This is a genomic window from Aldersonia sp. NBC_00410 (genome assembly GCF_026342035.1).
GTDB lineage: Bacteria > Actinomycetota > Actinomycetes > Mycobacteriales > Mycobacteriaceae > Aldersonia.
The window spans coordinates 342,532-455,694 of record NZ_JAPENM010000001.1 but is presented as its reverse complement, the minus strand read 5'-3'; the positions used below and the strand labels follow the sequence as shown (position 1 = coordinate 455,694).

The window sequence follows — 113,163 nt, the reverse complement described above, 5'->3', positions numbered from 1 at the left end:
AGCGGCTACTTGAAGAACCGCTGCACTTCGGCGCCCGGTCGCCACAGATCGATGTTGAGGTGCTCGCGCGCCTCGTCGACGGTGGTGAGCACCGCCTCGTCGATATCGAGCACGACGAAATGCGCCTCGCCGGGGTCGTGCTCGTAGTTCGCGACGATGCGGTCCTTCTCCTCGCCGTGTACCTCGCGGGCCCGCCCGGACACCTTCGCGTCGCCGCCCTCCATCGAGTGGTGGCCGGGGTTGGCGTGCAGCGCGTAGCGCGGATCGCGGCTGATATCGCGCACCTTGAGCGCGTTGAGCATCGAGCCGATGACGAGTTGACCCTCGAAGAACTCGACTTCGGTCCCGCTGATTCGTGGCGAGCCGTCCCGCCGCAATGTCGCGAGCAGATGGTGCTTGTGTGCCTTCAGCCGCGCCTCGATGGCCTCGGCCAGCTGCGGCGCCTCGGCCACGAATTCGTTCCAGGTTGCCATAGCGTCATCCTGCCGCGCGGGTCCGACATAAACGGCGAAATGCCCGCACGCCTCACGCCGCGCCCGATGCACTCCCGTCCGCTGCGGGAGCGTGGCGCGGATCGGGCAACCCGAGCCGTTCCCGGATGGTCGAGCCGTCGTAGCCGGTCGGATATGCACCAGCAGCCTGCAACAGCGGAATGACCTCGCGGTTGAATTCGGCGATACCGTCGGGCAGCACCGGGATGTGGATATTGAATCCATCGACGGCACCCTCGCCCCACCATTGCAGAATCGAATCGGCGACGTCCGCGGGCGTGCCGACCACGAGGCGGTGGCCGCCGTCGACGCGACGCACCAGTTGTCGCGGTGTGATCGGCTCTGCGGCAGCGATTTCGGCGAAGGAGCGGACAAAGCCAACCGGCGCGGACTGATCCTCGGTGTAGCCGAACAGATCGGGGTCGATCGGCTTGTCCGGGTCGAGGTTGTCGGTGATGTCGAGAACCGCGGTCCGTCGGAAGAAGTCCGCAAGCAAGCCGTCTTCGTTGTCGTGGCCGTGCAACGCCTCGTGCTTGCGGTAGGCCTGCTCGCGGGTTTCGCCGAGGATCACCACCAAACCGGGCATCAGCCGGATCTCGTCCGGATTGCGGCCGTGGGCGCGGGCGCGATTCGATAGTTGCGCTTTGTATTCGAAGGCCGCGTCTTTGTGTAATAGCGACGCGTACACAATATCTGCGTGCTTGGCAGCCAGGTCGACACCCGCCTGTGATGCACCCGCCTGCGCAATGACGGGGTGGCCCTGCGGCCCGATCGGAACGTTGAGTGGCCCGGCCACGTCGAAGAACTCGCCGTGGTGGTCGATCCGCCGCGCGGTGGTCTCGTCCCACAATGTGTCGGTGGGGGTTGCGTCGTTCGGCGGATCCCAACTGAGCCAGAGCTGCTTGACGACGTCGAGGAATTCGTCTGCGCGTCGGTACCGGTCGGCCCGCGGCGGCAGCGGAGCGTCGCCGAAATTCGCGGCGATATCGGGATTGAAGCTGGAGACGACGTTCCAGATCACCCGTCCACCGGATATGTGGTCCAGGGTCGCAAGTCGGCGGGCCAGGTTGTACGGAGAGTTATAGGACGAGGACGCGGTCAGCAGAAACCCGATATCCGGGACCGCGGCGGCGATCGCCGCGAACAAGACGGTCGGGTCGAAGCTGTGCAGCGGCCGAGACCGATTGTCGCGCTGCAACGCGGGATGGTCGGAGACGAAGACGATGTCGAACACACCCTCGTGCGCGAGCTGTGCAGACCGCACATAGTGTTCCCAGTTGCCGAAGCGCCCCCACTCGGTGCCAGGCCAGGCCCATGATCGGCCGGCCGAACCGGTGCTGTTCAGCGCGACGCTGAGAAACAGGCGCCGGTCACGGGATCTATCGAGTACCACTGCAGGAGTGTCGCGCCGTACACGATGCCGAGCAACGGTTTTGGACTCGGTGAACTTAACTCGCAATCGGACTGGCGGATTAAGTTTCACTGCAAGATTTCCGTAGCTCAGGACCGTTGTTTCGGTCGGCCGGGAATCGGACGCTGAATTCAGCGTCGCGGGACGCCGTTCTTCCTGCCGCGCGGTCGGAAACAATCGTCGAAATTGGAGTCAGCCCATGACCGAACTCAAGGACGTCGGCCTCGGCCTCGACGTCGTCCCACTCGCCGGCTATATCGGCGCGGAAATTCGTGGCGTGGATCTGCGCGAGGCGCACGAGGCGGGCGTGATCGAGGAGATCCGAAACGCTCTGCACACCTACAAAGTCGTCTTCTTCCGCGACCAGGAGATCGGCCACGCCGAGCAGATCGCCTTCGCGCGCCGGTTCGGCAAAGTCACTCCGGCGCACCCGCACGAGGAGGAACCGCCCGCGGGCTTCCCGGAAATCCTGCCCATCGACAGCCGGCGTTACGAGTCGCGGCTCGGTCGCAAGCGCACCTCCTACGACAGCAGCTGGCACACCGACGTCACTGCGTTGGTGAATCCGCCCGCGGCGTCGATTCTGCGCGCCGACATCCTGCCGCCGTACGGTGGTGACACCGCGTGGACCAACCTCGTTGCGGCGTACGAGAACCTACCGAAAGAGCTGCGGGACTTCGTCGACACGATCGACATCAAGCATCAGTTCAACACCCGGGCAACCGAGGGCAGTCAGCGTGAGCGCAAAGTGCGCGAGGCGAACTTGGTGACCTATCACCCGGCGGTTCGGGTGCATCCGGAAACCGGCGAGCGCGCGCTGTTCGTGAGCCCGGGCTTCACCCGGGGTGCGCGCGAGATTCGTGGCTTCACCCCGAGCCAGAGCGAGGGGATTCTGAAGGTGCTGTGGGACGAGGCGACGAAGACCGAGTACACCGTGCGCCTGCGTTGGGCGCCGGGCACCGTCGCGTTCTGGGACAACCGAGCCACCTCGCATCTGGCGATTCCGGACGCCGGGCACCTGGGTCACGACCGCGTGCTGTACCGCGTCACGCTCGAGGGTGACGTGCCCAAGGGTGTCGACGGGCGATCGTCGGAGTCGGTGTCGGGCGAGCCGTTCTACGGATCGTGACCGGGTAGTTCCGCCCGGTCGCCCGGACCGGGTTTCGCCGTCGGGGCGAGCCGTGTGGCGCGGTTGGCTGCCGCGCCACACGGGCCCGGCGGTAATTTCGTAGGTAATGAAACGCGCCTGGTCGATCTGGATCGTCGGCGTTTTCGCCTACGTGATCGCCGTGCTGAACCGGACCGCCTTCGGGGTCTCCGGTCTACAGGCGCAGGAGCGCTTCGCGGTCGATCCTTCGGTGCTGGCCAGCTTTGTCGTCCTGCAGGTCATCGTCTATGCCGGAATGCAGATCCCGGCCGGCCTGCTGCTCGACCGACTCGGTTCGCGGACCATGATCGCGACGGGTGCGATCGCGATGGCGGCGGGGGAGACGGTGCTGGCCCTCACCGGCGCCGTCCCGGTCGCGGTGCTCGGGCGCGTCCTGGTCGGCACCGGCGATGCGTTCACCTTCCTGGCGGTACTGCGCCTGGTGCCCGAGTGGTTTGCGCCGCGCCGGGTCCCGTTGGTATCCCAGCTCACCGGCATCCTCGGTCAGTTCGGCCAAGTGCTCTCCGCCGTGCCACTGCTGGCACTGCTGCGCGGGCCGGGCTGGGAGACCGCCTTCCTTTCCGCCGCGGCGGTCGGGGTGCTGTCGTGCTGCCTCGCGCTGGCCGTCATCAAGGACTCGCCGCACCCGGCGCACCCGCGGGTCGGGCCCAGCGGTGGGTTGCGCGAACTCCGCGGCCAGATAGCCACCGTCTGGCGACGACCCGGCACCCGGCTCGGATTCTTCAGTCATATGGGCACCCAGTTCTCCATCACCACCTTCGCGCTGATGTGGGGCGTTCCGTATCTGGTTTCTGCACAGGGGCTTTCGCTGTCGGCTGCGGGCGGCATGCTCACCGTCTCGGTGCTGTCCGCGGTCATCGCGGGCCCGATTCTCGGATTGCTCACCGGGCGCTATCCGTTGCGTCGTTCCTGGCTGGTGCTCGGCAGCATCACCGGCACCGTCACGATGTGGACGATCGTGCTTTCGCTTCCCCATCCAGCGCCGGTGTGGCTGCTCGTGGCGCTCGTCGTGGTCATCTCGGTCGGTGGACCGGGTTCGGTGATCGGATTCGACTATGCGCGCACCTCGAACCCGAGCACCAGTATGGGTACCGCCCAGGGCATGGTAAACGTGGGCGGCTTCGCTGCGAGTCTCGTCACCATCGAGGTGATCGGTATCGTGCTCGACCGGGCGGGCGGATTGACCTTCGACGCCTTCCGGCTTGCGTGGCTGGTCCAGTACCCGATCTGGGCACTGGCCATTGTGGGGGTACTCATCTCCCGCACGACCGCTCGACGCGAAGCCGCGTTGCAGGGCATACATGTGAAGCCACTGCGCGAGGTCGTTGCCCGCATCCGTCGTCGTTCCCGTTCATGACAGGTCGCGGAACGTCATCCCGAAGCCGATCAGGCCGACGATCACCGCGCACACGATGATCACCGCGTGCGCCGCGGTCGGCATGTCCACCGGTGCGGTCAGGCTGCCGGTGACGAACGCGACGATCATCAGCACCGCGCCGTAGAACGGGGTGCGCTGCGGATGATCGCCGCGGGCCACACCTTCCGGCATACCAGCTTTACCGCGCGGGATCGAGCGCCCGAACCGGCACACCGAGCCGGCCGCGCAGTGTCTTCTCCTCGTAGTCGTGGCGGAAGATGCCGCGTCGGCGCAGGATCGGTACGACGTGGTCGACGAAGTCGGCCAGCCCCGACGGGAACGCGTCCGGCATGAGGTTGAAGCCGTCTGCTGCGCCGGCCCGGAACCACTCCTCGATGGTGTCGGCAACCTGTTCGGGAGTACCGATCACGGCGCGGTGGCCGCCACTGCCGTTGAGGGCGCGCAGCAACTGGCGAACGGTGAGGTTTCCCTCGGTGGCAAGGCCGACGACGGACTCGCGGAAGCCAAGCGAACCTTGATAATTGGCGACATCTTTCGGCGCTGCGAGAATGTCGGCCGGAATCGGGGCGTCCTGGTTCAACGTGCGCACGTCGGCGCCGAGGGTGGTACTCAATCGGTCGAGTCCGAAGTCCGAGGGCACGTCGGCACGCAGCCGCTCGTGCCGTTCGATGGCCTCGGCTTCGGTCGAACCGAGCACGGTAATCAGGCCCGGCAGGATTTTCACCTCGTCCGAGTCGCGCCCGGCACGCACCGCGGCATCCTTCACCTGCCGGTAGTGCCGGATGCCCTCGGTGAGCGTCAATTCCGCGCTGAACACGCCGTGCGCGGTTCGGCCCGCCAGTTCGCGTCCCGCTGGGGAGCCGCCGGCCTGGATCAGGGCCGGATAGCCCTGCGCGGAAGGCCGAACATCGAGCCGGGTATCGATGTCGAAGTGGGCGCCGTGGTACTGCACCCGGTTCCCGGTCAGGCTCGAATCCCACAGCAGTCGAACGATATCGACGAACTCCTCGGCGCGGGCGTAGCGCGTGTCGCGATCCGGAATGACGCTGTAACCGAAGTTGGCGGCCGCGACCGGGGAATAGGTGGTCACGACATTCCAGGCCACCCGCCCACCACTCGCATGGTCGAGCGAAAGGAAGCGCTGCGCCAGTTCGACCGGATCGTTGAATGTCGTCGAGGCGGTCCCGATCAGCCCGATATGCGAGGTGTGCTCCGCGACGGTCGCCAGCAGTACGCTCGGCTCCAGCGCTCGAGTCGGCTTGACCCGCGGGTTCTCCCAGAACCCCGGGCCGTCGGCGAGGAAGAACGCGTCGAGAGTGCCGCGTTCCGCGATCTGCGCCACTTCGGCGAAATGAGCGGCGTCGACGAAGGCGTTCGGCGCTACCCCGAGCTTCCACGCGCCGGGCGCGACGCCGACGTCGAGCACGTTGACGTTGAGCACCAGCGAAGGCTCTTGGAGCGTCATGACTTCCCCTTGTCGATCAGAAGAATCCGGTATCGGGCAGCGCTGCATCGTTGACGAACACGTCGCCGAGCACGCGAGCCTTGTACACGGTCGGGTTGTGCGAGAACAGGGTTCGCAGGTTGCGCCAGTGCCTATCCAGATGCGCGGATGCCCTGGTCGAGGACGCGCCGCCGACATCGAAGAGCCGGCCGGCGGCGCGCAGCGCGGACTCCTCGATGGCAACCTTCGCCTTGGCAGCGAGAATGGATGCGCGGGCTTCGAGTTCGGCGTCGACCCCGGTGGTCCGCGCGACGGCGGCCGCATCGTCCTGGGCCTCCGCCGCGACCCGCACGACCGCCTCCGCGGCGAACGCCGTGGCAGTGATGGACCCGATGATCTCCAGCAGTTGCGGATCGTGGCGCGGCTCGGTGGCGGTCGCGAATGCGTAGGTCCGTCGGCGGGTGCGCACCACTTCGGCGGCGTCGGTCGCGACCGAGCGCAGGATGCCGGCCGCGATCGCGTGCAGAAACAGCTGCGGCAGCGACTGGCGGGCACGGGTGCCGCCGAGCTTCGGGCGGAACGGCAGCAGGTCGGCGTCGGCAACCGCCACATCGGTGAAAACCGTGGTGCCGCTACCGGTGTGCCGCTGCCCGATCCCATCCCAGTCGTCGCGGTGTTCGATACCCGGTGCATGTGCGCGCACGACGGCGAGCACGGGATCGGCGTCGGGACGCGCCGCCGAGACCCGGATGTAATCGGAGAACAGCGATCCCGTGCTGTAGAACTTCGTGCCGTTGAGCCGATGCCCGTCCTCGGCCGGCGTGAGTTCGGTATCGAACTGGTAGGCGCCGACGGTGTGGGTGCTCAGCTCGGAGATAGCGCCGCCGAACAGCTTGCCCGCCAGGATTTCCGGCAGCCACCGGCGCTTGGCCTCGGTAGTCGGTACCCGCAGCAACTCTTCGACGAAGCCGAAATGCGCGCGCACGATGTGCGGCACGTCCGGGTCGGCCTCGGCCAGGTCGATGAGCAGGTCGAACAGGTCGCGCAGCGAGTAGCCCGCCCCGCCGAGCTCGACCGGAACCCGCACCGCACCGATCCGGTGCCGCTTGAGCAGTTCGATGGCGGCGAACGGAGGTTCGGTGCCGCCGGCCTGCCGCCGCCGGTCGGCGTCGGCCGCGATCTGCGCGACGAGTTCGGCACGGGTGATCTCGGTGCCGGGTGCGGGTACGTCCGCGATGTCGACGCGAGTGTCGGACGTGGTGGTCATCGGGAGGTTCTCCTTCGTTCGTGATCAGGAAACCGGGAAGAGGCTGCGCACATATCCGTGTAGCACCGAATCCGGTGCCGGAAGTGAAAGCCGTTCCCGCAGTGTTGCCGCCGGGCTTTCGCGGTGGAGGTGTACGGTGGCCGCGAGCACGGCCGGCAGATCGACTGCGGCACGGACGCGGACGACGATGCCGGCAGCGGCGAGCGGAATGTCGTCGAACACCGAACGCGAGCCCGACCACTCTGCGTCCGCGAGCGCGGTCGCAATGTCCGCCGCGGCGCCAACGCGGTGCGCGGGCACGATCAGTACGTCGGCGAAGTTCTGGGCCGCGACGAACTCGGCCTCGCCGCGCGGACGCCAGAACACCGGCGGGTGCCCCTGCGGCGGAGCGGGCACGTTCAACGGCCCCGACACCGAATACACACCTTCGTGATCGATATGGGTGATCCGCTCCGATTCGGTGAAGACGCTTCGCTCATGGTCGGCGACGATGCTGTCGGCCGGCCAGCTTTCCCACAGCTTGCGCGCGACCAGGATCGCGTCGGCGGTGGCGTCGGCGTTGGCCGCCACGGCACTGCCCGCCGCCCCGCGGAGCGATTCGGTGCCGGCCAACCAGCCGGTCCGCCCGCGTCCGAGATGATCGAGCGAGGCCAGGCGCCTGGCCAGGTTGTACGGGTGCTGGCGGCCGGGTGCCGCGGCGACGACGAGGCCGACACCGCGCGTATGCGTCGCGAGGATGGCCGCCGCGACACTCGAATCGAGTGTCGCACCGGACGTGGTGGCGTCCGCGTCGACCAGGTCACCACCGAGGACGACGAAGTCCACGCCCGATGCGTCGAGGAGAGCACCGAATTCGGCGGCAGGGAGCGCGCCGTCGGGATCGAGAATATCGGCGACGACCGCTGTGTCGAGATCGATTCCGAGCACGGGTTGACGACTCACGATCCTTTTCCTCCTGCAGGCGAGTTCTCGTTGTGGGCGAAGTCTCCTCGAGTGCGCCGATCGACGCCACGGTTGCGCTCAGGCAGGTTCGTAATCCGCAGCGCCCAACGAACCGCGCACCCCCGCACGCAGTTCGTCCCGAAAGGTAGCTGCATCGTCTGCGTACTCGCGGTGGAAGACATTGCGCCGCTGCAGCTCCGGCACAACGTGGTCGACGATCTCGGTGAGCTTGCCCTGCGGTGAGCGCCCGAAGACGGAAATGATTGCGATCACGGTGGATTGAAACGCCGCGGTACGGCTCGGGGCATTTCTGCTCCGCGTCGGTCGTTGTGCGGCGTGGTGGCTAGCGCCAGAACTGGGTGAGGTATGCGCCGTAACGCGACCAGTTCGCCGGCACCCCGGAAAGCTCGAACAGCCAGTACACGGCGTCGAAGAAGAACGCGTTGATCGACGGCACCCAAAGCAGCGCAAGCACTGCGAGCAGTCCGATCCCCTTGTACTGGTCGAGCGCCCGGCGTGTTTTCGGCGACAGCGACGGCTCCAGCGCGCCGTAACCGTCCAACCCGGGGATCGGCAGCAGGTTCAGTACCGACGCAGTGATCTGCAGGAACGCCAGGAAGCTCACCCCGCACCAGAACGCCGCATGCGTGCTGCCCTCGGCGAACACGCGCACGATCACGAGCAGCAGCACCGCGAGCGCCACGTTGACCGCTGGTCCGGCGAGGCTGATCCGCCGTTGCACCGCCGGCCCGAACAATCCCGGACGCACGTACACCGCCCCGCCGGGAAGGCCGAAGCCACCGAGCGCGATGAATGCGATCGGCAGCCCGATCGACAGCAGCGGGTGACTGTAGCGCAACGGGTTGAGCGTGAGATACCCGCGCAACTCCACTTCGTGGTCACCGGCTCGCCAGGCAGTGAAGGCATGCGCGAACTCGTGCAGGCACAGGCTGACGACCCAGCCCGCGACCACGAGCACGAACACCCCGGCGCGCGCAGGCATCGAGTCCAGCTCGGAGCGCCAGGCGAGCACGCCACCGGCCGCGGTGAGAGCGACGAAGCCGAGGAACACCGGGCTCGGCCGAACCGCCCCGATCGTGCGCGCTGTGGTCATGCCACCGAGTATCCCCGTGTGCCTAGCGGACCAATTGCCACGATTCGACGTGTCGATAGAACGTCGACCGAGTGACCGTGCGATCGCCGCGCACGCCGTCCCGGGTGACGACCGCAGCCTCCGCGCCCACCTGCGCTGCCCGGCCAGTCACCCACTTGGGCCGGCGGAGTTGCCCCCGCACTGCGCAGGCGCGCAGGCCGGGTAGTTCACCGATCGGGGAGATGTGCACCGAGTTGGCCTTGTTCGCGAAGATCCGGGTGTCGTCGACGAACCCCTCGCCGACGAGGCCCTCGTTGCCCGGCCCGTCGATACGGGCCTTGCCGACGAGCGCGATGCCGAGATCGTCGCGAATCAGCGGCATCGGAGTGGCGACGCCGCCGACAGCGCGTTTGGCCGCCGCCGCGCCCGTGCCGGTGCCGTAGATCGCGGAGGCTGCCGACCGCTCGACCGGGACGTAGGCGATCTCGACGTCGAGTCGCTCGATGCGCATCAACCGGGTGAGCACGGCGGCGAGTCCAGAATCGCGGCCGAGCACGATGAGACGGGGGTCGGGCTCGGCGCCGAGCGGTACGAGCGTCTCGTCGATCTCGTCATCGGTGGGGATCGGCGCTGCGGAGCTTGCCGGGAGAGAAGCGAGCGTGATCGGCACCGGTACGTCTCCGCAGCGGAGTACGAACCTGGTCAAGCGCTCTCCTCCCCTCCGGCGTGAGGTGGTCGCGCCGACGCAAATCGGACAGCGTCGGACTCGACAGTCACCATAGCCGTCCGCACGGCGCCGGGAACCGCGGCCGACCCGACGCGCCCCAGGCTGTGCATATTCGCCCGGCGGCTTCGCCCCGGCCGCGTGTTCGGTTGGAGGCGCGTCCGCGCCCTGCACTAGACTGGCCTCCCGGCCGATGCCTCCGACGGCAGACGCTGCAGCTTCCGAAGGTGCGCTGCAATCGGACACCGTTGCGGCCGGCGAAGCCGGCTGCACATTGACCACGCGGCCGGCGAAGCCGGGTGCACATCGACGCAGGAGAGACCATGCCGGCAATAGTCCTGATCGGCGCCCAATGGGGCGACGAAGGCAAGGGCAAGGCGACGGATCTGCTCGGCGGCCGCGTTCAGTGGGTCGTCCGGTACCAGGGTGGCAACAACGCCGGCCACACCGTCGTGCTGCCCAACGGGGACAACTTTGCGCTGCACCTGATTCCGTCCGGCATCCTGACCCCGGGCGTCACCAACGTCATCGGCAACGGTGTCGTGGTCGATCCGGGTGTGCTGCTCGAGGAGCTCGCCGGCCTGGAGAAGCGCAACGTCGACACCACATCGTTGCTGCTCAGCGCCGACGCGCACCTGATCATGCCGTACCACGTGGCCATCGATAAGGTCACCGAGCGCTTCCTGGGCAACAAGAAGATCGGCACCACCGGCCGCGGGATCGGCCCCTGCTATCAGGACAAGATCGCGCGGGTGGGCGTCCGCGCCGCCGATGTGCTCGACGAGAAGATCCTCACCCAAAAGGTCGAGGCCGCGCTCGAGATCAAGAACCAGCTCCTGGTGAAGATCTACAACCGCCGTGCGCTCGACCCCGCGCACGTGGTCGACGAGGTGCTCGCGCAGGCCGAGGGATTCAAACACCGCATCTGCGATACCCGGCTTCGGCTCAACACCGCGCTCGAGGCCGGCGACACGGTATTGCTCGAAGGCTCACAGGGCACGCTGCTCGACGTCGACCACGGCACCTACCCGTACGTGACGTCGTCCAACCCGACCGCGGGCGGCGCGGCGGTGGGTTCCGGTATCGGCCCGAACCGGATCGACACCGTCCTCGGCATCCTCAAGGCCTACACGACGCGCGTCGGTTCCGGTCCGTTCCCGACCGAGTTGTTCGACGAGTCGGGTGAGTACCTCGCCAAGACCGGCGGCGAGGTGGGTGTGACCACCGGACGGGCCCGCCGCTGCGGCTGGTTCGATGCCGTGATCGCGCGCTACGCCACCCGGGTCAACGGGATCACCGACTACTTCCTCACCAAGCTCGACGTGCTGTCGACGCTCGACACGGTGCCGATCTGTGTCGCGTACGAGGTCGATGGCGAGCGGGTCGACGAAATGCCCATGACGCAGACCGGTTTTCACCATGCGCGCCCGATTTACGAGGAAATGCCCGGCTGGTGGGAGGACATCTCGCACGCCCGCACTTTCGAGGATCTGCCGAAGAACGCGCAGAACTACGTGCTGCGCCTCGAGGAACTTTCCGGTGCCCGGGTGTCCTGCATCGGTGTCGGCCCCGGCCGCGATCAGACGATCGTTCGGCACGACGTCCTCGCTTGAGGGCCGCTACAACTACGCGACCCCGCGAAAATCGGCGAGCAGCGGGACCGGACGCGGTATCCGAAGGATCGCCCCAACGGCGAATTCCCGTCGGCGCTTCATCAGTTCACCCTGCGGCGCCACCCCGAATGCGACGGTAACGGCACAGTCGCCGGACCCCACCGCGATCAGCTTCGCGTCGGCGACGACGGCATCGACACCATGCAGCACCGCAGTGATCGTCAGATACAGGTCGATCCGGCGGATCGTCACGCCATCGGTCTCGATCCCGATCCAGGGGTTGTGGTTCGACGTGACGGTGTGTTGCGCCAGTGGCACTATCTCTCGGCTACCCGATCGCGTGCGCCGCGCGGCGTCGGAGAGGAGCGCATAACGCCGCCACCCTTCGATCAGCGTGCTGCCGACGTCGACTTGCAGTAGACCCGCGACAGTCTCGTTCACCTGCCGCTCGACTGAGCGAAGCAGTTGGCCGGGTATGCCCGATACGCCGTGCAGCGCCGCCCGGGTGGCCCCGCGCCGATCGAGGACGGTCGTCAGGTCTGCGCCGTCCGCAGGCCGTCCCGGCGTGCCGAGCAATACGTCGAGCGCGGTGACTTCAGCTGGGTGGTTCATCGGACTCGTCTCCTGTGAGTGTGGCGATGTGATTGCCGCGGTGCGCACTCACCCGAATGACCGGACCGGGCGGTGGTCCGTCGAGTGTGGTCACGTCCATCCGCGGACGCGGATCCGGGTTCGGACGCACATGCACCCGATCGGGTTCGGTGGGCCGTGTATCACGTTGCCGGCGTGACTTTCTCATGCGCCGAATCAATGTCGCCGCACCCAGCGCCACAGCCAACGTGAGCAGTGCCGCGGGAACTTCCCAGTTCGGCGCGGAACTCGCCGCGTCCTTCCGGTCGCCTGTGGTGGTGGTTACAGGAGTGGAAGTCGTTACAGGAGTGGAAGTCACTGGCGTGGTGCTCGCCGTCACGCCCGCCACCACCTCGACCATGGTGGACTGGCTCGCGCACTCCACCACGGCTGTGGAATCGGTGGCCGGGTCTACTTGGGACGCGGTTTGCATGGCGGAGATGGTGTACGTGCCGAGTTGCACGTCGCGGCCCACCGGGATGTCGGCCGTCAACTCGCCGTCGACCACATCGGTTTCGAGCCCCGATCCGGGGGCCCAATCCGGTGTTATCGAGACGGTGGAGGAGCAGTTCCAGCCCGTGCCGATGACTCTGGCGGACGAACCCTGCGCCACCGTCGAATCCTGCACATCGAGCGTGGGACGAACTGGTGCGACCACCTCTACCGTGGCGGACTGGCTCTCACTCGCGCTCGCGCATTCCCTGACGGCCGTGGCACCCCCCACTGTGGGGGGAGACGCGATTCGGGGGGCCGGGATTTGTTGTGCCGAGATGGTGTACGTGCCGGGTTCGACATCGCCGTCGACCGGGATGGCGGCTGTCAACCCGCCGTCGACCACATCGGTTTCGAGCCCGGATCCGGGAGCCCACTCCGCTGTGATCGACACGGCTGAGGAGCAGTTCCAGCCCGTGCCGGTGACGGTGACGGACGAGCCGGGCGCCACCGTCTCGCCGGCTGTCGCGAGTGTCGGGTCGGAGACGAGGTCGTCGCTCGACTGCGTATGCGCGATCTGGGCATGCGCGACCGGGGCGGTATCGAGAAATGGCCCCGCGCCGATCTCGAACACACCGAATAGCAGCACCGAGGCCGCGACGAACCGTGCGCCACGCCCGGTGCGTGGCCTGATGGTCCCCGACACGACCCCTCCAATCTCGATGGCTCGCTGCAGCGACGGCACGCCGCTTCCCCTAAGAGTTCGCGGGCTCCGCTCCAACGGCACGAGTAACGCAGTACTCCATTTGCACGACACGGCGCTCCACATGACGATCCAGCGGATAGTGCAGGGCTGTGCCCATAGACTCGCTGCATGCCGTCCGGGTGGCCGACCGTAGTGCGACAGCGGCACGTCGAGACGGTTGCCGGCCAACTTCGTTCCCGCAACCGCCATACCGGTGTGGTGCTCGTCGGTGGGCCCGGTGTCGGAAAGACCACGCTGGCGCGCAGCGCCGTGCAGGCGGCTCGCGCGCGGGCGCGTTGGGTGGCCGGGACCGAAACCGCGCGCGGCATTCCGCTCGGTGCGCTCACTCATCTCGTCGATGTCGCCGGCGCCGCCGAACCGCACACCGTGCTGCGGGCTGCCCGCGCGCAATTGCTCGGCGGCGGTGGCGATGTGCTCATCGGGGTCGATGATGCGCACATGCTCGACGAGTTGTCGGCCACGTTGGTCCATCAGTTGGCGATCGAGCACGCCGCCTCGTTTGTCGTAACCGTTCGCACCGGGCAACAGATTCCGGACGCGATCAGCGCGCTGTGGAAGGACGATCTGCTGGCCAGGATCGACCTGAGCCCGTTTACCCGGGGGGAAACCGCCGCCGTGGTCGAGTCTGCGCTCGGCGGCCCGGTCGAAACGGTGAGCATCGACCGCATCTTCGAAACCTCCGGCGGCAACCCGCTGTTCCTGCGCCACCTCGTGGAAGGGGCGCGGCAGGCCGGGCATCTGCGCGAGAAGGCCGGTGTCTGGCAGCTGCGCGGGGAAACCGTGATCACCGGGGAATTGTCCGCGCTGGTCTCCGCGCGACTCGAGCAGCTACCCGAACCGGTCATGCGGGTGATGGAGACGCTCGCGTTCGGTGGCAGCCTCGATCTCGACTTGGTGGTCGCACTGCGCGGCCGCGGCGCAGTCGAGGCGGCCGAGCGGGCGGGGATGGTGCAGATCGGTGGTCCGTCGAACCGGTTGTCGGTCACGGCGAGCCACCCGATCTACGGCGAGGTGGTCCGGTCCGCGACCGGCGTGCTCGATGCCCGTCGGATCAGAAGTGAACTTGTGCAAGAACTTTCGCATCGGCCCACGGATCACGTCAGCGACCGGATCCGGATCGTCGACCTTGCGATCGGCAGCGATGATCCACCCTCGATCGAGGCGCTCACCGCGTCCGCGTCGGATGCGTTGACGCTGGGTGATGTTGGGGTGGCCGAGCGCTTCGCGCGGCACGCTTGGCTGGATGGAGGTGGGCTGCCCGCGCAGTTGCTGCTCGCCGTGGCCGCCGCATGGCAGGGCAAGGCCGCCGAAGCCGAGACGGTGCTCGCGCAGGCCGATCCCGCGGCGATGAACGAGATCGAGCTGCTCATCCTCGCGACCGTCCGGGCATCGAATCTCTTTTGGGGTCTCGCCGATTCGTCACGGGCGAGCGATGTGCTCGATAACGCCCGGACCCGGTTGACGTTCCCGGCCACCGTCGACCTGGTTGAAATGCTGCAGGCACAATTCGGTGGGCGGCTTGCGGATTCGTTGCGCTCGGCGCGCGCGGTGCTCGACTCCGGCTGGAGTATGCCGGTGGCGCGCGGCTGGGCGTCGTTCACGGCCGCATCGGCGCTCGGGCAGATGGGTCGGCTCGACGAGGTGAGCGGGCTCGTCGAGGAAGGGCTGATCGCCGCGACTCAGGGCGCGTCCGGTCTGCTTCGGTTCAATCTCGGCCTCGCCGAGGTCCCGCTCTACATCACGCTCGGGCCGTGCGACGCCGCCGAGCACGCTGCACGCCGATACCTGGACTTCGCAGTCGGGCAGCAACCCGCGCGGGCGAAGGCCGGCGTCCTGCTCGGCCTGGTGCTGCTGCAGCGCGGCCGGCTGCGTGCGGCACAGATCGAGTTCACCCAGGCGATCGCCGCGCTGCGTGGCGTTGGCTATGTGTGGGAGTTTCTCGCGTCGAGCTTCCTCTGCATGACGTGTGCTGCGCTCGGTGATGTGCCCGCCGCCGAGGAGGCGATCGAGCGGGTCGAGCGGCTCGTCGGCGGAATCCGGGTGTTGTTCAGCGCGGAGCTCGAACAGGCGCGCGGCTGGCTTGCGGCGGCGCGCGGCGAAACGACCGCGGCGATCGCGCACATGCACGTCGCGGCCGAGGCGGCCGGTGTTGCGTCCCGGTTCGCCGTCCAGGCCGACGCGCTGTTTACCGCCGCCCGGTTCGGCGACCGTACGGTGGCCGAACGGTTGGCCGAACTCGCGACCGCGATCGACGGTGAAACGGTGCAGGTGCAGGCGGCGCACGCTGCCGGGGTCGCGGAGCAGGACGGCGCCGCGCTGGCTGCGGTCGCGGCGCGCTGGGAGGGACTCGGCGCCCTGCTGTTCGCCGCCGATGCCGCTGCGCAGGCGGCGGCCGCCTACGAGCGGGTGCACGAGCGCAGAGACAAGACCAAAGTGTCCGGTCTGGCTTTCCGGCTCGCGGAGCAGTGCGACGACGCCCGCACGCCCGCGCTGCGCGCCGAGGCACATCCGCTGCCGCTGACCGGGCGCGAGCGCGAGATTGCCTCGATGGTGGCGCAGGGGTTGTCCAACAAGAAAATCGCGGAGCGGCTCGTCGTCTCGGTGCGCACCGTCGAGGGGCACATCTATCGGGCCTGCACCAAGCTCGACGTCCCGGACCGGGATGGTCTCGCGAAGGCCGTCCAGAGCGCAGGCTAGCGCCGGGCCCGTAGGGGGCGCGGAAAGCACCGGATTACGCGCATTCGAGTAGTCGACTACTCGCGCCGAGACCGTTTCGCGGGGCGATGATTGAGTCCTGAACCGGCCGACGACCCACTCGGGAGCGGAACCTGAGCCGGTTCTGCAGGCAAGGCGATCGGGCACCGACGCCTGATCCGAAGGTTCCGCGTGCCGCGCGGCCGACTATAGGAATGAATTCGGATGCCAGTGACTCTAGAATCTGAAGCCATGGCGCTCAGTTGGCCTTTGGTCGAGCGACGCACTGAATTCGACGTGATCCGAACGGCGTTGTCGACGCGAGCGGACAGGTGCGGCGTAATCCTCACCGGCGATGCCGGCGTGGGCAAGACAACGCTCGCTCGCAATGCGACGCGGTCGTTGGGCTCAACCGTGCGCTGGGTCGCCGGTACCGAGTCGGCGCGCAGCATTCCGTTGGGCGTCTTTGCGCACCTGGTCAGTTCCTCCACCTCACGTGATCCGGTCACGTTCATGTCCGCCGCACGGGAGTCGCTGCTCAGCGGTGAACACTCCGTGATCGGCGTCGACGATGCCCATTTGCTCGACCAACTGTCCGCGACGCTGCTGCATCAACTGGCCATCGACCGCGCAGTGCGGATCGTCGCCACCGTGCGCAGCGGGGAATCGGTGCCCGATGCGGTCACTTCGCTCTGGAAGGACGGGCACCTCATCCGTCTCGATCTGGCGCCGTTCAGCAAGAAGCAGAGCATCGGGTTTGTCGAAAAGGTGCTCGGCGGCAAGCTCGAGGGACTGTCGGCGGATCTGATGTGGGAATCCTCCGGCGGCAACGCGCTTTTCCTGCACCACCTCGTCGAGGCCGCGCTGGAGTCCGGTGCGTTGCGGCAGGTGCGTGGGATCTGGCAGTTGCGCGGCCGCACCGAGATCACCTCCGAGCTCGCTGCGTTGCTCGAAAGCCGGGTCGACCAGCTGCCGAACGAGATCCTGCAAGTGCTCAAGCTGCTGACCTTCTGCGAACCGCTCGACCTGGACGTGCTGTGCGAACTCGCCGGCGAGGAGGCAGTGGAAGACGCCGAGACACGTGGGCTGGTGAAGATCGTGCCGCAGGGCGGCTCGTTGAATGTGCAGTTCACGCATCCGCTTTTCGGCGAGGTCATCCGGCGCCGGCTCGGTCTGGCATCGTCGCGGCGCTTGCGCGGCCAGTTGGTCGGTGCGTTGCGCACCCGTCCGCTCGAGACGGCATCGGACCGAATTCGGTTGGCGGAGTTGGCACTCGAGAGCGACCAGCAGGCCGACGCGGAGTTGTTCGCGATGGCGGCCGAGGACGCGACGCTGCTCGCGGATCATCCGCTCGGTGAGCGACTTTCGCGCGCTGCGATAGAGCGCGGCGGTGGGCTCGAGGCGGCCGAAGTGCTCGCCCGGACGCTGCTGTGGCAGGGGCAGCCGGACGAGGCGGAGCGGATTCTCGCCGAATTCGATCCCGATTCGCTGGATCAGGTGCAACTGGTTCGCTGGGGTCTCGCCCGGGTGGCAAATCTGTTCTGGTCCAAGGGCGATGCCGAACGTGCCGACCAGGTTCTCGCGATGGTCCGTGCCCGCGTGACGCATCCGGCGCTCGCGGAAGTCGTGGCCGGGCTCGGATCCGCATGTGCGGCTTTCGAGAACCGCTTGGACGACGCGCTGAGCGAGGCGCAGGCCGTGCTCGCGAACGAGGAGGCGCTGCCCAACGCAGTCGAGTGGGCATCGTTCGGGGCGATGTGGTCGCTGGCCCTGATGGGCCGCTGCACCGAGGTCGCGCCGATCGCGGAACGGTTCCATCGGCACGAGCAACAGGCCGACGGTCTCCTGCGCTTCACTGCGGCGCGCGGCGAGATCCTCTCGTTGACGTTCTGCGGTGACCTCGGGACTGCGCGAGCCCACGCCGAGCGGGGACTGGAATTCTCCTCTACCGGGCAGTATCTCGCGTGGGCGATGGCGAATTTCTTGCTCGCCACGGTGGATCTGGCTTCGGGTCGGTGCCTGGACGCGGCAACACGGATCGAGCAGGCGCTCGCCGCAACCGCATCCGACGCTGCGGCGACGTGGAGCTATCCGGCCCGAACCGAGCTCGTGCAGGCATACGCGGCGCTCGGCCGGTCCGAGGACGCGGCGCGCAACCTCGCCGAGGCGCAGCAGCGCTTCGGTCCGCACCTCGCGGTCACCGCGTCCCAGCTCGAGCTCGCCGAGGCATGGTTGCGCGCGGCCGAGGGTTCCGTCGCCCGGGGCATCGAGATCGCCCGTGCTGCAGGTGATTCGGCGGCCGGGGCGCATCAGTTCGCGGTCGAGGCGGATGCGCTGCACACCGCGGCCAGGTTCGGGGACCGCACCGTGGCCGAGCGGCTCGGCGAGTTGGCCGCGCAGCTCAGCGGCAGGCTGATCGGCGTGCATGCCCGGCACGCGGCCGCGGTGGCCGCGGACAATGGTGCGGAATTGGACGCTGCAGCTGCCGAATACGAACAGATCGGCGCGCTGCTTTCGTCCGCCGACGCGTCGGCGCAGGCGGCGAGCGCGCACGAGCGGGCAGGCAACAAGCGGGCCACCGCAGAGGCCGCCGCGGCCGCGAACCGTAACGCCGCCGAATGCGGCGGAGCGATGACACCGGCCCTGCGGGTGTCGGCGCAGCCGTTGCCGCTGACTGCCCGGGAACGCGAGATCGCCAACCTGGTTGCCGCCGGATTGACGAACAAGCAGATCGCCGAACGTATCTTCGTCTCGGTCCGCACCGTCGAGGGCCATCTCTATCGGGCGTGCGCGAAACTCGACGTCACCGACCGCGATGCGCTCGCGGCGCTGACGAAGTCGGGGGAGACGAAGGCGCCCGGCTGGGCCGGGTAGGCGGCACTTAGAACAGGACGGGCTCCCCGAATCCCGGCGCTCGCTCGATCGCGAGCAATGTCGCTTTGGTGACCGCGCCACCGAACGCGGAGAACCCACCGGGGTTCGCGCCGGAGGCGAGCACGCGGTGGCACGGCACGATCAGCGGGATGGGATTGCGGCCGAGTGCCTGCCCGACCGCCTGTGCGGCACCGGGCGCGCGCATCCGTAGGGCGACGTCGCCGTAGCGCAGCGTGTGGCCGGGATCGATCGCGCGGGTGATGGCGTACACCTTGGCATCGAACTCGGAGACACCGGCGAGGTCGAGATCGACCCAGCGCAGGTCGTCGAGGTCGCCGTCGAGATGTGCGCGGATGCCGTCGCGTACCGCTCGGACGGCTTCGGGCGGCACGCCCTCGACGGCGCCGCCGCGGGCCAATCGGATGCGCGTGGTCTCGGCGTCGGCTTCGGGCAGCTGTAGGCGGGTGACCCGCTGCCCGCGCCAGCCGATACCGCAGCATCCGATCGCGGTGTCGAACAGCGTGTAGGCCAGCACCCGCTCAGTGTGCCGGGAGGCACCGACACGGCCCGCGCTGCGGGCCCGGCTCCCCACGTTGATCACGAGCAACCGGCCCCCACCCCGCGTTGATCACGAGCAACTGGCCCCCGAGACGCCGGAAATTGGGGCCATCTGTTCGTGATCAACGCGGACGGGGCGGCGACAAGGCAAGCAGGCCAGTTGTCGCCAACTGGACTGGTCAGGCGGCGCGTTCGGACTCGTCCTCCGGCTTATGGGCGTGCACCGCGGCCAGATCGCTGTAGAGGCGCTGCTGGTCGTGGTCGACCGGGAGAAGCCCGGCGAGCGGTGCGGCGGGGCGGAACTGGTCCAGGTGGAAGAGGTTCCGCTCCGATGTGCGGGGAGCGTAGTGGTAGATCGCGGCGGCGAACAGCGCCACTGCGAGCAGTGTGGCGATTGCGGTCATGAACCCATGGTGCCGAAATCTGGACTTGGAATGTATAGCCAGTTGCGGAATACTGGCCTTATGGCTGCTCGGGTGATTGGCGCGTCCTCGTTGGTTCGCGACCTCGGAGTGTGGCGTGCGGACAGCGGACGGTCCGCGCGACCCGCCTACGTCGCCCTGGCGGAGAGCATCCGGATGCTGATCCACGACGGCCGAGTCCCACTCGGTGCCGCGCTGCCGAGCGAACGCGACCTGTCCGCGACGCTCGACGTCAGCCGCACCACCGTCACATCCTGCTACACGCTGCTGCGGGAGAAGGGCTACCTGATCAGCAGGCAGGGTGCCCGCGGCGTGGTTGCGCTGCCGCCGTCGGCGAAGGCGCCGAGTATGGGGATCACGGCCTCGCTCGACGCACCCGATCGCCCCCTTGTCGATCTGTCGTACGCCGCGCTGCCCGCGCCGCCCGAGGTTCAAGGCGCGTATTCGGCTGCACTGGAACAACTTCCGTCCTACCTGCCGACGCACGGAATGGATCCGCTCGGAATTCCGCTACTGCGCGAGGCGATTGCCGCGCGCTACACGGAGCGTGGCGTGTCGACCGATCCGACGCAGATTCTCGTCACCCTCGGGGCACAGCACGCGTTGCGACTGCTGTTTACCCTGTTCACCGCCCCCGGCGAACGGGTTCTGATCGAGCACCCGAGCTACCCGAACGCCATTCAGGCCGTCCGTGATGTCGGCGCGCGCGCCGTCCCGGTTCCCATGCGGCCCGAACGTGACGGCTGGGATCTGGACGGAATCCGCAGTGCGGCAAGGCAAACCGCAGCAACACTGGCTTACCTGGTGCCTGACTTCCAGAACCCGACCGGGCTGTGTCTCGGCGTGGCGGGCCGCGCCGAACTCGCCGCTATCGCGCGGGATACCCGAATGACCGTGGTGGTGGACGAGTCCATGGTCGATCTCGGGCTCGACGAGTCCGCTCCGGTGCCGGTGGCGTCGTTCGCGCGCGGGCCGGAGGTGGTGTCGGTCGGCTCGATGTCGAAGTCATTCTGGGGCGGCCTGCGGGTCGGCTGGATTCGCGCGAACCCCTCGCTCATCAACCGGTTGCTCGGCAGCCGCGCATCGATCGATCTCGGCACGCCGGTGATGGATCAGCTCGCCGCCGCGCATTTGCTCGTCGAACCGGAACCGGTGCTGGAGCAGCGCCGCGAGCTGTTGCGCAGCCGCCGTGCCGTGTTGCTCGACGCGCTCGCCGAGATGCTCCCGGATTGGCACGTCGCGCCCGGGCCCGGTGGGCTGTCACTGTGGGTGCGGCTGCCTGCCCCGATATCGAGCGCGCTCGCCGCCACCGCACCGAACTTCGGTGTCGTGCTCGCGGCAGGCCCGAAGTTCGGCGTCGAGGGCGCGTTCGAGCGGTTCATCCGGCTGCCGTACGCCCAACCCGAGGCCGATCTTCGCCTCGCGGTGAGCGGGATCGCCGCGGCATACCAAGTGGTGGCGCCGCGAACACCAGCGGCGGCGAGTCCGCCGTCGCTGGTGGTCTAGCGCCTAGTTCCAGACGGCGTGGTTGGCGTCAGTTCCAGACGGTGTCGATCGGCGTCGCGACGCGCGGGGGTGCGGTCGGGGTGCCGTTCGGCGTGCGCGAGAAGCGCGGCGCCGGGGCGTGCTGGGTGACGCCGTCCAACTCGATCAGTGCGCCACGGGCCGCGACGTGCGCATTCTGCGGGGCCTCGGCGAAGGTGAGGATGGGCGACGTGCACGCGTCGGTGCCTTCGAAGATGGCCGCCCACTCGTCGCGGGTTTTGGACTTGAACGTCTCGGTGAAAGTCTTGCGCAGGGTGTCCTGGCCGGCCGGGTCGAGCTGGCCCGGCAGATCGGCCGCATCGAGCTCGAGCAAACGCAGCAATTCGGCGTAGAACTGCGGCTCGATCGCGCCGACGGCCATGTACTTGCCGTCGGAGGTCTCGTAGGTGTCGTAGAACGCCATGCCGGTGTCGAGCAGATTGTTGCCACGCTCGTCGTTCCACATGCCCTGGCCGCGGAAGCCCCAGATCATGTGCGAGAGGGCGAGCGCGCCGTCCACCATCGCGGCGTCGACGACCTGGCCCTTGCCGGAGGTCTGCCGCTCGATGAGTGCGGCGAGCAGGCCGAAGATCAGGAACATCGAGCCGCCGCCGAAGTCGCCGACCATGTTCAACGGCGGCACCGGGCGCTCGCCCTTGCGGCCGATCGCATGCAGGACGCCGGTCAGCGAGATGTAGTTGATGTCGTGCCCGGCCACCGGCGCGAGCGGGCCTTCCTGGCCCCACCCGGTCATCCGGCCGTAGACCAGACGCGGATTGCGCTCGAGCGTGACGTCGGGGCCGAGACCCATGCGCTCGGTGACGCCGGGGCGGAAGCCCTCGATCAGAATGTCGGCGCGCTCGATGAGGCCGAGCACCTTCTCGATGTCGGCGGGATCCTTGAGATTCGCCTCGACGATGGTGCGGCTGCGCAGCTGGGCGTCGGTCGGCGTGCCCTCCGGGCGGAGGCCACCGGCCCGCTGAACACGGACCACGTCGGCGCCGAGGTCGGCGAGCAGCAGCGCGGCGTGCGGCCCGGGGCCGATGCCGGCGAGTTCGATGACGCGGATGCCTGCGAGTGGGCCTTGCTTGGTGGACACGAATGCTCCTCGGATAGATCTAGCTCGCTAGAGCAGTTGACGACACGACAATAACCCGGACATTACTAACGCTCGCTAGGTGACCGATTCTCGACCACAATCGCAGGCTGTGAGCGTTGGTGGAGAACTACTCGTCGGACTTGCAATCCTCATCGGCCTGGCAGGAATCGTCGTGCCGATCGTGCCGGGCACGGTGCTGATCGCCGCCGCACTGCTGGTGTGGGCGATCGTGGTGGGTACGGCAACGGCATGGACCGTCGTCGGTGTCGGTCTGGCGCTGCTGGTGGTCTCGGGCGTCGTGAAGTACACCTGGCCTGGGCGGCGCCTACGCGACGCCGGTGTGCCGAACCGGTCGATCATCGTCGGCGGACTGCTCGGCATCGTGGGCTTCTTCGTCGTGCCTGTGGTGGGGCTGTTCCTCGGCTTCCTGCTCGGCACCTATCTGTCCGAGGTGCAGCGGCTGCGCGGCCTGGGTCCGGCGTGGCCGGCGACCGTGCACGCGACGAAGGCGGTCGGCCTGTCGATGCTGGTCGAACTCTTCGGCGCATTGGCGGCCGCAGGAATTTGGCTGGCGGCCGTCCTCGCAAGCTAGGCGGCCCGCGACCGGATTTCTGAGTGGTTTACCCAGGTCTGGCCAGCGATTTGGCACTATAGGCGGCGCTCGCGGGGGGCGCGATGTGGCGAGCGCAGGCAGTGATGATCCTCACTCTCTAGGAAAGCAGAGATGTGCTGCACTCGGCGTTTGTTACTGTGCGGTAGCTCGGGGGGCGAAGGTCGGGGGTGTCTCGCTCTCAGTCTCCCGGCGGGGAGCATCCGCGCGACGGCGCGCGGGTGGAGGTCAGGGAGACAAACATGCAGATTCGAGAAAGTCGGTTCGTTCGCCGGGGGACCTTCGTGCGGCTCGGTCGCGTAGCCACGGCAGCGGTCATCGCTTCGCTTACGGTGGTTGCCGGAGCAGCGCTCGGCGCCACACCGGCGGCTGCCGCGCCGGTCAGCCCCTTCTACACCCCGCCGCCGCAGTTCTCGGCCGACCCGGGGGCGATCATCAAGACCGAACCGCTGGGCGTGCTCGCCGCGGTGCCGGTGCGCACCGGCTGGCCGGTGCCGGCGCAGAAGGTGATGTACACGTCGCGTCTGCAGGACGGAACGCCGACCGCGGTGTCCGGCACGTTCATCGACTCGGCCGCGCCGTGGCGTGGGCCGGGTCCCCGCCCAACCGTCGTCATCGCGCCGGGAACCCAGGGTCAGGGTGACCAGTGCGCGATCTCGGTCGCACTCCCGACCGGACTGGTCGTCGACCCGGGCACCCTTTCGTTGTCTGCGAATCAGGAACTGCCGGGGGCGGTGCTCTGGAATCTGATGGGCGCGCGGGTCTTTCTGACCGACTACATCGGACTCGGCACGCCGGGCGTCCACACCTACGTCAACCGCGCCGAGGGCGCGCACGCGGTGCTCGACGCGGCGCGCGCCGCGAACCGACTCTCCGAAACGGGGCCGGAAACCCCGCTGCTGTTCTGGGGCTACTCGGAGGGCGGCGGCGCAACGGCGGCAGCCGCCGAGTTGCAGCCGACGTACGCGCCGGAACTGAACCTGAAGGGCACCTGGGCCGGTGCGCCGACGGCCGATATCGGTGCGGTGCTCGCCAAGGTCGACGGTGCCCTCATCGGCGGCGCGATCGGGTTCGCAGTCAACGGCCTCCTCGCGCGCTACCCGGATTTGCAGGCGGTGCTGGACCGGGTCGCCTCGCCCGAGGGCAAGGCGATGCTGGTCACCGCCAGCAACGAGTGCATCGGTGACGTCATCCTCAAGCACCCGTTCATGCGGACCAACAGTATGACCCGCGACCACCGATCGCTGCTGGAGAACCTGCAATCGGAGCCGATTGCCATGCGCGCTATCGACGACCAGCGCATCGGGCGGCTGGCCCCTACGAGTCCGGTACTGATTACCAGCGGCATCAACGATGACACGGTGCCCTACGGTCAGGCTCGTCAGCTGGCCACGGACTGGTGCGGTCAGGGTGCGCCAATCACCTTCCGGACCAACAACTTCCCGGTGCTGCTGCCGAGTACCACGATTCCCGGCCACTTCGGGCCGGAGATCGTCGACGCCTACGTCGCCAACAATGTCATGCCGTACCTCATGGATCGCCTGGCCGACAAGCCCGTCGCGGGCTGCTCGATCGCCTGAGCACCTGAGACTGGGCGCCTGACTTTGGGCGCCGACTGGCAATTGCCCACTGCGCGGGTGTGGAGTTCACGAACTCCACACCCGCGCAGTGCTATTCGTGTTCGACGGCGGGTAGCGGCGCGGTGTCCCCACCGGCCGCGGCAGCTACCGCGGGCATTTCCAGGGTGCGGTTGCCGCCCGGGGCCGGCCCCGGCTCGGTAGGCAGCCGGTAGAACTTGCGGGCGTTGGTGCGCAGCACCGCGTCGAGATCGTCGCCCACGCAGTCGGCGATCAGGTCGATATCGGCGGCCTCGAAGGTGCGCCGCGCTCTGGTGCCGGGCAGGTCGGAGCCGAACATGAGCGCCTCGGGATTGACTCGGTGGATCTGCCGCAACGTCTGCGCCACATCGAGATTGACCCGGCCGAAGCCGCTCGCCTTCACCCGCACGCCACGGTCGACGAGATTGAGTATGTAGCGCTGTGCGTTCCGTGACATCCCCAGATGGTCGATGCTCAGGGCGGGCAGCTTGACCAGGACCGGTTCGAGCGAACCGAGGATCGGGCCATCGGTGTAGAACTCGGCGTGCCAGCCGACGAGATCATGCGCGCGCAACGCCTGCGCGGTGAGTCGCTCGATATCGGTGGCGCCGCGCTTGAGATTGAAGCGCACCGCCCGGACGCCGAGCCGATCGAGCGAGATGATGTCGTCGTCGGTGGCGTCGACGTCCAGCTGGGTCACGCCCACCCAGCCGGGCCCGAGCTGGCGCAACGCGGATACCAGAAAACTCTGGTCGGTGCCTTGAAACGAACCGGCCACCACCGCACCGCCGTCCACCCCGAAACCGGACATGCGGGACTGGTAGTCGGCAATGGTGAACGGCTCGGGCAGGAAGCCGTCGTTCTCGATCAGCGGAAACCGCGGATCGATGATGTGTAGATGGGCGTCGAACACGTCTACCAGAATGCCGCACCGGCTCGGGTGCATCGGAGCCGGGCGGTCCCGCGATTGCCCGGCTTATGCCTTGTGTGGCTCGCTCGCGCGGAACATCTCGTCGCGCTCGACGACCTTGACCCGCTCGCGCCCCTCGGGCTCGCCGAGGGAGCGCTCGTGCGCGTCGAGCCGGTACCAGCCGTCCCACGTCGTGTAGGGAACCTTGTTGGCCTCGAGGAAGTCGACGACCGACTGCGTGTCCGGCTCGGACGCGCCGGCGAACGACTCGCGGTCGTCGAGCAGGCAAGCGATCGTCTCGTTCGCGTCGCCCTTGGTGTGTCCGATCAAGCCGATCGGACCGCGCTTGATCCAGCCGGTCACATAGGTCGCGTTCATGAATCGACCCGGTCCTTCGGCGTTCTCGTCGAGCAGCACACGACCGGCTTCGTTCGGCACGGTGCCGGCCTGCTCGTCGAACGGCAGGCTGGGGATGTTCTGCGACAGGTAGCCGACCGCGCGGTAGACCGCTTGCACATCCCATTCGTTGAACTTGCCGGTGCCGCGGACGTTGCCGGTGCCGTCGAGCTCGGTGCGCTCGGTGCGCAGGCCGGTGACCTTGCCGTCCTCGCCGAAGATCTCGGTGGGTGATTCGAAGAAGTGCAGGAAGAGCTTGTGCGGGCGGTGGCCCACGTCGCGGATGGCCCAGTCCTGCAGCGTGTTGGCCACCATGTCGACCTGCTTCGAGTGCCGGCGAGCCGCCTCGGACGCCTCGTCGTAGTCGATGTCTTCGGGATCGACGATGACCTCGATCGTCGGCGAGTGGTCGAGTTCGCGCAGCTCGAGCGGGGTGAATTTGGCCTGCGCCGGACCGCGGCGGCCGAAAACGTGCACCTCGACGGCCTTGTTCTCTTTGAGCCCGGAGTAGACGTTCGGTGGGATCTCGGTCGCCAGCAGCTCGTCGCCGGTCTTGGCGAGTACGCGCGCGACGTCGAGTGCGACATTGCCCACGCCGAGCACCGCCACCTTCTCCGCCTCCAAAGGCCAGCTGCGCGGCACGTCCGGGTGGCCGTCGTACCAGGACACGAAGTCCGCGGCGCCGAAGCTGCCGTCGAGTTCGATGCCGGGGATCTCGAGCGCGCGGTCGGCGTTCGCGCCGGTGGAGAAGATCACCGCGTCGTAGAAGCGGCGCATGTCCTCGAGCGTGATGTCGGTGCCGTAGTCGATATTGCCGAGCAGCCGCACCTCGGGCTTGTCGAGCACCTTGTGCAGCGCGTTGACGATGCCCTTGATTCGGGGATGGTCCGGCGCCACGCCGTAACGGATCAGGCCGAAGGGTGCCGGCATCCGTTCGAATAGATCGATGCTGATCGTCACGTCGGACTTCATCAGGGCGTCCGCGGCGTAGATACCTGCGGGACCTGCGCCGACGATGGCAACGCGGAGCGGGCGGGTCTGATCAGTCATCAGTTTTTCGGACCTAACTCGATGGTGGGTAGTGGCAGGTAATTTAGGCTAGCATTGCCTAACCTCCGGCCTGTCTTGCCGTGCTGCGGCGGAGAATTCCTGCGCCGCGGGCCATGTCTCGAAAACCCGAGTCTATCGGGTCGCGTCGAACCGCTGGCCCGGTGCAGGGAATGATCTGCGTCATGAGCGACGAGCAGACCGAACCGGTGGATGGCGGCACCGGCGCCGCTCGCGGCGGTGAATCCGGCGCCGCTCGCGGCGATGACTCCGGCGCCGCTCGCGGCGGTGCGAACTCCGATCAGGATCCGCGCACGATCGTCCCGTTTCTGGCGGCGGTCGGCGCGATTGCCGTGATCGTCATCGGCATCGTCGTCGCGCAGTTGGTGTCGCCGGCCGCGGACAACGTGACCGAGACGGATCTGATCAACACCTCCGCGCGGGATTTCGCCGCCGCAGTGGCCGGAGGCAAGCAGGACCGGATCGACGCGGCCAGCTGTGCCGAATTCAGCATGGACCGCGCACCGTTGTCCGGTTCGGCGACTGTGGTCCGGGTCGAGAATGTGAAGGTCGACGGCGACCACGGAACCGCCGACGTCACGGTCGAGACCGACGGCGCCGAAACGACCTCAGCCTGGGTGTTCACCCGTGCCAACGACCACTGGCGGGTGTGTGATTGAGTGCCGATCGAATTGACAACTGCGGCCCGCGCCAGGTAAATACCAGGTCAGGTCAAGAGCATCAGCGACAAGCCCCGGCTGGCTGATCGGCAACCCTCCTCCGCGGTGGGGTGCTCCGGGTGACGACCGGGCCGTGCCGAAGGTGGCGGGGCAAGCGCGGACTCCATGGCAAATCGCAGTGCCGGCGAGTCCCTGGCATGTGAGAGGCGATCGAACGTGAGCTATGCAGGCGATATTTCGCCGCAGCAGGCGTGGGACCTGCTTGCCGAGAATGCGGACGCGGTTCTGGTGGATGTCCGCACGGACGCCGAGTGGAAGTATGTGGGTGTGCCCGATACCTCCGCGATCGGCCGGCCGACCGTACTCATCGAGTGGGTGAGCCATCCGACGGGCGCGCGCAACGACAACTTCGTGGACCAGCTCCGCGAGGCCGGTATCACCGGCGAACGGCCCGTTGTGTTCCTCTGCCGCTCGGGTCAGCGCTCGGTCGGTGCCGCAAAGGCCGCGACCGAGGCGGGTATCGGCCCGTCCTACAACGTGCTCGACGGCTTCGAGGGCGCGCTCGACGACAACGGTCATCGCGGCGTAGTCGGCTGGCGGGCACTCGGTTTGCCGTGGCGGCAGTCATGAGCGGCCCCACCGGCGGCGCCTTCCAGAAGCGGCTGCCGGACAACGTCGGTCCCGCGACGCTCGGCGTGCGCGGCGGTGTGCAACGCTCCGGTTTCGAGGAGACCTCCGAGGCGCTCTATCTCACCTCCGGTTTCGTCTACGAAAGCGCGGCCGCGGCGGAGGCGGCGTTCACCGGCGACGTCGAGCACTTCGTGTACTCGCGCTACGGCAATCCCACGGTGGCGATGTTCGAGGAGCGGATGCGGCTGCTCGACGGCGCCGAGGCCTGTTTCGCGACCGCGAGCGGAATGAGTGCGGTATTCACCGCACTCGGTGCCCTGCTCGGCGCAGGCGACCGGCTCGTCGCGGCTCGCAGCCTGTTCGGCTCGTGCTTCGTGGTGTGCAACGAAATCCTGCCGCGCTGGGGCGTGGAGACCGTCTTCGTCGACGGTGAAGATCTCGACCAGTGGGAGCAGGCGCTCAGCAAGCCGACGCAGGCGGTCTTCTTCGAGACGCCGTCCAACCCGATGCAGACCCTCGTCGACGTGCCGCGGGTCGTCGAACTCTCGCACGCCGCCGGAGCAAAGGTGGTGTTGGACAACGTCTTTGCCACACCTTTGTTGCAGCGTAGCTTCGACCTCGGTGCCGACGTCGTGGTGTACTCCGGCACCAAGCACATCGACGGTCAGGGCCGCGTGCTCGGCGGCGCGATCCTCGGTCCGAAGGACTACATCGACGAACCGGTGAAGAACCTGATGCGGCACACCGGGCCTGCGCTCAGCCCGTTCAACGCCTGGACCCTGCTCAAGGGGCTGGAGACGATGCCGCTGCGGGTGCGCCAGTCGACGTCGTCGGCGTTCGAGATCGCCAAGTTCCTCGAAGGCAATTCCGCAGTGAAGTGGGTGAAGTACCCCTTCCTCGAGTCGCATCCGCAGTACGACCTGGCACGCCGGCAGATGAGCGGCGGCGGCACCGTGGTGACCTTCGAACTCGATGCCCCCGAGGACCAGGGCAAAAAGCGTGCCTTCGAGGTGCTCGATGCCCTGCGGATAGTCGACATCTCGAACAACCTCGGTGACGCGAAGTCGTTGATCACCCACCCGGCGACCACGACCCATCGTGCGATGGGCCCGGAGGGCCGGGCGGCGATCGGCATCACCGATGGGACCGTGCGTATTTCGGTAGGGCTCGAGGACCTCGAGGACCTGCTGGGCGACCTCGACGGGGCGCTGTCCTGACCGTGCGGCGCACATGTGCAGAAATCTGCATACGATCGTATGATCATCTGCATGCGGACCACGCTCGATCTCGATGACGCTTTGCTCCGCGGCGCCAAACAGCGCGCCGCCGCCGACGGCCGGACTCTGACGAGTTTGATCGAAGAGGGGCTGCGACGGGTTCTTGCGTCGGTGGACGAGCAGCAGGCCCGAGTCGACGTCGTGTTGCCAACCTTCGGGGGCAGCGGCGTGCACGCGGGCATCGACCTCGCGGATCCGGCCGCGCTTCGCGATGTCGGCTACGAGGAGGAAGACGCCGAGATTCGATCCAGACTTTCCGATGCTGCTCCCTGACGTCAACGTTCTCGTCTACGCGTTCCGGACGGAGTCCCCTCGGCATGGGGAATACCGTTCCTGGTTAACCGATCTGGTCAACGGGCCGGCCGCATTCGCGCTGAGCGAACTCGTAGTGAGCGGCTTCGTGCGGATTGTCACCAACTCGCGCATCTTTCGGACACCGACCCCGCCGGCAATGGCCCTCGAATTCGCCGACCTGCTGCTCACTAGGCCGAATTGCGTTGTGGTACGCCCGGGTCCGCGTCATTTTGCGGTGTTCGCCGAGCTGTGCCGGACGGTGGACGCGCGCGGCAACGATGTGGCCGATGCCTATCACGCGGCGCTGGCGATCGAGTCCGGCAGCGAGTTCGTCACCACCGACCGGGGATTCGCGCGATTCCCGGGCCTGCGCTGGTGCGATCCGCTGGCGGACTAGGCACTCGGACGCCAAGGGCGCGGTACTCAGTCGAACGGGTTGCGCGTGCGCCCGAGCAGATCCGCCACCGAATCGAGCACCTTAGTCGGGCGGTAGGGAAACATCTCGACCGACGAAATCGTCGAAATACCGGTCAGCACAAGCATTGTGTTCAGGCCGGCTTCGAGGCCGGAGATGATGTCGGTATCCATCCGATCACCGATCATCACGGTGTTCTCGGAGTGCGCGCCGATCGCCCGCAGCGCCGAGCGCATCATCAGCGGGTTCGGTTTGCCGACGTAGTACGGCTCGCGTCCGGTCGCGCGGGTGATCAGCGCGGCGACGGCGCCGGTCGCCGGCAGCACTCCTTCGGCCGACGGACCGGTGGCGTCCGGATTGGTGGCGATGAACCGGGAGCCGCGCTCGACGAGTCGGATCGCCGTGGTGATCGCCTCGAACGAGTAGGTCCGCGTCTCGCCGAGCACCACGTAGTCGGGGTTGCTCTCGGTCAGCACGTAGCCGATGTCGTGCAGCGCGGTCGTGAGACCGGATTCGCCGACGACGTAGGCGGTGCCGCGCGGTCGCTGACTATCCAGGAATGTCGCTGTCGCCAGCGCCGAGGTCCAGATCGCGGATTCGGGGATGTCGAGGCCGGTATGGCTCAGCCGCGCCTGCAGGTCACGTGGTGTCCGGATCGAATTATTCGTCAGCACAAGAAACTTGATGTCGTTCGCGATCAATTCGGCGAGGAACTCGTCAGCGCCCGGCACCAGCCGATCCTCGGCCACGAGCACGCCGTCCATGTCGGTGAGGTAGGAGATCTCCGGGGTCGGCGCAGCAGCAGTCACCGCCTCATTGTGCGACGCCGCGCGGCTCAGAACCGGCGGATCGAGTAGATCTCGAACTCCGACAGCGGGGTCAGCCCGACCGGAACGCCGCGACCGTAGGCGTTGAACACCTGTCCGAAGCCGGTGTAGATCCCGACGTGCGAGGCATCTCGGTTCAGGATGATGACGTCACCCGGCATCAGCGCCCACAGCGGCACCTCCAGGCCGACCTCGGCCTGTTCCCAAGTGGTGCGCGGCAGGTTCACGCCGGCTTGCCTGAATGCCCACTGCACCAGACCGGAGCAATCCCATGCATTCGGGCCGGTGCCACCCCACAGATAGGGCTTGCCGGTCTGAGTGGTTGCGGCCGCGAGGGCTGCGAGGCCGGCCGGGCTCGGGATCGGGGCCGCGAGCGGGCCGCTACCCGACGAGCTACCCGAGCTACCCGAACCGGTCGACTGTGCGAGTGCGGGTGCGGCAGGGAGAATGACCGTCGCGGTGAGGACCGCGACGGTGGTGAATATTCTGCGCAATCGGGGACCGGACATGACGACCGCCCTTCGCTAAGCGGTTGAGTGTGCGCACGACCGGGAGGTCGCAGAAAGATTACAACTGTGAAGCATGTGTCCGATGTGAAATGACGGGAAATTGTGGCGATGAATTCACCCCTTTGCCGGGCGGTTCGTCGCTCGAACTAGTGTCGGAAGGGATCGTTGCGAAACGGAGTCGTGATCTAAGGAGTGGGCGTGCCGGAACTCAAGCTCGGATACAAGGCCTCGGCGGAACAGTTCGGCCCGCGCGAACTCGTCGAACTCGCGGTCGCGGCGGAGGATCACGGTCTCGACAGCGCCACCGTGAGCGATCACTTCCAGCCATGGCGGCACAAGGGCGGGCATGCCCCCTTCTCACTGGCCTGGATGACAGCCGTCGGTGAGCGGACGGAGCGGATCATGCTCGGCACCTCGGTGCTCACCCCGACGTTCCGCTACAACCCCGCGGTGATCGCGCAGGCGTTCGCGACGATGGGCTGCCTGTACCCGGGCCGCGTGATGCTCGGCGTCGGCACCGGCGAGGCCCTCAACGAGATCGCCACCGGATACGCGGGCGAATGGCCGGAGTTCAAGGAGCGCTTCGCTCGGCTGCGGGAGTCCGTCGCGCTCATGCGGGAACTCTGGAAGGGCGATCGCGTCGATTTCGAGGGCGAGTACTACACGACCAAGGGCGCCTCGATCTACGACGTGCCCGAGGGCGGAATCCCGGTCTACGTGGCGGCCGGCGGCCCGGTGGTCGCGCGCTACGCCGGACGCGCGGGCGACGGTTTCATCTGCACCTCGGGCAAGGGCATGGAGCTCTACAACGACAAGTTGATGCCGGCGGTCGCCGAAGGCGCACAGAAGGCCGAACGCAACGCCGACGACATCGACAAGATGATCGAGATCAAGATCTCCTACGACACCGATCCCGGACTCGCGCTGGAGAACACCCGCTTCTGGGCGCCGTTGTCGCTGACGCCGGAGCAGAAGCACAGCATCGAGGACCCGATCGAGATGGAGAAGGCCGCCGACGAACTGCCGATCGAGCAGGTCGCCAAGCGCTGGATCGTCGGGTCCGACCCGGACGACGTGGTCACCCGGATTCAGCCCTACATCGAGGCGGGCCTCAACCACTTGGTGTTCCATGCGCCCGGGCACGACCAGCGTCGCTTCCTCGACCTGTTCGAGCGCGACCTCGCGCCGCGGTTGCGCTCGTTCGGCTAGCGGCTCCGGCCCGGCGGCCTTGCGCCGCTCGAACCGTAGGCGGACGATAACTGCGGAGTGGCCGCAGCGTTGGGCCGTCGAATGACGGAGACCCGCGCAGGGTCGGCCACCGGTTGTGCTCACTGCGGGCGATCCCCGCAAGGAGGCATCGATGTTTGTCCAACTCATTCACGGGAAGGTCTCCGATCCGGACGGGCTGCAGCGCTGTCTGGATCGCTGGGGCGAAGAACTTCGGCCAGGTGCGACCGGCTATCTCGGCACCACGTCCGGTATCTGTGACGACGGCATGTTCGTCGCGCTCGCCCGGTTCGAATCGGCGGAAGCGGCGCGGCGCAACAGCGAGCGTCCGGAACAAGGCGCGTGGTGGGCCGAGACGGAACGGTGTTTCGACGGCCCGGTGTCGTTCATGGATTGCCCGGACGTAACCGAATGGCTCGGCGGCGGTTCCGACGACGCGGGTTTCGTGCAAATCATGGAAGGCCACACCACCGACGCCGGTCGGATGCGTGAGCTTCTTCGCGAGACTGGCGAACGGGTGCACGAACTGCGCCCGGAGATAATCGGCGGCATGTTGTGTACCGATGGTGGCGGTGATTCCTACGTGGAGGTCGCCTACTTCACCTCGGAGTCGGAGGCTCGCGAACACGAGAAATTGGAGATCCCGGACGATCTGCGGTCGCTGTTCGAGGAGGAACAGCGCCTGATGGGTGATGTGAAGTTCTACGACCTGCACGACCCGAAGCTGGTCTCCGCGTAGGTTCCGGCCCCGCGGCGGCCACAACCGACCGCATGAACGTACCGTTCAGTCGATCAGGTCGACTGAACGGTTCCGTTCATTCGGAAGCGATCGGGGCACATGGCTAGGCTGAGCCTCATGGCCGCCCCGACCGCGCATCACACGTCGAGCGTCTACATCGCTGCCCCCGAAGGTGATACCGGCAAGTCGACGGTGGCCGTCGGCGTCCTGCACATGTTGTGCGCGCACGCCGCTCGGGTCGGCGTGTTCCGGCCGATCGCGCGTTCGGCCAACGAGTCGGACTACGTCCTCGAACTGCTGCTCGCGCACACCACCGCGGACGTGGGTTACGACGAGGCGATCGGCGTGCGCTACGAGCAGGTGCACGACGACCCGGAATCGGCGCTGGCCGAAATCGTAGAGCGCTATCACGCGGTCGCGCAGGAGTGCGACGCCGTGGTGATCGTCGGCAGCGACTACACCGACGTCGCGAGCCCGAGCGAGCTGAACTTCAACGCGCGCATCGCGGTGAACCTCGGTGCGCCCGTACTGCTCACGGTGCGCGGCCTGGACCGTACCCCCGAGGAGATCGCACACGTGGTGCGGTTGTGCCGCGCCGAGCTCGACGGCGAGAACGCCCACCTCATGGCCGTCGTGGCAAACCGCTGCGACCCCGATGCGGTCGACGAGGTGGGGAGCGCGCTGGCCGAACTCGGCGTGCCGTCCTGGGCGCTGCCCGAGGTGCCGCTGCTGACCGCGCCGACCGTCGCAGAGTTACGCGACGCGATCGGCGGCGAACTCTACAGCGGAGACCCGGAACTCCTGCAGCGCGAGGTGCTCGACGTGATGGTCGGCGGCATGACCAGCGAGCACATCCTGGAACGGCTCACCGACGGGCTGGCCGTGATCGCGCCGGCAGACCGCTCCGACGTCCTTCTCGCTCTCGTGAATGCCCATGAGGCGGAGGGCTTTCCGTCGCTCGCGGGCATCATCATGAACGGCGGGTTGTTGCCGCACAAGTCGGTGGCACGACTGGTCGAGGGCATCAAACCACGGCTGCCGATCCTGACCACCACGTTGAACACCTATCAGACCGCGCGGGCCGCGGCGATGACCCGCGGTCGGGTCGCCGCCGGATCGCAGCGCAAGGTCGACACTGCCCTCAACCTCGTCGAGCAGCACATTGATTCGGCGGAACTATTGCGCCACATCGCCGTTCCCATCCCGAGCGTGGTGACCCCGCAGCTGTTCGAGTTCCAGCTGATCGACCGGGCCAGGCAGGACCGCAAGCACATCGTGCTACCGGAGGGCACCGACGACCGGGTGCTGCGTGCAGCGGGACGGGTGCTGCGCCGCAGCGTCGCCGACCTCACCCTGCTCGGCAATGAGGCCGCGGTGCGCGGGCGCGCTGCGGAACTGGGAGTCGACCTGGGCGAGTCCCGCGTGCTCGACCCGACGGAGTCCGAGCACATCGACGAATTCGCCGCAGAGTATGCGCGGCTGCGTGCGCACAAGGGCATCTCCGAGGAGCGTGCCCGCGAATTCGTCACGGATATATCCTATTTCGGCACGATGATGGTCCACCTCGGGCTTGCCGACGGCATGGTGTCCGGCGCGGCGCACACCACCGCGCACACCATTCGGCCGTCGTTCGAGATCATCAAAACCCAGCCGGGGGTGTCGACGGTATCGAGTGTGTTCCTGATGTGTCTCGCCGACCGCGTACTCGTCTATGGCGATTGCGCCGTCGTCCCGGACCCGACCGCGGATCAGCTGGCCGATATCGCAATCTCGTCCGCAGCGACCGCCCAGCAGTTCGGCATCGAGCCGCGTATCGCGATGCTGTCCTACTCGACGGGCGAATCCGGCACCGGTGCCGACGTCGACAAGGTCCGCGCTGCCACGGGATTCGTGCACGATCGTCGACCGGACCTGCTCGTCGAGGGCCCGATCCAGTATGACGCCGCGATCGAACCGACGGTCGCCAGCGCCAAGCTGCCGGGCTCACGGGTCGCCGGACAGGCGACCGTGTTCGTATTTCCGGACCTGAACACCGGCAACAACACCTACAAGGCGGTGCAGCGCAGCGCAGGCGCGATCGCCGTCGGCCCGGTCCTGCAGGGTTTGCGCAAGCCGGTCAACGATCTGTCCCGCGGCGCGCTGGTCACCGACATCGTGAACACGGTGGCCATCACGGCAATTCAGGCACAGGCCCTGAGCGATGCACAAGCGCTCGGCGAGGTGGCGCAATGAGCGCGACGTTGGTCCTCGTCATAAACTCGGGCTCGTCTTCGATCAAGTACCAGCTCGTGGATCCGGTCGGCGGCCATGCGCTCGCCGGTGGGCTCGTGGAGCGGATCGGCGAGCACGACGGCAGGCTCAGCCACACCAGTGGTGAGCAGACTGTCGAGCACCTCCGTCGGATCGAAAACCACACCGCAGGACTGCGACTCGTGTTCGACATGTTTGCCGAGGCCGGACAGGACCTCGCCGCCGCCGGGGTGGGCGCGGTCGGCCACCGGGTCGTGCACGGTGGTGAGGAATTCAGTGCACCCACGCTCATCGACGACGACGTGCTCGCCTCGATCCATCGGCTGTGCACGCTCGCGCCACTGCACATGCCCGCCAACGCCGCCGGAATCGAGAGCGCGCGGGCGCTGCTGCCGACCGTCCCGCAGGTCGCGGTGTTCGATACGGCGTTCTTCCACGAGCTGCCCGCGGCGGCGCGAACATACGCGATCGATGCGAAGCTTGCTCGGGAGCACGGTATTCGGCGATACGGGTTTCACGGGACCTCGCACGAGTACGTCTCCGGCCGGGTCGCCGAGGTACTCGGCCGCGATCCTGCCGGGCTCAACCAGATCGTGCTGCATCTGGGCAACGGCGCCTCTGCGTCGGCGATCCGCGGTGGGCAGGCGGTCGACACGACGATGGGATTGACTCCGCTCGAGGGGTTGGTGATGGGCACCAGGTCCGGGGATATCGACCCGGCGATCTTCGGGTTCCTCCAGCGCAGTGCGGGCATGGACAGTGACGCCGTGGACGATCTGCTCAACCGCAACTCCGGGATCAAGGGACTCTCCGGGGTGAACGATTTTCGCGAACTCGGCACGCTGGTCGAACGTGGAGACGCCGCCGCGAAACTGGCGTTCGATGTCTACATCCATCGGCTGCGCCGCTATATCGGTGCCTACCTGGTGACCCTCGGCAACGTGCACGCGATCACCTTCACGGCGGGAGTCGGCGAGAACGACCCGGCGGTGCGGGCAGCGGCGCTCGCCGGGCTCGAAGGATTCGGGATAGCGGTCGACGAGCAGCGAAACAACACGAGAAGCAAGGTGCCCAGGGTCATTTCACCGGACGGCAGCCCGGTGCAGGTTCTCGTGGTACCGACCAACGAGGAGCTGGCGATCGCGCGGGCGGCACTGCGGCTGGTGCGACCCGGCTGAGGTTCCGAACGGGAGCGGCCCTACAGCCAGCTCACCGGCCGGACCTGATTCGCGAGGTCGACGAGCGCGTAGCGGTGGCTGCGGGCGGGTGCGCCACGGGCCATGGTGCGCAAGCCGGACTCGGTGCCGTAGCTCAATCCGCGCGGCGTGAACGGGCAGTTCAGCAGCGGAGCCTCGGATTTCGGCGTGTGTCCGGCGCGCACCCACATCAGTGCGGTCCCGAGCACAACGGTCTGGAACTGCACCGCCCGGCCTTCGGTCGGGGGCAGCATTCGCACCCGGGCGGCTGCGTTGCGCAGGTCTTCCTCGCCGAGATCTGTCACCGGCCGACCGGTGAGAATTACCAGCACACTGGTCATTCGGGCGATGGTGTAATTGCGTGAGGTGGCGGGCACCTCGTCGAGCACCGCCACCGCCGCCGGCACGTCGCCGCGCGCGGCAAGCTGGCGGGCCAGCCCGAATGCCGCGCTGACCACACCGTGATCGGTTTGCCAGACGGCTCGGTAGTACTGTTCGGCTTCACTGCGCCAGTGTTCATGGTCCGATGAAATATCGTGCTGCAGAACGAGATCCGAGGTCGCCCCCAGGGCAAGCTTGGGCGCGATCTCGCCGGGCAGTGCATCGAGCACGGCATCGAACCGGCCGAACGCGTCCGTCAGCCGCTCCTCCAGCAACGCGATCAGTCCGCGATACCAGTCGATTCGCCACACACCGTTGTCGAGCTCGTCGAGCAGACCCGATGCGAGCTGGGTCTCGCCGAGATCGAGCAGCGCCTCCACCTGGGCCAGCGTCACCTCGAAGTCGAAATTGGGTGGTGCGCTGATCTTGCCCTCGTGCACCTCGTTGTGCACCCTGCGCAGCGACTCGACGCTCAGCTGCGGGTCATCGCGGATCGTCGCCGCGATCATAGGGCTGCAGGCGTCGCCTGGATCGAGCAGTGGCAGCGGCAGCGAGTGCGCGACGGTCGCGGCCCGCAACTTGTCGTCGCGCGGCAGCCCGTCGGCGAACGCATCGGTCTGCCAGATGGCCTCGTCGGTCCCGAAACTCGAACGGGCCGGGCGGAATACGCTCGACAGCCACGGACGTTCATCACCGGTGTCCTGCGCCAGAATCTCGCGCAGGACCGCCGTGAGCTGCTGACGCAGGACTGCCGCGGAGTCGAACCGCTGTTGTGGGTCGGTGTTGGTTGCGCGCAGCAACAGCCGATGAAAGGACGGGTACCGCGCGAGCACGGGCGCCTGCTCGGGCGTCGGGATGCCGGGTTGGAAGCGCCCCTTGCGTTTGGGCATGTCGAGGGTCAGTACGGCGAGCGTGCGGCCGGCCGTGAAGATGTCCGAGGCGATGGTCGGACCGGTCTGCACGATCTCGGGGGCCTGGTAACCCGGTGTGCCGTACAGGTTTCCGAACGCCTCGAACGGGGCGACCGCGCCGAGGTCGATGAGTTCGAGCTGGTCCTCGGTCAGCATGATGTTGTCCGGCTTGAGGTCGTTGTAGACCAGGCCGATCGAGTGCAGGTACTCCAGCGCGGGCAGGATTTCGATCAGGTAGGCGATCGCCTCGGCGACCGGGATTCGCTCCGGCCGTTCGTGCGTCTTCAGCACTTCCTTGAGCGATCGACCACCGACATATTCCATGACGATGTAGCCGTGGCTCGCGTCGTCAGGGCCTTGGTGCTCGACGAAGTTGTGAATCTTCACGATGCTGGGATGGGTGACCTGGGCGAGGAACTGGCGTTCGGCGACAGCCACCGCCTGCGCGTCGTCGTCACCGAAGTGCAGCAAACCCTTCAACACCACCCAGCGATCGCTGACATTGCGGTCGATCGCCAGGTAGATCCAGCCGAGCCCACCGTGCGCCAGGCAGCCCTGCACCTCGTACTGGCCCGCGACCATATCGCCGGGCTGCAGCAGCGGCCGGAAGTCGAAGGGGGCACCGCAGTTCGGGCACGTGCCGACCGGGGCGGCGGACGTTCCATCGCCCGCCCGGCCGACCGGCTTGTTGCATTTCCAGCAGTACCGGCGCTCCTCCTCCACCTCGGGATTGGCGAGCACCGCGTCCTTCGGATCGACCGGCTCCACCTCGGGGATGGGTACCAGACCGCCACCGAGTCGCCGGGTCGTATGGCGAGTGGTCCGCGCGGTGCGACCCGACCCGCGCACCGGCGGCTCGGGGTCCAGGAACGTCGGAAGCTGCGTCGGGTCGGCACGTTTCGTGCCGACCTCCGTCGTGTCCCGTTCCGACGGCACCGACGGCACCGAGCTTTCCGACGGCACCGATCGTTCGGAGTGCTGCGACATGGCCCGCCCCTCAATCCAGATAGCGCGGCGCGGGTGGACCGGGCGCGGGACCCAGCACCGTCAGCCATCGGTCGTAGAGGGCATTCCAGGTGCCGTCGGTGCGGATGCGATCCAGTGTCGCGTTCACGAAGCGCACCAGATCCGTTTGATTCTGGGCGATTCCGATGCCATAGGGCTCGGCACTGATGGGATCACCGACCACCCGGGTATAGGGATCCTGCACGGCGAGTCCGGCCAGAATCGAGTCGTCGCTACTGATCGCGTCGACCTGCCGCTGCTGCAGCGCGACCATGCAGTCGGCCCAGTTCGGCACGGTCAGCAGTGCGGCGGCGGGTTGGTACTGCTGGATGTGCTGCATCGAGGTGGTGCCGTTCACCACGCAGACCCGCCGGTCGGCGAGATCGCCGATGCCGTCGATGCTCGGAGTGCCGGTACCGCCGTCGGCGATGGCAAGGACTCGCTGAGCGGCCTTGTAGTAGACGGTGGAGAAGTCGATGTGCTGGCGCCGTGCACAGGTGATGGTCATGGTTTTGGCGACGATGTCCACGGTGTGGTTCATCAGTGCTTCTTCGCGGTCGGCCGAGCCGAGAGTCCGGTATTCGATGAGGTTTGGGTCGCCGAGCAGATCGCGGGCGATCTCGCGCGCGATGTCGACATCGAAACCCTGGATCGTCCCGGTCTGCGGGTCGCGGAAACTGAACAGGTTGCTGCCGGTGTCGAGTCCGACGACCAGTCGGCCGCGCGCGCGAATCGCGTCGATCGTCGGACCGACCCGCAGTGCCGGGTCCGGGTCGGGACGCAAGCTCGCCGTCGGATCGCCGCAATCGGGTTGCGCCGTCGCGCTCGCTGGTGCGCCCGCCTCGATCTCGGTGGCGCGGGCGGGCAGCGGCGGCGCGAACGTCGTCGGTGCGGAGTTCGGCGCCGGCGGGGCCTCGAACTCGGCGCAGCCGGATAACAGGAGCAGCATGGCGAGCGCGCCGCCGGTGAGTATCCGGCGGCCGGTCGGCCGGCTGGGCGTCATCGATACTCCCGGAGGCGGGGGACCATCCCGATCGCGATGCTCAGTACTGCGATCGGGGTCAGCAACAGCGCTCCGGGGACGACCCCCTCCAGCGCTCTGGCACCGTTGGCGACCTTGGTGCGCAGGTCGTCGCGGCTGTCGGCGATACCGCGTTCGAGGTCCTCGTCGACCGCGGTGAAGTGGGCCGTGGCGTCGTCGGGGCCGGGGCCGATGGTGATGTTCACCGCCGTCGTGTAGTCGGCACGGGCGATGGCGTCGTTGGTCCGCTCGTGCGCCGCCACCCAGCCGTCGGTGTGTTCCTCGGCGTCGCCGACGGAGTCGTCGCCGGTCGCATCCTCCGGATATGCCGCGAGCACGTTGCGCAGTTCCCCGATTGCCGTGTCGAACGACTGGTCGTACTGGCCGCCGGTGTCGCGGCGTGACAGCTTGAGCGTCTCGGCCGACCGGGCCTGCTGGGCGAGGATGCGCGCCTGCGTCAGCATGTCGGTCGGCGTGGCGCCCTCCTCGAGCGCCCGGTGGGTGTCGGCCGCCGCGATCGATGTGCCTGCACCTACCCACAGGACCATGATGAGCACTGCGAAGGACGCGAGCACCAGGCCGGGGTTGAATACCCGCCGCCAGTTCCGCAGCAGGTAGATCTGGGCGAAGGCCAGCGCCGCCATCGCGAGTGCGAGCAGGATGATCGCGCCCCACGGCGGGTGGTCGTAGCGCTGCAGCGTGTCGGCGACCTGGTCGGCGCGCTGCTGGTAGAGCTGATCGGCCATCGGCAGCATCTCGGACTGCATCAGGTTGGACGCTTCGGTGAGGTATGCGGCACCGACGGGCAATCCGAGGCGGTTGTCGGCCCGCGCGGTTTCGACCACGCCCGCGTAGCTCGGCAGCCGGGCGGCGATCGCGGCCAGCTCCATACGGGTCGGGCTGCCAGGTGCCTCGTCGCCCGCCGCGCCGCCGGTGGTTTCGGTCGCCGCCGCACCGACCGCCTGGAGATACGCGCTGCGCACCTCGGGTGGCTCGAGGCCGCCGGAAATGAATCCGGTACTCGCCGCCGCGTCGGCCACCGACAGCTCGATGTATAGCTGCTGCGCCGAGGCAGCGAACGGCTCGGTTTCGGTGAGTAGCGTCTCGAGTCCGCCGCGCCGTTCGCCTGCGCTGAGCGCGGTGACCGTACCCGCGAGGATGCACAAGATCATCGCGATGATGCCGACCGCGGCGAGCTTGGCCGGCGACGAGCGAAGAAAGTCCCTGGTATCGGCCGGATCGATATGCTGGCGGACCAGCGCCGCAGCCGCTCGTGGGGTGAGGTTCTCCAGGGTCGGCCCGATCGGACGTGCCTCCGCTGGGGCAGCCACGAGCACCTCCGACACCCGGGGCCCGCCGTCGGCGAGCCGAATCCGAACAGACACTAACCATTCTCGTACACGCGCACAGCGAATACAGTTCGCTGCAGGCGAATAGTGTCGCCAGGGCGAACAGCATTACGACGAACAGGTGGATCGACGCCTATGCGCGGAGACGGCGACGGTTGGTGGTTCAGTCCGGACGGCACCCGGAACTGGGGTCGGCACGGGGCAGCGGGTCTGCTGCTGCGTGCCCCGCTCGATGACGGGCGGCCGGGGGTGCTGCTGCAACACCGGGCGGCCTGGAGTCATCAGGGCGGTACCTGGGCGCTGCCCGGTGGGGCGCGCGACAGCCACGAGACGAACGAGCACGCCGCCGTGCGCGAGGCCTGGGAGGAAGCGGGAATCGATCCCGCGATGATCCGGGTCCGCGCCGAGCGGGTCACGGCCAGGGCGGCGGGCGGTTGGACCTACACCACCGTCGTCGCGGATACCACCGAGCCGCTGGCGACGAGCCGCAACATGGAAAGCGCGGAGCTGCGCTGGGTGCCCGAGGACGATGTCGTCGCGCTGCCGCTGCATCCGGGCTTCGCGCTGGCGTGGCCGACGCTGCGAACCAGCTGCGCGCGGCTCGTGCTCGACGGTATTGCCGATGTGGCGGTGCTCGGTGCTGCGCTGCCGCGGACCATTGCGCTGCCCGGTGCCGGCTTCGCCTGGCTGCCGTCGCTCGAGACAGCTCTCGCAGAGCTGGCGGACGCGCCGACGCAGATCACCGCGGTCATCACGACCGGGTCGAGTCCGGGCGGGTTGGTCGGTGACGTGTTCACCCTTTCCGTCGACGAGGTCTTCGCGAGCTGAGCCGTTCGCGGCTCCCCGCAATCACCATTTCCACGTCCCGCGCCGAATCGTGTCCAAATTTCGCTTGACCGTCACTCAAATTCGTGTTTGAGTAGCGGTCAAATGAAAACGACACGTAGCTACACCCAGACCGCCCGGGCCGACGGCAAGGTCGCCACCCGGGAGCGCATCATCGCCGCGGCGCACGATCTCTTCCTCGAAAGTGCCTACGAGGACGTCACACTCGCCACCATCGCGAGTGCCTCCGGCGTTTCGCATCAGACGGTGCTCAACCATCTCGACTCCAAGCTCGGCGTGGTGCTCGCGGTCGCCGAGTTGCTCAGTACGGAAACCGCGGCGGCACGCCGCGCCGAACCGGGCGATGTGGCGGGGGCGGTGCACGCGCTCGTCGGCGACTACGAGCACATGGGTGACGCGAACTTTCGCTGGGCCGCATCCGCGGACCGGATCCCCGAACTCGCGGAAGTGCTCGACGGGGCGCGCGCCGGGCATCAACGCTGGATCGCCGAAGTATTCGGCCCCGACCTGCCCGACACCGAGGGCGACCGGAGCCGGGCCGTCGTCGCGCTGCATGCGGCGACCGACGTCTACACCTGGAAACTGCTGCGCCGCGATCTGAAGCTCACCCGTTCGGAAACCGAGAAATCCATCGTCGACCTGGTGGTCGGCATCCTGAAGGGAACCGACCGATGAACACCTACCTCTTCGCCCTGGTCGACGGCGGCGGCACCGTACCGCCCGAACTCGCCGTCGCGCGCCTGCTGCACGACCGCGGGCACCGCGTCGTCGTCCTCGCGGAGGACTCGATGCGCGCGGACGTCGAGCCGACCGGCGCGGTCTTCCGCCCCTGGGTGCAGGCGACCAATCGGGCGAGCCGCCTGCCCGAGGACGACCCGTATCGGGACTGGGATTGCAGCAATCCGCTGCAGCTGTTCGCGCGGGTGCTGGACCGGCAGTTCGTGGGCCCCGCCCCCGCCTACGCCGCGGACACCGCGGCTGCGATCGCCGACGTCGAGCCCGATCTCGTGGTGTGCTCGATGTTCGCGATGGGCGCGATGGCTGCCGCCGAGGCCGCGCGGGTGCCGTTCGATGTCTTGTTCCCCAACATCTACCTGCTACCCGCGCAAGGCCAACCGCCGATGGGCTTCGGGCTCGGTCCCGCGCGCGGGCCGGTCGGCCGGTTGCGCGACCGCGCCGTCGCGGGCGTGTCCGGCCGGCTCTGGGCCAAGGGCCTGCCCGGGATCAACGCGCTGCGCGAATCGCTCGGGCTCGAGCCCGTCGACACGTTCTTCGACCAGATTCGCCACGCCCGTCGGCACCTTGTGCTCACCTCGCCGGAGTTCGACTTCACCACCGAGTGCGCCGGCAACGTTCGCTACGTCGGCCCGGTACTCGACGACCCGGCGTGGGCGCAGTCCGAGCCGTGGGCGGCACCGGTGGGCGACGATCCGCTCGTGCTCGTCGCATTGTCCTCGACCTTCCAGGATCAGGCCGCGTGCCTGCAGCGCATCGTCGACGCGTTCGCCGGGCTGCCGGTCCGCGGCATCGTGACCACCGGGCCCGCGCTCGCGCCCGACGCGATCACCGCACCGGACAACGTCAGCGTCGTTGCGGCGGCACCGCATTCGCAGATTCTCGCCGAGGCCGCGGCCGTGATCACGCACGGCGGACACGGCACCGTGATTCGCGCCCTGGCCGCCGATGTGCCGCTGGTGATCCTGCCGCACGGCCGCGACCAGGCCGACAACGCCGTTCGGGTGACCACTCGCGGCGCGGGCATCACGTTGTCGCGCAACGCATCATCGAAGAAGATCGCCGCCGCGGTGCGCAACGTCGTCACCGACGACAGCTACCGTGCCGGTGCGCGCAGCCTCGGTGCGAGCATCCGGCGCGACGCGGCGGGGGAGGCGCTCCTCGGCGAACTCGAGGACATCGGAAAAGCTGTCTGCTAGGCGCTACCCCGTCCGCCGGCCGGCAGCACGCGCGCTCGTTCCCGTGCGCAACGGCACCACTTCCGAACGGCCGAACGCCATCGCGGTCTCGACCCGGCTGTGCCGCAACATCGGCAGGTCGCGCAGGTAGTTCATCCGCAGCCGCCAGGGTGCGCGCGACCCTTGCTTGGGGAACGAATCCACCGAGCGCAGCACGTAATTCGCGCTGAAATCGAGGAACGGCTCCTCGCCGACCGACGGGTCGCGCTGCGCTGCCGCCCAGGTGTAGCCGTGCGAATCCATGTGCGCGAGCAGGCGACACGTGTACTCGCACACCAGATCGGCCTTCAGCGTCCACGAGGCGTTGGTGTACCCGACGATGAACACGAAGTTCGGCACCCCCGACAGCATCATGCCGCGGTAGGCCATCGTTTCGGTCAGGTCGACGTCGTGTCCGTCGACGGCGACCGTGATCCCGCCGAAGACCTGCAGGTTCAGCCCGGTCGCGGTGATCACGATGTCGGCGGGCAGTTCCTTACCGGAGGACAGCGCGACACCCGACTCGGTGAACGTGTCGATGGTGTCGGTCTCGAAGGACACCGTACCGTTGCGGACCGCCCGGAAGATGTCGCCGTCGGGGGCCAGGCACAGCCGCTGGTCCCACGGGTTGTAGCGCGGTTTGAAATGGGTGTCGATGTCGTAACCCGGTGGCAGCCAACGCTGCTGCAGGGACCGGATACGCCCGCGCATGAACTTCGGATAGCGCTGGCACAACTGGTAGAGCGCGGTGGCGCCGAGCACATTCTTCGTCCGGACAACGCGGTACGCGAGCTTGACCGGCAGTCGGCCGCGCAACCTCGCCGCCAGCGAGTCCCGGCCGGGCAACGACAGAATGTAGGACGGCGAGCGCTGCAGCACCGTGACATGCTCGGCCTCGTCGGCCATGTTCGGCGCCAGCGTGACCGCCGTTGCACCACTGCCGATGATCACCACCCGCTTGCCCGCGTAGTCGAGCGATTCCGGCCAGTGCTGCGGATGGACGACGGTGCCCGCGAACGACTCGAGACCGGGGAATTCCGGCGTGTACCCCTGGTCGTAGCGGTAATAGCCGGTGCTCGCCATCACGAAGTTCGCGGTGAGCTGCAGGGTTTCTCCGGTGTCGGTGCGTTGCACGGTCACCGTCCACTGCGAGCGTGCGCTCGACCATTCGATCCGGGTCACCTTGTGGTGGAAACGGATACGGCGATCGATGCCGCTCTCGCGCGCAGTGTCGCGGACGTATTCCAGGATCGAGGGGCCATCGGCGATGGCCTTCTCGCCGAGCCACGGCCGGAACCGGTAGCCGAGGGTGTACATGTCGGAGTCGGACCGAATCCCCGGATAGCGGAACAGATCCCAGGTGCCACCGATCGCGTCGCGGCTCTCCAGCACGGTGTACGTGCGGCCGGGGAAGGCCTGCTGGATGTGGTGGGCCGCGCCGATTCCGGACAACCCGGCCCCGACGATCAGCACATCCACGTGTTCGGCCTCGGCCACCTTCGTCTCCTCGCGTCCCCGGTCGTTCGGTCGGCTCACCGGCCGGTGAGCTTGTCGATGCGCGCGCTCAGCGACCGGCCGAGCGCGGCAACTTCGTCGTCCATCTGGCGCAACTGCCCAATGGACCGCGATATCATCGCGCGCTCGACGATGCCGGTGGTCAGCAGCATCCGTGCCCAGCCGACCAGACCGATCGAGCGCGGGACATATACCCGTCGCTTCCGCTGATCCAGCCCGGCAACGAAGGCATCCACGCAATCCTCGAGCGGGGAGATTCGCCCGAGCGGACCCGGTAGCTTCTTCAACATCTCCGAGAAGCCCGACAGGTCGGATTCGACGTCACGCACGAGTGGGGTGTCGATCCAGGACATATGCGCCGACCCGACATCGACGCCGTGCTCGCCGAGTTCGAGCCGCAGCGCATTCGCGAAATGCTCGACGCCTGCCTTGGAGGCGTTGTAGGAGGCCATCCCCGCCGCGGCACCGAACGCCGCCATCGACGACACGATGAGGATGTAGCCGTGGCGTTCGAGCACCGACGGCCCCGTCGCCCGCACCGTATGGAACACGCCGAGCAGGTTGACGTCGATGACACGCTTGAACGCATCCGGGTCGACGGTCAGCACACTGCCGTAACTGCCAATTCCGGCGTTGGCGAGCACGAGGTCGATGCCGCCGAACCGCTCGGTACCGGTCGCCGCGGCAGCGGTCATCGCATCGAGATCACGCACATCCGCGACCGCTGCGACCGCGCGCTCGCCGAGCTCGTCGGCGAGCAGCTTCAACGGTTCGGTGTCGACGTCGACGAGGATCACCCGTGCACCCTCGCCCACCAGCGCTCGCGCCGTTCCAGCGCCGATCCCGCGGGCCGCGCCGGTGATGAAGACAACTTTGTCGGCCAGGTTCGTCATCTGTTTATTGTGCGCTCACGCCGTGAGCGAATCCGTGAGTTCGCGCGCGGCCCGTTCCGGGTCTGCGGCCTCGGTGATTGCGCGCACGACCACGATCCGGGTCGCGCCCGCGGCCAGCACCTCGGCCAGGTTCGTCGCGTCGATCCCGCCGATCGCGAACCATGGGCGGGTCGGGTTGGCGCCCGCGGTGGAGCGGACCAGGTCGATCCCGGCGGCGGCGCGCCCCGGCTTGGTCGGCGTGGCCCACACCGGTCCGGTGCAGAAGTAGTCGGTGCCCTCCTCGATCGCGGCGAGCCCGGCCTGCGCGCGGCTGTGCGTCGAGCGGCCGATCACCACGTCCGGACCGAGGATCTGCCTGGCGTAATGCACGGGCAGGTCGTCCTGGCCCAGATGCAGCACATCGGCATTGGCCGCGAGCGCGATATCGGCGCGGTCGTTGACCGCGAGCAGTGCGCCGTGCCGGCGGGTGGCCGCGCGGATCTCGGCAAGCGCGCCCAATTCGGCGCCGGCGTCCAGCGGCCCGAACTCCCGCTCACCAGCGGATCCCTTGTCGCGCAGCTGCACGATGTCGACACCTCCGGCGAGGGCGGCATCGACGAACTGTGCGAGGTCACCGCGCTCGCGCCTGGCGTCGGTGCAGAGATAGAGCCGAGCGCCGGCCAGTCGTTCGCGCGGCGTCTGCCGGGTGGAATGCACGTGTTCGACCGTAGCGGCTACCGTGGAAAGACAACACGGGAGTCCCGCCGCATTGCCTGACCTTGCTCGACCACGCGGATCGGCCGTTGGCCGGTAGGGGCTGAGAGGGGGCGGGAGCCCCGACCGTTCGGACCTGATCCGGATCATGCCGGCGCGGGGAGTGAGGTGGAATCGATGCGCAGTCTCGGGATCGTCGGCGGTGGCGTCGTCGGGCTCGCGATCGCATGGCGCGCCGCCGAGGCCGGTTGGTCGGTCACGGTGTTCGACCCGGATCCGGGCCGCGGCGCTTCATGGGTGGCCGGCGGAATGCTGGCACCGCTGTCCGAGGGCTGGCCCGGCGAGGAGCAGGCGCTCGAGTTCGGCGCCGCGTCGCTGGCCCGTTGGCCCGATTTCGCCGAGCGGCTCGAAACCGTCACCGATACCTCCGTCTTCGCCGCCGACGGCGTGCTCACCGTTGCCCTGGACACCGCCGACGCCGCCGACCTGCGGACCATCGCCGAATGGGTGAGCAGGCAGGGCTTCGAGCTGTGGCTGCTCGACCGCGCCGGAGTCCGCGAGATCGAGCCCGCGCTCAGCCGCGGTGCGCGCCTGGGACTGTTCGCGCCGGAGGAACTCGCCGTGGACAACCGGGCGCTGATCACCGCGCTGCTGAGGGCGGCGGTCGCGGCCGGTGTCGAGTTCGTCGCCAAGGAAGTGACCAGCGTGGGCACGCTGCGCTTCGATCAGATCGTCGTGTCGGCCGGGCACACCTCGCCGACGGTGTGGGCGGGCCTGCCGGTGCGGCCGGTGAAGGGCGAAATCCTGCGGCTGCGTGCCCGCGCGGGCACCACCCCGCCGCCCGAGAAGGTGGTCCGGGCTCGCGTGCACGGCCGGTCGGTGTACCTCGTGCCGCGCGCGGACGGCGTCGTCGTCGGCGCCACCCAGTACGAGGCCGCCGACACCCACGTCACGGTCGCCGGGGTGCGCGACCTGATCGCCGACGCGGAAGCACTGATGCCCGGTATCGGCGAATACGAGCTGTACGAGGCGATCGCCGGTTTGCGACCGATGACGCCGGACAACCTGCCGCTGATCGGACGAGTGAGCGACCGCGTCGTCGTAGCCACCGGACATGGCCGCAACGGCATACTCACCACCCCGCTCACCGTCGATGCGGTGCTGGCGGAACTGCGCGGCGATCATCTCGCCGAAGCCAAACACGCACGTCCGGACCGCTTTCCTGGAGGCAAGCGATGATCTCGAATCCGATCGGCATCACCGTCAACGGGGCCGAACACTATTTCGACGAGCAGCTGACGGTGCACGAGCTGCTCGACCGGCTGAACCTGCCGTGTCGAGGAATCGCGCTCGCCGTCGACGGGGCGGTGTTCCCGAAGTCGCGCTGGGACGAGGCGGTCGGGCGCGGGTGGGACATCGAGATTCTCACGGCGGTGCAAGGTGGCTGAACGCGCAATCGTCGACGAACCGCTGGTCATCGCGGGCCGCAGCTTCGGCTCGCGACTGATCATGGGCACCGGCGGTGCCGAGAACCTCGCCGTGCTCGAGCACGCGCTGCTCGCGTCCGGAACGGAACTGACCACCGTGGCGATGCGCCGGGTCGATGCGGCGGGCGGCACCGGGGTGCTCGACCTGCTCAAGCGGCTCGAGATCGCGCCGCTGCCCAACACCGCCGGGTGCCGGGGCGCGGCCGAAGCGGTGCTCACCGCGCAGCTCGCCCGCGAAGCGCTGGAGACCGACTGGGTGAAGCTCGAGGTGATCGCCGACGAGCGCACGCTGTTGCCGGACGCCATCGAGCTGGTCGCCGCGGCCGAGCAACTCGTCGACGACGGTTTCACCGTGCTGCCCTACACGACCGACGACCCGGTGCTGGCCAAGCGGCTCGAAGACGTCGGCTGTGTCGCGGTGATGCCGCTCGGTTCGCCGATCGGCACGGGGCTGGGCATCGCGAACCCGCACAACATCGAGATGATCGTCGAGGCTGCCGGGGTTCCGGTGATCCTCGACGCCGGTATCGGCACGGCCAGCGATGCGACGCTGGCGATGGAACTCGGCTGCGACGCGGTTCTGCTCGCCACCGCCGTCACCAGGGCCCGCCGGCCCGAGCTGATGGCCGCGGCCATGGCCGACGCCGTCCGCGCAGGTCACCGCGCGCGCCGGGCCGGCAGGATCCCGAAGCGGTTCTGGGCCCAGGCGTCGTCCCCGGCGTTGTAGCGGCGCGGAGCTTGCGGAGCCGCCCCGACGTCACCGCCGCACGCCTATACGGTGGAGCCATGATCGAAGTCAGGGGTCTGACCAAACACTTCGGCGCCACGAAGGCCGTCGAGGACCTGAGTTTCACCGTGCCACCCGGGCAGGTCACGGGGTTCCTCGGCCCGAACGGCGCAGGCAAATCGACCACGATGCGGATGATCCTCGGCCTGGATCGGCCCACCGCAGGGGAAGCACTGATCCAGGGCAAGCACTATCGGGAGTTGCAGAACCCGCTGCGCACCGTCGGCGCGCTGCTCGACGCCAAATGGGTGCATCCCAACCGTTCGGCGCGGGCGCACCTGCGGTGGATGGCGGCCTCGAACGGGATCCCGACGGGCCGTGTCGACGAGGTACTGCACCTCGTCGGGCTCACCGAAGTGGCAGGTAAGAAAGCCGGCGGCTTCTCGCTCGGTATGAGCCAGCGCCTCGGGCTGGCGGGTGCGCTGCTCGGCGACCCGCCGGTGTTGATGTTCGACGAACCGGTGAACGGGCTCGACCCCGAAGGCATCGCCTGGATCCGGCGGTTCATGCAGCGCCTCGCGGCCGAAGGCCGAACGGTGCTGGTATCGAGCCACCTGCTCGCCGAGATGGCACAGACCGCGAACCATCTCGTGGTGATCGGTCGCGGCCGGTTGATCGCCGAGACAACGGTGCAGGACTTCATCGACAAATCCTCCGAGTCGACCGTGCGGGTGCGCAGCCCGCAGCTCGATCAATTACGCGGCGCACTGACGACACAGGGCCTGCAGATCCGTGACGACGGCGCGGACGGTGCGCTGCTCGTCCTCGGGTCGACGACCGACTCGATCGGTCAGCTCGCCGCCGACAACGGCATCACACTGTTCGAGCTCGCCGCCCAGCGCGGCTCGCTCGAGGACGCCTTCATGAAGTTGACCGGCGGCGATGTGCAGTACCAGGGACACGAAATCGAGCAGGTCATGGGAGGGGCGCTGTGATGAGCGTGCTGGCGGCCGAACGGATCAAATTCACCTCGGTGCGCTCACCGTGGTGGTGCTCGCTGATCATCGTCGCGATCGGGCTCGGTTTTGCCGCGCTGATGGGCTGGGTCGGCAAGCAGGCCGCATCCGATCCGGACGGGGCGGAGGGTTTCCCCGGCCTGACGGTGGATGTCGCGACCGGTGGCGTCAGTGGTTTCGGCGTGATGGTGCTGATGATTCTCGCCGCGCTCACCGTCACCAGCGAATACCGCTTCGGGATGATCCGGACCAGCTTCCAGGCCATTCCTGGGCGGCCGAAAGTCCTTGTCGCCAAAGGTGTGTTGACCGGTGTCTACGGCGCTGTGCTCACCTTCGTGCTGGCGTTCGTTGCCTTCTATCTGGCGAAGGCGGTCGCCGGGACATCGGGAAGCCAGGACCTGTCGCTGTCGAGCGGCAACGACTGGCGTGCGATGTACGGCATCCCGATCTATGCGCTGCTGTGCGCCTTCCTCTCGATCGCGGTGGGTGCGCTGCTTCGGCAGTCGGCGGCGGCAATCGCGCTGTTGCTGTTGTGGCCGTTGCTGATCGAGAGCCTGTTCGGACTTTTCGGCTCGTTCGGCCGCAATGTCCAGCCGTTCCTGCCGTTCGCCAATGCGCAACTGTTCCTCGGCAGCGACCAGGGCATCGACTTCCACTGGGGACCGTGGGGCGGGTTCGCCTACTTCACGGTGTTCGTTGCGGTCGTGTTCGCGGCCGCCGTCTTCGTGGTGAACCGGCGCGACGCCTGATGCGTGTCGGCAGCGGCGGCGCTGAATCGATCCGCGCCGGCGCGGTGGCGGGTGTGCTCGCGCTGCTGTTCGCGCTGTCCGGATGCAGTGCCGACCAGCCCGAGCAGGGGCCTGCCGCTGTGGCCGACGCGATCGAGGTGGACGCCCTCGCCACTCATCTGGACAACCTGCAGCGCGCCGCCGACGACCACGACGGCAATCGCGCAGCGGGTACACCGGGCTACGACGCAAGCGTCGACTACGTGGCCGGTGCGCTACGGGACCGCGGATTCGACGTGCAGACACCCGAATTCGACTTCGGGACATACGGCGTCAAGGCGCAGGGCCTGACCGTGGGCGGGCGCGCGACGGACGCACGGGTGGTGGAGTATTCGCCTGCTACGCCGGCGGGCGGCGTGACCGCTCCGGTTCTCGCGCTGCCCGATGGTGACGGGCCCGGCTGCGAGGCCGCGGATTACGACGGTCGCCCCGCCACCGGCGCGATCGTGGTGGTATCGCGTGGCGTGTGCCCGTTCGTGGACAAGGCGCGGATCGCGGCGGACGCGGGAGCGCTCGCGGTCGTCGTCGCCAACAACGAAGACGGCCCGGCCCCAGCCGCCACACTCGGCACCCCCGATGCTGGGAGCATTCCGATCATGGTGGTGGACAAGAACACCGGTATGGACGTCGCGGCCGCCACCACGCCGGTCACCGTGCTGGTGGATGCGGAGTCCCGCCGAATCACCACGCGAAACGTGGTCGCCCAGACCCGAACCGGGGCTACCGACAACGTGGTGATGGCAGGTGCCCATCTCGACAGCGTCCCCGAGGGGCCGGGGATCAACGACAACGGCACCGGCACCGCAGCTGTGCTGGAAACGGCGCTGCAACTCGGCCCGGAACCGGACGTGAGCAACGCGGTGCGGTTCGCCTTCTGGGGTGCCGAGGAGGAAGGCCTGCTCGGTTCGGCCGCCTATGTTCGCTCGCTGGAACCGGCCCAGCGTCTCGATATCGCGCTGTATCTCAACTTCGACATGCTCGGCTCGCCCAACGCGGGGCACTTCGTCTACGACGGCGACGATTCGGAGAAGTCCGGGGAGCCCGGCGGTCCGGAGGGATCGGCGGGCATCGAACGCACGCTCTCCTCGTCCCTGCTCTCCCGTGGTGTCGAGCCGCGCCCGGACGATTTGGACGGCCGCTCGGACTACGGCGCCTTCCTCGCGCACGGAATCCCGGTGGGCGGCACCGACACCGGCGCCGAGGGTGCGAAAACCGAGGCGGAAGCGCAACTGTGGGGCGGGACAGCGGGACAGGCTTACGACCCGAATTATCACACTGCCGGTGACACCGCGGCCAATGTCGATCGCGACGCACTTGCCGCCCATGCCGCCGCGGTCGCGTTCACCATCGCAAGCTACGCCGATTCGACCGAGGGACCGAACGGCGTTCCCGCCCGGGCGGACCGGGAGCGGATCCGGGGCGGCAGCGCCTGAGACCGGCCCGCTCGGCGTTGCCACTCGCTAGGGTGGCGAGAGAGTCGATCGGAGGTCACCATGAGCGACTACTGGCACGATCCGCGCTTCGGCGTATTTGCCGACCCTGCCGTCGAATCCGCCCAACACGTGGTGCGGGTCGCCGAGGTTGCCGACCGCGCCGGCCTCGACTTGATCGGGGTGCAGGACCACCCCTACCAGCGCCGGTTCCTCGACGCATTCGCGCTGATGACGACGCTGCTCGCGCGCACGGAATCCATCCGAGTGTTTCCCGACGTGGCGTGCCTGCCGCTGCGCCCACCCGCCGTCCTCGCGAAAACCGCTGCGACCCTGGATATCCTGTCCGGCGGTCGATTCGAGCTCGGGCTCGGCGCCGGCGGGTTCTGGGATGCGATCGAGGCGATCGGGGGCCCGCGCCGCGCACCCCGCGAGGCGGCCAACGCGCTCGTCGAAGCCACCGATGTGATCCGGGCGATGTGGTCGGGCGAACGGTCCGTCCGCGTCGACGGCGAGATCTACCGACTGTCCGGCGTCCACCCTGGCCCGGCCCCGCAACACGGTGTCGCGATCTGGTGGGGTGTGCTCGGCCCGCGGATGCTCGCCGAACTCGGCCGACGGGCGGACGGCTGGGTCCCGTCGGCAAGCTACTTCCCGCCCGAGAAGTTGGCCGACGCGCACGCCCGCATCGACGACGCCGCTGTCGCCGCGGGGCGGGAGCCGAGCCAGATCCGTCGGATCTACAACGTCTTCGGCGCCATCACCGGCGGCACGTCCGCGGGCTTCCTGAACGGGCCGGTCCAGCAGTGGGTGGACGAGTTGACCGAACTCGTCGTCGACGGCGGCATGGACACCTTCGTGTTTGGCACCGAGGGCGACGACCTCGATACGATCCGGACGTTTGCCGACGACGTGGCCCCTGCCGTGCGGGCGGCCGTGGCGAGCGAGCGCGGGTGACCGGTTAGCCCCCTGGTGCGGGCACCTCGTGCGAAATTAGTTGTGAGTAAACGATTTTCGTATCTCCGATCAGTTCGGCGCGCGGGTATTGCCGTCGCACAGATGTTCGACTAGCGTGGTGGTATGACGCTCGGGGGGAGCTCAACTATTGGTCTTGTCGATGCCGCTGTGCTCGATGATGGTTCGTTGCTCGACGAGTTGGCTGCTGCCGCGGTGGCGGAGAATTGTGCGGCGTACCGGAAGGTGGTGCTGGCCGGGCGGCTGTGGGAGACCTGGGTCGAACGCGACGCCGAGCTGGGCCGGGACGGTTTCGTGGATTGCGGCAACAATGCTCTGGCCGAGATCGCGGTCCGGTTGGGGTGTTCGAAGACGATCGCCGAGGGTTTCGCGGTGGTCGGGATGGAGCTGCGCTTGCGACTGCCGTTAGTGCGAGCGGCGTTCGCCGCGGGTGAGCTGGATTTCGCGCGGGTGCGCCGCATCGTGTACGACACTCTCGGGTTCACGCCCGGCACGGTCGCGTTGGCGGAGCCGGACCTGCTTGCCGCGGCGCGGGTCCTTTCGCCCGGTCCGTTGGCGGGCGAGATCGACACCATTCTGATCCGGATCGCGCCCGCGGAGGTTGCTGCCCGCCGCGAGGAGGCCGAACGCGACCGTCGTATTCGCAAACGCCGGGTCGGTCCGCTCGCGCGGCTCGAGGTGGATCTGTCCCCGGTGGAGGCCGAGGCGGCGTGGCAGCGCGTCACCGAGGTTGCGGGCACGGTGTGCGGGCAGGACCGGCGCAATCGGCAGTACCGGATGGTGGATGCGTTCCTGGCGCTCGTACACGGAGAGAATCGGCTGGGCTGTGAGTGTGGCCGGTCGGACTGCGTCGCGGTAATCGCGCCGGTATCGCTGCGTCGCCGGACTCCGTTGGTGCAGATCGGGATCGACGTCGCGAGCTTGCTCGGTTTGCGTTCGGAGCCGGCGTAGTTGCCCGGGTATGGGCCGGTCGATCCCGAATTGGCGCGACAACTCGCGACGGATGCAACGTGGCAGGGGATGCTCACCGAACTGCACATGATCGCCGGCGGTGAAGGGCTCATTGCGCACGGTGCTGCGACGAATGATTCTGCGCCGGCATCCACGGCCCAGGACCGCTTGTGCACCAGCACCTTCCGTGCCCGCGGCTCGCGGCGCCCCGGTGGGGTTGTGCCCGCGCCCTGCATGCCGGCCCCACCCGCACGGCCGCCGTTCGGCACCGTCGCCGCCGCCACCCACGGCGTCGCCGAACTCGACCGGCATTTCCACGCCGCGCCCCGCAACGGGCACGGCGGACACCATCACCCACCGCCGGGAGCACTCGATTACCGCCCCGACGCCGCCACTGCCGCGGTGGTGCGCGCCCGTGACCGGCACTGCCGGTTCCCCGGCTGTCGTACGCCCGCGGCCAATTGCCAACTCGACCATGTCGTCGCGTACGATCGCCACCGCCCGGACCGCGGTGGCTGGACGGTGCCGTCGAACCTGCAGTGCCTCTGCGCGTTTCACCATCAACTCAAAACGATGAAACTCTGGCACGCCCAGATGACACCGGGCGGGCACGTGGCCTGGCGCAGCAGCTACGGCCACAACCTCGTCACCACACCAACGGCCGGACTCACCAGCGCACCCGCCGCCACGCTCACCGCGACGGTCGGCTCCGGCCCGCTGCGCTGGCACCCAGGATCGGAGCCGACCGATGACGATGAGCCACCGTACTGAGCGGCGCAATCTCCGTTAGTCGACCGATTTCGGTGCCGCCGATCCGCGTGTGTGCGCCGCGTTCCATGCCTGCCGGATCTCCGGGCGTAATTTGCCACGGTCGGGCACGGGCAGGCCGACAGTGCGCGCCCACACCCGGATCTCGGCGGTGCTGGGTTCCGGTTGCGTCGGAGCTGCTTCGAACGCGGGCTCGGCTCCGAGCGATCCGGCAGTGTCGAGCGTGTCCTGCGCCCAAGTGTGCACGGCCGCGAGGTAGCGATAGACGTGCTCCTGGGCCAGCTTGCGGTTGTCGCAGAACTGGATCGATACGGTTGGGAAGGTGGCCTGCAGTTCGGCGAGCGAGTCGGCCACCGATGCGGGACGCGCCCACGTCAGCGCGAAAATCTGCGAGTAACGCTCTTCGACGACGACCGCCGCGCGTGGCATCGCCGCTAGCTCGGTGAGTTGATACTTCAGCTTTCCGCTCAACAGGCTCGAAGTGAGGTCTTCGAGTGACTTGCGTTCCACCGATGCGATCAACCTGCCCTGGTGCACCAGCCCGTAGTCACCGCATGGCAGCGCGCGCCGCGTGATGTGGACCTGCTTGCCGGCGAAGTCGTAGGCGTAGCGCTCGCGCGAATCGACGACGATCTCGAGTTCGGCGATCCCTGCGGCCCTTGCGGTGGGTATGCGCACCCCCGGCCGGGATTGCTTGCGGGTCCTCGCGCTCTGCCAGAACACCATCTCGCGACCGCGGGCGCGTGTGTAGACGAGCTGCGAGCGGCTCTCACGCTGCCGCGCGGCCACGACGTCGATCGCCGCGCCGCGCCGTTGGCACGAGGTCAGGTCGATTCGTTCGACGACCTCGGGCTCGGCCGGCCATTCTTCAAGTGTCGCGGGATGACAGTAGAGCGCCTTGGTGCGCGGCCAGGTGCCCGATGTCCGGAACACCAGGCCGTTGCCGAGCGGCAGCCGCAACAGGTAGGGCAGGCTCGAATCGGCGTCCGGATTCGTCGCGATCAACAGCTCCACGCCGCCAGTTTGCCGTCGGATGGAAATCACCGCGAATTTCTTTCCCGAGTCGGTAGAAAACGGGTGGTGCCCGTTCGAAGAGTGTGTGTAGCCGCTCGACACCGAGTCGTGCGGTACCGACAGAGGAGGCCGCAATGCGAGTCATCGTGATGGTCGAGGGTGACGGGGTCGACGAGGACAAGGCCACGCCGACCGAGGAGATGTTCCAGAAGATGACCGCCTACAACGAGGAACTCGTTAAAGCGGGCATCATGCTGGACGGGGAAGGGCTGCTACCCACGGCAAAAGGGGCACGGATCGAATTTCGGGGCGGCACGACGTCGGTCGTCGACGGCCCGTTCGTCGAATCCAAGGAAATCGTCATGGGCTACTGGATCTGGGAGGTCAGCTCACTGGAAGAAGCGATCGAATGGGCCAAGCGCTGCCCGGCCGATCCGGGCGGCGAAGGCAGGTCGCTGCTCGAGATCCGTCCGATCGCTACCCCGGAGGACTTCGGCGCGGAGTACACCGACGAGATCCGGGCACGCGAGGAGCAACTCGCCGAGCAGTTGAAACAGCGCGAATCGTGACCGGATGACGGACGTGGCCCGGACCGTCGAAGCGGTCTGGCGAATGGAATCGGCACGGGTCATCGCATCGCTGACTCGAGTGGTTCGCGATCTCGGGCTGGCCGAGGAACTGGCGCAGGAGGCGTTTCTCGCCGCGCTCGAGCAGTGGCCCGAGCGCGGCGTACCGCCGAACCCCGGCGCATGGCTGATGACGACCGCCAAGAACAAGGCAATCGACCGAATCCGGCGCGAGACCAACCGCGACGAGAAGTACGCCGCGATCGGACGCGAGCTGGCGAACCAGGCCGACGATCCGTCCGACACCGAGGCGCTGCGCGACGACGTGCTCGCGCTGGTATTTACCGCGTGTCACCCGGTGCTGCCGCGCGAGTCCCGCGTCGCGCTGACCCTGCGGGTAGTGGCGGGGCTGCGCACCGAGGAAATCGCGCGAGCGTTTCTTGTACCGTCGGCGACACTCGGGCAACGGATTTCGCGGGCCAAGCGGACGCTTGCCGAAGCGCATGTGCCGTTCGAGGTGCCGCAGGCCGACGATCTCGCGCCGCGGCTGTCCGCGGTCCTCGAAGTGGTGTATCTCGTGTTCAACGAGGGCTATTCCGCGACCTCGGGCGACGAATGGGTGCGCCGCGATCTCGCCGGAGAGGCGATGCGGCTCGGGCGGGTGCTGGCCGGCCTGCTGCCGGCCGAGCCGGAGGTGCACGGTCTGCTTGCGCTGATGGAACTGCAGGCTTCGCGCTTCGCCACGCGCGTCGACTCCCGCGGAGCGCCGGTCTTGCTGCCCGATCAGGACCGGTCTCGCTGGGACCGCACACTGATCCGGCACGGACTCGCTGCGCTCGACCGAGCCATTGCGCTGCGCCGACCGTTGGGTCCCTACACGGTGCAGGCCGCCATCGCGGCGTGCCATGCCAGGGCGCGCTCGTTCGACGAAACCGACTGGGAGGCAATTGTTTCGCTATACGATGCGCTTGGCGAGCTGGCGCCGTCACCGGTGGTGCAGTTGAACCGCGCGGTGGCGGTGCTGCAGGCAGACGGACCCGAGGCCGCGCTCGCCGCCCTCGACGAACTGGGCGACGATCCGCGACTGGCCGGCTTCCACCTGTTCGGCGCGGTGCGCGGCGACGTGCTCGTGCGGCTGGGCCGCTACGCGGACGCGGCGCAGGTGCTGGAATCGGCTGCGGGGCAAGCCCCCACCAAGCACGAGCGTTCGTTGTTGCTCGAGCGGGCGGCGGCCGCGGCCGAGCGGGCGTAGGCGTGGAGGTCGGTACTTGACCTCGAGTGCACTCGAGGTCCTATGGTCGGCCCATGCCGACACGACAGGCTCAACTCACCGACGACCAAATCGCTTACCTGCGAACCCAGCCACTGGGCCGCCTGGCCACCGTCACGCCGGGCGGGGCGCCCCAGAACAAGCCCGTCGGGTTCACCTACAACGCCGACCTCGGGACGATCGACATCGGCGGACACAACATGGGCGCGAGCAGGAAGTTTCAGAATCTCGCCGCCGAACCGCGTGTCGCGTTCGTCGTCGACGACGTTGTTTCGACCCAACCGTGGCAGGTGCGGTTCATCGAAATACGCGGCACCGCCGAGGCTTTGCGCGATCAACCGGCCCTGGGACCGGGATTCTCCAACGAACTCATCCGGATTCGGCCCGATCGGGTGCTTTCGTACGGTCTGTGACCCGCTGCTGTCGTGCGGGTCAGGCCTGTTCGAGCCGCCAGAGCGGTGAGACCGGGCCGTGCCCGCCGCCGAGGTCGTAGGCGGCCGCGAGGCAGCGGGTCACCCACTCCTTGGCGAACCCGAACGCGTCCGGCACCGAGTACCCGTGGGCGAGCGCGCACGCGATGGCCGCCGCGAGGGTGTCCCCGCCGCCGTGGTCGTTGCCGGTGTCGATGCGCGGCGTGGTGAACGAGTGGAACTCGTTGCCGTCGAAGAGCAGGTCGGTGCTCTCGGTCGAGCTGCGCAGGTGGCCGCCCTTCACGACCGCCCACTGCGCGCCGAGTTCGTACAGTTGCTCGGCGGCGCGGCGCGCAGTGGCGTCGTCGACCACGTCGATACCGGTGATCAGCCGGATCTCGTCAAGGTTCGGCGTCACGACAGTGGCCCGCGGGATCAGGACGTTGCGCACCGCGTCGAGTGCTTCGGGATGCAGCAGCGGATCGCCGTGCATGGACGCGCAGACCGGGTCGACGACGAGCGGCACCGCCTGGTCCTTGCCGATGCCCACCTCGTCGCACACCTCGGCGACCGCGGCGATGATCGCGGACGAGGCGAGCATCCCGGTCTTCGCCGCGCTCACGCCGATATCGCCGACCACCGAGCGGACCTGATCCGCGACTATCTGCGGCGGAATCTCATGGAAGCCGCTGACACCCAGCGAGTTCTGCACCGTCACCGCGGCCACCGCGACGCACGCGTGCACGCCGCACAGCGCCATCGTCCGGCTGTCGGCCTGGATACCCGCTCCGCCGCCGGAGTCGGTACCGGCGATGGTCAGCGCGCGAACCGGGGTGGTGCCGGGAGGTGCGAGGGGGAGTAGCTCCATGGGGCGACCCTAACGGGGGGCGTGACGCTCATTGACCGGTCGGGGCTCAATTCGCCGGGATCCCGTCCGGCCATGGGTCGAGCGGTCACGCGTCGTCACCCCAACGACTTGTGGCGTCGCCGCGCCACCAGCATCACCTCGTCCGCGACGGCGGTGGCGCTGTCGAACCCGTCTGCCGCGGCGTAGCGCAGCACGAGGAAGATCCGCATCGTCGGATGGCAGTACGGCCAAGCAGTCGATCAGTGCTTGTTCCGGGCCGACCGTGGGCATGTCCCAGGACTCGACCACTTCCTCCGGCGCGAGGTGGCGGCGGTACAGGGAGATCCACGATGGCCCGGACTTGTGCAGGCTGGGTCGAACGGTCGCCTCGAACACCGTGGGTTCCGGCAGCATCTGCCACAGCCAGGCCGCCGTGCGATGGCTGAACACTGCGGACGGCTCCCAGGCAAGGATCGCCGCAAGTCGCTTCGCTCTTGCTCGCCGGTGCATCCAGCAAGGGTGTCGGCACGCGGAGGGGTTTTCGTCGCATGCCGCCTCCCTCGGTTGCGAAGACGCCCAAGCAGATGTTTAGTTAGTAGATAGCAACTAAATGTCTCGGTAGTGGTGCTCAGCGTTGAGTCGCACGATCGAATTCCTTACAGGAGCGTTCCTTGACTTCGACGCGCAGCGCCGGCGATTCCGCGGAGACCGTGGACGAAGGCGATGTCCAGACGATCCGGCGACGGTTCAAGATGGAAAAAGACCACCCGGGCTATAAGTGGATCGCGCTGTCCAACACCACCGTCGGCATGCTCATGGTCGCGATCAACTCGTCGATCGTCATCATTTCGATGCCCGCGATCTTCCGCGGGATCGGGCTCAATCCGCTCGAACCGGCCAACGTCAGCTACCTGCTGTGGCTGCTGATGGGCTTCATGCTGTCCTCGGCGGTGCTCGTCGTCATGTTCGGCCGGCTCGGCGACATCTACGGTCGCGTGCGGATCTACAACCTCGGCTTCATGGTGTTCGCGGTGTGCGCCCTTGCACTGTCGTTCGACCCGCTGCACGGCGGCGCGGGCGCGATCTGGCTGATCGCCTGGCGCGTTCTGCAGGGAGTCGGCGGCGCGATGCTGTTGGCGAACTCGGCGGCGATTCTCACCGACGCGTTCCCGTCGAACCAGCGCGGCATGGCGCTCGGCATCAATCAAGTCGCCGCGATCGGTGGCTCGTTCCTCGGCTTGATCATCGGTGGTGTGCTGTCCGAGTGGGACTGGCGCGCCGTGTTCTGGGTGAGTGTGCCGTTCGCGGTGATCGGCACCGTTTGGTCCTATCGGTCGCTGCAGGAGCTTGGTCAGCGTTCCCGCGGCAGGCTCGACTGGGCGGGCACGCTCACCTTCGGGCTCGGGCTCACCATGCTGCTCACCGGTGTCACCTACGGCATTCAGCCCTACGGTGATTCGTCCACCGGCTGGACCAACCCGTGGGTGCTCGGCGCGATTTTCGGCGGCTTCGCACTGCTCGCGATCTTTTGTGTCGTGGAGTTGCGGATCGCAGAGCCGATGTTCAACCTGGCGCTGTTCAAGATCAGGGCCTTCACGCTCAGCAACATCGCCGGGCTGATGGCCTCGATCGGCCGGGGTGGCCTGCAGTTCATGCTGATCATCTGGTTGCAGGGCATCTGGCTGCCGCTGCACGGCTACGACTTCGAAGCCACCCCGCTCTGGGCGGGCATTTACCTGCTGCCGATGACGCTCGGGTTCCTCGTCGCGGGGCCGATCTCCGGCTATCTCTCCGACCGGTACGGCGCGCGGCCGTTCGCGACCGGCGGGGCGCTCCTCGTCGCGGCAACCTTCATCGCGTTGATGATCATCCCGGTCAACTTCGACTACTGGCTGTTCGCCTTCATCATTTTTGTCAACGGCGTCGGATCGGGTCTGTTCTCCTCCCCGAACAGCGCGGCGATCATGTCCAGCGTGCCGGCAAAGGAGCGGGGTATCGCCTCGGGTATGCGCGGCACGCTGTTCAACGGCGGTAGTGCGCTGTCGATCGGAATCTTCTTCTCGCTGATGATCATCGGGCTGGCCAACACCCTGCCCAGCGCGCTTCAGGACGGGCTGACCGGTCATGGCGTGTCCGCCGACGTGGCGGGTCAGGTCGCCGACCTGCCGCCGGTGGGCAGCCTGTTCGCTGCGTTCCTCGGCTACAACCCGATCGAGGAGCTGCTCGGTTCGACGGGCGAGCTCGAGCAGCCCGGCGTGGACGCCGCGACGCTGACCGGGCAGGAATTTTTCCCGCACCTCATCACCGGTCCGTTCCACAGCGGTCTCACGGTGGTCTTCCTCGCAGCTGCGGCGATGATGCTGATCGGCGCGGTCGCTTCGTGGTTCGCCGGTGCGCGGTACGTGCACGACGAGTCGGTCGAGTTGGTGCAGGCCGACCTCGCGGAAGCGGGCCGGCGGTGACTACGGGCCGCGCAGCGGCAGCAGAACGCACCGCTGTCGGCGACCCGGACGACCTCCGCGACGCGGTGGATGTCGCGCTGACGATCGGCAGGCTGGTCCGCACCCTGCGCCGATTCGGGGACGCCGCCGCGCTCAGCCCCGGCTCGTCGTCCGCGCTCGCCACGCTGGTGTGGTCGGGTCCGATGCGGCTGGGTGATCTGGCGGCGGCCGAACGAGTCACCGCACCGACGATGTCTCGCATCGTGTCCGGCCTGGACCGCTCGGGTTATCTCGTCCGCACGCCCGACCCGGACGACGGTCGCGCACAACTGCTTGCCGCCACCGAGGAAGGGCGTGCGCTCGCCACCGGGCTGCACTCCGCGCGGATCCACAATGTCGCGGCCGCTCTCGACCGGCTGAACGAAGAGCAGCGGAGCGCGCTGGTCACGTCGCTGGCGGCGTTCGAGCACGCCCTGGAGGACTGAGCGTTCAGCCCAGCTGCACCCACACCGGGGCGTGATCGCTCGCGCCGGTGCCCTTGCGCTCCTCCCGGTCGATACCTGCCGCTTCGACGCGGGCCGTGAACGCGGGGGAGCCGAGCACGAAGTCGATGCGCATGCCCTCGCGGCGTTGGAAGCGCAGCTGGGTGTAATCCCAGTAGGTGTAGGCGCCGGGACCGGGCGTGAAGGGCCGGACAACGTCGGTGAAACCGGTCGCGGCGAACGCGTCGAATGCCTCCCGCTCGGCCGTGGTGGTGTGCGTCTTGCCCGCGAAGAACTCCGGCGACCACACATCCTCGTCGGTGGGGGCGATGTTCCAGTCGCCGGCGAGCGCGATCTGGGCGTCCGGGTTGGCCGCGAGCCACTGCTCGGCCTCTTTGCGCAGCACACGCAGCCAGTCGAGCTTGTAGTCGTAGTGCGGGTCGGACAGCGAGCGGCCGTTCGGCACGTACAGGCTCCAGATCCGGACGCCGGCGCAGGTCGCGGCGATTGCGCGGGACTCGACAATCGGTGCGGGAATGAGTGTCTCGGCGGCGTCCCGGTCGAAGCCGGGCTGCCCGTCGAAGGCGACCTGCACGTCCTCGATGCCGACCCGGGACGCGATCGCGACCCCGTTCCACTGGTTGATCCCGATATGCGTGACGTCGTAGCCGGCCTCGGCGAACTGCTCGGCGGGGAACTGGTCGTCGCGGCACTTGGTTTCCTGCATGGCGAGCACATCGATGTCGTGCTGATCCAGCCAGGCCAGCACGCGATCGAGTCTGGTGCGAATCGAATTGACGTTCCAGGTGGCGAGGCGCACGGGCGCTCCGATCTTCTCTGCGGTGAACGAGCCGAGCGTCGCCGCCCAATTTTCTACGCGATGCGCGGGATCCCGCGCGGATGGCCGAAAAGTGGAGCGGCAGGGTCGCGGGTCACCGCCGTTCCGGACGCGGGCCGAGGGCCTTCATCGCGACCACCCGGTCACGCGGCACGAGCACCGACTCCCCATCGGCCTTGCGGACGGTCAGCGGATCGTAGCCGAGCAGTTCGCCGATGACGTCGGTCAACGGCGGCGTCGACCCGTCGCAGCGCCGGTACCGGATGACCACTCGGGCGCCGATCGGGATGTCAGTCCTCGTCATCGTGGCCGAACGGGTCGGCGTCCACTCCGGGCGTCCAGCTGAGCCCGGGGGTGCCCCAGCCGTTGCGCTTGATCGCCTTCTTCGCGGCGCGCGCATTGCGGCCGACGAGCACGTCGACGTAGAGCTTGCCGTCGAGGTGGCCCACTTCGTGCTGCAGCATGCGCGCGAAGAATCCGGTGCCTTCGATCTCGACCGGTTCGCCCTTGGCGTCGGTGCCGGTGACCCGGGCCCAGTCCGCCCGGCCGGTCGGGAACTGTTCGCCCGGCACCGAGAGGCAACCCTCGTCGTTGTCGTCCGGGTCGGGCATGGTCTCGGGGACCTCGGAGGTCTCGAGCACCGGATTGATGACCTCGCCCCTACGGAAGTACTGCTTGCCATCCGGATCGAGATCGGGGCAGTCGTAGACGAACACTCGCAGTCCGACGCCGACCTGATTGGCGGCGAGCCCGACACCGTTTGCCACGTCCAGGGTCTCGTACATGTCCGCGATCAACTGTGCGATCTCATCCGGTGATGCGGTGACCTGCTCGGTCGGGGTGTGCAGAACAGGGTCGCCGACGATGCGGATGGGAAGGACAGCCATGGTCGAGAGAATACTTCGGCGGTCCGGGTTCGATTTCGGTGGTCCGGGCCAGATTTCGGTGGTCCGGCTCGATTCCCGCATGTCGGCGCTTGCGACTCGCCCGCCCCGCACGCCCTGCCCGACCGGCCGTCACGTGATTGAATGTCGACGAACCACATTGGTGTAGTTCGTCCAGTGCATTCGGCGAGGGAGCGAAATGGACGGCGCAGCTGCGCAAAGTCGGAACGAGCCTGGACCGGGCGGTGTGTCGGGGGCGGCCGACGACCGCGACGAGGGGGGCCTCAGCCGCCGTGAACGCGACATTTTGGCGTTCGAGCGGCAATGGTGGAAGTACGCGGGCGCCAAGGAAGAAGCGATCAAGGAACTGTTCGACATGTCCGCGACGCGCTACTACCAGGTGCTCAACACGCTGGTCGACCGGCAGGAAGCCCTTGCCGCGGACCCAATGCTCGTCAAACGGCTGCGGCGGCTGCGTGCCAGTCGGCAGAAGGCGCGCGCGGCGCGCCGGCTCGGGTTCGACGTCACCTAGACCGGTTCGGCCTACCTTGCTGCGGGCCGAACGTGGACTAGGGTTCCGACCGTGAGCACTCCGAATCCGGCGTCCAGTGGACCCCCGCTTCGCGCGCTCGCAATGGTGCTGATCGCGCTCGCGATTCTGTTCGCGGGCCTGGGCGCGTTGTCCTGGTCCTCCGAGTCCGACGACGACGCGTCCGCTGCGGCGGCCACCACCACAGCGGCGAACACCCAGCCGATGGCCTCGCCACGGGCGACCACCAGCGTTGCGCCCGCCGCGGCGACCACCGACGAAGAGGCGGACGAAGCGTCGACAACGACCACCCGATCGTCGGCGCCGACCACCACGTCCGGCGCATCCGCAACGTCGACACGCGCCAGTGCCACGAGTACCGCGAGCGCCGACGTCGTCTCGTCCGTTCCCGTCCGGGTGCTGAACAACAGCTCTGTTTCCGGCCTTGCCGCGTCGACCGCGTCGGAACTGCGCGGGGAGGGCTGGACCGTCAGCCAGACGGGCAACTACAGCGACACCCAGATCGCGCAGAACACCGTGTATTACGGCGACGGGCCGGGCGAGAAAGAGGCCGCCACGATGATCGCCGAACAGATCGGGGCCACGACCGCACCGTCCACCGGGGGCATCGGTGACGGTGTCACGGTGATCCTGAGCGGAGACTGACCGGTTGGGTTGCGGGCGTGCGGAGGTGCGGCCGGCCCCCGCGTCTATGATCATTCCGACTTGCTTGCCAGCTCTTTCCTTGTCGTCTCTTTCTAGGAGCGGTTGATGGTTTCCCCGGCCCGGTCCCGTGTTCGTCGCAACACCGTTCGCCTTGCGGCGCCGATCGTCGCGGTTGCGGCTCTCGGACTCGTGGCGTGCTCCAACAGTCAGGAGCCGAGCGACGTCGCGGGGACGACACCACCGGTGTGGACCGGTTCGCCCGCGCCCGGCGCTAGCGGAACCGAGGGCGCCGCCGCAGGCAGTGACCAAGCGGCCTCGTCGGTCGAAAGCGAGCTGAAGGATCCGAGTGGTAGGTCCGTCGGCACGGTGACGTTCACCAAGGACGGCGACTACCTGGAGATCAAGGTCGAGGCGAGTGGGCTGCAGCCGGGCTTCCATGGTCTGCACGTCCACGAGTTCGGCAAGTGCGAGCCGAATTCGGTCGCCCCGACGGGTGGGGCGCCGGGGAACTTCCTCTCGGCGGGCGGTCATCTGCAGGTGCAGGGCCACACCGGTCATCCGTCCAGCGGTGACCTGACTTCGCTGCAGGTGCGCGGAGACGGCACCGGCTCGCTCGTCACGACCACCGACGCGTTCACCCTCGATGACCTGACCTCGGGCGAAGGCCACGCCGTGATCGTGCACGCGAACGCCGACAACTTCGCGAACATCCCGACCCGCTACGCGCTGCCCGACAACGCGCCGGTACCCGATCAGACGACGTTGAGCACCGGAGACGCCGGGGGTCGCGTGGCCTGCGGCGTCATCAAGTAGCTGACAACGAGCCGAGCGACGGGAGTCGCATGACCGAGGCATCCGCGGTTCCACGGCTCCACTTCGACGCGTCGCCACGTCACACACTCGGTGTCGAGTGGGAGATCGCGCTCGTCGACAAGAAGACGCGCGACCTCTCCAACACCGCAGCTGCCGTGTTCGATGAGGTCGGCGACCTCCCGCCGCGCAATGGCATCCCGCCGTTGACCAAGGAACTGCTGCGCAACACCGTCGAACTGGTGACGGGCGTGCACGATACGGTCGGCGAAGCGATCGATGACCTGCGGGCGACGATGGACATCGTGCGCCGCGCCGCATCGACGCAGGGTGTCGACCTGTTCTGCGCAGGTACCCACCCGTTCGCGGAGTGGTCGAAGCAGCAGCTGACGCAGTCGCCGCACTACGACGAGCTGATCGAACGCACCCAGTGGTGGGGCCGCCAGATGCTGATCTGGGGCGTGCACGTGCACGTCGGTTTGTCGCACCACGAGAAGGTCTTCCCGATCCTGAATTCGCTGTTGTTGCAGTATCCGCATCTGCTGGCGCTGTCCGCGTCGTCGCCGATGTGGGCGGGTTCCGACACCGGGTACGCAAGCAATCGCGCGCTGATGTTCCAGCAGCTGCCGACCGCAGGGCTGCCGTTCCAGTTCGCGAACTGGTCGGAGTTCGAGGCATTCGTGCGCGACCAGATGAAGACCGGCGTCATCGAACAGCTCGGCGGAATGCACTGGGATATCCGGCCCGCGCCGAAGTGGGGCACGATCGAGATCCGGGTCTGTGACGGCGTTTCCACCCGGTCGGAGCTGGCCGCGCTCGTTGCGTTGACCCACTGCCTGGTCGTCGACCTCGACCGCCGCCTCGAGGCCGGCGAACAGCTCCCGAGCATCCCGCCGTGGCATGTGCAGGAGAACAAGTGGCGCGCCGCGCGGTACGGCCTGGACGCGATCGTCATCGTCGACGCGGAGAGCAACGAACGCCTCATCACAGAGGACCTCGACGACCTGCTGAACCGGCTCGAACCGACCGCCGCACGCCTCGGCTGCGCGGATGAGCTGCGGCTCGTGGCCGACATCCCGCGGCGTGGAGCGTCCTATCAGCGGCAGCGTCAGGTGGCTGCGGCCAATAACGGCGACCTGGTGGCGGTGGTCGATTCGTTGGTGTCGGAACTCGATTCGTAACCATTTGGTAGAGCAAGTGTCGGACGTTGTTAAGCGGCCGTTTACTATCGGCGGGTGCTGCTCGAACGGGTGAGGGTGCCGCAAACGCGGTCGCGGTCGTTCGTGGTGATCGGATTACTGCTCGCGGGTGTCGCGCTGCTCCTCGTCGGGGTCCAGATGGCGGCGACGCTGGCGGGTTTCCAGGGGCCGCTCGAAAGTCTTGCCGGCGACTACGTCGCGACGCCCAAGTCGGCGTCGGTGCCGTGGGCCGGTCTCGTGCTTGCCATGGTCGGTATCGGCGCGCGCCGTCGGGTGATCGCACTCGCGGCCGCGGCGGCGATCGACATCGTCTTTGCCGCCGGGCGGGTGTTGTTCGGCGGGGCGCTGACCGTCGGCAACGGCCCCACGATCGTGTTGACCGCGCTTGCGCTGATCGCATGGCTGCGCTGGCACGGCACCGAACGGCGCAACGCGTTGCATGCCGCGGGCCTAGGTGCGCTGCTTATCCTCGCGACGAAAATCGGGGACACCTGGCTGCACTTCACCGCGTCGGCGCGCCCGAACGTCTGGGATCAATTCGCGCTGACCACGGATCGCGCCCTCGGCGACCCCTCCTGGCTGCTCGGCCGCGCGGTGGAGGCGATCGGTCCGGTCGGTTACAACATCCTGCATTGGGTCTATATCGAGCTGCCGGTCGGAGCGATCGCGGTCGCCATCTGGCAGCTGCGCCGTGTGGCCGGCACCGGCACCTGGCCCGCGCACTACCTCGTCCGCACATTTCTCACCCTCGGCCTGATCGGGCCGGTGATCTATCTGCTGTTCCCGGTCGTGGGTCCGATCTTCGCGTTCGGTTCGGAGGGAGACGGTTTCCAGGTCGGCAACTACTGGCCGAACACGCTGCCGGCGCTGGGCGAACCACAACCAATGCCGTTCGACGAGTACACGCCCCGCAATTGCATGCCATCGATGCACACCGCGTGGGCGCTGGCGCTGTTCCTGCATTCGCGCCGCGACATCGACGGGGGACGAGCGCCCTGGTGGCTGCGGTGGGGCGGCGCGCTGTGGCTGGCCTGCACACTGTGCGCGACTTTGGGTTTCGGCTACCACTATGGCGTCGATCTCCTTGCCGGAGCGGTGCTGTGTCTTACGGTCGAGTCGGCGTTGCGCGACCCGGAACGCGGCTGGGGCTGGTTCCGGGTCCGGCTGGTCGGGGGCGGAGTGATCGCGCTCGCCGGGCTGCTGCTGTCCTACCGTTTCCTCTCCGTCACGCTCGCAACGTATCCGCTGCCTTCCGGGATCGTGCTGGTCGGCGTGGTCGCCGCGCTGGCCGGCGGGTATTACCGGACCTTCTTCGTGCGCCCGTGGCCCAGCGGTGATCACGACGGTGAGTCGGCTGCGCTGGATTCGGGCGTGCTGGATTCGGGCGCCGCGCCCAGCCGCAGCACCGGTCTGCACGCCAACGGCCGGCCCGCCGAACTCCTCCGACGAACCGGCCGCTGAGCGAAATCTGTTCAGGGTCGGTAGGTCACGGCGTGACCGCCGACCGTGCCCGCCAATGCCCGACCGCGAGATCGACCGCGAGGAAGCCGAGCAGACTCAGCCCGAGCAGCGGGACGAACCAGCCGACGAGCACCGTCGCAACGATCACCCCGGCGAGCCGGGCAGGCCCGATCCGCCGCAGCCCGCCCCGCACGGGCGGGCGACCGACCACCCGGCCGCTCCGCACCGGCCTGTGCCCGATGGGCCGGCCGCTCCGCACCGGCCTGTGCCCGATGGGCCGGCCGCTCCGCACCGGCCTGCGCCGCCACCACATCAGGTAGCCGCGCACGATCACCGTCACCAACAGCACCGCGAGCAGCGCGAGCGCAATCTGATTGGCAAGGCCGAACAGGATGCCCATGTGCAGGCCGATGCCCCAGGTGGTCAGCTTCGCGGCCAACGGCCAGTCGGCGAAGCGGGATTCGTCGGTGACGGTGCCGGACGCGCCATCGATGACGACGGTGTCCGTGGCGAACTGCCACGGCTGTCGCGTCTCCGCCACGGTGAACGCGGTATGCACATCGGTCGGGATGCTCGCCTCCACCGCGTTGCTCACCCCGTTGCGAGCGGCGAGCGCCAGGACCCCGTCGAGCTCGTCGATTCGGGCCTGCATCTGCGCAGGCTCCGCGCCGGCGGTCGCCGCCATCCCGCCGTGGCCCTCGTGCCCTCCGCCGAGCGTGGTGTCCACCGTCGGCGTCGTCCAGCTCAGCGCGGTGCGCAATTCGCCGATGTTTTCCCCGGCAAAGCGTGACCAGGTCAGCCCGGTCGCGGAGAGGAACACCAGGCCCACCGCGAGCCAGATGCCGACCACGCCGTGCCAGTTCATCGTCCGCGCCCGTCCACGCGTGGACCGGTCCAATGTCCAGAGTCGCGCGGCGGAGCCGTTGCGCGCGCGGTTGGTTCGGTGGCGCACGAACCACAGGTAGCAGCCGCCGAGCGCAACCACCCACAGCCAGGACGCAGCGAGTTCGCTGTAGATGCGGCCCGGCTCACCGAGATGCAAGTGCCGATGCAACTGCGAAATCCACGTCCGCATGGGCAGTGCGCTACTGCTTCCGTACACAACGAGATCGCCGCGCGGTGTGGCCGTCACGGGGTCGACGAACACCGCGCGGCGCTCGGACTCGCCGAGGCTGGGGTCGTCGAACAGCACCCGCGTGGTGTCACCCGGCTGGGCGGCGGGACGCACCGCGTTCAACGTCAGATCCGGCTGCACCAACTGCGCCGCGCGGACCTGATCGGCGACCGGCGCCGCCGGACCGGTCGAGTCGACGTGCAGATAGTCGCGGTAAACGACCTTCTCCAACGACGGTGCGAGCGCGTACAAACCGCCGCTGATGGTCGCGACAACGAGGAACGGCGCGATAAGGATCCCGGCGTAGAAGTGCAGCCGCAGGATCAGCGGACGGAGGCTGCGTCGCGGAGCGCCACCGGGCGGTGGGGAGAAGTCCGCGGCGAGATCACCGCGGCCGAGTTCGGACAGGGTCATTGATGTCTCGATTCGATTCGGCGAGCCGACCAACGGGTACGAGACCAGGCGGCGTCGGCTCGAATTGGGCGCGCAGCGCAAGCCGGAAGCCGGCTGCGCAGCGCGAGAATCCGCCTCGCGAAGCTGGACGAGGCGGTACGGGGGAATCAGACGAGAGCCGGTGGACCGCGGGTGAAGTCGGCGCTGCCGGTGAGCAGGAGTAGCGCGTGGGTGCCGCGCTCGCGCGGCGTCATCGTCCACAGTGGGGTTCGGACCCGCAGCGGCGCGAGAATGGCCACCACAATGCGGGCCAGCGCGGCAAGCACTGCGGCGCAGCCGTGTTCGGCGGCGCGGATAAGGGCGGCGGCGACGACGGTGGCCGCGGCGTGCGCGCCGATCATCGACGTGCCGAGCTGCGAACCGTGCGCATGGTCGGCGGTGAGCGCGAGCGTCGTGTGGCCGACCAGTTGACCGGCGGCGAGCACCGTCAGCAGGAACGGCACGATGCGCTCGGTGATCCCGGCATTCGCGACGACCGCGCCGACCGCGGTGCAGGCCAGCACCAGCGCGACGATCGCCGCCTGGCCCGGCGGCATGCCACCGCCGGCCGCGCCGTGCGCCGCAATCGCGACCGCGCCCGACACGGCGCCGACGAAGCCACCCCGCATCCGCGCGACAAAGGCACCGCGCGATTGCATGCCGGGAAGACTACCGGCCGTGAAATCGGACGACGGTGGCTGGTAGCGCGGTCCTAGTCCAGCTCGGGCCGGTCGTCGAATTCGTTGATCGCCAACATTCCGTCGCGCCCGCGCTGCTCTCGGTAGGCGACCCGGCCGACCATGTGCGCAATCACCGGGGCGGTGACGAGCGCGAACAGGCCGACCAGCACCAGCATCCAGATGTCGACATTGCCGCGCAGCTCGATCACCGCGCCGGTCAGCACCAGGAGCATCCCGATGACCTGCGGTTTCGTCGCCGGATGCATTCGCGAGAGCGTGTCTGTGAACCGGACGATCCCCACCGCCGCCGTCAACGCCAGCACCGCCCCGACGAGGATGCACGCACCCGAGATGATGTCGAACACGATCACCGCCGCACCTCCTCGTCCTGGGTGTCGTCGTCGCGCACCCGGAAGCGGGCGACGCTGGCCGAGCCGAGAAAGCCGACCAGCGACAGCGCGACGATCGCGGGCACCACGGTCGTGTCCCGGCTCCACGTGGCCCACACGGCCAGACCACAGATGGCGACTGCGACGAGCGTGTCGATGGCGAGCAGCCGGTCCAGCGTGTTCGGCCCGGCAAGCACCCGGTACGTGGTCAGGGCGGCCGCGACGAGCAGGATCGCGCCGGCGATGATGGCCACCACTGTCATGATGTGCCCGCCTCCTCGCTCGTTTCGATCTCGGTCGGGCCCTGCCATTCCGAGGGACGCTCGAAGGCGTCGATGAAGGCCTGTTCGATTCGCCTCGTCGATGTGTAGAAGGCGTCGACTGCCTTGTCGCTGCCGACATTGAGCACGTGCACGTAGGCGACGCGCCGCGCTCGGTCGAGTTCGATCACCATCGTCCCCGGGATCACGTTGAGCACATCGCAACACAGGACGAGCACGAGGTCCGACTGGATGGCCAGTCGGATGCGCAGCACCCCGGTGACCGGCGGTGGCGCTGGTCGGACGGCGAGCCAGGCCACCTGGAAGCTCGACTCGAGCGAGAGGTAGATGACCAGACCGACCAGCTTCAGGAACGACAACGGATGGATTCGGCCGGAAATCGGAACCCGCGGGAGCGGGAGCAGCACCATGATCATCAGGCCGACGACGAGTCCGGCGAGGATGTTGCCGACTGAGACGTGACCCCACAGCCAGCACCACACCAGCGTCAACCAGAGCAACACGCCGAGCTGGACGAGCCGGGATCGTGTCATGGCTGTGCCTCCGGCACGGGTGTCATGGCTCCCCTCCTACCGCGTCGACCTGTTCGGTGTAGCCGGGACCGAGGACGGCGTCGATGTAGATCGACCGATCCTCCAGGTCCACCGCCGTGCGGTCGCTGTATCCGATTATCGGCCCGGCGAACACCATCAGCGCCAGACCGACGGCGATCAGCGCACCGGTCGGGATGAGCATGAACACCGGCATCCGGCCGACATCGGCACGCTTGGCGAAGTCGATGTCGAAGGATTCGTCGATCAGCGCCGACGGGGCGGAGTCGGCGAGTTCGCCCTCCGGGGCGTCACCGCGCGGCCGCCAGAATGCCTTCGTCCACACCCGGGCAATCGCATACAGGGTGAGCAGGCTGGTCACCGTGCCGCCCGCGACCAGCACCCAGGCCAGCACACTCGCCTGCTGGGTGCCCGCCTCGAGCAGGGCGAGTTTGCCGATGAACCCGGAGAACGGCGGGATGCCGCCCAGGTTCAGCGCGGGAATCAGGAAGAGCAACGCCAGTACCGGGCTCGCGGCCAGTCCGCCGAGTCGGCGCAGCGAGGACGAGCCGGCCTGGCGCTCGATCAGACCCACCACCAGGAAGAGCGCGGTCTGCACGATGATGTGGTGCGCGACGTAGTAGACCGCGCCGGCCAGCCCCGCGGTGGTGGACAGCGCGATCCCGAAGACCATGTAGCCGATGTGGCTGACCAGGGTGAAGGACAGCAGTCGCTTGATGTCGTTCTGCGCGATCGCGCCGAGAATGCCGACGATCATGGTCAATAGGCCGGCGACCATCAGCACGTTGTCCAGGTCGCCACCGGGGAACAGCAGGGTGTGCGCGCGAATGATCGCGTAGATGCCGACCTTGGTGAGCAGGCCGGCGAAGACCGCGGTGACCGGGGCGGGCGCGGTGGGGTAGGAGTCGGGCAGCCAGTTCGACAGCGGGAACACCGCCGCCTTGATGCCGAACGCGACGAGCAGCACGGCGAAGATCGCGGTCCGGATGCCCTCCGGTACGGCGTCCATCCGGAGCGCCATCTGCGCCATGTTGAGCGTCCCGGTCGCGGCGTAGGCGAACGCGATACCGCACAGGAAGATCAGTGACGACACCATCGAAACCATCACGTAGCCCACCCCGGCGCGGACCCGGTCCTGACTCGCGCCGAGCGTCAACAGCACGAACGATGCGGCCAGCAGCACCTCGAACCCGACGTACAAATTGAACAGGTCACCGGCGAGGAACGCGTTGCACACACCCGCGGTCAGCACCAGGTAGGTGGGCAGGAAGATCGACACCGGCTGATCCTCGGTGCCGTCGCGCACGCCCTGGCCGACGGCGAAGACCATGACGGCGAGCAGCACGGTCGACGACACCACCAGCATGAGGGCGGCGAGCCGATCCGCGACCAGCGTGATGCCGATCGGCGCGTTCCAGCCACCCACCTGCAGCGCGGTCGTGCCGTCTCGGTCGGTGAGGTAGAGCAGCAGCACGGCGACGGCGACCACCACACACAGCGCGCCGACGGTGACAACACGTTGCGTGCGCGGGCGGCGGGCGAGCACGAGGGTGACCGCGGCCGCGAGCAACGGGACGAGCACCGGCAGCGGCACCAGCGTGGTGATCAGGCTGTTCGGCAGTGTCATCGAAAATCGTCCCCGCTGCGCGAGATCCGGCTGCGCGCCAGGCCACCGGTGTGCAGGTCCTCGTACCCCTCGATGTCCTCCCGACTGGGGATCCGATCGAGCGGAATCGGGTTGCCATTCGCGTCGAACGCGTCGCCGAGCGGGGTGGCATCGCCGGTCTCGGGGTCGTCGGAGCGGTCGCGGTCGGGGGCCTCGGCGCGCGACCGCCGGGCGGCCACCTTGAGATCCTCGGGATCGTCTTCGACCGTGTCCTTGGTGGTCAGCGTGAAGGCCCGGTAGCCGAGTGCGAGCACGAACGCCGCCACGCCCATCGTGATCACGATCGCGGTGAGGATCATCGCCTGGGCGAGCGGGTCCGCCATGGTGTCGCGTACCGCGGATCCGCGGCCGACGATGGGCGGCGAGCCGTCGGGGCCGCCGAGGGTGAGGATGAGCAGGTTCACGCCGTTGCCGATCAGGATCAGGCCGATCAGCATCTTCGTCACGCTGCGTTCGAGGACCAGATAGACGCCACACGCCACGAGCACGCCGACGACCATCAGCAATACGAGGTTCGCGCTCACCGGTTGGCCTCCTCTGGGCTGTCCAGGCGTGCGCCGAGGCTGCGCAGCACGTCCAGGACGAGACCGACGACGATCAGGTAGACGCCGAAGTCGAAGAACAGCGCGGTGACCAGCTTGATGTCGCCGATGAGTGGCAGGGTCGCCTCGATCGTCGCCGAGGACAGCGCCGGTGCGCCGAGCAGCATCGAGGTCACCGCGGTGCCTGCCGCGAAGATGAGACCGACACCGAGGATGTGCCCGGCCTCGATCGGCAACGCCTCACCGAGCTCGTAGCGCCCGCCGGCCAGGTAGCGCAGCACCAGCGCGAGGCCGGCGGTGAGCCCGCCGGCGAAGCCACCGCCCGGTGCGTTGTGGCCGCTGAAGAAGAAGTACGCCGACAACACCATGATCGTCGGGAAGACCAGGCGGGTGGTGACCTCGAGGATCAGCAGCCGGTGCCGTGTGGGGATCAGGTCGCCGCCGCGCAACCAGGTGACCGCGTCGGTGCTGGAGGTGACGTCGTCGGGTGGAGCGTCGGACACGCGGGGCGCCAAGCCGAACCTGCGGTGCCGGAACACCAGCGACGCCACGCCGGTCGCGGCCACCAACAGCACCGAGATTTCGCCGAGGGTGTCCCAGGCGCGAATGTCGACGAGCAGCACGTTCACCACGTTCTTACCGTCGCCGAGGTGGTAGGCGGCATCCGGCAGGCGCAACGAGATCGGCACGGCGGAGCGCGCATTGACCGCGAAGGCGCCGAGCGCGGTGACCGCGGCACCGACCGCAACGGCGAGGACGACGCGCACCGGGCGCCATCGTGCCGCCCCGCGATCGTCCACTTCGGCGGGCAGTTTCCGCAGCACGAGCACGAAGATGACCAGGGTCAGCGTCTCCACGAGGAACTGAGTCAGCGCCAGATCGGGTGCCCCGTGTACCGCGAACAGCACGCCCGAGCCGTACCCGGTGACGCCGACGAGCAGCACCGTGGCCAGCCGGTTTCGCATGACGGTGGTGCCGATCGCGGTGACCGCGATGATCGCGCCGACCGCAGCCTGAATCGGGGAGTCCCACAGCCGCATGTCCACCTGGGTCCGGGCACCACCGACCAGCAGCAGGATCGTCGGCAGCAGCGCGAAGGTGGTCAGGATCGTGGCCTGGGTCAGCGGCAGCGAACCGCGCTGGGTGAATCGGGTCAGTGCCATCGACACCGCGTCGAGGCCGGTGAGGGCGCGGTCGTAGCCGCGATCGGCGTTGCCGAGCCAGCTGCGGCGCCGCCACCGGGTAATGCCCTCCAGCCGCAGGTACACCAGCACGCCACCGGTGACGATGATGACGGTGAGCGCGATCGGCAGGCCGATGCCGTGCCACAGCGCGAGGTGGTAGTTCAGCTCGCCGGGCAGGGTCTGCGCGTACGGCGCGATCAGCCGATCGACGGCGGGGGCGGCGAGACCGCCGACGAGCCCGCCCAGCGCCAGCACCGCGGGCATCGACAGCAGCAGCGGGCCGGGCCGGTGCAGGTTTTCGACCGCCGAACTCGGTATCGGTCGCCCCTTGTCACCGAACGCATCCCAGATCAACCGAATGCTGTAGGTGACGGTGAGCACCGAGCCGAGCACCACGCCGGCGAGCAGGACCGCGGTCCAACCGCGGGAGAGCACGTCGTTGCTGCCGACCGAATCGAGCGCCGCCTCTTTCGCGACGAAGCCGAGCAGTGGCGGCAGCCCGGCCATGCTGGCCGCAGCGAGTGCGGCGGTCGCGGCGAGTAACGGGGCGCGCCTGCCGAGGTGCGCGAGTTTGCGCATGTCACGCGTGCCGGTGGCGTGGTCGATGATGCCGACCACCATGAACAGCGCGGCCTTGAACATGCCGTGCGCGAGCATCATCGCCATGCCGGCCAGCGCCGCATCAGGTGTGCCGAGGCCGACGAGCAGGACCAGCAGGCCGAGCTGACTCACGGTGCCGAACGCGAGAAGCAGTTTGAGGTCGTTGGCCTGCAGGGCGCGCCAGCCGGCGAGCAGCATCGACGCCACACCGAGGGTGAGCACCATCGGCCGCCACGGCGCGACGTCGGCGAACCCGGGCGCCAGCCGGGCGACCAGGTAGATGCCGGCCTTCACCATCGCCGCCGCGTGCAGGTAGGCGCTGACCGGGGTCGGGGCGGCCATCGCGCCGGGCAGCCAGAAGTGCATCGGCACGATTGCGGACTTGCTCAGTGCGCCGATCAGGATGAGCACGATCGAGACGTCGACGAGCCACCCGCGCGGGGCTGCGGCGATGACGTCGGAGAGCAGGTAACTACCGGAGAACTCGCCGAGGATGATGATGCCGACGAGCATGGCCAGCCCGCCCGCGGTGGTCACCAGCAGCGCCTGCAATGCGGCGCGGCGCGCGGTTGCCCGCTCGGACGCGTGCCCGACCAGCAGGAACGACAGCACGGTGGTGATCTCCCAGAAGATGTAGAGCAGCACCATGTTGTCGCTGGTGACCAGGCCGAACATCGCGCCGGCGAACGCCACCATTTCGGCGGCGAAGATGCCCAGGCGGGGCTCGTCGTCTTCGAAATATCGCGCGCAGTAGACGAGCACCAAGGTGCCGACGCCGAGCACGAGCAGCGACATGATGCCGGCGAGGGAGTCGAAGCGCAGATCGAAATTCATCGAAAGGCTCGGCACCCATTCGGTGGAGACCGTGCGCTCGTCGCCCCAATTCGCGATGACCCAACCGAGCGAGGCGAGCGGAACCAGAGCCAGGAGAAGGAATGCGTTGCGTCCGAGGATCCGTATGCAGACCGGTGCCAGTAGTGCGGCAATCGCGTGGGCGATCAGGATCACGAGCAAGCGGGAGCACTCCGTCGTCGGTGGTTGGGCTCGGCGGGGTGTTGCTCGGTCATCCTACGTTGACGGGTTCGCCGAGCCTCCTACGAGAGACGCCGATGTGGTCGTAGTCTCGGCGCTGTGCCCAGCGAGATCCGCACCGCAGCGCTCGCGTACATGCGCGATCGGCGGCTGCTGCAGACCCGTTCGGTCGGCAACCCGGCGTTCTACATGGCGGGCGGAAAAATCGATCCGGGTGAGAGCGCGACCGACGCGTTGTATCGGGAGGTACGTGAGGAACTCGACACCGGAATCCTGGCCGACAGCCTCTGCGAACTCGGCGTGTTCGAGGCCCCCGCCTACGGTCATCCGTCGGGTACGCACTTGCACATGACGTGTTTCGTCGCCGAACTGACCGACGAGCCGACTCCGACGAGCGAGATCGCGGAGCTGCGGTACTTCACCGTTGCCGAGTACGCGGCCATGCCGCACGTCGCGCCCGGGTCGATGCTCGTGTTTCGCAGACTTGCCGAACTCGGGCTGGTGGACTAGCCGATGCTCATCCCGCCGGCCACCATCGACGCGATCGCCGAGGGGCGGGTGACACTGGCGTTCCGCCGGTGGGCGCAGCCACGGGTGCGGCCGGGGTCGACGATCCGCAATGCCCGCGGTGTGGTGGAGATCGTGTCGGTCGAGGAGGTCGACACGATCAGTGCCGCCGACGCGAAGGCCGCCGGGTTCGAGGACGCGGACAAGCTCCGCAAGTTGGTCGACAAGAAGGCGCACGGCAACACCCTCTACCGGATCGAACTGCGGTATGGCGGCGAGGATCCGCGGCGTGCGCTGCGGGCGTCGGCCGACCTCGACAACGCCGAAGTCGTCGATCTGCGCACCCGCCTCGACCGGATGGACAAGGCTGCCGAGGCACCCTGGACGCGGCGGTATCTGCACTTGATCGCCGCGCATCCGGAGGTCGTGTCCACCGAGCTTGCCGCCGCCGCCGGAATCGACCGGCCCGCGTTCAAATTGCGCGTGCGGCGGTTGAAGAACCTCGGCCTCACCGAAAGTCTCGACGTGGGTTACCGGATCAGTCAGCGCGGCCGCGCGTTTCTCGATGTCGATGAGAAGCCCGGGTAGTTGCTCTTTCGTAACCAATTCCGGCAGCCGACGATGAAGACCCTGACGAACCAGCCTCAGGGTCGGGACCCAAAGGGGAACGAATGAAATTCAGGCGGATCGCTTTTCTCGGCCTGGCGGGCTGTGCCAGTGCGATTGTCGGCGCGGGCGCCGCGACCGCCGACGTGATGTACGCGCCGGCGGGCGACCTACCGGTCAACAAGGCGATCATCGCGCCGATGCTCGGTGACATCTACATCACCGACAATGCGGGCAATCTGTTGCAGTACAACCAGACGCGCAACGATATCGCCGTCAGCCTCAGTCAGTCCGAGACCGACCTCGCGGCGAATGCGCTGCGCGCATATCGGGATCTCCCGCCGGTGGTCGTCGGTCCGGTCGGCTTCCGTCCCGGTGCGCTCGTCACCGTCGCCGACAGCCCGGGCGTGGCCTGCGTACAGGTGATCTTCAACAACGTGCCCGAGGACCGGCGCAGCGGCGATTACTACTGGCCGCCGTCGGTTGCGATCACCGGGCAGAACTTCGGCTATGGGGCACAGTTCTGCCGCTGACCCGGGCTCTGGCATTTGCCGGGGGAAGCGCGCAATGATCGTGGCATGACCTCGTTGAGCGCCAAGGCCGAAACGTTCCTGTCCCTGCACCGCCCGGGTGCGCCCGCAGTGTTGCCGACCGTGTGGGACGCGTGGTCGGCCAATTTGGCTGCCGATGCGGGATTTTCGGCGCTGACGGTCGGCAGTCATCCGGTCGCCGATTCACTCGGTCGCGCCGACAACGAGGGGATGACGTTCGACGAGTTGCTCGGGCGGGTCCGCGACATCACCGCTGCCGTCGACGTGCCTGTCTCGATCGACATCGAGTCCGGCTACGGCGAGGAACCCGCCCGACTGGTCGAAGGACTCCTCGACGCAGGCGCAGTCGGGCTGAATATCGAGGACACCGTGCACGGTGAGGGCGGTCGGCTGCGGTCCCCGGAGGAACACGCGGATGTGGTTCGTGCACTGCGGCAGGCGGCCGACGCGGCCGGCGTCCATCTGGTCGTGAACGCGCGCACCGACCTGTTCCTGCGCGGTGACGGGGATGCATCGGACCGGGTCGATCGCGCAATCGCACGATTGCAGCTCGCCACCGACGCGGGCGCCGATGTCCTGTACCCGGTGGGACGGCACGACGACGCGACCTTGCGCCGGCTGACCGGCGAACTGCCGCTGCCGGTGAATGCGATCGCGCTGCCCGGCGAGGACGATCCGGCGACGTTCGCCGCCGCGGGCGTCGGCAGGATCAGCTTCGGGCCGTTCCTGCAGGCCGCGCTCGCCACCGAGGCACAGCGGTTGCTCGCGCGGTGGAAATAGCCGGATAGGCACCGGCACACACACCGCCCACTTTTCGGCCGATCACGCGGGATCCCGCGCGCATCGCCGGAAAGTGGGCGGTGGTGCTACTGCTGATGGCGTCTAGCGCCCGACCGGCGTGCTCGGGGCGTTGCCGGGTCCCGGCGGCGCGTAGCCGACCGGCTGGCCGCCGTACTGCGCGACCCACTGCGGTTGTGGTTGCGGCTGGTAACCGTAGGGAGCCGCGCCGGTCGGCTGCTGTGGTCCGGAACCGACGGGGGGTCCGAAACCGATGGGCGCATGGGACGGTGGCGCCGGGTCGGCCTTGCGGCGCACGCGCAGGATCACTGCCGTGATCGCCGCGAGGAGCACTGCCGCAGCTCCGCCGATGGCACCCCAGATCCACACCGGCGTGCCCGATTCCGGTGCCGGCGCCTCGGCGAGCTGCACGCCGTTGCTGGCGAGGAACGAACGCAAGGCCGGCGCGTTGGTGATGAAGTTGAAGTTCTGCTGGCTGCCCTGGGTGAGCAGATAGGAGTTCACCCCGAGCACCTCGCCGGTCTCGGCGTCGACAGTGGGGCCGCCGGACATGCCGCCGGAGAGGTCGGCGTTGATCTCGGTGCCCGCCACGCCGGATTCGCTGACCTGTTGGCTGGACGCGGTGCCGGACTTGAATGACGGCTGCTGCACCCGGGTCATGTCGGTGGCGCGGGCGATGTTCGCCGGGAAGCCGACGGCGGTGAGGTCCTGGCCGTCCTTGGGCGCCAAGGCCGAGACGACCAGTGGCGTCGTTTCCGGCACGCCGGATAGCTTCAGCAACGCGTTGTCACCGTCCTCGAACTTCTGGAAGGTCACCACCTGCGCGGTGGTCCAGCTGTCCACGACCGTGCCGTCGGTGTTGGGCGCCTGCACGACCTCGATATGCCGCTCGATCGGAGCGCCGTTGTCCTTGCCTTCGACGGTCCACTGCTGGGCATTGGCGACCTCGGTGGCGGTCTCGAGCTCGGAGTCGGACAACCCGCCGCTCGCGGCGAGATCGGCCAGACTCTGGGCGCGGATCGCTTCCTTGACGTCGCTGCCGTCGGGGTCGACGCAGTGCCCGGCGGTCGCGATGAAGCCGGTCTGGTCGACGAAGAAGCCGCTGCAGCTCGAGTTCACGGTCGTCGGTCCGAGCCACATTCCCTGTGGATCGTCGGCCGTGGGCGGCACCTGCAGGTAGCCCGTCCATTCGGCATAGATCTGCACCACCGACGACTTGACGCTGTCGTTGACGGTGGTGGTGTCCTCGGCCTGCGCGGTGCTCGGCACGAGGAGGGCGAGGCCGGCGGCGGCGAGCGCGGGCGCTGCGGCGACGGTTGCGAACTTCTGCATTGCGGTTGACATCGGAGATCCTTCGGTGTGGTGGGGGCGTGTCCACAACAGGAAACCGGGGTGCGCTTAGCGTTCGCTTGGCATCGACTTATGACGCACTTGCGCGCCCACTTGCGGTCCAGGGCCGAAACTTTCCTGTCCCTGCGGTGGGCGGCGCTCAGCGGACCGGCGGGCGAATTCGGCGCACCGCGGTGCCGGTGAGTCGAACCGGTGGCCGGCGCCGCCGGCCACCGAACGCCGGCCGGCTTGGCCGTTGGACATCGAATCATCCCGCCCGTCGTGCTCGCACTCGGTCACGAAGCCGTTGTCGTCGAGGGTGATATGCAAGTCGCGAACCACGCTGCTGCGCCAACTTTGAACGTAGCTCATCCATTCGTCGTCACAGATTGTGGCGAGGAAGATGTTCAGTCGGTCCATCCCAGTTTCGTCTGATTCAAACGACCGGGCGAACGCTCGTCCGAGCAGTCGTCGATGTTTGCGCGTCCTCGCGGACGCAATCAGGTCGGTGGCAGTGCGGACACCCAACGCACGGAGCCTATTGCGAACCACCAAGAATTCGGCAGCTTCGGCAGCTTCGGAAGCTTTGGCCTTGGCAGCGTCGGCCTTGGCAGCTTTGCGATCCTTGGTGTCGGTGCCCGAAGGTGTGGCACCGCGGATCGGTCCCTTGCGCAGGTGCAGATCGAGGATTGCCTGATCGACCCAATCGACGAGGCGACCGGCCGGAATCCTGGTCTCCAGGAGCAGGTCCACGAAATCGTGATGAGCCAGGCCTTCGATATTGCTCACACCCTCGTCGATCAGTCGCGCGCGGTCGTAGAGGTCGATTCCCTCGAGCTCGGTGAGCGGAAGCTGCTCCTCGAGCTGGTTTGTCGCCACCGCAAATTGCCCGAATCCCTGCACGCGATCGCGGAGGAGCACCATCGCGGTTTCCGGAAGCACACCCACCACAAACGCGAGCGGCAGCACAATGCCCTTGTACAGTCCCGACTCTTGTTCTCCGACAATGGCTTGCAGCAGGTAGGCGAGCACGACAACCGTGATCACGCGCACCGTAATTGCACTGTAAGCCTTGGGGCGCAAATCGTTTCGCGCGTACCGACGCAGGCACATATTGAGCGAGAAGAAGTATGAACCCAGGAAAGCGAAGGAGAGCGGGTTGTCCAGATAGGCATAGAGGTACGGCGTCGCCCCTCCCTCGGGGGCCTTGGCTTGGAGTTGCTCGGTGCTCGGGTGAATGGACATGATCCACCCGAGTGCGATGACCTCGGTCGCAATGACAATCGGCCACAGTCGTTGGGCGGCGTTGACGGTCGTTGTCATCGCATTGCGGGGGAAGAACACTTCGTCCATCTGGCTGCCGTACCGAGCCTCGACGTCGGCGAGGGTCTCGACATTGGGGTCGAGTCGGAAGATCTGCCGCTCGAATCTGTCCCGCAGTGTGCTGAGTCGTTGTCGATCGAATAGAAAGAACAAAAGTCCCGGCAGCATCGTCGCGATTGCGACAAACGAGATCGCCACACCGGGCGATCGCGACGGCATCAGATGCGCGAAGTACGCGATGATCGGTGCGCCGACGCTGATCAGCAGAATGCTCCACAATGCCGCAAGATGCACACCGCGCCGTGAGCGTTGTTTTTCTCCGCTGGAGCGGTCGACGGCGTCCTTGTCAGTGCGCCCCGCGGTGTCCTGTGGCGCCTGCTCGGCCTGATTCGCTCGCCCGTCCCCGACGGTCTCTGGGGACGACTTGTCGCGGCGCACCCAGGCCCAGATTCGTCGCCACAGCCTTTTTGAGCTTCGCTCCGAATTCGCTTTGGCTTGCTCTCGTTTGCGCGGGCGCCGACGGGCCTGGCCCGCGGTGGGGTGACCTTCTGTCGTGTTCCGGGTGACGAGTCCGCGTCGCAGTAGTTCGTCCCACGGCCAGTCCTGGACGAATTCGTCGAGTGCGCGCGTCTCGAGCGGTGCGAAGACGATGCACTGATCACGGGAGTTGGTTACGTGCAGACGTTTCGGTGTGGCATTGCGCAACTTGCTCAGCGCTGGATGCGGCTGGCGCTGCACAGATTGCGCGACGCCGCTGCCGCCTCCGTTGGTCTTGCTGCCGGTCGGCACGTTCGTTGGTGTCGCCATGACTGCTCACCTGCTCGCAGGGGTTTCGGTATGACCAGTCAACGCCGGGCCGGCGGGTTGGGCGCGAGTAGTGCGCTACTCGAATCGCCGCACCCCCGGCTCAGCCGGAGCGGTTGTCCGAGTAGGCGCGCAGCGCGGCCACCTGAGCCGGGTCGAGCGACGGTCGAACCGCGCCGCGCGCGGATGCCACGTCGGCGGCGGTGACGGTCGCCGCGTCCACACTGCGACGCATCGCGGCCAGCGCCGACTCGCGCAGCACCGCGGCACAATCGGCGGCGGAGTAGCCGTCGAGGTCGGCGGCGAGCGCGGCGAGGTCGATATCGTCGGCGAGCGGTACCGAACGCGCTGCGGTGCGCAGGATTTCGTGGCGCGCGTCGGCGTCGGGCGGCTCGACGAACACCAGGCGCTCGAGCCGGCCGGGGCGCAGTAGTGCCGGGTCGATCAGCTCGGGGCGGTTCGTTGCACCGAGCACCACCACCTCGCGCAGCGGCTCGACGCCGTCGAGTTCGGTGAGCAGCGCGGCTACCACGCGGTCCCCGACTCCGGAATCGCCGCTCTGCCCGCGCCGTGGCGCAAGCGCGTCCACCTCGTCGAGGAAGATCAGTGACGGCGCGGAATCCCTGGCGCGCTGGAATAATTCGCGCACCGCCTTCTCCGAGGCGCCGACCCATTTGTCCATCAATTCGGCGCCCTTGACCGCGTGCACACTCAATTGCCCGGTGCTCGCGAGCGCTCGTACCAGGAACGTCTTGCCGCAGCCGGGCGGTCCGTACAGCAGCACGCCGCGGGGTGGGTCGACTCCGAGGCGGGCGAACGAGTCCGGATGGCGAAGCGGCCAAAGCACCGCCTCGGTCAGTGCCTGCTTGGTGGCCACCATGTCGCCGACGTCATCGAGGGTTACGCTGCCGATGGCGAGTTCCTCGGTGCCCGAACGCGACAGCGGCCGGATCACGTCGAGCGCTGCGACGAGGTCCTCCTGCCGCAGGATCGGGTCCGTCTTGGATTTACTTGCCCGCGCCGCCGCGTGCAGCGCGGCCTCGCGGCACAGCGCGGCCAGGTCGGCGGCGACGAATCCTGGTGTTCGGGAAGCAATTTCATCGAGAACAAGTTTCGCGGTGGGGACCCGCCGCAGCAGCGCCTCCAGCAGTGACCGCCGAATCCCGGCATCGGGCAACGACACTGTCAGTTCGCGGTCGCACAGGTCGGGGTCGCGCAGCCGGGCATCGACCTGCTGCGGGTGCGCGGTTGTCGCGATGAAGGCGACGCCCGGGCCGGTCATCGCGGCCCGCAACTGTTCCAGGATGAGCGTCGCGACCGGTTCGGCATCGTCGGGCAGCAGCGCGTCCACGTCGGTGACGAGCAGGACGCCGCCGCCGGCGATGGTGGCGACGGCCTCGCTGACGGCACGCAGTCGGGCACCGGCTTCCGCGGCGCCGACCGTCGGGCCGTCGAGTTCCACGACGTGCCGCCCGCCGAGCACGGCCCGGGCGAGCGTCGCTTTCCCCGCCCCGGCGGGCCCGGTGACCAGAACGCCGAGTCTGGCGGGCGCGTTGAGCGTGCGCAGCAGTTCCGGCTCGTCGAGGGCGAGCGTGAGCCATTCGGTCAGGCGCGCGACCTGCGTGCCGACCCCGACCAGTTCGTCGACGCTCAGCGTCGGTCTGCGCACCGGCGGCAGGCTGGGCGCCACCGGGTTCGCGGTCGCGCCCGGCGCGGGCCGCACCGGGCCCGTACCCCATTCCACCGACGTGTTCGGTTGCACGCTGACCGGAACCGAGGCCGGGTCGGTGACCGCCACGGTGAGCAACTCGGTCGTCCAGGCGACGCCGAAGGTACGCGAGAGGGCCTGCGTGGTGGCAGCGGTGCTGGTGCCGGGGCCGAGGTCGCGCGGCAGCAGCGACACCGCGTCGCCGACGCCGACCACCTTGCCCAGCAACGCCTGTCGCAGGGTGGCGGACGGGATCGACCCGGTGGCAAGCGCCGAGCCGGTCACCCGTACCGATCGGGCGCCGTACACGGTCACCGGCGCGACCACGACGGTCGCGTCCTCCTTGAGGCCGGCGTTGGACAGCGTCACGTCATCGAGCAGCGCGGTCCCGCTCGGGGTCCCCGATCCGGCGAGGCCGACGACGGCCGCGGTCCGTCGAGCGCCCGTGATCGCGATCGGATCCCATTCCCGCAGCCCGAGTGCGGTCAGTGCCTCGGGGTGCAGCCGGACCACGCCGCGACGGGTGTCGGCCGCCGAGGTGTTGAGCCGCGCGGTGAGCGCGAGTTCCGCCATGTCGGCAACGCTACCGACCGCCGGGACGGCGTAGCCCGAGCCGGGCCACCGAACGTCGGGCGCCCGGTTCGCGACGGATGGCGCGCCGCTCGGCCCGTCGCTCCGAGGGCTTGCTTTCCCAATGCTGGGGCCGGGCGGCGACCCAGCGCTGCGACCGTACCGCGAACGGAATATGCAGCAGGTACAGCGCGTCGAGCACGATCAGCAGAATCAACGGGAACGTGACGAGGGCCGCGGCAGCCAGCGCGACGAGGACGAGGAGTCCAGCGGCCGCCTGTGGCGGGACAGCCACCGACTTCATCGCCATGGTGGGGATGCGGCTGACGATCAGTGCCGCGCTGAACACCGTCCAGGCCGCGACCGCGGGGAACGAGGCCCACCAGCCGTCGCCGAACTGCTCGTAGAGCGCGATCGGCAGCAGCGCGACCAACGCGCCCGCCGGCGCGGGCACACCGACGAAGTATTCCTGGGTGTAGCCGGGCCGGCTGGTATCGGTGATCAGGGTGTTGAACCGGGCCAGTCGCAGCACGATGCTCACCGAATAGAGCAGGGCGATGATCCAGCCCGCACTGCTGCCGTCGAGCAGCGTCACGTACAGCACCAGGGCGGGGGCGACGCCGAAGGAGATCGCGTCGGCCAGGGAGTCGAGTTCGCCGCCCATTTTGCTCGTGGCATCGAGCAGTCGGGCAATCCGTCCGTCGAGCATGTCGAGGACGGCGGCGGCGCCGGTCATCGCGAGCGCGACGCCGAGTTCACCCTCGAGTGCGAACTTCACCGCCGACAGCCCCGCACACAGCGCGAGGATGGTGACCACGCTCGGCAGTAGCCGCACCGGGCCGGTGTTGAGCAGCCGTGTCGGTCGCTCGCGTGCGTTCACGAAACCTCCCGCGGGAGTGTGGCGACCGGTGCGGTCATGACGCCGACAGGTCCGCGAGCACCGTTTCGGCACCGACGGCCCGCTGGCCCCTTTGCACGAGGAGTTGGGTTCCGGCGGGGAAATACGTGTCCAGGCGCGAGCCGAACCGGATCAGCCCGTAGGTGTCGCCGAGAGTGAGCACATCGCCGGGCTTGGCGTCGCAGACGATCCGGCGCGCCACCAGTCCCGCGATCTGAACAACCACGACCTGCTTGCCTTCGGGCGTATCGATCACCACGCTGTTGCGTTCGTTCACGTCGCTGGCCTCGGGCAGGTCAGCGGAGCGGAACTGGCCGCGTTGGTGCACCACCGACCGCACCGTCCCCGCGGCGGGCACCCGCTGGACGTGCACGTCGAAGACCGAAAGAAAGATGCTGACGCGCGGCAGCGGTTCGGTGCCCAGGCCGAGTTCCGTCGGCGGTGCGGCCTTGTCGACCAGCGCGATCTCGCCGTCTGCCGGCGCCACCACGATCCCGGGCCGATGCGGCGGCACCCGGTGCGGATGCCGGAAGAACGCGGCGTTCGCGGCCGCGGTGGTCAGGCCGATGCGCCGAATCCATGGGTGGCGTCGGCCGAGCGCGGCGATGGCGAGTGGTGCCGCAACGAACGGCAGGCCGGCGGGGTGCAGTGGTGGGATCGTCGACTTCGCTAGCTCGACGAAATGTCGGATTCCCGACGGCGTCGGTGTCCCCGGAGGGGTTGGGCGGCGTGCCACAGGCTCCTCTTCAACCTCGAATGATCGTCGTCGCGGTCAAAGACTACCGGCGGTGACCGTGAACCCTGAGCGCCCCGGTACCGTGTGACGCATCGCTGGAAGATGTAACACAACCAGCGTATGCGCAGAGTAATATGAGGAGTCCTCATGTCTGGTTCGTCACAGGCACGGGGGACACCAAGGTTTCAGCTCCGAGCTGGGGCCGCGGCGTAGCGCGCCGCCTTTTCGACAGGAGAACACCATGGCTGCTCGCATCGCGTCGCGCACCGGCGTTGCCAACACGACAATGCTCGGACTGGGCGTCTACCGCCCGGAGCGGGTCGTCACCAATGACGACATCGCGGGACCGATCGATTCCAGTGACGAGTGGATCCGCACTCGCTCGGGCATTCAGACCCGCCGATTCGCGGCCGACGGTGAGACTCCGGTGACGATGGCCATCGAGGCCGGTCGCCGCGCGCTCGACGCCTCCGGCATCGCACCGGAGCAGATCGGCTGCGTGATCGTGGCGACCTCGTCGCGCATGGTGCTCGGCCCCGCCGCCTCAGCGCAGGTCGCTACGGCGCTCGGCATGAACGACACCGCCGGCTTCGATCTCGCGGCGGGCTGTTCCGGCTTCGGGCACGCGCTCAGCGTCGGCTCGGACATGGTCCGGGCGGGCACCGCGAGCCACGTCCTGGTGATCGGCGTCGAGCGTCTCACCGATCTGCTCGACCCCACCGACCGAACCACCGCGTTCATCTTTGCCGACGGTGCCGGTGCGGTCGTGGTCGGTCCGTCCGACGAGGTCGGCATCGGCCCGGTGGCGTGGGGTTCGGACGGCACCCAGTGGGCCGCGATCCGACAGGACAAACCATTCGACCAGTACTTCGCCGAGGTTGCGGAGCAGGGCTCGGCGACGGTCCGGCCGTTCATCCGGATGGAGGGCACCGCGGTCTTCCGCTGGGCGGCCTCGTTCCTGGAGAAGGCGTGCCGCGCAGCCGTCGACAACGCCGGGCTGACGATGGAAGACCTCGACGTGTTCGTGCCGCATCAGGCCAACCTGCGGATCACCGACGTACTGGTGCGGGTGCTGAAGCTGCCGGAGAAGTGCGTTGTCGCGACCGACATCATCGAGACCGGCAACACCTCCGCCGCCTCGATTCCGCTCGCGATGGAGCAGGTACTCCGCAACGGTCAGGCGAAGCCGGGCGACACCGCGCTGTTGATGGGCTTCGGCGCCGGACTCGCCTACGCGGGGCAGGTCGTCAAGCTGCCGTCGCTCGGCGAGTAGCAGCACTGCACTAGCGGGCACTGCACTATCGGGGTCGGACCCGCAGTATCCGGTCGTCACCGCCGCCGTTGTCGGTGGTGACGAGCAGCGATCCGTCCGGTTGCGTAACGACCGTGCGGATCCGGCCGACCGTGTCGTCCAATTCCGGCACCGTCGTCTCCGCGTCTACCGTGTGCCCGTTCGGCGAGAGTCGCAGCAGCACCACGCGTTTGCCCTTCAACGCACCGATCGCCAAGGCGCCGTTCCAGGCACCCCACTGTGGCCCGTCGAGGAAGGTCCCACTCGCTGTCGCGATCGTGCTCGGACCCGAACTCCACACCGCGCCAACCGCACCGGGAACGCGGTCGGGGTCGGTCATGGGCACCGATTCGTCGTACGTCGAGGGGTCGCGGTCGGGCTTCCAACCGTAGTTCGCGCCCGGCTCGAGTAGGTTCACCTCGTCGTCGACGGTCGGTCCGTGCTCGACCGAGTAGACCTCGTCGGTGCCGGGCCGCACCGCGAGGCCCTGCACGTTGCGGTGCCCGAGGGTATAGACGGGACTGTCGCCGTACGGATTTCCCGCCGTGGGCAGCCCGGTTTCGGCATCGACGCGAAGTACCTTGCCGCCCAGTGACTCCGGGTCCTGCGAGACTGTCGGCTGGGCGGAGTCGCCGGTGCCGATCAGCAGGTCGTTGCCGATCGGCAGAATTCGGCAACCGCCGTGCCGACCGCTGGTCGAGGGGAATCCGTCGATGACCGTCCCGGTCCGGATCAGTTCTGTCCATTGTGGGTCGATGGTCCAGGACACAACTCGCACGTCGTTCTGCCCGCCGTCCTGGAAGCCCTGACAGCTGAACAACTTCCGGCCCTGCGCGGACTCGACGAGAGCGAGTCCCATCAGTCCGGTCTCGCCGCGCGCGAACAGATCGCCGAGATCGGCACGCAATTCGCGCCGCTCGCCCGTCGGCAGCAAAGCGACGAAGCGCCCGCCACGCTCGCCGGTGAGCAGGGTGCCGTCCGCAGCCGTGACCACGTCCCACGGGTGGTCGAGGCCGTCGAGCACGGTGCTCACCTCGACCGAAGGCAGATCCGCCGCGGGCGGGGCGGTTGGGGGCGGGGCGGAGTCGCTGCCGCAACCGGCCACCACCACGAGGGCGGCCGCCGCTATTGCGGCCCCTTTCAGCCGAGTCCCCACGTCACAGTCACATCGAAGCTGACGGTCTGCGTGCCCGGTTCGAGCGGAACGGACGTCGCGTCGGCGTCCAGCCGGCTCGAGGGTGTCGGCGGCTGTGTGCCCGAAGCGGTCTCGTTGATCGTGATGACGTCGCCGAGCGATTCTCCGGCGAGGTCGGCGTACTGCTGCGCTCGGGCCTTCGCGTCGTTGAATGCACGTTCGCGGGCGTCGGAAAGCAGTTGCGAATCATCCTCGATCGCGAACGCGACGTTGCTCAGCCGGGCCGCGTCGCCACCGGCACGGAGTGCGTCGTCGAGAATCTGTGACGCCTTGCCGAGTTCGCGAATGGTGATCCGCACCGTGTTGGTGGCCTGATAGCCCGACACGCTTCGACTGCCGCCGCCGACGCCGGGGCTGGCGTACTCGGGCTGCAACGACACTTGCGTCGTCCGAACATCTTCGCGCGCAACGCCATCCGCGACCACTGCGTCGATCATCGCCTGCACGCGCTCGTTCGCTTCGGACAATGCACCGGACACGTCGGGCGCGATGACCTCGACGCCGATGTCGGCGTTGAGAATGTCCGGTGCGCCCTGTACCTGGCCGTTGCCGACGACGGTGACCTCGCGTGGCGTATCGGAGTCGGAACTGGAGCAGGCCACTGCTCCCGCGCCGAGCACGACGGCCGTGAGCACGGCAGCGCCCGTCTTCGCAACGCCGGACCTCGTGACGGTTGTATGCGCGGCTGTCCGCATTTCGGTACTTCGCTGATCGACACGTCGCATTGCCCCATCGTGGCCCACGAGATGCGGCAATGCCAGAATTGCCCGATGGCCAATCCCGGTCCCGGGCGACCCCGGCTCGAACAGCGGCGGCGCCCCGGCAAGACTCCGCGCGCGGAGATTCTCGATGCCGCCGCGGAATTGTTCACCAACAATGGTTACGCCAACACCTCGACGCGCCGGATCGCGGACGAGGTCGGCATCCGGCAGGCCTCGCTGTATCACCACTTCGCAACCAAGGACGACATCCTCGACGCGCTGCTCGCAGACACGGTCGCCGATGCGCTTGCGTTGTCGCGGTGGCTCGTCGGCGTCGACGCGCCCGGCGACGCGCGGCTGTACCGGCTCGTGGAGTTCGACGTGACTCAACTGTGCGCGGGACGGTGGAATCTCGGCGCGCTCTACCTGTTGCCCGAGTTGCGCACCGAGCGGTTCGCGGAGTTCCGGCGGCAGCGAAACCTCTTGCGCCGCGACTACGCTGCGCTCGCCGGCGCCGTCATAGCCACGTTGCGCGCGACCGAGGATCCCGCGCCCAGCGGCCCGGCGCTCGACCCGGCGGTCGCCGAATTGCCGTTCCGGCTTGTCGAATCATCGATCAGCATCCGGTCCGACGACGGCCGCTCGCCGAAGTGGGCGGCGCAGGTCTTCCCGGTGGCGGCGCTGCAGGTACTCGGCTGGTCGGGGGATGTTGCTGTAGTCGCCGAGGGAGCCCGGCTTCTCCTGAAGACGCCCGAATCGGAATCGAATAAGTGACCTAGGGCCGTTCGGCCGCGGCCTTGATCTTGGCGAGTGATCGGTGCATGCCGTCCTCGACCCGGACGTCGAACTCGGCTCCACCGCCGAGCGCGAGATCGATGAGCGTGCGTGAAATCCAGGAGGTGCCGTTGGGGACGTCGCGGCGCTGGATCAGCGTGCTCCCGGTGGCGGTCGGTTCGATCTGGAACGACCAGATGGCCCGGTTCTCGATCACCCGGAACGCCACCGCACGGTTCGGCTGCACGCGCACGACCCGCGCGGTCGTCGGCCACCGCTTCCAGCCGTCGCGGTTCAGGTTCAGCGTCAGCGCGCCCTCGCGGAGCCGGCCGATCACCTTCATCCGGGTGCACTGTGGACTCCACTGCGGCATCCGTTCCAGGTCGGAGACGATCGCCCAGACCCGCTCCGGTGCGGCGTCGATGTCGATGCTGGCTTCGAGCGGCTGTGCCACGGGAGAGCTCCGTCCGTTGGGGGCAGGGTGCACCGGGACACTACCGAACGGTCCGACCGGAATGCCTGTGCCCACGAGCCGACCCGATCGCGAAACTTTTCCAGCGCGCCTCACCGGCGAAAAGTAATGCTCGAGGCAAGATTCTCGATGTAGGGATCAAGCAAACTGAGCATGCACCAACGCGCAAACGCCAATACCAGGCACGTCACGGAAGTGTTCGATCATGAAGCTGAGTTCGTTCCTGCACCGGCAGTCCGTACCCCTGTTGAAGTCTGCACGCCTGAGCGGCAGCCCGAAGTCCTGGCCGAGTGAAAAGCTCGAGCGTCTGCTCACTCCGAACGAAATCGATCAGGTGCAGCGGCACCGAATCTGACCGCACCGGCACTCTCGCGGTCGTGAATGGAAGATCCGCTGCGGGGTGAACGGAGCGTTCACTCCGCCCAACGCACCAAATCTTCCATTCGCGTGTTCAGTGAGCCGGTCGCACTCGTCGCCCACTTCGCGCCGGATTGGGCATACTCGATGAGGTGACGACCCCGCGCGCGACCCGCGCAACCAGCACGTCTGCCAAGCCGATTATTCTCAGTGTCGACGACGATCCCGGGGTGTCCCGCGCCGTCGTGCGGGACCTGCGCCGTCGCTACGGCGGGGACTACCGGACCATGCGCGCAGAGTCCGGCCCGGCCGCCATCGACCTGCTACGCGAGACGAAGCTGCGCGGCCAGCAGGTCGCCATCATCGTCGCCGACTACCGGATGCCGGGCATGAACGGTATCGAATTTCTCGAAGCCGCGATGGATCTGCACCCGTTCGCGCGACGAGTGCTGCTGACCGCGTACGCCGACACCGACGCTGCGATCAACGCGATCAATGTGGTCGATCTCGATTACTACCTGCTCAAGCCGTGGGATCCGCCCGAGGAGAAGCTCTACCCGGTGATCGACGCCCTGCTCGAAGCCTGGCGGGCCGCCGATCACCGGCCGATCACCGAGACCAAGGTGGTCGGGCACAGGTGGTCGGCGCGCTGCTCGGAAGTCCGCGAGTTCCTCGCCCGCAACCAGGTCGCCTATCGCTGGTTCTTCGCCGACGAACCGGAGGGGGCCAAGCTGCTCGATGCCGCCGGAGCGGATGCCACCAGCTGCCCGGTGATCATCACCGAGGACGGCGAACCCCTGGTCGATCCGGCCGACGCGGAACTCGCCGGCCGGGTCGGCCTCACCACCACGCCGTCGCAGCAGTTCTACGACCTCATCGTGGTGGGCGGCGGGCCTGCGGGTCTCGGCGCCGCGGTGTACGGCGCATCGGAAGGGCTGCGGACCGCGCTCGTCGAGCGCACCGCCACCGGTGGGCAGGCGGGGCAAAGCTCGCGAATCGAGAATTACCTCGGCTTTCCGGACGGGGTGTCGGGCAGCCAGCTTGCCGACCGTGCGCGCAGGCAGGCCACCAAGTTCGGCGCCGAGCTGATCACCACCCGTGACGTCGTCGGACTCGAAGTCAACGGCTCGGCACGCACCGTCCGCTTCGCCGACGGCGAGAGCCTCGACGCGCACACCGTGGTGGTCGCGACCGGAGTGAACTACCGCCGTCACCCCGCGCCCGGAGTGGACGATTTCACCGGCCTCGGCGTCTACTACGGCTCGGCGATGACCGAGGCGTCGCAGTGCGCGGACCGGGACGTCTACATCGTCGGCGGCGCGAACTCGGCCGGACAGGCCGCGGTGTATCTGTCGCGCACCGCACGCTCGGTGACCATTCTGGTGCGCGGCGAATCGCTCGCGGCGTCCATGTCGCACTACCTGATTCGGCAGATCGAGCAGATACCCAACATCACGGTGCGCCCCTGCACCGAGGTGATCGGTGCCGAGGGTGAAGGCCATCTGGAACGTATTCTGTTGCGTGACAATGCCTCCGGTGCAGAGGAGAAGGCCGAGGCGCAGTGGCTGTTCCTGTTCATCGGTGCCGCGCCGCAGACCGACTGGCTCGACGGCACCGTGGTCCGCGACGATCACGGGTTCGTGCTCGCCGGACCCGATCTCACCATCGGCGGGGTGCGCCCGCCCGGGTGGGAACTCGATCGCGCACCGCACCACCTCGAAACGAGTGTGCCGGGCGTCTTCGTGGCCGGCGACGTGCGGTCGGACTCGGCGAAACGGGTGGCGTCCGCGGTCGGCGAGGGGGCGATGGCCGTGATGTTGGTGCACAAATACCTGGCCTGATCTCTAGGAGAAGCCCATGACCACCGGATTACCCTGCGACCCAGTCGAACTGCGCTCGCTGTTCCTGTTCGAGAAGCTCGACGACGCGCAGCTCGACTGGTTGTGTCGCGACGGCCGGATCGTCACGCTCGAACCGGGCCGGGTCTATCGCGAGGGCGATCCGGCGACGTGTTTCTACGTGCTGATGGACGGCGAACTGCGGCTCACCCGGATGTCGCGCGGCGAGGAGATCGAAACGGTGCGCAGCGATCAGCGTGGCGCCTACGCGGGGGCGTGGAGCGCCTACCTCGGCGATCGGGTCGAGCAGAACTACGACGCGAGCATGTACGTGCAGACCACCTCGCGGTTCTTCATTCTCGAGGCCGCCACCTTCGCGCGGATGATGCACGAGTGGTTCCCGATGGCGGTGCATCTGCTGGAAGGGATCTTCTTCGGATCGCGCAACACCCGCGAGATCCTCGATCAGCGCGAGCGGTTGCTGGCCCTCGGCTCGCTCTCGGCCGGGCTCACCCACGAGCTGAACAATCCGGCCGCCGCCGCGGTGCGCGCCACCTCGTCGCTGCGCGAGCGGATCGCCGGGCAGCGCCACAAGCTGGCGATGATCGCCAAGGGCAAATTCGACCCCGGCGCACTGGTATCACTGGTGCGGTTGCAGGACGAGGCCGCCGCGCAGGTGGCCAAGGCGCCGACGCTCACACCGATCGAGGAGTCGGACCGGGAGGACGCGCTCGGCGATTGGTTCGACGATCACGGCATCGCGGACGGCTGGCAGCTCGCGCCGACTTTCGTGCAGGCCGGCATCGACGAGGACTGGCTCGAGCGGGTCGTCAGCACGCTGGAAGGAGCGAGCGAGGGCACCTTCGAGGGCGCGATCCGCTGGCTGAACTACACCGTCGAGACCGAGCTGTTGATGAACGAGATCGGTGACTCGACCACCCGTATTTCCACGCTCGTCGACGCGGCCAAGCAGTACTCGCAGATGGATCGCGCGCCCTATCAGGTGGTGGACGTGCACACGCTGCTCGACAGCACTCTGGTGATGCTCGGCCGCAAAATCGGCGACGGCATCGATGTGGTCAAGGAATACGACCGCAGCCTTCCCGAAATACCCTGCTACGCCGCAGAACTCAATCAGGTGTGGACCAACCTGATCGACAACGCCATCGCCGCGATGGCCGGTCGGGGCACGCTCACGGTGCGCACCTACCGCGAAAATGATTGCGCCATCGTGGAAATCGGTGACACCGGCTCGGGCGTTCCGGCCGACATTCGCGGGCGAATCTTCGAACCGTTCTTCACCACGAAACCGGTCGGCGAGGGCACCGGCCTCGGTCTCGACATCTCCTTCCGTATCGTGGTCAACAAGCACCGGGGCGACATCCGAGTCGAATCCGAACCCGGCGACACCCGATTCTTGGTTCGATTGCCCCTGAATACAGTTGCACAGGAGGAGAATCCGGCATGACCGAAATACTCGGCATCGATCCGTCCGCGCCGCCGAGCGGAACCGGGTGCGCGGAATGCGGCGCGGTCGACGGTTGGTGGGTGCACCTGCGTCGGTGTGCGCAATGCGGGCATATCGGCTGCTGCGACTCTTCGCCCGCGCAACACGCCACCGCGCACGCAAAGACGTCCGGGCATCCGATCGTGCAAAGTTTCGAGCCGGGTGAGGACTGGTTCTGGAACTATTCGACCGAGCAGATCACCGGCGGTCCGGAACTCGCGGAACCGCGCAGCCACCCCGCCGACCAGCCCACGCCGGGTCCCAAGGGGCGGGTACCGCTCGATTGGCGCAACCACATCCACTAGCCGGTTGTGGGCACCGACCGCGGAACGCCGCACACATCCTGAGCCCGCGCATACGCTCCAGCCTGCGGCAGCCTATGCGTCTCGACGGAAGTTGTGCGGCGATCGAGTGGTGCTCACGGCGCCGGCACCAGGGTCGCGCTGATCCGCATCGTGATCGTGTGCCCGATCAGCACGCGGGGTGCCCGGATACCGAACTCCCTGCGGTCCACCCTTGCCTCGGCCCGCACCACAAGCCCGGAAACCTCCGGGTCGCGATGCGCGTGGAAGCACACCGGGACCGGCGTGCCGCGCATGGTGAGGGTGCCCGCCACCGCCCAGCCGTCCGAGTCGGGCGTGATCTCGTCGGCGACGAAACGCGCCGACGAATGCGTGTCGAGATCGAGGAACCGGGGATTGCGCAGGTCCTTGTCGCGGCGCTGATTCCCGGTGTCGATCGCGGCGAGATCGACGGTTCCGCACACGGAAACGAGTCGGCCGTCGCGGTCGAAGCAGATTTCACCGGAGCTGACCGGTACCGAACCATTGACGGTGCGGCCGAGGTCGCGCACCGCGAACGTCGCGGTGCTTTCGGTGCAGTCGATCGTCCAGCGGCCGCTCGCGACCGGCTGTGCCGCTGTGGTGGTGAGCTCGGTCATCGCCCTGCCTCCTTGGGCATCGCGCCGAATTGATCGGCAATGCAGAAGATTTCGACTCGGTCGGGACCGGTCAGCAGCGCCGGGTTCTCGCCCGGCAGCAACTCGGTGGACATGACCGCACGTTGCGCGTCGGTCAGCGCGTCCTCGGTTTCGGCGAGCGTCAGCACGATCTCGGCGTTGTCCGGGCCGCGCAGCACATAGCCGCCGACGATGCCGGGAATGGTCGCGACGGCGGGGGCGATTCGTTCGCGGCCTGCGAACGCGGCCGCGGCAACTTGTTCGTCGGTTCGTGGACCGTCGAAGCAGGTGAGTTGGGCAAACATCTGAACTCCTGGGAGTGATCGATGTGAATGTTCGGTTGACAGCAATCAGTCTCGGAGCGTGAGCGGGTCTGCGAATCAGTGCCAGTACGTAGTCGGGTACTGAACTCGCGCACAGTGGCGGGGGATACTTCCTACGTGGACGCCCCGTTCGTCGGACGGCAGCGCGAGATCGCGCTGCTGCGTGCCGCCGTGGTGTCGGCCGGCAGCGGCGTGGGGCGGCTGGTGCTGGTCGGCGGCCCCGCCGGGATCGGCAAGTCGCGCCTGGTCGAGGAACTCGCCGCGATTGCGGGGGAGTACGGCATGCCGATCGCGCGCGGGTACGCGGTGGACGATCCGGGGATGCCGGCGTTGTGGCCGTGGCGCCGTCTTGCCCGCCACGTTCCCGGACCGACGCAACCGCTCTCCGTGCAGGGACTGCACTCGGCCACCGACCGGTTCGAGCTGTTCACGGGTATCACCGATTGGTTGCGGGCCGCGGCCGAGGCGGATGGACTCGTCGTGGTCCTCGAGGACATGCACTGGTCCGACGACACCTCGTTGCTGTTGTTGCGTCAGATTGCGGCGGATCTGCTCGGCGCCAGGCTGGTGCTCGTCGTGACCTACCGCGATGTCGTGACCCGACGCGACGAGACTCCGCTGGGAAACCACCTACCCGACCTACTGCGTGCGGCCGATGCGCGCACGATCGAACTCGGCGGCCTGTCGACCGCGGAGATCGCGCGATGGCTCGCGACCGCAGTGCCCGGCGGTGGGCCGGCCGTCGCTGCCGAACTGCATGCTCGGACCGGCGGGAATCCGCTGTTCGTCCGGCTGCTGGTGGAGTCCGCCCGCGACCCGGCAGACCTGCTGTCCGAGGCGGCGCTGCATCCGCAGGTCCGCCGGTTGGTGCTCGCCCAGCTCACCAGGCTGAGTGCCGACGCTCGTGCCGCGCTGGACGCGGCGAGTGTGCTCGGCGAGCGCATCGAACCGGTGGTTCTCGCGCCGGTGCTCGACCGCTCCGAGGACGAGGTCACACGAATGCTGGCCGAAGCGTCCGGTGCCGGCGTCACCACGCTGCGTGAAGGTCGAATCGCCTTCGCGCACTCGCTGATTCGTGACGCCGTGTATGCCGAGTTGTCCCCACTCGACCGTGCGGCATTACACCGCCGAACGGCCGAGGTGCTGAGCACGCGGGTCGACGCCGAACTCGTGGCCGGCATCGTCGCGACGCACTGGCACCGCGCCGGTGGCGTCGACGATCGTCGACGCTGCGCCGAATGGGCGCGTCGGGCAGCCGATTCGGCGATGGGAGCGCACGCCTATGCCGAGGCGATCACCTTTCGCGAACTCGAGCTCGAAGCTTCCGGTTCGGACACGTCACCGGCGCAGACGATCGAATCGACACTCGCGCTCGCGCGCGCCGAGTTCGCGGCCGGGCGCATCACGCGGAGTCTCGCGCATTGCACCGAGGTGGCGGCGGCAGCCGAACGCGCCGGCCGTCCGCGCGACGTCGCTGCTGCCGCCCTGGTGATCGAGGGCATCGGCTCTCCGGAGGTCCTGCATCCGATCGATCGGATCTGCCGTACGGCCCTGCACCTGCTGCCTGCGGACGAAACCGCCCTGCGGTCGCGGCTGGAGTCTCGCCGTGTGATCGCCGTGATCGAGGATGAGGACGTCGAGTTCGCACGCGAAATATCTGCTCGGGCATTGGAACTGGCGGAGCACAGTGAAGATCCGATCGCGGTGTTGGACGGGCTGCATGCTCGACATCTCGCACTCTCGGCACCGCAGTTCGTGGACGAGCGGTTGGTCATCGCCGACCGCGCGCTGGAAATGGCTTGGGCGGCAGGAAAACCCCTCGCGACACTGTGGGCGCTGTTGTGGCGGATCGAGGCGGCGATGCAACTCGGCGATACCGGGCTGGCCGACCGTACGACGGCAGAGGTCGAGCAGTTGGCCAGCTCCCGGCGCCTGCCGATCGCACAGTGGCACCTGTGCCGGATCCGCGCGGCGCGGGCGTTGCTGACCGGAGACCTCGCCGCCGCCGAGCAGCATAATGATGCCGCGCTGGTCATCGGGCGGGCGGCGGGCGATATGTCCCTGACTGGAATGCATCTCGCGTTCCGTGCGCAGTTGAACGTCGTGCGCGGGCAGGTCTCCGACCCCGATGGTGATGTGGTGGCGATCGGGGCGGCACGACATATCGCCCTGGCGCGCATCTTCTTGCCGATCACCCATGCCCTGGTCGGGGATACGGATTCGGCGCGAGCCGCTTTCGAGGAGTTCCGCATGATGCCCGAGACGGTGCCGATTGGACCGCGGTGGGCCGCGTTGCTCATCCACATCGGACTGGCCGCAACCCTTCTCGACGACGCGGAGACGGCCGACCGCGTGTACCGCAAGACGCGCGACCTCGACCGCTGGTATTCCGGTGAGGGGACCGGGCCGTTCTACTTCGGTGGTGCGATGGCGCGAATGATCGGCGACGTCGCACTCACTGCCGGACACGTGCCGGAGGCGATCGACCTGTATCGGCGGGCGATCGAGATGAACGCTCGGATCGGCGCGCGCCCGTTCATCGCGCAGAGCAGGCTGGGTCTGGCGCAGGCGCTCACGGCTCGAAACGGCAGCGGGGACAGTGCCGACGCGCGGCAGTCGGCGGTGACCGCAGCCGGGGAGTTCCGCCGGATCGGCATGCCCGGGCACCTGCGCACCGCCGACCGGTTGATCGCGCAACTCGATGCCGCCGCGCGCGACGCGAACCCGTTGTCCGCGCGCGAGACCGAGGTTGCCGGACTGGTCGCGGAGGGGTTGGCGAATCGCGAAATTGCCACCCGGCTGGTGCTTTCGGAGCGCACCGTCGAGACGCATGTGCGAAGCATTCTGGCGAAGCTCGGATGCGCGAACCGCACGGAGATCGCGGCGTGGGCACTACGCCCTCGCTGACACACCCGTTCCCACATTGTGGATGGAAGATCCGTTGCGTTGGGCGGAGTGAATGGAATCGTTCACTCCGCTGAACGCACCAAATCTTCCATTCACGAATAGGCGTTCGGGACGTCGACCCGGTCCAGGAACCCCGATCCGCGCCGCGCGAATACCCCGGGCGTGCAGCCGTGCGCACGCCGGAAGGCCCGATTGAACGCGGCCTCGGACCGATAGCCGACCCGCTCGGCGACCCGGGCCAGTGGCAGCCCGCCCTCGCGCACGAACCGCGCGGCAAGGTCCATCCGCCACGACGTCACGTAGCTCATCACCGGCTCGCCGAGCAGGGTGGCGAACCGCCCGGCGAAGGCCGAGCGCGACATCCCGGCCTCAGCGGCGAGTGATTGTAGTGTCCATGGTTGCGCGGGCCGTGCGTGCAGCGCCGCGAGCGCCCGACCGATATCCGGGTCGCGCACCGCGGCGACCCAACCGCGTTGTGGTGGTTCGGTTTCCAGCCAGGACCGGATTGCCTGCACCACCAGCACATCGGCGAGACGCGCGGTGACAACTTCGCTGCCCGGCCGTGGATTGCGCGATTCTGCGGCAATGAGTTCCAGTGCGGCACGCTGCCATTCGGCATCCGCGCCGGTGGTGACGAGTACCGGCGGCAGCGCCTGGACCAGCCGTGCGACGGCGAGCCCGGAGAACGCGACCGCACCGCAGATCAGACTGCTGCGCGCTCCGCTACCGTCGATCCGGATTCGCTCGTAGCGGTCGGTGAGCTCTTCGCGCGGCAGGTCGAACAGCGGGGTGGCGGGGCTATCCACGTTGTCGAGCAGTAGATGACCGGTGCCGTGGGGGACGAGGACTACCTCGCCCGGTCCGATCCGACGCTCCTCGCCGTCGACGAGGACGACCGCGGACCCCTCGGTGAGTAGGTGAAAGATCAGCGTGCCCGGCATCGGCGGCATCTCGATCCCCCATGGCGCGAATGCCTCGGAGGCGGCATAGAACACCCCGCTCATGCCGAAGTCCTGCAGCGTCGCGGTGACGAGATCGGAGGCCATGAATTCAGTGTGCGCCGCTCTGGACGATCGAGCAACAATCAAGGCATATCTGGCATTGATCGTATCGATCGAGCGCGCGAGTCTGGATCGCACAGGCACATCGGATCGAGACGAAGGAGCAGATCATGAAGGTCTTGGTGGTTGGAGCGAGTCGGGGAAGTGGCGCGGCCGTGGTATCGGCGCTGGTCGAGCAGGGACACCTGGTCACCGCGTTCGCGCGGACCACGGGCGAGGTGCCCGAGGGGGTGCGAGTCGTCACCGGTGACGTGTTCGACCGGGATGCGTTGGCGAAGGCGATGATCGGCCAGGACGCGGTGATCGTGACCCTCGGCATCTCGGACAACCCGTTCGGCGTACGGATGCTGCGGCGCGCGAAGACGCCTCTCGACGTCCGCTCGGCGGGCACCGCGCGAGTAGTGGAAGCGATGCGGGCGAACGATATTCGTCGGTTGGTGGTGCAGTCCACCTACGGTCTCGGCAGCGCCTTCGCCAACCTGTCGACCTTCTACAAGCTCTTCTTCCGGCTCGTGTTGGCACCGCAGATCGCCGACACCGAGCGACAGGAAGAACTCACCCGCAACAGCGGTCTGGACTGGACGCTGATCCGACCCGTCGCGTTGCACGACGGCGAGGAGACCGTGCCGGCGCACGTCGACCTGCGCGATGGCATCGCTGCCGAAAAGGTCTCGCGCAGTCAGGTCGGCCGAGTCAATGCCGACGCGGTAGCCCGTCCGGACTGGATCGGCGCCACGGTCAGCGTGTCTCGAGAACGACATCACACGGCGTGACCAAACTAGAACGTGTTCAAATTGGGTATAGGAGATTGGGTACGGGAGTGAGGAACACCGAGGTGAGGGGAGTGTGACGATGGCGTCGAGGCTCGTCGTCCAGACCAGCGAGGGATCCGTCCGGGGTCGCGCCGAGGGCGCGGTGCGGCGCTGGCGGTCGATCCCGTTCGCCGCCCCGCCGGTCGGGAAGCGGCGCTGGCGCGCTCCGGCTCCGGTCACGCCATGGAACGGCGTTCGCGATGCGACGGAGTTCGCGAACGCATCGTGTCAGCCGCGCTGGGGCGCCGGCCTGTCGCCGGGCACCTTGCAGCCGGTCAGCGAGGACTGTCTGACGCTCAACGTGGTCGCGCCCGCCGAGCCGAGTGATACCCCGCGCCCGGTGCTGGTGTTCATCCACGGCGGCGGGTACATCGTCGGCACCTCGGCGCTGTCGCTATACAGCGGGGTGCACCTCGTCGAACGTGGTGACGTCGTGTTCGTCTCGATGAACTACCGACTCGGACCGCTCGGCTATCTCGACCTGAGTTCGTTGGCCACGCCCGAACGCCCGATCGACAGCAACCTCGGTCTGCGCGATCAGGTGGCGGCACTCGAGTGGGTGCAGCGCAATATCGCGGCGTTCGGGGGCGACCCGGACAACGTCACGATCTTCGGCGAATCCGCGGGTGGCAACGCCGTCACGTCGCTGATGGTCACCCCGTCCGCGCACGGTTTGTTCCATCGCGCGATCGCGCAGAGCGCCCCCGCGCACTGGGCGCACGACCCGGAGGAATCGGAGCGGTGGGCACGCACGTACGTCGATCTGCTCGGTGGCACACCGGACAGCGCGGCGCGGGCGATCGACACGGCGACCCCGAAGGAACTCGGCAAGGCAATGCTCGCGCTGTACCGCACGGTGGCGAAAGACGTGCCGGGGCACTTCCCGCTCGAGCCGACCATCGACGGTGACTTCTTCCCGGAGTGGCCGGCCGCCGCGTTCCGCAACGGCACTGCGAATCGGGTGCCGCTGATCATCGGCGCGAACCGGCGGGAAAGCAGCCTGTTCGCCTGGATGCCGGACGCGCTGCCGACCAAGCCGAACCGGATCGAGGCAATGTTCGAGGCCACCGACCCGAAGGTGCGCGACCGGGTGATCGCCGCCTACCCGGGCTATCCGGGCAAGGCGGCGGCCCGCGCGATCGGTAGCGACGTCACCTTCTGGCATCCCAGTGTCGAGATCGCCGAGGCGCACTCGGAGTACGCGCCGACGTTCATGTACCGGTACGACTTCGCGCCGCGACTGCTCGGTGGCATCGGGCTCGGTGCGACGCACGCGATGGAGATGATCCCGGTATTCGGCATGGGGGAGACCGGCATCGGGCGGACCACCACCGCACTCGGTGGCCGCCGCGGCATGCGCCGGGTGACGCACGCGATGCAGGACAACTGGTTGGCGTTCGGCCGTCGCGGGCGACCGCTCGCGTCGTGGCCGGGCTACAACACCGGTGATCGCGCGACGATGATCTTCGACGCGCCGCCGTGGGTGGCGTTCGACCCGCACGCCGAGCGGCGCAAGGCGTGGGCGGGGTACGAGAGCCACCACCGCCGGGGCGGCACCGCACCGGGCGAGCCCGCGATCCGAGCTTAGGGCCGTAGGACTGGACCGTATGACGTGACTGCTTGCTGAGGAGCGGTTGCGGCACGTCTTAGCCACCCTGCCCGGCAGCGGCAACCACCGGTTCCGCCGTCGCTCGCCCAACGTCGGATCCGGCATCGATGAACGAGGCGCACCGGGACGGTCGTTCCGTCGGGCATCTGGATGGGACGGTCTGCACAACGACAGCGTCCTAATTCCTGCTATCTACAGCAACTTTGCCGATTTCTTTCTGCGCTATTTGTGGTAACGAAAAGGTTACGTCGGGCGAAGTCTGTGCAAGGTAGGCCATTCAGTCGGCCGACCGGTAGGCGGATTGTCGCCGATGTCGGGAAATCAGAACTGAGCACAGCGCACCGCTTCTGGTCGGGGCGTTCCAGACGGAGGTTCGAAAGAGTGCAGAACAAGAAGCTGCGTCGGCTATTGGCCGGCGCGAGCACGGTAGCGGTGACAGCGGGTTTCGCCGCATCCTTCGGCGTGGGGGCGGCGTGGGCTGCGCCCGTAAGCCAGTCGACAACCGCCGGCCAGTGGACGCTCCTACGGACGGTCCAGGGCACCATCCCGGATGCCGACACCACGACCACCCTGACGGCGCCGGCAACGGCGACGAACGGTGCGCCGGTGGATCTGGTGGCGACGGTCAGCCCGGCCCCGGACGGCGGCACCGTGCAGTTCTTCGACGGCGGTACCCCGATCGGCGCACCGGTTGACGCCATCGGCGGCACGGCGACGCTGAGCCAGGCGTTCGCCACCGCGGGTTCGCACTCGATCACCGCGAGTTTCAGTGGTGCTCCCGGGTTCGTCGCCTCGGCGGCACCGGCAGCAAACGTCGAGGTGTCGGATCCGGCGCCGGTTGATGTTGCCACCACGACCACGCTCTCGGTGCCGGCGACGGCGGACACCGGCGCGTCGGTGAACCTGACCGCGACGGTCTCGCCCGCACCCACCGGCGGCACCGTGCAGTTCTTCGACGGCGCTACCCCGCTCGGCGCACCGATTGACGCCATCGGCGGCACGGCGACGCTGAGCCAGGCGTTCGCCACCGCGGGTTCGCACTCGATCACCGCGAGCTTCAGTGGTGCTCCCGGGTTCGTCGCCTCGTCCGCACCGGCAGCAACGGTTGCGGTAACGGTCTCGGCGCCGCTTGATGTTGCCACCACGACCACGCTCTCGGTGCCGGCGACGGCGGACACCGGCGCGTCGGTGAACCTGACCGCGACGGTCTCGCCCGCACCCACCGGCGGCACCGTGCAGTTCTTCGACGGCGCTAAGCCGCTCGGCGCACCGGTTGACGTCACCGGCGGCACGGCGACGCTGAGCCAGGCGTTCGCCACCGCGGGTTCGCACTCGATCACCGCGAAGTTCAGTGGTGCTCCCGGGTTCGTCGCCTCGTCGGCACCGGCAGCAAGGATCGCGGTGACGGTCCCATTATCGAGTTATGTGGTCACGACCACCACGCTGACCGCACCGGAGACCGTGAGGCCGGCGGAGGGCGTGACATTGTCCGTCGTCGTGAATCCGGCACCGAACGGTAACGGTGGCACCGTGCAGTTCTTCGACGGCACGGACGCTATCGGTGCTGCCGTTCCAGTGACCAACGGTCGTGCGAGCATCACTTATTACAACTTGACAGGGGGCCCACACAGCGTCACTGCGAAGTACAGCGGCAGCACGTCCGGATACTTCGGTTCGACCTCGGAAGCCAAGGTGGTCACCGTCACGTCGTCCGGGACTCCGCCCACCTACGGTTCTTCCTAACCGAACCCCCGATCTCGGGGACTAGAGCGTATGACGTGACTGCTTACTGGGGAGCGGTTGCGGGCCGGGGCCTCGCTCACAACATTCGTTGGGTTACCGGGCAGGGGCCGCCTGCTCGGACTATCCGACATTTGTGGAAGGCCCCGGTGTTTACCGAGCGTGCGAGCGTTGGACTGGATGTGCACGCAGGCCTTGACCACGGCCGGGATCCGGTGTGAGGTCGCCGCCTCGCCGGCGGCGCCTCACCCTGCCCGCTTGACAAAATCCCTTACACATCAGATCCCGAGCACCTTCGGCAGGTCGGCGACGGTGTCGATGACGTGGTCGGGCTGCATGGCGAACTCGTCGCGCGCCCAGCGGCGCAGGGTGTCGGGCCGGAACTTGCCGGTTTTGACCAGCACGCCGGTCATGCCGACGACCTGCGCGGCCAGGACGTCGTTGTGCAGGTCGTCGCCGACCATCACGACATCATCGGGGTCGACGCCCATCCGGTTGGCGGCTGCGAGGAACCCGGCGGGCGCGGGTTTGCCGACCGCAGTTGCCTTGTGACCGGAGGATTCCTCCATCCCGGTGAGGTAGATCCCGGTATCGATGCGCAGCCCCTCGCGGGTCGACCAGGTCATGCTCCGGTGCATCGCCACCACCGGCACACCCTGCGACATCCATTCGTAGACCGCGGACAGCTCGCGGTGGCCGAACTCCTCGCCCGCACCACCGAGCACGACCACCTCCGGATCGTCGTCGACGAACTCGATTCCGGGCATGTCGTCGCGCACGTTGCCGCTGTTGAGCAGGTAGCAGCGCGCGCCCGGATGGTGCTCGCGCACGTACTCACCGGTGAGCGCGGCTGCGGTCAGCACCTCGTCTGCGTTCGCCGCCATGCCCGCCTCGGACAGTGCCTCGGCGATCTGCTTGCGTGACTTCGAGGTGGTGTTGGTCAGGAAGGTGCGGGCGATCGAATTGTCGTCGAGCGCCTCGATCGTCTCGCGCGCTCCCGCGATCGGCTCCCAGGACGTGACCAGTACCCCGTCGATATCGAAGAGCACGCCACCCAGTGTGTGCATCTACCGACGATAATCCAGGTCGAGCCGACCCGCCGACTGCACAGTTGCGGCGCCGGAGCGGTGCATGGGAAGCGGGGCACCGGCCCATGCCAACCTTGCACTCCCCTGGTCCGAGTGCTAAAAAGGCACTTGGCACTCGCGAACTGTGAGTGCCAGGTCGGGACGGTGAGACCGGAACAATGACACCCCGGTCGTCCGTCGCGGGCACCGAGTCCTGGCCCAGCGTTGATGGGGCAACCCGACAAGCGGTTGTCCTGTGTGTCACCCCCCATATCCGGAGGATCACTTCGTAATGGCCAAGATCATCGCGTTCGACGAAGAGGCCCGTCGCGGCCTCGAGCGTGGCCTGAACAGCCTCGCCGACGCAGTAAAGGTGACGTTGGGCCCCAAGGGTCGCAACGTCGTGCTGGAGAAGAAGTGGGGCGCCCCCACGATCACCAACGACGGTGTCTCCATCGCCAAGGAGATCGAGCTCGAGGATCCCTACGAGAAGATCGGCGCCGAGCTCGTCAAGGAGGTCGCCAAGAAGACCGACGACGTCGCTGGCGACGGCACCACCACCGCCACCGTGCTCGCCCAGGCGCTCGTTCGTGAGGGTCTGCGCAACGTTGCGGCCGGCGCGAACCCGCTCGGCCTGAAGCGCGGCATCGAGAAGGCCGTCGAGGCCGTCACCGCGCGCTTGCTCGAGACCGCCAAGGAGGTCGAGACCAAGGAGCAGATCGCTGCCACCGCCGGTATCTCGGCCGGCGACCCGTCCATCGGCGAGCTCATCGCCGAGGCCATGGACAAGGTCGGCAAGGAAGGCGTCATCACGGTCGAGGAGTCCAACACCTTCGGCCTGCAGCTCGAGCTCACCGAGGGCATGCGCTTCGACAAGGGCTACATCTCGGGTTACTTCGCGACCGATGCGGAGCGCCAGGAAGCCGTGCTCGAGGATGCCTACATCCTGCTGGTGAGCTCGAAGATCAGCACCGTCAAGGACCTGCTGCCGCTGCTGGAGAAGGTCATCCAGTCCGGCAAGCCGCTGGCGATCATCGCCGAGGACGTCGAGGGCGAGGCCCTGTCGACGCTGGTCGTCAACAAGATCCGTGGCACCTTCAAGTCCGTCGCCGTCAAGGCCCCGGGCTTCGGTGACCGTCGCAAGGCGCAGCTCGCCGATATCGCCATCCTCACCGGTGGCGAGGTCGTCAGCGAAGAGGTTGGCCTCTCGCTGGAGACCGCAGGCCTCGAGCTGCTCGGCCAGGCGCGCAAGGTCGTCGTCACCAAGGACGAGACCACCATCGTCGAGGGCGCGGGCGATTCCGACGCCATCGCCGGGCGCGTCGCGCAGATCCGGAGCGAGATCGAGAACAGCGACTCCGACTACGACCGCGAGAAGCTGCAGGAGCGCCTGGCCAAGCTGGCCGGCGGTGTTGCGGTGATCAAGGCCGGAGCTGCCACCGAGGTCGAGCTCAAGGAGCGCAAGCACCGCATCGAAGATGCCGTGCGCAACGCCAAGGCTGCCGTCGAAGAGGGCATCGTCGCCGGTGGTGGCGTGGCTCTGCTGCAGTCCGCTCCCGCGCTCGAGGATCTCAAGCTCGAGGGTGACGAGGCGACCGGTGCGAACATCGTCCGCGTCGCGCTCGAGGCTCCGCTCAAGCAGATCGCCTTCAACGCGGGCCTCGAGCCCGGTGTTGCAGCCGAGAAGGTGCGCGGACTGCCCAGCGGTCACGGCCTCAACGCCGCGACCAACGAGTACGAGGATCTGCTCGCGGCCGGTATCGCCGACCCGGTGAAGGTCACCCGCTCGGCGCTGCAGAACGCGGCGTCCATTGCGGCTCTGTTCCTCACCACCGAGGCCGTCGTCGCCGACAAGCCGGAGAAGGCCGGAGCGCCCGCGGGCGATCCGACCGGCGGCATGGGTGGCATGGACTTCTAAGTCCGAGCCAACTGGGCTTTTCGGTCCAAACCCGGTTCACCAGCAGCCCGGTTCCACTTCGGTGGGACCGGGCTGTTGCCGTCTCATGACCTGCATTACTCTTTTCCGGTCATGTGTCCAATTCCATAGTGATTTTTGCTGTCGTTCGCGTCAACTTTGGTTGATGTTCCTGTGTCATTCCGGTAACGGAAATATCTCATTTGCGAATTAACTGAAAGGTCGGCAATTCAGTCGGCCGATTCGGCGATGTCGCGCACGACGCGTCATCGGGGAACGCAGGAGAACCACGTGCGCAATACATCATCCTTCAAGCAGGACACCAGCAACCTCTCGTCCGGCATCATCGACATCGGACCGAACCTCGTGGCGCTCATCAACGGGATCTTTGGATCTCTGACGGGCACCGGCACCACCCCGCCGCCCGCCCCCTAGCAACTCGTTACCCAGAGCCCGGCCTGCATGCAGGCCGGGCTCTACATGCTGCCCTCTGGTTCGTTCGAGTTCAGCAGCGGCGACGTCCCGCTGTTCACGTTCATTCAGACGCTCATCGACAGCCTCAGCAGCGAGGCGTAGCTCGGCACACGCCCTCGGAAGGCCCGGTTTGCGGTATGCGAACCGGGCCGTTCTGTATTCTCGGGACTAATGACACAGGAAGTCTCTGTCGGGCGGACCTACGCCGGACAGCCGGTTGAGGATCGTCAGCGCGAGCGGCGCTCACGATTTCTCGAGTCCGGGCTCACCGTGTTCGCGCGCGACGGGTACGCGAACAGTTCCGTCGGCGCCATTTGCCGCGACGCCGGCTTGTCTTCGCGGCAGTTCTACGAGGAATTCACCGGCCGCGAGGCCTTGCTGATCGAGCTGTATATCGACATCGAGCAGACCGCGCGCAACTCGGTGGCCGCGGCCCTCGTGGCCACCAGTCTCAGCGCCGATCCGGTCGCCTACGTCGACTCGGCGACGAGGGCCTACATCGACTCCATCGGCGGTGACCCGCGCAAGGCGCGGGTATCGCTCGTCGAGGTGGTCGGCGCCAGTACCCGGGTGGAGGAAAAGCGGACGCAGCAGCGCCGTGAGTGGTCGGCGCTGCTCGACACGATCGTCCGCCGCGCGGCAAAGGGCGGGGGCATCCCCGCGGGTGATCTCGACATCCGGGTCAGCGCCCTGATGGGTGCGGTCAACTACGTCGTCTACGACTGGAGCGTCGCCGAACCGCGCCGGCCGCTCGACGACGTCGTGCGGGTGCTGCGCCGGATGCTCCTCGGCGCGATTGTCGCCTGAAGCCCCCGAATCGTCCCAAATTCGTTGCGTTCACCGCAGGGACACCTGTCGGCGGCCTGCAACCGATATTTTCGAAGGCGATGAGCGAACTACGAGATAGCGATGTGGTCCGGATGATCGAGGCGAACGGTCACCGGATCGACCTCAGCTCGATTGCCGACCTGAAAACAGCTGTCGACCTTGCCGAACTCGCGGGGTTTCAGGTCGATGACAACGACGACGACGATCCCGTGCTGGTCACGTCGCCAGGCAACCAGGTGGTCGATACCTGGCGCGAGCAGTATCCCTACGACGAGCGGATGAGCCGGTCCGACTACGACCGCGAAAAGCGGCTGCTGCAGATCGAGCTGCTCAAGCTGCAGAAGTGGATCAAGGCCAGCGGTCGTCGGTTGGTGATTGCGTTCGAGGGCCGCGACGCCGCGGGCAAGGGCGGCACCATCAAGCGCTTCATGGAGCACCTGAATCCGCGCGGCGCACAGGTGGTCGCCCTGGAGAAGCCGTCCGAGCGCGAATCCGGGCAGTGGTATTTCCAGCGCTACGTCTTGCACCTGCCCACCGCCGGCGAGATCGTGCTCTTCGACCGCTCCTGGTACAACCGCGCCGGAGTCGAGCGGGTGATGGGCTTCTGCACCGATGAGCAGTACCACCGGTTCCTGCGCCAGACCCCGCTGTTCGAGCAGATGCTCGTCGAGGAGGGCATCGACCTGGTCAAGCTGTGGTTCTCGGTGTCGCCGCTCGAACAGCGCACGCGCTTCGCCATCCGCATGGTCGACCCGGTGCGGCAGTGGAAGCTCTCACCGATGGACCTCGAGTCGCTGGACAAGTGGGAGGAGTACACCGCCGCAAAGGAGGCGAACTTCCGCCACACCGACACCGATTTCGCGCCCTGGACCGTCGTGAAGAGCAACGACAAGAAGCGCGCCAGGGTCAACGCGATGCGGCATGTGCTCAGCCTGTTCGACTACGAGAACAAGGACCACGAGCTCGTCGGCAAGCCCGATCCGCGGATCGTCGGGCGGGCCCGTGACGTGATCGGTGAGTAGCTTTCCCAGCGCGTAGCCTGCGGAGCGCCCGATAGGCCTGGCGCGTAGCCTGCGGAGCGCCCGATAGGCCTGGCGCGTAGCCTGCGTAGCGCCCGATAGGTCAGCCGGGTAGCGAATAGGGTTCTGCGGGTGGAGACGGTTCCCATCCAGATGCCCGACGGCACGACGATCCCGGTTCGGTTGGTTCCCGCCGACCCCGCGCACGTACACCGCCCGACGCCCGACGCGCCGCGACCGGTGGTGGTCATCGTGCCGGGTCTCGGCATTCCGGGCGGGTATTACGACCTGTTCGCCGCCGAGCTGGCCGCGCGCGGATTCGACGCCGCGATCGGCGAACTGCGTGGACAGGGGGACAGCCGTCCGCGGCCGAGCGCGATGAGCCGGTACGGCTACCACGAACTCGTCTCGGTGGATTTCCCCGCGATCTTCTCGGTGGTGCGCGATCGGTTTCCCGATAGCACTCCATATCTGTTGGGGCACAGCATGGGTGGGCAGCTCGGCGTCTGCTACGCGGCGCGGATCCGGGGACGGCTCGGCGGCCTGATCCTCATCGCGTCGGGCACGCCGTACTACCGGGGCTTCCGCGGTGCGCGATCGCCCGGCATCCTGGTCGGCTCGGCCGCAATGTCGTTGACCGCGAACGTCGCCGGGTTCTGGCCGGGCGACCGCCTCGACTTCGGTGGGTTCGGACGGCAGTCGCGGGTGCTGATCTCGGACTGGTCGCGGCTGGCCCGCACCGGACGCTTCGACCCCGAGGGCGCGGACATCGACTACGAGGAGCGCATCGGCAGGCTGAAGCTACCGGTGCTGTCGATATCCATCGACGGCGACGAGGTCGCCCCCGCGTCGTCGGCAAAGCATCTCGCCGACAAACTCCCGGCCGCGCCGATCACGAGCTGGCTGCAGCCGGAACGGTTGGGGCACAACGGCTGGATCCGTGCGCCGAAAACAACCGTCGACCGGATCGAGCAGTGGCTGCACGACCGTTGACCGCACACCCCTTTTTGTTTCGACTGAACGGAACCGTTCAGTCGATCTGATCGCATGAATGTACCGTTCAGTCGATCCGTCGGGCGGCCCTTCCAGGCATCGGCGGCGGGGTGTCAGCGGGTCAGCATGGTCCACAGGAACTCGTACACCAGCGCGGCCTGGAACGCGGCCTGGGCATTGTCCGCCGCACCGCCGTGCCCGCCCTCGATGTTTTCGTAGTACCAGACCCGGTGCCCCTGCTCCTCGAGCCGCGCGGTCATCTTGCGCGCATGCCCCGGATGCACCCGGTCGTCGCGGGTGGAGGTGGTGAGCAGGATCGGCGGGTACTGCACATCGGCGCGGGCATTCTGGTACGGCGAATGCTTGGCGATGAACTCCCACTCCGCCGGGTCGTCCGGGTTGCCGTACTCCGCCACCCAGGACGCGCCCGCGAGCAGCAGGTGGTAGCGCTTCATGTCCAGCAGCGGCACTTGACAGACGAGCGCACCGAACAACTGCGGGTATTCGGTGAGCATGACTCCCATCAGCAGTCCGCCGTTGCTGCCGCCCACCGCACCGAGCTGTTCCGCAGTGGTGATTCCGCGGGCGACGAGATCGGTTGCGACAGCAGCGAAGTCCTCGTAAACCTTGTGCCGCCCGGCCTTCTGCGCTTGGGTATGCCACGCTGGCCCGTATTCGCCACCGCCACGAATGTTGGCGGTGACGGTGATGCCCCCACGTTCCAGCCAGCCCATCCCGGCCGCTCCGTTGTAGCCGGGGGTCCGGGACAGTTCGAAACCGCCGTAGCCGGACAGCACCGTGGGCCCGCTCGCGCCGGGGCGGCGAACGACGAAGTACGGCACTGCGGTTCCGTCGAGCGAGGTGGCGAAGAACTGTTCGGTGGTCAGACCGTCCGCGTCGAAGTAGCTCTGCTCGGCCTTCAGCGGCGTCGCCGGTTCCCCGATGGTGCCACTGAGAAGTGTTGGCGGCGTGGTGAAGCTACTCGTCGTCATCATGTAGTCGTCGCCGCCGTCGAGCGGGTCGAGATTGAGCACGCCGGTCGTGGCCATCGGCGGAGTTTGGGCGAACGGCTCGCGCTGCCACCCGTTTGGACCGGGTGTGCACACGTACAGCTGGGTCTGCACGTCGGCAAGGGTCGCGAGCAGTAGGTAGTTCTCGGTCCAGCCGTAACCGTTCAGCGAGGTGTGCGCATCCGGCTCGAAGACCACCTCGAATTCGCGTGCGCCGCGAAGGAAGTCGTCGAAGTTGGTGGCCAGCAGTGCACCCGCGGGGTAAGTCGCGGCGCCAACTGTCCAATCCGATTTGAGCCGCACCAGCAACCAATCCTTGTACCAGGACTCGGACGCATCGGCCGGAATGTCGATATGAGTCGTCGTGCCGTCGGGTGCGAGCAGATAGGTCTCGTTGGTGAAGAATTCGGGATGGCGGTAGACGTAGTGCCGCTCGTAGCCGGGCGTGCGGTCGTAACCGGCGCCGGCGGAAACATCGGTGACTTTCCCCTCGAACACCGTCTCGGCCGAGTCGAGCGGGGTGCCGCGGCGCCAGCGCTTGCCGATCCGCGGATAGCCGGACTCGGTCAGCGTGCCCGGCCCGAAATCGGTTCCGACATAGACGGTGTCGAGGTCGATCCAGCTGATGCTCGACTTCGCTTCCGGCAGTGCGAAACCGCCGTCGGCGGGGTCGAGGAAGGTACGCGTGCGCATGTCGAATTCGCGCACCACGCTGGCGTCCGCCCCGCCGCGGGACAGGCTGATCAATGCA

Annotated in this window: 108 protein-coding genes and 2 riboswitches (1 of these 110 only partly in view); of the genes, 58 read left to right on the top strand and 50 right to left on the bottom strand. The window is 67.8% G+C overall.

Going from position 1 to position 113,163, the window contains the following annotated elements; genetic code table 11:
• Positions 1 to 5: 5 nt before the first annotated feature.
• Both OG921_RS02135 and OG921_RS02130 read right to left on the bottom strand, forming a co-directional pair.
• On the bottom strand, positions 6 to 473 hold the full coding sequence (locus tag OG921_RS02135) for a pyridoxamine 5'-phosphate oxidase family protein (protein ID WP_266110683.1): 468 nt from the start codon (positions 471 to 473) through the stop codon (positions 6 to 8).
• A 52-nt stretch (positions 474 to 525) separates the two neighbouring features.
• A complete protein-coding gene (locus OG921_RS02130) occupies positions 526 to 1,884 on the bottom strand; it encodes an NtaA/DmoA family FMN-dependent monooxygenase (protein ID WP_266110682.1) in 1,359 nt (452 codons plus the stop codon).
• Between the two features lie 217 nt (positions 1,885 to 2,101).
• Between OG921_RS02130 and OG921_RS02125 the strand changes: the two genes are divergently transcribed.
• Together OG921_RS02125 and OG921_RS02120 are read left to right on the top strand one after the other, a co-directional pair.
• Positions 2,102 to 3,031 (top strand): TauD/TfdA family dioxygenase, encoded by a 930-nt coding sequence (locus OG921_RS02125; RefSeq protein ID WP_266110681.1) that lies wholly within the window; start codon positions 2,102 to 2,104, stop codon positions 3,029 to 3,031.
• A 106-nt stretch (positions 3,032 to 3,137) separates the two neighbouring features.
• Positions 3,138 to 4,427: a nitrate/nitrite transporter gene (locus tag OG921_RS02120; protein WP_266110680.1), complete on the top strand. Its 1,290-nt coding sequence runs from the start codon at positions 3,138 to 3,140 to the stop codon at positions 4,425 to 4,427.
• Here the strand turns inward: OG921_RS02120 and OG921_RS02115 are convergent.
• The 7 genes from OG921_RS02115 to OG921_RS02085 all read right to left on the bottom strand — a co-directional run bounded on the left by OG921_RS02115 (position 4,422) and on the right by OG921_RS02085 (position 9,900).
• A complete protein-coding gene (locus OG921_RS02115) occupies positions 4,422 to 4,619 on the bottom strand; it encodes a hypothetical protein (RefSeq protein WP_266110679.1) in 198 nt (65 codons plus the stop codon). The genes OG921_RS02120 and OG921_RS02115 overlap by 6 nt on opposite strands.
• Before the next feature lie 7 nt (positions 4,620 to 4,626).
• A complete protein-coding gene (locus tag OG921_RS02110; protein ID WP_266110678.1) occupies positions 4,627 to 5,913 on the bottom strand; it encodes an LLM class flavin-dependent oxidoreductase in 1,287 nt (428 codons plus the stop codon).
• 16 nt (positions 5,914 to 5,929) lie between these two features.
• Positions 5,930 to 7,159 carry an acyl-CoA dehydrogenase family protein gene (locus OG921_RS02105; RefSeq protein WP_266110677.1) on the bottom strand — a complete coding sequence of 410 codons (1,230 nt, stop codon included), beginning with the start codon at positions 7,157 to 7,159 and terminating at the stop codon, positions 5,930 to 5,932.
• Between the two features lie 24 nt (positions 7,160 to 7,183).
• Entirely contained in the window at positions 7,184 to 8,101 is a 918-nt protein-coding gene (locus OG921_RS02100; protein WP_266110676.1) for an LLM class flavin-dependent oxidoreductase, read from the bottom strand.
• Between the two features lie 78 nt (positions 8,102 to 8,179).
• On the bottom strand, positions 8,180 to 8,374 hold the full coding sequence (locus tag OG921_RS02095) for a hypothetical protein (RefSeq protein WP_266110675.1): 195 nt from the start codon (positions 8,372 to 8,374) through the stop codon (positions 8,180 to 8,182).
• Between the two features lie 70 nt (positions 8,375 to 8,444).
• Positions 8,445 to 9,215, bottom strand: coding sequence for a site-2 protease family protein (locus OG921_RS02090; protein WP_266110674.1), 771 nt, complete (start codon positions 9,213 to 9,215; stop codon positions 8,445 to 8,447).
• Positions 9,216 to 9,237: 22 nt separating this feature from the next.
• Positions 9,238 to 9,900: a hypothetical protein gene (locus tag OG921_RS02085; protein ID WP_266110673.1), complete on the bottom strand. Its 663-nt coding sequence runs from the start codon at positions 9,898 to 9,900 to the stop codon at positions 9,238 to 9,240.
• A 341-nt stretch (positions 9,901 to 10,241) separates the two neighbouring features.
• Between OG921_RS02085 and OG921_RS02080 the strand changes: the two genes are divergently transcribed.
• Entirely contained in the window at positions 10,242 to 11,531 is a 1,290-nt protein-coding gene (locus tag OG921_RS02080; RefSeq protein ID WP_266110672.1) for an adenylosuccinate synthase, read from the top strand.
• 12 nt (positions 11,532 to 11,543) lie between these two features.
• Here the strand turns inward: OG921_RS02080 and OG921_RS02075 are convergent, their stop codons facing one another.
• On the bottom strand, positions 11,544 to 12,143 hold the full coding sequence (locus tag OG921_RS02075; protein WP_266110671.1) for a hypothetical protein: 600 nt from the start codon (positions 12,141 to 12,143) through the stop codon (positions 11,544 to 11,546).
• A complete protein-coding gene (locus tag OG921_RS02070; protein ID WP_266110670.1) occupies positions 12,127 to 13,299 on the bottom strand; it encodes a hypothetical protein in 1,173 nt (390 codons plus the stop codon). Before OG921_RS02070 ends, OG921_RS02075 begins: the two co-directional genes overlap by 17 nt.
• A 168-nt stretch (positions 13,300 to 13,467) precedes the next feature.
• Between OG921_RS02070 and OG921_RS02065 the strand changes: the two genes are divergently transcribed.
• The gene (locus OG921_RS02065) at positions 13,468 to 16,056 is read left to right on the top strand and encodes a LuxR family transcriptional regulator (RefSeq protein WP_266110669.1); all 2,589 of its coding nucleotides are present in this window, start codon (positions 13,468 to 13,470) and stop codon (positions 16,054 to 16,056) included.
• A 249-nt stretch (positions 16,057 to 16,305) separates the two neighbouring features.
• Positions 16,306 to 18,927 carry a LuxR family transcriptional regulator gene (locus tag OG921_RS02060; RefSeq protein ID WP_266110668.1) on the top strand — a complete coding sequence of 874 codons (2,622 nt, stop codon included), beginning with the start codon at positions 16,306 to 16,308 and terminating at the stop codon, positions 18,925 to 18,927.
• Positions 18,928 to 18,934: 7 nt separating this feature from the next.
• Here OG921_RS02060 and OG921_RS02055 read toward each other — a convergent pair whose 3' ends face one another.
• Together OG921_RS02055 and OG921_RS02050 are read right to left on the bottom strand one after the other, a co-directional pair.
• Complete coding sequence (locus OG921_RS02055; protein ID WP_266110667.1) at positions 18,935 to 19,462, bottom strand: methylated-DNA--[protein]-cysteine S-methyltransferase; 528 nt, start codon at positions 19,460 to 19,462, stop codon at positions 18,935 to 18,937.
• Positions 19,463 to 19,664: 202 nt separating this feature from the next.
• On the bottom strand, positions 19,665 to 19,889 hold the full coding sequence (locus OG921_RS02050; protein ID WP_266110666.1) for a hypothetical protein: 225 nt from the start codon (positions 19,887 to 19,889) through the stop codon (positions 19,665 to 19,667).
• Between the two features lie 60 nt (positions 19,890 to 19,949).
• Between OG921_RS02050 and OG921_RS02045 the strand changes: the two genes are divergently transcribed.
• Positions 19,950 to 21,413, top strand: coding sequence for a PLP-dependent aminotransferase family protein (locus OG921_RS02045; RefSeq protein ID WP_266110665.1), 1,464 nt, complete (start codon positions 19,950 to 19,952; stop codon positions 21,411 to 21,413).
• A 28-nt stretch (positions 21,414 to 21,441) separates the two neighbouring features.
• On the opposite strand, the gene OG921_RS02040 is transcribed toward OG921_RS02045, so the two are convergent.
• Complete coding sequence (locus tag OG921_RS02040; RefSeq protein ID WP_266110664.1) at positions 21,442 to 22,530, bottom strand: CaiB/BaiF CoA-transferase family protein; 1,089 nt, start codon at positions 22,528 to 22,530, stop codon at positions 21,442 to 21,444.
• Between the two features lie 109 nt (positions 22,531 to 22,639).
• Between OG921_RS02040 and OG921_RS02035 the strand changes: the two genes are divergently transcribed.
• Both OG921_RS02035 and OG921_RS02030 read left to right on the top strand, forming a co-directional pair.
• A complete protein-coding gene (locus OG921_RS02035; protein ID WP_266110663.1) occupies positions 22,640 to 23,122 on the top strand; it encodes a DUF456 domain-containing protein in 483 nt (160 codons plus the stop codon).
• 260 nt (positions 23,123 to 23,382) lie between these two features.
• Positions 23,383 to 24,720 carry a lipase family protein gene (locus OG921_RS02030; protein WP_266110662.1) on the top strand — a complete coding sequence of 446 codons (1,338 nt, stop codon included), beginning with the start codon at positions 23,383 to 23,385 and terminating at the stop codon, positions 24,718 to 24,720.
• Positions 24,721 to 24,811: 91 nt separating this feature from the next.
• On the opposite strand, the gene OG921_RS02025 is transcribed toward OG921_RS02030, so the two are convergent.
• The gene (locus OG921_RS02025; RefSeq protein ID WP_266110661.1) at positions 24,812 to 25,651 is read right to left on the bottom strand and encodes an amidohydrolase; all 840 of its coding nucleotides are present in this window, start codon (positions 25,649 to 25,651) and stop codon (positions 24,812 to 24,814) included.
• Positions 25,652 to 25,714: 63 nt separating this feature from the next.
• On the bottom strand, positions 25,715 to 27,094 hold the full coding sequence (locus OG921_RS02020; protein WP_266110660.1) for an FAD-dependent oxidoreductase: 1,380 nt from the start codon (positions 27,092 to 27,094) through the stop codon (positions 25,715 to 25,717).
• A 182-nt stretch (positions 27,095 to 27,276) separates the two neighbouring features.
• Between OG921_RS02020 and OG921_RS02015 the strand changes: the two genes are divergently transcribed.
• From OG921_RS02015 to OG921_RS01995, 5 genes are all read left to right on the top strand, one after another.
• Positions 27,277 to 27,771 (top strand): hypothetical protein, encoded by a 495-nt coding sequence (locus OG921_RS02015; protein WP_266110659.1) that lies wholly within the window; start codon positions 27,277 to 27,279, stop codon positions 27,769 to 27,771.
• Between the two features lie 50 nt (positions 27,772 to 27,821).
• Positions 27,822 to 27,934: riboswitch (SAM riboswitch) on the top strand.
• 53 nt (positions 27,935 to 27,987) lie between these two features.
• On the top strand, positions 27,988 to 28,401 hold the full coding sequence (locus tag OG921_RS02010; protein WP_266110658.1) for a rhodanese-like domain-containing protein: 414 nt from the start codon (positions 27,988 to 27,990) through the stop codon (positions 28,399 to 28,401).
• On the top strand, positions 28,398 to 29,618 hold the full coding sequence (locus OG921_RS02005) for an O-succinylhomoserine sulfhydrylase (protein WP_266110657.1): 1,221 nt from the start codon (positions 28,398 to 28,400) through the stop codon (positions 29,616 to 29,618). The genes OG921_RS02010 and OG921_RS02005 overlap by 4 nt, the downstream gene beginning before the upstream one ends.
• A gap of 51 nt (positions 29,619 to 29,669) precedes the next feature.
• Positions 29,670 to 29,951 (top strand): type II toxin-antitoxin system VapB family antitoxin, encoded by a 282-nt coding sequence (locus OG921_RS02000; RefSeq protein ID WP_266110656.1) that lies wholly within the window; start codon positions 29,670 to 29,672, stop codon positions 29,949 to 29,951.
• Complete coding sequence (locus OG921_RS01995; RefSeq protein ID WP_266110655.1) at positions 29,938 to 30,369, top strand: type II toxin-antitoxin system VapC family toxin; 432 nt, start codon at positions 29,938 to 29,940, stop codon at positions 30,367 to 30,369. The genes OG921_RS02000 and OG921_RS01995 overlap by 14 nt, the downstream gene beginning before the upstream one ends.
• A gap of 26 nt (positions 30,370 to 30,395) precedes the next feature.
• Here OG921_RS01995 and OG921_RS01990 read toward each other — a convergent pair whose 3' ends face one another.
• The gene (locus OG921_RS01990) at positions 30,396 to 31,151 is read right to left on the bottom strand and encodes an HAD-IIA family hydrolase (RefSeq protein ID WP_266111030.1); all 756 of its coding nucleotides are present in this window, start codon (positions 31,149 to 31,151) and stop codon (positions 30,396 to 30,398) included.
• A 71-nt stretch (positions 31,152 to 31,222) separates the two neighbouring features.
• On the bottom strand, positions 31,223 to 31,723 hold the full coding sequence (locus OG921_RS01985; RefSeq protein ID WP_266110654.1) for a C40 family peptidase: 501 nt from the start codon (positions 31,721 to 31,723) through the stop codon (positions 31,223 to 31,225).
• A 198-nt stretch (positions 31,724 to 31,921) separates the two neighbouring features.
• Between OG921_RS01985 and fgd the strand changes: the two genes are divergently transcribed.
• The 4 genes from fgd to OG921_RS01965 all read left to right on the top strand — a co-directional run bounded on the left by fgd (position 31,922) and on the right by OG921_RS01965 (position 37,117).
• Positions 31,922 to 32,932 (top strand): glucose-6-phosphate dehydrogenase (coenzyme-F420), encoded by a 1,011-nt coding sequence (gene fgd, locus OG921_RS01980; RefSeq protein ID WP_266110653.1) that lies wholly within the window; start codon positions 31,922 to 31,924, stop codon positions 32,930 to 32,932.
• 151 nt (positions 32,933 to 33,083) lie between these two features.
• Positions 33,084 to 33,689 (top strand): hypothetical protein, encoded by a 606-nt coding sequence (locus OG921_RS01975; RefSeq protein WP_266110652.1) that lies wholly within the window; start codon positions 33,084 to 33,086, stop codon positions 33,687 to 33,689.
• Between the two features lie 117 nt (positions 33,690 to 33,806).
• Positions 33,807 to 35,921 (top strand): phosphate acetyltransferase, encoded by a 2,115-nt coding sequence (gene pta / locus OG921_RS01970; protein ID WP_266110651.1) that lies wholly within the window; start codon positions 33,807 to 33,809, stop codon positions 35,919 to 35,921.
• On the top strand, positions 35,918 to 37,117 hold the full coding sequence (locus OG921_RS01965; RefSeq protein ID WP_266110650.1) for an acetate kinase: 1,200 nt from the start codon (positions 35,918 to 35,920) through the stop codon (positions 37,115 to 37,117). Before pta ends, OG921_RS01965 begins: the two co-directional genes overlap by 4 nt.
• Positions 37,118 to 37,137: 20 nt before the next feature.
• On the opposite strand, the gene OG921_RS01960 is transcribed toward OG921_RS01965, so the two are convergent.
• From OG921_RS01960 to OG921_RS01950, 3 genes are read right to left on the bottom strand one after another with little or no spacing between them, the layout of a single operon-like run.
• Positions 37,138 to 39,414 (bottom strand): serine/threonine-protein kinase, encoded by a 2,277-nt coding sequence (locus tag OG921_RS01960; protein WP_266110649.1) that lies wholly within the window; start codon positions 39,412 to 39,414, stop codon positions 37,138 to 37,140.
• Between the two features lie 10 nt (positions 39,415 to 39,424).
• The gene (locus OG921_RS01955; protein ID WP_266110648.1) at positions 39,425 to 40,435 is read right to left on the bottom strand and encodes a transporter substrate-binding domain-containing protein; all 1,011 of its coding nucleotides are present in this window, start codon (positions 40,433 to 40,435) and stop codon (positions 39,425 to 39,427) included.
• Complete coding sequence (locus OG921_RS01950; RefSeq protein ID WP_266110647.1) at positions 40,432 to 41,784, bottom strand: hypothetical protein; 1,353 nt, start codon at positions 41,782 to 41,784, stop codon at positions 40,432 to 40,434. Before OG921_RS01950 ends, OG921_RS01955 begins: the two co-directional genes overlap by 4 nt.
• A gap of 153 nt (positions 41,785 to 41,937) precedes the next feature.
• On the opposite strand from OG921_RS01950, the gene OG921_RS01945 reads away from it, so the two are divergent.
• The 3 genes from OG921_RS01945 to OG921_RS01935 all read left to right on the top strand — a co-directional run bounded on the left by OG921_RS01945 (position 41,938) and on the right by OG921_RS01935 (position 44,582).
• The gene (locus tag OG921_RS01945; RefSeq protein ID WP_266110646.1) at positions 41,938 to 42,630 is read left to right on the top strand and encodes an NUDIX hydrolase; all 693 of its coding nucleotides are present in this window, start codon (positions 41,938 to 41,940) and stop codon (positions 42,628 to 42,630) included.
• 102 nt (positions 42,631 to 42,732) lie between these two features.
• Entirely contained in the window at positions 42,733 to 43,323 is a 591-nt protein-coding gene (locus tag OG921_RS01940; protein ID WP_266110645.1) for a TetR/AcrR family transcriptional regulator, read from the top strand.
• Positions 43,320 to 44,582, top strand: coding sequence for a nucleotide disphospho-sugar-binding domain-containing protein (locus tag OG921_RS01935; protein ID WP_266110644.1), 1,263 nt, complete (start codon positions 43,320 to 43,322; stop codon positions 44,580 to 44,582). The genes OG921_RS01940 and OG921_RS01935 overlap by 4 nt, the downstream gene beginning before the upstream one ends.
• Before the next feature lie 3 nt (positions 44,583 to 44,585).
• On the opposite strand, the gene OG921_RS01930 is transcribed toward OG921_RS01935, so the two are convergent.
• From OG921_RS01930 to thiE, 3 genes are read right to left on the bottom strand one after another with little or no spacing between them, the layout of a single operon-like run.
• The gene (locus OG921_RS01930; RefSeq protein WP_266110643.1) at positions 44,586 to 46,136 is read right to left on the bottom strand and encodes an NAD(P)/FAD-dependent oxidoreductase; all 1,551 of its coding nucleotides are present in this window, start codon (positions 46,134 to 46,136) and stop codon (positions 44,586 to 44,588) included.
• Positions 46,133 to 47,008: an SDR family oxidoreductase gene (locus OG921_RS01925; protein WP_266110642.1), complete on the bottom strand. Its 876-nt coding sequence runs from the start codon at positions 47,006 to 47,008 to the stop codon at positions 46,133 to 46,135. Before OG921_RS01925 ends, OG921_RS01930 begins: the two co-directional genes overlap by 4 nt.
• Before the next feature lie 15 nt (positions 47,009 to 47,023).
• A complete protein-coding gene (gene thiE, locus OG921_RS01920) occupies positions 47,024 to 47,704 on the bottom strand; it encodes a thiamine phosphate synthase (protein ID WP_266110641.1) in 681 nt (226 codons plus the stop codon).
• A 25-nt stretch (positions 47,705 to 47,729) separates the two neighbouring features.
• Positions 47,730 to 47,881: riboswitch (TPP riboswitch) on the top strand.
• Here thiE and thiO point away from each other — a divergent pair.
• The 9 genes from thiO (at position 47,879) to OG921_RS01875 (ending at position 55,846) form a co-directional block, all read left to right on the top strand.
• Complete coding sequence (thiO, locus tag OG921_RS01915) at positions 47,879 to 48,940, top strand: glycine oxidase ThiO (protein ID WP_266110640.1); 1,062 nt, start codon at positions 47,879 to 47,881, stop codon at positions 48,938 to 48,940. (Overlaps the previous riboswitch by 3 nt.)
• Entirely contained in the window at positions 48,937 to 49,149 is a 213-nt protein-coding gene (gene thiS / locus OG921_RS01910; protein WP_266110639.1) for a sulfur carrier protein ThiS, read from the top strand. Before thiO ends, thiS begins: the two co-directional genes overlap by 4 nt.
• The gene (locus OG921_RS01905) at positions 49,142 to 49,915 is read left to right on the top strand and encodes a thiazole synthase (RefSeq protein WP_323182635.1); all 774 of its coding nucleotides are present in this window, start codon (positions 49,142 to 49,144) and stop codon (positions 49,913 to 49,915) included. Before thiS ends, OG921_RS01905 begins: the two co-directional genes overlap by 8 nt.
• A gap of 59 nt (positions 49,916 to 49,974) precedes the next feature.
• Positions 49,975 to 50,910: an ABC transporter ATP-binding protein gene (locus OG921_RS01900; RefSeq protein ID WP_266110638.1), complete on the top strand. Its 936-nt coding sequence runs from the start codon at positions 49,975 to 49,977 to the stop codon at positions 50,908 to 50,910.
• Complete coding sequence (locus tag OG921_RS01895) at positions 50,910 to 51,680, top strand: ABC transporter permease (RefSeq protein ID WP_266110637.1); 771 nt, start codon at positions 50,910 to 50,912, stop codon at positions 51,678 to 51,680. The genes OG921_RS01900 and OG921_RS01895 overlap by 1 nt, the downstream gene beginning before the upstream one ends.
• Positions 51,680 to 53,152 (top strand): M28 family peptidase, encoded by a 1,473-nt coding sequence (locus tag OG921_RS01890; RefSeq protein WP_266110636.1) that lies wholly within the window; start codon positions 51,680 to 51,682, stop codon positions 53,150 to 53,152. Before OG921_RS01895 ends, OG921_RS01890 begins: the two co-directional genes overlap by 1 nt.
• Before the next feature lie 60 nt (positions 53,153 to 53,212).
• Positions 53,213 to 54,106, top strand: a complete 894-nt coding sequence (locus tag OG921_RS01885; protein WP_266110635.1) for an LLM class flavin-dependent oxidoreductase — start codon at positions 53,213 to 53,215, stop codon at positions 54,104 to 54,106.
• 123 nt (positions 54,107 to 54,229) lie between these two features.
• Positions 54,230 to 55,075, top strand: a complete 846-nt coding sequence (locus OG921_RS01880; protein WP_266110634.1) for a DUF222 domain-containing protein — start codon at positions 54,230 to 54,232, stop codon at positions 55,073 to 55,075.
• A 69-nt stretch (positions 55,076 to 55,144) separates the two neighbouring features.
• Positions 55,145 to 55,846 carry an HNH endonuclease signature motif containing protein gene (locus OG921_RS01875; protein ID WP_266110633.1) on the top strand — a complete coding sequence of 234 codons (702 nt, stop codon included), beginning with the start codon at positions 55,145 to 55,147 and terminating at the stop codon, positions 55,844 to 55,846.
• A gap of 15 nt (positions 55,847 to 55,861) precedes the next feature.
• Here the strand turns inward: OG921_RS01875 and OG921_RS01870 are convergent, their stop codons facing one another.
• The gene (locus tag OG921_RS01870; RefSeq protein WP_266110632.1) at positions 55,862 to 56,857 is read right to left on the bottom strand and encodes an ERCC4 domain-containing protein; all 996 of its coding nucleotides are present in this window, start codon (positions 56,855 to 56,857) and stop codon (positions 55,862 to 55,864) included.
• Between the two features lie 134 nt (positions 56,858 to 56,991).
• Between OG921_RS01870 and OG921_RS01865 the strand changes: the two genes are divergently transcribed.
• Genes OG921_RS01865 through OG921_RS01855 form a run of 3 tightly spaced genes read left to right on the top strand, consistent with a single transcriptional unit; the run spans position 56,992 to position 59,106 of the window.
• Positions 56,992 to 57,426, top strand: a complete 435-nt coding sequence (locus OG921_RS01865) for a YciI family protein (RefSeq protein WP_266110631.1) — start codon at positions 56,992 to 56,994, stop codon at positions 57,424 to 57,426.
• 4 nt (positions 57,427 to 57,430) lie between these two features.
• Positions 57,431 to 58,675: an RNA polymerase sigma factor gene (locus OG921_RS01860; protein ID WP_266110630.1), complete on the top strand. Its 1,245-nt coding sequence runs from the start codon at positions 57,431 to 57,433 to the stop codon at positions 58,673 to 58,675.
• Positions 58,676 to 58,728: 53 nt separating this feature from the next.
• Positions 58,729 to 59,106: a PPOX class F420-dependent oxidoreductase gene (locus OG921_RS01855; protein ID WP_266110629.1), complete on the top strand. Its 378-nt coding sequence runs from the start codon at positions 58,729 to 58,731 to the stop codon at positions 59,104 to 59,106.
• 19 nt (positions 59,107 to 59,125) lie between these two features.
• Here OG921_RS01855 and thiD read toward each other — a convergent pair whose 3' ends face one another.
• Positions 59,126 to 59,971, bottom strand: a complete 846-nt coding sequence (gene thiD, locus OG921_RS01850; RefSeq protein WP_266110628.1) for a bifunctional hydroxymethylpyrimidine kinase/phosphomethylpyrimidine kinase — start codon at positions 59,969 to 59,971, stop codon at positions 59,126 to 59,128.
• A gap of 731 nt (positions 59,972 to 60,702) precedes the next feature.
• Here thiD and OG921_RS01845 point away from each other — a divergent pair.
• Positions 60,703 to 62,412 (top strand): MFS transporter, encoded by a 1,710-nt coding sequence (locus OG921_RS01845; protein ID WP_266111028.1) that lies wholly within the window; start codon positions 60,703 to 60,705, stop codon positions 62,410 to 62,412.
• Positions 62,409 to 62,876 (top strand): MarR family winged helix-turn-helix transcriptional regulator, encoded by a 468-nt coding sequence (locus OG921_RS01840; protein WP_266110627.1) that lies wholly within the window; start codon positions 62,409 to 62,411, stop codon positions 62,874 to 62,876. Before OG921_RS01845 ends, OG921_RS01840 begins: the two co-directional genes overlap by 4 nt.
• 4 nt (positions 62,877 to 62,880) lie before the next feature.
• Here OG921_RS01840 and OG921_RS01835 read toward each other — a convergent pair whose 3' ends face one another.
• The 3 genes from OG921_RS01835 to OG921_RS01825 form a co-directional block, all read right to left on the bottom strand.
• Positions 62,881 to 63,693: an exodeoxyribonuclease III gene (locus OG921_RS01835; RefSeq protein ID WP_266110626.1), complete on the bottom strand. Its 813-nt coding sequence runs from the start codon at positions 63,691 to 63,693 to the stop codon at positions 62,881 to 62,883.
• A 112-nt stretch (positions 63,694 to 63,805) separates the two neighbouring features.
• Positions 63,806 to 64,015, bottom strand: a complete 210-nt coding sequence (locus OG921_RS01830) for a hypothetical protein (protein ID WP_266110625.1) — start codon at positions 64,013 to 64,015, stop codon at positions 63,806 to 63,808.
• Positions 64,002 to 64,598 (bottom strand): peptide deformylase, encoded by a 597-nt coding sequence (locus tag OG921_RS01825; protein WP_266110624.1) that lies wholly within the window; start codon positions 64,596 to 64,598, stop codon positions 64,002 to 64,004. The genes OG921_RS01830 and OG921_RS01825 overlap by 14 nt, the downstream gene beginning before the upstream one ends.
• A gap of 196 nt (positions 64,599 to 64,794) precedes the next feature.
• Between OG921_RS01825 and OG921_RS01820 the strand changes: the two genes are divergently transcribed.
• From OG921_RS01820 to OG921_RS01800, 5 genes are all read left to right on the top strand, one after another.
• Positions 64,795 to 65,127 carry a DUF3263 domain-containing protein gene (locus OG921_RS01820; RefSeq protein ID WP_266110623.1) on the top strand — a complete coding sequence of 111 codons (333 nt, stop codon included), beginning with the start codon at positions 64,795 to 64,797 and terminating at the stop codon, positions 65,125 to 65,127.
• A gap of 51 nt (positions 65,128 to 65,178) precedes the next feature.
• Positions 65,179 to 65,790 (top strand): LytR C-terminal domain-containing protein, encoded by a 612-nt coding sequence (locus OG921_RS01815; RefSeq protein ID WP_266110622.1) that lies wholly within the window; start codon positions 65,179 to 65,181, stop codon positions 65,788 to 65,790.
• A gap of 105 nt (positions 65,791 to 65,895) precedes the next feature.
• Positions 65,896 to 66,603: a superoxide dismutase family protein gene (locus OG921_RS01810; RefSeq protein WP_266110621.1), complete on the top strand. Its 708-nt coding sequence runs from the start codon at positions 65,896 to 65,898 to the stop codon at positions 66,601 to 66,603.
• A gap of 29 nt (positions 66,604 to 66,632) precedes the next feature.
• Positions 66,633 to 67,781, top strand: coding sequence for a glutamate--cysteine ligase (locus OG921_RS01805; RefSeq protein WP_266110620.1), 1,149 nt, complete (start codon positions 66,633 to 66,635; stop codon positions 67,779 to 67,781).
• A gap of 102 nt (positions 67,782 to 67,883) precedes the next feature.
• Positions 67,884 to 69,260, top strand: a complete 1,377-nt coding sequence (locus OG921_RS01800) for a phosphatase PAP2 family protein (protein ID WP_266111027.1) — start codon at positions 67,884 to 67,886, stop codon at positions 69,258 to 69,260.
• Positions 69,261 to 69,285: 25 nt separating this feature from the next.
• Here the strand turns inward: OG921_RS01800 and OG921_RS01795 are convergent, their stop codons facing one another.
• The 8 genes from OG921_RS01795 to OG921_RS01760 all read right to left on the bottom strand — a co-directional run bounded on the left by OG921_RS01795 (position 69,286) and on the right by OG921_RS01760 (position 77,713).
• Positions 69,286 to 70,788 carry a PepSY domain-containing protein gene (locus OG921_RS01795; protein ID WP_266110619.1) on the bottom strand — a complete coding sequence of 501 codons (1,503 nt, stop codon included), beginning with the start codon at positions 70,786 to 70,788 and terminating at the stop codon, positions 69,286 to 69,288.
• A 146-nt stretch (positions 70,789 to 70,934) separates the two neighbouring features.
• Positions 70,935 to 71,465, bottom strand: coding sequence for a hypothetical protein (locus OG921_RS01790; protein ID WP_266110618.1), 531 nt, complete (start codon positions 71,463 to 71,465; stop codon positions 70,935 to 70,937).
• Between the two features lie 53 nt (positions 71,466 to 71,518).
• Positions 71,519 to 71,857 carry a monovalent cation/H(+) antiporter subunit G gene (gene mnhG, locus OG921_RS01785; RefSeq protein ID WP_266110617.1) on the bottom strand — a complete coding sequence of 113 codons (339 nt, stop codon included), beginning with the start codon at positions 71,855 to 71,857 and terminating at the stop codon, positions 71,519 to 71,521.
• Positions 71,854 to 72,138 carry a monovalent cation/H+ antiporter complex subunit F gene (locus OG921_RS01780; protein WP_266110616.1) on the bottom strand — a complete coding sequence of 95 codons (285 nt, stop codon included), beginning with the start codon at positions 72,136 to 72,138 and terminating at the stop codon, positions 71,854 to 71,856. The genes mnhG and OG921_RS01780 overlap by 4 nt, the downstream gene beginning before the upstream one ends.
• Positions 72,135 to 72,689, bottom strand: coding sequence for a Na+/H+ antiporter subunit E (locus OG921_RS01775; protein ID WP_266110615.1), 555 nt, complete (start codon positions 72,687 to 72,689; stop codon positions 72,135 to 72,137). The genes OG921_RS01780 and OG921_RS01775 overlap by 4 nt, the downstream gene beginning before the upstream one ends.
• A gap of 22 nt (positions 72,690 to 72,711) precedes the next feature.
• On the bottom strand, positions 72,712 to 74,334 hold the full coding sequence (locus OG921_RS01770) for a Na+/H+ antiporter subunit D (protein ID WP_266110614.1): 1,623 nt from the start codon (positions 74,332 to 74,334) through the stop codon (positions 72,712 to 72,714).
• Entirely contained in the window at positions 74,331 to 74,897 is a 567-nt protein-coding gene (locus OG921_RS01765) for a Na(+)/H(+) antiporter subunit C (protein WP_266110613.1), read from the bottom strand. Before OG921_RS01765 ends, OG921_RS01770 begins: the two co-directional genes overlap by 4 nt.
• Positions 74,894 to 77,713, bottom strand: coding sequence for a Na+/H+ antiporter subunit A (locus OG921_RS01760; protein ID WP_266110612.1), 2,820 nt, complete (start codon positions 77,711 to 77,713; stop codon positions 74,894 to 74,896). The genes OG921_RS01765 and OG921_RS01760 overlap by 4 nt, the downstream gene beginning before the upstream one ends.
• A 117-nt stretch (positions 77,714 to 77,830) precedes the next feature.
• Between OG921_RS01760 and OG921_RS01755 the strand changes: the two genes are divergently transcribed.
• The 4 genes from OG921_RS01755 (at position 77,831) to OG921_RS01740 (ending at position 80,175) form a co-directional block, all read left to right on the top strand.
• On the top strand, positions 77,831 to 78,241 hold the full coding sequence (locus tag OG921_RS01755) for an NUDIX domain-containing protein (RefSeq protein ID WP_266110611.1): 411 nt from the start codon (positions 77,831 to 77,833) through the stop codon (positions 78,239 to 78,241).
• Between the two features lie 3 nt (positions 78,242 to 78,244).
• On the top strand, positions 78,245 to 78,826 hold the full coding sequence (locus OG921_RS01750) for a hypothetical protein (protein WP_266110610.1): 582 nt from the start codon (positions 78,245 to 78,247) through the stop codon (positions 78,824 to 78,826).
• Between the two features lie 83 nt (positions 78,827 to 78,909).
• Entirely contained in the window at positions 78,910 to 79,377 is a 468-nt protein-coding gene (locus OG921_RS01745; protein ID WP_266110609.1) for a hypothetical protein, read from the top strand.
• A 45-nt stretch (positions 79,378 to 79,422) separates the two neighbouring features.
• Positions 79,423 to 80,175, top strand: a complete 753-nt coding sequence (locus tag OG921_RS01740) for an isocitrate lyase/phosphoenolpyruvate mutase family protein (protein WP_266110608.1) — start codon at positions 79,423 to 79,425, stop codon at positions 80,173 to 80,175.
• Positions 80,176 to 80,277: 102 nt separating this feature from the next.
• Here the strand turns inward: OG921_RS01740 and OG921_RS01735 are convergent, their stop codons facing one another.
• From OG921_RS01735 to OG921_RS01715, 5 genes are all read right to left on the bottom strand, one after another.
• Positions 80,278 to 81,537 carry a serine protease gene (locus OG921_RS01735; protein ID WP_266110607.1) on the bottom strand — a complete coding sequence of 420 codons (1,260 nt, stop codon included), beginning with the start codon at positions 81,535 to 81,537 and terminating at the stop codon, positions 80,278 to 80,280.
• 54 nt (positions 81,538 to 81,591) lie between these two features.
• Positions 81,592 to 83,652, bottom strand: a complete 2,061-nt coding sequence (locus tag OG921_RS01730; protein WP_266110606.1) for a hypothetical protein — start codon at positions 83,650 to 83,652, stop codon at positions 81,592 to 81,594.
• Between the two features lie 100 nt (positions 83,653 to 83,752).
• Complete coding sequence (locus tag OG921_RS01725) at positions 83,753 to 85,930, bottom strand: AAA family ATPase (RefSeq protein WP_266110605.1); 2,178 nt, start codon at positions 85,928 to 85,930, stop codon at positions 83,753 to 83,755.
• A gap of 10 nt (positions 85,931 to 85,940) precedes the next feature.
• Complete coding sequence (locus tag OG921_RS01720) at positions 85,941 to 86,807, bottom strand: phosphatidylcholine/phosphatidylserine synthase (RefSeq protein ID WP_266110604.1); 867 nt, start codon at positions 86,805 to 86,807, stop codon at positions 85,941 to 85,943.
• Between the two features lie 34 nt (positions 86,808 to 86,841).
• Positions 86,842 to 87,561, bottom strand: coding sequence for a phosphatidylserine decarboxylase (locus OG921_RS01715; RefSeq protein ID WP_266110603.1), 720 nt, complete (start codon positions 87,559 to 87,561; stop codon positions 86,842 to 86,844).
• A gap of 241 nt (positions 87,562 to 87,802) precedes the next feature.
• Between OG921_RS01715 and OG921_RS01710 the strand changes: the two genes are divergently transcribed.
• The gene (locus OG921_RS01710; protein ID WP_266110602.1) at positions 87,803 to 88,834 is read left to right on the top strand and encodes a beta-ketoacyl-ACP synthase III; all 1,032 of its coding nucleotides are present in this window, start codon (positions 87,803 to 87,805) and stop codon (positions 88,832 to 88,834) included.
• A 25-nt stretch (positions 88,835 to 88,859) separates the two neighbouring features.
• Here the strand turns inward: OG921_RS01710 and OG921_RS01705 are convergent, their stop codons facing one another.
• Positions 88,860 to 89,957 carry a sorbosone dehydrogenase family protein gene (locus tag OG921_RS01705; RefSeq protein ID WP_266111026.1) on the bottom strand — a complete coding sequence of 366 codons (1,098 nt, stop codon included), beginning with the start codon at positions 89,955 to 89,957 and terminating at the stop codon, positions 88,860 to 88,862.
• Positions 89,958 to 89,992: 35 nt separating this feature from the next.
• Entirely contained in the window at positions 89,993 to 90,742 is a 750-nt protein-coding gene (locus OG921_RS01700; protein ID WP_266111025.1) for an SIMPL domain-containing protein, read from the bottom strand.
• 75 nt (positions 90,743 to 90,817) lie between these two features.
• Between OG921_RS01700 and OG921_RS01695 the strand changes: the two genes are divergently transcribed.
• A complete protein-coding gene (locus tag OG921_RS01695; RefSeq protein ID WP_266110601.1) occupies positions 90,818 to 91,522 on the top strand; it encodes a TetR/AcrR family transcriptional regulator in 705 nt (234 codons plus the stop codon).
• Between the two features lies 1 nt (position 91,523).
• On the opposite strand, the gene OG921_RS01690 is transcribed toward OG921_RS01695, so the two are convergent.
• A complete protein-coding gene (locus OG921_RS01690; protein WP_266110600.1) occupies positions 91,524 to 91,976 on the bottom strand; it encodes an SRPBCC family protein in 453 nt (150 codons plus the stop codon).
• Between the two features lie 223 nt (positions 91,977 to 92,199).
• Here OG921_RS01690 and OG921_RS01685 point away from each other — a divergent pair, with 223 nt between their 5' ends.
• The 4 genes from OG921_RS01685 to OG921_RS01670 all read left to right on the top strand — a co-directional run bounded on the left by OG921_RS01685 (position 92,200) and on the right by OG921_RS01670 (position 96,001).
• On the top strand, positions 92,200 to 92,349 hold the full coding sequence (locus OG921_RS01685) for a hypothetical protein (RefSeq protein WP_266110599.1): 150 nt from the start codon (positions 92,200 to 92,202) through the stop codon (positions 92,347 to 92,349).
• Between the two features lie 154 nt (positions 92,350 to 92,503).
• Positions 92,504 to 94,192: an FAD-dependent oxidoreductase gene (locus OG921_RS01680; RefSeq protein ID WP_266110598.1), complete on the top strand. Its 1,689-nt coding sequence runs from the start codon at positions 92,504 to 92,506 to the stop codon at positions 94,190 to 94,192.
• Positions 94,193 to 94,208: 16 nt separating this feature from the next.
• Positions 94,209 to 95,657 (top strand): ATP-binding protein, encoded by a 1,449-nt coding sequence (locus OG921_RS01675; RefSeq protein ID WP_266110597.1) that lies wholly within the window; start codon positions 94,209 to 94,211, stop codon positions 95,655 to 95,657.
• On the top strand, positions 95,654 to 96,001 hold the full coding sequence (locus OG921_RS01670) for a UBP-type zinc finger domain-containing protein (protein ID WP_266110596.1): 348 nt from the start codon (positions 95,654 to 95,656) through the stop codon (positions 95,999 to 96,001). The genes OG921_RS01675 and OG921_RS01670 overlap by 4 nt, the downstream gene beginning before the upstream one ends.
• 113 nt (positions 96,002 to 96,114) lie before the next feature.
• Here OG921_RS01670 and OG921_RS01665 read toward each other — a convergent pair whose 3' ends face one another.
• Positions 96,115 to 96,636, bottom strand: coding sequence for a YceI family protein (locus OG921_RS01665; RefSeq protein ID WP_266110595.1), 522 nt, complete (start codon positions 96,634 to 96,636; stop codon positions 96,115 to 96,117).
• Entirely contained in the window at positions 96,633 to 96,959 is a 327-nt protein-coding gene (locus OG921_RS01660; RefSeq protein ID WP_266110594.1) for a hypothetical protein, read from the bottom strand. The genes OG921_RS01665 and OG921_RS01660 overlap by 4 nt, the downstream gene beginning before the upstream one ends.
• A gap of 135 nt (positions 96,960 to 97,094) precedes the next feature.
• Between OG921_RS01660 and OG921_RS01655 the strand changes: the two genes are divergently transcribed.
• Positions 97,095 to 99,884, top strand: coding sequence for an AAA family ATPase (locus OG921_RS01655; RefSeq protein WP_266110593.1), 2,790 nt, complete (start codon positions 97,095 to 97,097; stop codon positions 99,882 to 99,884).
• Between the two features lie 92 nt (positions 99,885 to 99,976).
• Here OG921_RS01655 and OG921_RS01650 read toward each other — a convergent pair whose 3' ends face one another.
• Positions 99,977 to 100,930 (bottom strand): AraC family transcriptional regulator, encoded by a 954-nt coding sequence (locus OG921_RS01650; RefSeq protein WP_266110592.1) that lies wholly within the window; start codon positions 100,928 to 100,930, stop codon positions 99,977 to 99,979.
• A 125-nt stretch (positions 100,931 to 101,055) separates the two neighbouring features.
• Between OG921_RS01650 and OG921_RS01645 the strand changes: the two genes are divergently transcribed.
• The 3 genes from OG921_RS01645 (at position 101,056) to OG921_RS01635 (ending at position 105,109) form a co-directional block, all read left to right on the top strand.
• Entirely contained in the window at positions 101,056 to 101,718 is a 663-nt protein-coding gene (locus tag OG921_RS01645) for an NAD(P)-dependent oxidoreductase (protein WP_266110591.1), read from the top strand.
• A 79-nt stretch (positions 101,719 to 101,797) separates the two neighbouring features.
• Entirely contained in the window at positions 101,798 to 103,345 is a 1,548-nt protein-coding gene (locus OG921_RS01640) for a carboxylesterase/lipase family protein (RefSeq protein ID WP_266110590.1), read from the top strand.
• 402 nt (positions 103,346 to 103,747) lie between these two features.
• The gene (locus OG921_RS01635; RefSeq protein ID WP_266110589.1) at positions 103,748 to 105,109 is read left to right on the top strand and encodes an Ig-like domain-containing protein; all 1,362 of its coding nucleotides are present in this window, start codon (positions 103,748 to 103,750) and stop codon (positions 105,107 to 105,109) included.
• Positions 105,110 to 105,384: 275 nt separating this feature from the next.
• Here the strand turns inward: OG921_RS01635 and OG921_RS01630 are convergent, their stop codons facing one another.
• A complete protein-coding gene (locus OG921_RS01630) occupies positions 105,385 to 106,173 on the bottom strand; it encodes an HAD-IIA family hydrolase (RefSeq protein WP_266110588.1) in 789 nt (262 codons plus the stop codon).
• Between the two features lie 292 nt (positions 106,174 to 106,465).
• Between OG921_RS01630 and groL the strand changes: the two genes are divergently transcribed.
• The 5 genes from groL (at position 106,466) to OG921_RS01605 (ending at position 111,402) form a co-directional block, all read left to right on the top strand.
• Positions 106,466 to 108,091, top strand: coding sequence for a chaperonin GroEL (gene groL / locus OG921_RS01625; protein ID WP_266110587.1), 1,626 nt, complete (start codon positions 106,466 to 106,468; stop codon positions 108,089 to 108,091).
• Positions 108,092 to 108,379: 288 nt separating this feature from the next.
• Positions 108,380 to 108,523, top strand: a complete 144-nt coding sequence (locus OG921_RS01620; protein WP_266110586.1) for a hypothetical protein — start codon at positions 108,380 to 108,382, stop codon at positions 108,521 to 108,523.
• A gap of 210 nt (positions 108,524 to 108,733) precedes the next feature.
• Complete coding sequence (locus OG921_RS01615) at positions 108,734 to 109,369, top strand: TetR/AcrR family transcriptional regulator (protein WP_266110585.1); 636 nt, start codon at positions 108,734 to 108,736, stop codon at positions 109,367 to 109,369.
• 113 nt (positions 109,370 to 109,482) lie between these two features.
• A complete protein-coding gene (gene ppk2 / locus OG921_RS01610) occupies positions 109,483 to 110,412 on the top strand; it encodes a polyphosphate kinase 2 (RefSeq protein ID WP_266111024.1) in 930 nt (309 codons plus the stop codon).
• A gap of 129 nt (positions 110,413 to 110,541) precedes the next feature.
• Positions 110,542 to 111,402 (top strand): alpha/beta fold hydrolase, encoded by an 861-nt coding sequence (locus tag OG921_RS01605; RefSeq protein WP_266110584.1) that lies wholly within the window; start codon positions 110,542 to 110,544, stop codon positions 111,400 to 111,402.
• 113 nt (positions 111,403 to 111,515) lie between these two features.
• Here the strand turns inward: OG921_RS01605 and OG921_RS01600 are convergent, their stop codons facing one another.
• Positions 111,516 to 113,163 carry the 3' portion of a prolyl oligopeptidase family protein gene (locus OG921_RS01600; RefSeq protein WP_266110583.1) on the bottom strand. Its footprint extends 377 nt past the window's final position, so the window shows 1,648 of its 2,025 coding nt (coding positions 378–2,025); its start codon lies beyond the right edge, outside the window; the stop codon is at positions 111,516 to 111,518.

Bases quoted from the DNA above. Each gene is read 5' to 3' on its own strand.
- OG921_RS01615 (WP_266110585.1), top strand. From the start codon at position 108,734: ATGACACAGGAAGTCTCTGTCGGGCGGACCTACGCCGGACAGCCGGTT.
- OG921_RS01925 (WP_266110642.1), bottom strand. From the start codon at position 47,008: ATGACGAACCTGGCCGACAAAGTTGTCTTCATCACCGGCGCGGCCCGC.
- OG921_RS01960 (WP_266110649.1), bottom strand. From the start codon at position 39,414: ATGTCGCAGCACTCCGAACGATCGGTGCCGTCGGAAAGCTCGGTGCCG.
- OG921_RS01795 (WP_266110619.1), bottom strand. From the start codon at position 70,788: ATGACCCTGTCCGAACTCGGCCGCGGTGATCTCGCCGCGGACTTCTCC.
- OG921_RS01695 (WP_266110601.1), top strand. From the start codon at position 90,818: ATGGCCAATCCCGGTCCCGGGCGACCCCGGCTCGAACAGCGGCGGCGC.
- OG921_RS01650 (WP_266110592.1), bottom strand. From the start codon at position 100,930: ATGGCCTCCGATCTCGTCACCGCGACGCTGCAGGACTTCGGCATGAGC.
- OG921_RS02020 (WP_266110660.1), bottom strand. From the start codon at position 27,094: ATGACTGATCAGACCCGCCCGCTCCGCGTTGCCATCGTCGGCGCAGGT.
- OG921_RS01955 (WP_266110648.1), bottom strand. From the start codon at position 40,435: ATGACGCCCAGCCGGCCGACCGGCCGCCGGATACTCACCGGCGGCGCG.
- OG921_RS01790 (WP_266110618.1), bottom strand. From the start codon at position 71,465: ATGCAATCGCGCGGTGCCTTTGTCGCGCGGATGCGGGGTGGCTTCGTC.
- OG921_RS01645 (WP_266110591.1), top strand. From the start codon at position 101,056: ATGAAGGTCTTGGTGGTTGGAGCGAGTCGGGGAAGTGGCGCGGCCGTG.
- OG921_RS01855 (WP_266110629.1), top strand. From the start codon at position 58,729: ATGCCGACACGACAGGCTCAACTCACCGACGACCAAATCGCTTACCTG.
- OG921_RS01985 (WP_266110654.1), bottom strand. From the start codon at position 31,723: ATGTCCGGTCCCCGATTGCGCAGAATATTCACCACCGTCGCGGTCCTC.
- OG921_RS02075 (WP_266110671.1), bottom strand. From the start codon at position 12,143: ATGAACCACCCAGCTGAAGTCACCGCGCTCGACGTATTGCTCGGCACG.
- OG921_RS01845 (WP_266111028.1), top strand. From the start codon at position 60,703: ATGGAAAAAGACCACCCGGGCTATAAGTGGATCGCGCTGTCCAACACC.
- OG921_RS02030 (WP_266110662.1), top strand. From the start codon at position 23,383: ATGCAGATTCGAGAAAGTCGGTTCGTTCGCCGGGGGACCTTCGTGCGG.
- OG921_RS01865 (WP_266110631.1), top strand. From the start codon at position 56,992: ATGCGAGTCATCGTGATGGTCGAGGGTGACGGGGTCGACGAGGACAAG.
- OG921_RS01820 (WP_266110623.1), top strand. From the start codon at position 64,795: ATGGACGGCGCAGCTGCGCAAAGTCGGAACGAGCCTGGACCGGGCGGT.
- OG921_RS01810 (WP_266110621.1), top strand. From the start codon at position 65,896: ATGGTTTCCCCGGCCCGGTCCCGTGTTCGTCGCAACACCGTTCGCCTT.
- OG921_RS01895 (WP_266110637.1), top strand. From the start codon at position 50,910: ATGAGCGTGCTGGCGGCCGAACGGATCAAATTCACCTCGGTGCGCTCA.
- OG921_RS02135 (WP_266110683.1), bottom strand. From the start codon at position 473: ATGGCAACCTGGAACGAATTCGTGGCCGAGGCGCCGCAGCTGGCCGAG.
- OG921_RS01730 (WP_266110606.1), bottom strand. From the start codon at position 83,652: ATGGCGACACCAACGAACGTGCCGACCGGCAGCAAGACCAACGGAGGC.
- OG921_RS02090 (WP_266110674.1), bottom strand. From the start codon at position 9,215: ATGACCACAGCGCGCACGATCGGGGCGGTTCGGCCGAGCCCGGTGTTC.
- ppk2 (WP_266111024.1), top strand. From the start codon at position 109,483: ATGATCGAGGCGAACGGTCACCGGATCGACCTCAGCTCGATTGCCGAC.
- OG921_RS01935 (WP_266110644.1), top strand. From the start codon at position 43,320: ATGAACACCTACCTCTTCGCCCTGGTCGACGGCGGCGGCACCGTACCG.
- OG921_RS02115 (WP_266110679.1), bottom strand. From the start codon at position 4,619: ATGCCGGAAGGTGTGGCCCGCGGCGATCATCCGCAGCGCACCCCGTTC.
- OG921_RS01725 (WP_266110605.1), bottom strand. From the start codon at position 85,930: ATGGCGGAACTCGCGCTCACCGCGCGGCTCAACACCTCGGCGGCCGAC.
- OG921_RS01685 (WP_266110599.1), top strand. From the start codon at position 92,200: ATGAAGCTGAGTTCGTTCCTGCACCGGCAGTCCGTACCCCTGTTGAAG.
- OG921_RS01750 (WP_266110610.1), top strand. From the start codon at position 78,245: ATGCTCATCCCGCCGGCCACCATCGACGCGATCGCCGAGGGGCGGGTG.
- thiO (WP_266110640.1), top strand. From the start codon at position 47,879: ATGCGCAGTCTCGGGATCGTCGGCGGTGGCGTCGTCGGGCTCGCGATC.
- OG921_RS02015 (WP_266110659.1), top strand. From the start codon at position 27,277: ATGAGCGACGAGCAGACCGAACCGGTGGATGGCGGCACCGGCGCCGCT.
- OG921_RS01965 (WP_266110650.1), top strand. From the start codon at position 35,918: ATGAGCGCGACGTTGGTCCTCGTCATAAACTCGGGCTCGTCTTCGATC.
- OG921_RS01710 (WP_266110602.1), top strand. From the start codon at position 87,803: ATGGCTGCTCGCATCGCGTCGCGCACCGGCGTTGCCAACACGACAATG.
- OG921_RS01740 (WP_266110608.1), top strand. From the start codon at position 79,423: ATGACCTCGTTGAGCGCCAAGGCCGAAACGTTCCTGTCCCTGCACCGC.
- OG921_RS02045 (WP_266110665.1), top strand. From the start codon at position 19,950: ATGGCTGCTCGGGTGATTGGCGCGTCCTCGTTGGTTCGCGACCTCGGA.
- OG921_RS01890 (WP_266110636.1), top strand. From the start codon at position 51,680: ATGCGTGTCGGCAGCGGCGGCGCTGAATCGATCCGCGCCGGCGCGGTG.
- OG921_RS01805 (WP_266110620.1), top strand. From the start codon at position 66,633: ATGACCGAGGCATCCGCGGTTCCACGGCTCCACTTCGACGCGTCGCCA.
- OG921_RS01940 (WP_266110645.1), top strand. From the start codon at position 42,733: ATGAAAACGACACGTAGCTACACCCAGACCGCCCGGGCCGACGGCAAG.
- OG921_RS01630 (WP_266110588.1), bottom strand. From the start codon at position 106,173: ATGCACACACTGGGTGGCGTGCTCTTCGATATCGACGGGGTACTGGTC.
- OG921_RS01775 (WP_266110615.1), bottom strand. From the start codon at position 72,689: ATGACACGATCCCGGCTCGTCCAGCTCGGCGTGTTGCTCTGGTTGACG.
- OG921_RS01885 (WP_266110635.1), top strand. From the start codon at position 53,213: ATGAGCGACTACTGGCACGATCCGCGCTTCGGCGTATTTGCCGACCCT.
- pta (WP_266110651.1), top strand. From the start codon at position 33,807: ATGGCCGCCCCGACCGCGCATCACACGTCGAGCGTCTACATCGCTGCC.
- OG921_RS01995 (WP_266110655.1), top strand. From the start codon at position 29,938: ATGCTGCTCCCTGACGTCAACGTTCTCGTCTACGCGTTCCGGACGGAG.
- OG921_RS01860 (WP_266110630.1), top strand. From the start codon at position 57,431: ATGACGGACGTGGCCCGGACCGTCGAAGCGGTCTGGCGAATGGAATCG.
- thiD (WP_266110628.1), bottom strand. From the start codon at position 59,971: ATGGAGCTACTCCCCCTCGCACCTCCCGGCACCACCCCGGTTCGCGCG.
- OG921_RS01825 (WP_266110624.1), bottom strand. From the start codon at position 64,598: ATGGCTGTCCTTCCCATCCGCATCGTCGGCGACCCTGTTCTGCACACC.
- OG921_RS02125 (WP_266110681.1), top strand. From the start codon at position 2,102: ATGACCGAACTCAAGGACGTCGGCCTCGGCCTCGACGTCGTCCCACTC.
- OG921_RS01745 (WP_266110609.1), top strand. From the start codon at position 78,910: ATGAAATTCAGGCGGATCGCTTTTCTCGGCCTGGCGGGCTGTGCCAGT.
- OG921_RS02080 (WP_266110672.1), top strand. From the start codon at position 10,242: ATGCCGGCAATAGTCCTGATCGGCGCCCAATGGGGCGACGAAGGCAAG.
- OG921_RS01945 (WP_266110646.1), top strand. From the start codon at position 41,938: ATGCGCGGAGACGGCGACGGTTGGTGGTTCAGTCCGGACGGCACCCGG.
- OG921_RS02065 (WP_266110669.1), top strand. From the start codon at position 13,468: ATGCCGTCCGGGTGGCCGACCGTAGTGCGACAGCGGCACGTCGAGACG.
- OG921_RS02005 (WP_266110657.1), top strand. From the start codon at position 28,398: ATGAGCGGCCCCACCGGCGGCGCCTTCCAGAAGCGGCTGCCGGACAAC.
- OG921_RS01665 (WP_266110595.1), bottom strand. From the start codon at position 96,636: ATGACCGAGCTCACCACCACAGCGGCACAGCCGGTCGCGAGCGGCCGC.
- OG921_RS02110 (WP_266110678.1), bottom strand. From the start codon at position 5,913: ATGACGCTCCAAGAGCCTTCGCTGGTGCTCAACGTCAACGTGCTCGAC.
- groL (WP_266110587.1), top strand. From the start codon at position 106,466: ATGGCCAAGATCATCGCGTTCGACGAAGAGGCCCGTCGCGGCCTCGAG.
- thiS (WP_266110639.1), top strand. From the start codon at position 48,937: ATGATCTCGAATCCGATCGGCATCACCGTCAACGGGGCCGAACACTAT.
- OG921_RS01660 (WP_266110594.1), bottom strand. From the start codon at position 96,959: ATGTTTGCCCAACTCACCTGCTTCGACGGTCCACGAACCGACGAACAA.
- OG921_RS01735 (WP_266110607.1), bottom strand. From the start codon at position 81,537: ATGTCAACCGCAATGCAGAAGTTCGCAACCGTCGCCGCAGCGCCCGCG.
- OG921_RS01900 (WP_266110638.1), top strand. From the start codon at position 49,975: ATGATCGAAGTCAGGGGTCTGACCAAACACTTCGGCGCCACGAAGGCC.
- OG921_RS01875 (WP_266110633.1), top strand. From the start codon at position 55,145: ATGCTCACCGAACTGCACATGATCGCCGGCGGTGAAGGGCTCATTGCG.
- OG921_RS01975 (WP_266110652.1), top strand. From the start codon at position 33,084: ATGTTTGTCCAACTCATTCACGGGAAGGTCTCCGATCCGGACGGGCTG.
- OG921_RS02000 (WP_266110656.1), top strand. From the start codon at position 29,670: ATGCGGACCACGCTCGATCTCGATGACGCTTTGCTCCGCGGCGCCAAA.
- OG921_RS02105 (WP_266110677.1), bottom strand. From the start codon at position 7,159: ATGACCACCACGTCCGACACTCGCGTCGACATCGCGGACGTACCCGCA.
- OG921_RS01700 (WP_266111025.1), bottom strand. From the start codon at position 90,742: ATGCGGACAGCCGCGCATACAACCGTCACGAGGTCCGGCGTTGCGAAG.
- OG921_RS01780 (WP_266110616.1), bottom strand. From the start codon at position 72,138: ATGACAGTGGTGGCCATCATCGCCGGCGCGATCCTGCTCGTCGCGGCC.
- OG921_RS01670 (WP_266110596.1), top strand. From the start codon at position 95,654: ATGACCGAAATACTCGGCATCGATCCGTCCGCGCCGCCGAGCGGAACC.
- OG921_RS02060 (WP_266110668.1), top strand. From the start codon at position 16,306: ATGGCGCTCAGTTGGCCTTTGGTCGAGCGACGCACTGAATTCGACGTG.
- OG921_RS01640 (WP_266110590.1), top strand. From the start codon at position 101,798: ATGGCGTCGAGGCTCGTCGTCCAGACCAGCGAGGGATCCGTCCGGGGT.
- OG921_RS01830 (WP_266110625.1), bottom strand. From the start codon at position 64,015: ATGACGAGGACTGACATCCCGATCGGCGCCCGAGTGGTCATCCGGTAC.
- OG921_RS01990 (WP_266111030.1), bottom strand. From the start codon at position 31,151: ATGGACGGCGTGCTCGTGGCCGAGGATCGGCTGGTGCCGGGCGCTGAC.
- OG921_RS01880 (WP_266110634.1), top strand. From the start codon at position 54,230: ATGACGCTCGGGGGGAGCTCAACTATTGGTCTTGTCGATGCCGCTGTG.
- OG921_RS01770 (WP_266110614.1), bottom strand. From the start codon at position 74,334: ATGACACTGCCGAACAGCCTGATCACCACGCTGGTGCCGCTGCCGGTG.
- OG921_RS02120 (WP_266110680.1), top strand. From the start codon at position 3,138: ATGAAACGCGCCTGGTCGATCTGGATCGTCGGCGTTTTCGCCTACGTG.
- OG921_RS02050 (WP_266110666.1), bottom strand. From the start codon at position 19,889: ATGACCGCAATCGCCACACTGCTCGCAGTGGCGCTGTTCGCCGCCGCG.
- OG921_RS01675 (WP_266110597.1), top strand. From the start codon at position 94,209: ATGACCACCGGATTACCCTGCGACCCAGTCGAACTGCGCTCGCTGTTC.